The organism is Mesorhizobium sp. WSM4808 (genome assembly GCF_055811675.1).
This window is the reverse complement of record NZ_JBVVQX010000003.1, coordinates 293,209-403,773: the sequence shown is the minus strand read 5'-3', so window position 1 is coordinate 403,773 and position 110,565 is coordinate 293,209. Positions and strand designations below refer to the sequence as shown.

Annotated in this window: 114 protein-coding genes, 1 tRNA gene and 1 pseudogene (2 of these 116 cut by a window edge); 41 read left to right on the top strand and 75 right to left on the bottom strand. The window is 61.5% G+C overall.

The window, feature by feature from the left end; genetic code table 11:
- Together AC0L2U_RS07270 and AC0L2U_RS07265 are read right to left on the bottom strand one after the other, a co-directional pair.
- Nucleotides 1–121 carry the beginning of a class I SAM-dependent methyltransferase gene (locus AC0L2U_RS07270; protein ID WP_473601670.1) on the bottom strand. It extends 491 nt beyond the left edge of the window, so 121 of the gene's 612 nt are visible here — the first part of the coding sequence; it begins with the start codon at nt 119–121; its stop codon lies beyond the left edge, outside the window.
- Between the two features lie 127 nt (nt 122–248).
- The gene (locus AC0L2U_RS07265) at nt 249–563 is read right to left on the bottom strand and encodes a YMGG-like glycine zipper-containing protein (RefSeq protein ID WP_292633214.1); all 315 of its coding nucleotides are present in this window, start codon (nt 561–563) and stop codon (nt 249–251) included.
- Between the two features lie 191 nt (nt 564–754).
- Between AC0L2U_RS07265 and AC0L2U_RS07260 the strand changes: the two genes are divergently transcribed.
- Nucleotides 755–2,347, top strand: coding sequence for a recombinase family protein (locus tag AC0L2U_RS07260; protein WP_473601669.1), 1,593 nt, complete (start codon nt 755–757; stop codon nt 2,345–2,347).
- Nucleotides 2,348–2,361: 14 nt separating this feature from the next.
- A complete protein-coding gene (locus AC0L2U_RS07255) occupies nt 2,362–3,180 on the top strand; it encodes a plasmid partitioning protein RepB C-terminal domain-containing protein (RefSeq protein WP_473601668.1) in 819 nt (272 codons plus the stop codon).
- Between the two features lie 8 nt (nt 3,181–3,188).
- Here AC0L2U_RS07255 and AC0L2U_RS07250 read toward each other — a convergent pair whose 3' ends face one another.
- The gene (locus AC0L2U_RS07250; protein WP_473601667.1) at nt 3,189–3,650 is read right to left on the bottom strand and encodes a hypothetical protein; all 462 of its coding nucleotides are present in this window, start codon (nt 3,648–3,650) and stop codon (nt 3,189–3,191) included.
- Nucleotides 3,651–3,979: 329 nt separating this feature from the next.
- On the opposite strand from AC0L2U_RS07250, the gene AC0L2U_RS07245 reads away from it, so the two are divergent.
- From AC0L2U_RS07245 to AC0L2U_RS07235, 3 genes are all read left to right on the top strand, one after another.
- Complete coding sequence (locus AC0L2U_RS07245; protein WP_473601666.1) at nt 3,980–4,279, top strand: hypothetical protein; 300 nt, start codon at nt 3,980–3,982, stop codon at nt 4,277–4,279.
- Between the two features lie 2 nt (nt 4,280–4,281).
- Nucleotides 4,282–4,974 carry an SOS response-associated peptidase gene (locus AC0L2U_RS07240; RefSeq protein WP_473601701.1) on the top strand — a complete coding sequence of 231 codons (693 nt, stop codon included), beginning with the start codon at nt 4,282–4,284 and terminating at the stop codon, nt 4,972–4,974.
- A gap of 199 nt (nt 4,975–5,173) precedes the next feature.
- Nucleotides 5,174–5,467 (top strand): hypothetical protein, encoded by a 294-nt coding sequence (locus AC0L2U_RS07235; protein WP_473601665.1) that lies wholly within the window; start codon nt 5,174–5,176, stop codon nt 5,465–5,467.
- Between the two features lie 232 nt (nt 5,468–5,699).
- Here the strand turns inward: AC0L2U_RS07235 and AC0L2U_RS07230 are convergent, their stop codons facing one another.
- Complete coding sequence (locus AC0L2U_RS07230) at nt 5,700–6,563, bottom strand: ATP-dependent DNA ligase (protein WP_473601664.1); 864 nt, start codon at nt 6,561–6,563, stop codon at nt 5,700–5,702.
- 170 nt (nt 6,564–6,733) lie between these two features.
- Here AC0L2U_RS07230 and AC0L2U_RS07225 point away from each other — a divergent pair, with 170 nt between their 5' ends.
- The 3 genes from AC0L2U_RS07225 to AC0L2U_RS07215 all read left to right on the top strand — a co-directional run bounded on the left by AC0L2U_RS07225 (nt 6,734) and on the right by AC0L2U_RS07215 (nt 8,271).
- A complete protein-coding gene (locus tag AC0L2U_RS07225; RefSeq protein ID WP_473601663.1) occupies nt 6,734–6,922 on the top strand; it encodes a DUF3606 domain-containing protein in 189 nt (62 codons plus the stop codon).
- An 815-nt stretch (nt 6,923–7,737) separates the two neighbouring features.
- Entirely contained in the window at nt 7,738–7,974 is a 237-nt protein-coding gene (locus AC0L2U_RS07220; protein ID WP_128364094.1) for a hypothetical protein, read from the top strand.
- A 105-nt stretch (nt 7,975–8,079) separates the two neighbouring features.
- Nucleotides 8,080–8,271 (top strand): hypothetical protein, encoded by a 192-nt coding sequence (locus AC0L2U_RS07215; protein ID WP_127398160.1) that lies wholly within the window; start codon nt 8,080–8,082, stop codon nt 8,269–8,271.
- A gap of 507 nt (nt 8,272–8,778) precedes the next feature.
- Here the strand turns inward: AC0L2U_RS07215 and AC0L2U_RS07210 are convergent.
- From AC0L2U_RS07210 to AC0L2U_RS07130, 17 genes are all read right to left on the bottom strand, one after another.
- Nucleotides 8,779–9,180 (bottom strand): DUF1515 family protein, encoded by a 402-nt coding sequence (locus AC0L2U_RS07210; protein ID WP_473601662.1) that lies wholly within the window; start codon nt 9,178–9,180, stop codon nt 8,779–8,781.
- Between the two features lie 176 nt (nt 9,181–9,356).
- A complete protein-coding gene (locus tag AC0L2U_RS07205; RefSeq protein WP_473601661.1) occupies nt 9,357–9,590 on the bottom strand; it encodes a hypothetical protein in 234 nt (77 codons plus the stop codon).
- Nucleotides 9,590–10,387 carry a glycoside hydrolase family 108 protein gene (locus AC0L2U_RS07200; RefSeq protein ID WP_473601659.1) on the bottom strand — a complete coding sequence of 266 codons (798 nt, stop codon included), beginning with the start codon at nt 10,385–10,387 and terminating at the stop codon, nt 9,590–9,592. The genes AC0L2U_RS07205 and AC0L2U_RS07200 overlap by 1 nt, the downstream gene beginning before the upstream one ends.
- 84 nt (nt 10,388–10,471) lie before the next feature.
- On the bottom strand, nt 10,472–10,696 hold the full coding sequence (locus AC0L2U_RS07195) for a hypothetical protein (protein WP_473601658.1): 225 nt from the start codon (nt 10,694–10,696) through the stop codon (nt 10,472–10,474).
- Nucleotides 10,697–10,903: 207 nt separating this feature from the next.
- Complete coding sequence (locus AC0L2U_RS07190) at nt 10,904–13,552, bottom strand: right-handed parallel beta-helix repeat-containing protein (RefSeq protein ID WP_473601657.1); 2,649 nt, start codon at nt 13,550–13,552, stop codon at nt 10,904–10,906.
- A gap of 304 nt (nt 13,553–13,856) precedes the next feature.
- A complete protein-coding gene (locus AC0L2U_RS07185; RefSeq protein ID WP_473601656.1) occupies nt 13,857–18,116 on the bottom strand; it encodes a hypothetical protein in 4,260 nt (1,419 codons plus the stop codon).
- Nucleotides 18,116–20,854, bottom strand: coding sequence for a lysozyme family protein (locus AC0L2U_RS07180; protein WP_473601655.1), 2,739 nt, complete (start codon nt 20,852–20,854; stop codon nt 18,116–18,118). The genes AC0L2U_RS07185 and AC0L2U_RS07180 overlap by 1 nt, the downstream gene beginning before the upstream one ends.
- Nucleotides 20,855–20,863: 9 nt before the next feature.
- Nucleotides 20,864–21,334: a hypothetical protein gene (locus AC0L2U_RS07175; RefSeq protein ID WP_473601654.1), complete on the bottom strand. Its 471-nt coding sequence runs from the start codon at nt 21,332–21,334 to the stop codon at nt 20,864–20,866.
- 11 nt (nt 21,335–21,345) lie between these two features.
- On the bottom strand, nt 21,346–23,811 hold the full coding sequence (locus AC0L2U_RS07170; RefSeq protein WP_473601653.1) for a phage tail protein: 2,466 nt from the start codon (nt 23,809–23,811) through the stop codon (nt 21,346–21,348).
- The gene (locus tag AC0L2U_RS07165) at nt 23,811–24,410 is read right to left on the bottom strand and encodes a phage connector family protein (protein ID WP_473601652.1); all 600 of its coding nucleotides are present in this window, start codon (nt 24,408–24,410) and stop codon (nt 23,811–23,813) included. The genes AC0L2U_RS07170 and AC0L2U_RS07165 overlap by 1 nt, the downstream gene beginning before the upstream one ends.
- 4 nt (nt 24,411–24,414) lie before the next feature.
- Nucleotides 24,415–24,576: a hypothetical protein gene (locus tag AC0L2U_RS07160; RefSeq protein WP_473601651.1), complete on the bottom strand. Its 162-nt coding sequence runs from the start codon at nt 24,574–24,576 to the stop codon at nt 24,415–24,417.
- A gap of 63 nt (nt 24,577–24,639) precedes the next feature.
- Nucleotides 24,640–25,629, bottom strand: a complete 990-nt coding sequence (locus AC0L2U_RS07155) for a Coat protein (RefSeq protein ID WP_473601650.1) — start codon at nt 25,627–25,629, stop codon at nt 24,640–24,642.
- 41 nt (nt 25,630–25,670) lie between these two features.
- Nucleotides 25,671–26,585 (bottom strand): hypothetical protein, encoded by a 915-nt coding sequence (locus AC0L2U_RS07150; protein ID WP_473601648.1) that lies wholly within the window; start codon nt 26,583–26,585, stop codon nt 25,671–25,673.
- 47 nt (nt 26,586–26,632) lie between these two features.
- On the bottom strand, nt 26,633–27,205 hold the full coding sequence (locus tag AC0L2U_RS07145) for a hypothetical protein (RefSeq protein ID WP_473601647.1): 573 nt from the start codon (nt 27,203–27,205) through the stop codon (nt 26,633–26,635).
- Between the two features lie 52 nt (nt 27,206–27,257).
- Entirely contained in the window at nt 27,258–27,587 is a 330-nt protein-coding gene (locus tag AC0L2U_RS07140; protein WP_473601646.1) for a Bbp19 family protein, read from the bottom strand.
- The gene (locus tag AC0L2U_RS07135; protein ID WP_473601645.1) at nt 27,584–29,302 is read right to left on the bottom strand and encodes a portal protein; all 1,719 of its coding nucleotides are present in this window, start codon (nt 29,300–29,302) and stop codon (nt 27,584–27,586) included. The genes AC0L2U_RS07140 and AC0L2U_RS07135 overlap by 4 nt, the downstream gene beginning before the upstream one ends.
- Before the next feature lie 203 nt (nt 29,303–29,505).
- Entirely contained in the window at nt 29,506–30,057 is a 552-nt protein-coding gene (locus AC0L2U_RS07130; protein WP_473601644.1) for a hypothetical protein, read from the bottom strand.
- A 110-nt stretch (nt 30,058–30,167) separates the two neighbouring features.
- Here AC0L2U_RS07130 and AC0L2U_RS07125 point away from each other — a divergent pair, with 110 nt between their 5' ends.
- Nucleotides 30,168–30,704, top strand: coding sequence for a hypothetical protein (locus AC0L2U_RS07125; RefSeq protein ID WP_127383377.1), 537 nt, complete (start codon nt 30,168–30,170; stop codon nt 30,702–30,704).
- A 23-nt stretch (nt 30,705–30,727) separates the two neighbouring features.
- Here AC0L2U_RS07125 and AC0L2U_RS07120 read toward each other — a convergent pair whose 3' ends face one another.
- The 3 genes and pseudogenes from AC0L2U_RS07120 to AC0L2U_RS07110 form a co-directional block, all read right to left on the bottom strand.
- Complete coding sequence (locus AC0L2U_RS07120) at nt 30,728–30,910, bottom strand: hypothetical protein (protein WP_473601643.1); 183 nt, start codon at nt 30,908–30,910, stop codon at nt 30,728–30,730.
- Nucleotides 30,907–31,455 carry a phage terminase large subunit family protein gene (locus tag AC0L2U_RS07115; RefSeq protein ID WP_473601700.1) on the bottom strand — a complete coding sequence of 183 codons (549 nt, stop codon included), beginning with the start codon at nt 31,453–31,455 and terminating at the stop codon, nt 30,907–30,909. The genes AC0L2U_RS07120 and AC0L2U_RS07115 overlap by 4 nt, the downstream gene beginning before the upstream one ends.
- A gap of 54 nt (nt 31,456–31,509) precedes the next feature.
- Nucleotides 31,510–31,668, bottom strand: a pseudogene (locus tag AC0L2U_RS07110) (terminase large subunit domain-containing protein); the annotation flags it as partial.
- A 278-nt stretch (nt 31,669–31,946) separates the two neighbouring features.
- On the opposite strand from AC0L2U_RS07110, the gene AC0L2U_RS07105 reads away from it, so the two are divergent.
- Nucleotides 31,947–32,102 (top strand): hypothetical protein, encoded by a 156-nt coding sequence (locus tag AC0L2U_RS07105; RefSeq protein WP_473601642.1) that lies wholly within the window; start codon nt 31,947–31,949, stop codon nt 32,100–32,102.
- A 16-nt stretch (nt 32,103–32,118) separates the two neighbouring features.
- On the opposite strand, the gene AC0L2U_RS07100 is transcribed toward AC0L2U_RS07105, so the two are convergent.
- From AC0L2U_RS07100 to AC0L2U_RS07090, 3 genes are all read right to left on the bottom strand, one after another.
- Nucleotides 32,119–32,673: a terminase large subunit domain-containing protein gene (locus AC0L2U_RS07100; RefSeq protein WP_473601641.1), complete on the bottom strand. Its 555-nt coding sequence runs from the start codon at nt 32,671–32,673 to the stop codon at nt 32,119–32,121.
- Nucleotides 32,674–32,749: 76 nt separating this feature from the next.
- A complete protein-coding gene (locus AC0L2U_RS07095; RefSeq protein ID WP_473601640.1) occupies nt 32,750–33,382 on the bottom strand; it encodes a DNA-packaging protein in 633 nt (210 codons plus the stop codon).
- Nucleotides 33,330–33,680: a hypothetical protein gene (locus tag AC0L2U_RS07090; RefSeq protein ID WP_473601639.1), complete on the bottom strand. Its 351-nt coding sequence runs from the start codon at nt 33,678–33,680 to the stop codon at nt 33,330–33,332. The genes AC0L2U_RS07095 and AC0L2U_RS07090 overlap by 53 nt, the downstream gene beginning before the upstream one ends.
- Before the next feature lie 179 nt (nt 33,681–33,859).
- On the opposite strand from AC0L2U_RS07090, the gene AC0L2U_RS07085 reads away from it, so the two are divergent.
- Nucleotides 33,860–34,579, top strand: a complete 720-nt coding sequence (locus AC0L2U_RS07085; RefSeq protein ID WP_473601638.1) for a hypothetical protein — start codon at nt 33,860–33,862, stop codon at nt 34,577–34,579.
- A gap of 108 nt (nt 34,580–34,687) precedes the next feature.
- Here the strand turns inward: AC0L2U_RS07085 and nusG are convergent, their stop codons facing one another.
- The 8 genes from nusG to AC0L2U_RS07045 form a co-directional block, all read right to left on the bottom strand.
- Nucleotides 34,688–35,236, bottom strand: a complete 549-nt coding sequence (nusG, locus tag AC0L2U_RS07080) for a transcription termination/antitermination protein NusG (protein ID WP_473601637.1) — start codon at nt 35,234–35,236, stop codon at nt 34,688–34,690.
- A gap of 57 nt (nt 35,237–35,293) precedes the next feature.
- Complete coding sequence (locus AC0L2U_RS07075) at nt 35,294–36,148, bottom strand: hypothetical protein (RefSeq protein ID WP_473601636.1); 855 nt, start codon at nt 36,146–36,148, stop codon at nt 35,294–35,296.
- Between the two features lie 169 nt (nt 36,149–36,317).
- Nucleotides 36,318–36,773, bottom strand: a complete 456-nt coding sequence (locus AC0L2U_RS07070; RefSeq protein WP_473601635.1) for a hypothetical protein — start codon at nt 36,771–36,773, stop codon at nt 36,318–36,320.
- On the bottom strand, nt 36,773–37,132 hold the full coding sequence (locus AC0L2U_RS07065) for a hypothetical protein (protein WP_473601634.1): 360 nt from the start codon (nt 37,130–37,132) through the stop codon (nt 36,773–36,775). The genes AC0L2U_RS07070 and AC0L2U_RS07065 overlap by 1 nt, the downstream gene beginning before the upstream one ends.
- Before the next feature lie 6 nt (nt 37,133–37,138).
- Nucleotides 37,139–37,609 (bottom strand): hypothetical protein, encoded by a 471-nt coding sequence (locus tag AC0L2U_RS07060; RefSeq protein WP_473601633.1) that lies wholly within the window; start codon nt 37,607–37,609, stop codon nt 37,139–37,141.
- A complete protein-coding gene (locus AC0L2U_RS07055; protein WP_473601632.1) occupies nt 37,609–39,051 on the bottom strand; it encodes a replicative DNA helicase in 1,443 nt (480 codons plus the stop codon). The genes AC0L2U_RS07060 and AC0L2U_RS07055 overlap by 1 nt, the downstream gene beginning before the upstream one ends.
- The gene (locus tag AC0L2U_RS07050) at nt 39,048–39,242 is read right to left on the bottom strand and encodes a hypothetical protein (protein WP_027037569.1); all 195 of its coding nucleotides are present in this window, start codon (nt 39,240–39,242) and stop codon (nt 39,048–39,050) included. The genes AC0L2U_RS07055 and AC0L2U_RS07050 overlap by 4 nt, the downstream gene beginning before the upstream one ends.
- On the bottom strand, nt 39,239–39,550 hold the full coding sequence (locus AC0L2U_RS07045; protein WP_473601630.1) for a hypothetical protein: 312 nt from the start codon (nt 39,548–39,550) through the stop codon (nt 39,239–39,241). Before AC0L2U_RS07045 ends, AC0L2U_RS07050 begins: the two co-directional genes overlap by 4 nt.
- 112 nt (nt 39,551–39,662) lie before the next feature.
- Between AC0L2U_RS07045 and AC0L2U_RS07040 the strand changes: the two genes are divergently transcribed.
- The 3 genes from AC0L2U_RS07040 to AC0L2U_RS07030 all read left to right on the top strand — a co-directional run bounded on the left by AC0L2U_RS07040 (nt 39,663) and on the right by AC0L2U_RS07030 (nt 41,196).
- Complete coding sequence (locus AC0L2U_RS07040; RefSeq protein WP_473601629.1) at nt 39,663–40,331, top strand: LexA family transcriptional regulator; 669 nt, start codon at nt 39,663–39,665, stop codon at nt 40,329–40,331.
- Between the two features lie 71 nt (nt 40,332–40,402).
- The gene (locus AC0L2U_RS07035) at nt 40,403–40,747 is read left to right on the top strand and encodes a hypothetical protein (RefSeq protein ID WP_473601628.1); all 345 of its coding nucleotides are present in this window, start codon (nt 40,403–40,405) and stop codon (nt 40,745–40,747) included.
- Nucleotides 40,748–40,830: 83 nt separating this feature from the next.
- Nucleotides 40,831–41,196 (top strand): hypothetical protein, encoded by a 366-nt coding sequence (locus AC0L2U_RS07030; protein ID WP_473601627.1) that lies wholly within the window; start codon nt 40,831–40,833, stop codon nt 41,194–41,196.
- Between the two features lie 4 nt (nt 41,197–41,200).
- On the opposite strand, the gene AC0L2U_RS07025 is transcribed toward AC0L2U_RS07030, so the two are convergent.
- Nucleotides 41,201–41,641: an Arc family DNA-binding protein gene (locus AC0L2U_RS07025; RefSeq protein ID WP_473601626.1), complete on the bottom strand. Its 441-nt coding sequence runs from the start codon at nt 41,639–41,641 to the stop codon at nt 41,201–41,203.
- 328 nt (nt 41,642–41,969) lie between these two features.
- On the opposite strand from AC0L2U_RS07025, the gene AC0L2U_RS07020 reads away from it, so the two are divergent.
- The 4 genes from AC0L2U_RS07020 (at nt 41,970) to AC0L2U_RS07005 (ending at nt 44,260) form a co-directional block, all read left to right on the top strand.
- Nucleotides 41,970–42,416 carry a hypothetical protein gene (locus tag AC0L2U_RS07020; RefSeq protein WP_473601625.1) on the top strand — a complete coding sequence of 149 codons (447 nt, stop codon included), beginning with the start codon at nt 41,970–41,972 and terminating at the stop codon, nt 42,414–42,416.
- Entirely contained in the window at nt 42,413–42,667 is a 255-nt protein-coding gene (locus tag AC0L2U_RS07015; protein WP_473601624.1) for a hypothetical protein, read from the top strand. The genes AC0L2U_RS07020 and AC0L2U_RS07015 overlap by 4 nt, the downstream gene beginning before the upstream one ends.
- Nucleotides 42,664–42,906 carry a hypothetical protein gene (locus AC0L2U_RS07010; RefSeq protein WP_473601623.1) on the top strand — a complete coding sequence of 81 codons (243 nt, stop codon included), beginning with the start codon at nt 42,664–42,666 and terminating at the stop codon, nt 42,904–42,906. Before AC0L2U_RS07015 ends, AC0L2U_RS07010 begins: the two co-directional genes overlap by 4 nt.
- 181 nt (nt 42,907–43,087) lie before the next feature.
- Entirely contained in the window at nt 43,088–44,260 is a 1,173-nt protein-coding gene (locus AC0L2U_RS07005) for a tyrosine-type recombinase/integrase (RefSeq protein ID WP_473601622.1), read from the top strand.
- An 82-nt stretch (nt 44,261–44,342) separates the two neighbouring features.
- On the opposite strand, the gene AC0L2U_RS07000 is transcribed toward AC0L2U_RS07005, so the two are convergent.
- The 3 genes from AC0L2U_RS07000 to cpdR form a co-directional block, all read right to left on the bottom strand.
- On the bottom strand, nt 44,343–45,614 hold the full coding sequence (locus AC0L2U_RS07000; RefSeq protein WP_473601621.1) for a P-loop NTPase family protein: 1,272 nt from the start codon (nt 45,612–45,614) through the stop codon (nt 44,343–44,345).
- Nucleotides 45,615–45,716: 102 nt separating this feature from the next.
- A tRNA-Val gene (locus tag AC0L2U_RS06995) sits at nt 45,717–45,791 on the bottom strand.
- 114 nt (nt 45,792–45,905) lie between these two features.
- The gene (gene cpdR / locus AC0L2U_RS06990; protein ID WP_006199474.1) at nt 45,906–46,268 is read right to left on the bottom strand and encodes a cell cycle two-component system response regulator CpdR; all 363 of its coding nucleotides are present in this window, start codon (nt 46,266–46,268) and stop codon (nt 45,906–45,908) included.
- A 163-nt stretch (nt 46,269–46,431) separates the two neighbouring features.
- Between cpdR and AC0L2U_RS06985 the strand changes: the two genes are divergently transcribed.
- Together AC0L2U_RS06985 and hisN are read left to right on the top strand one after the other, a co-directional pair.
- Complete coding sequence (locus AC0L2U_RS06985) at nt 46,432–47,373, top strand: N-formylglutamate amidohydrolase (protein WP_473601620.1); 942 nt, start codon at nt 46,432–46,434, stop codon at nt 47,371–47,373.
- A gap of 325 nt (nt 47,374–47,698) precedes the next feature.
- Nucleotides 47,699–48,472, top strand: coding sequence for a histidinol-phosphatase (gene hisN, locus AC0L2U_RS06980; RefSeq protein WP_127290528.1), 774 nt, complete (start codon nt 47,699–47,701; stop codon nt 48,470–48,472).
- A 90-nt stretch (nt 48,473–48,562) separates the two neighbouring features.
- On the opposite strand, the gene AC0L2U_RS06975 is transcribed toward hisN, so the two are convergent.
- Nucleotides 48,563–49,540, bottom strand: a complete 978-nt coding sequence (locus AC0L2U_RS06975; RefSeq protein WP_473601619.1) for an alpha/beta fold hydrolase — start codon at nt 49,538–49,540, stop codon at nt 48,563–48,565.
- A gap of 478 nt (nt 49,541–50,018) precedes the next feature.
- On the opposite strand from AC0L2U_RS06975, the gene AC0L2U_RS06970 reads away from it, so the two are divergent.
- The gene (locus AC0L2U_RS06970) at nt 50,019–50,486 is read left to right on the top strand and encodes an Hsp20 family protein (RefSeq protein WP_013529716.1); all 468 of its coding nucleotides are present in this window, start codon (nt 50,019–50,021) and stop codon (nt 50,484–50,486) included.
- Between the two features lie 69 nt (nt 50,487–50,555).
- On the opposite strand, the gene AC0L2U_RS06965 is transcribed toward AC0L2U_RS06970, so the two are convergent.
- Nucleotides 50,556–51,608 carry a threonine aldolase family protein gene (locus AC0L2U_RS06965; RefSeq protein WP_292694256.1) on the bottom strand — a complete coding sequence of 351 codons (1,053 nt, stop codon included), beginning with the start codon at nt 51,606–51,608 and terminating at the stop codon, nt 50,556–50,558.
- A gap of 509 nt (nt 51,609–52,117) precedes the next feature.
- On the opposite strand from AC0L2U_RS06965, the gene gltB reads away from it, so the two are divergent.
- Complete coding sequence (gene gltB / locus AC0L2U_RS06960) at nt 52,118–56,854, top strand: glutamate synthase large subunit (protein WP_128290015.1); 4,737 nt, start codon at nt 52,118–52,120, stop codon at nt 56,852–56,854.
- Nucleotides 56,855–56,995: 141 nt separating this feature from the next.
- Nucleotides 56,996–58,450 carry a glutamate synthase subunit beta gene (locus AC0L2U_RS06955; RefSeq protein WP_023810073.1) on the top strand — a complete coding sequence of 485 codons (1,455 nt, stop codon included), beginning with the start codon at nt 56,996–56,998 and terminating at the stop codon, nt 58,448–58,450.
- Nucleotides 58,451–58,471: 21 nt separating this feature from the next.
- On the opposite strand, the gene AC0L2U_RS06950 is transcribed toward AC0L2U_RS06955, so the two are convergent.
- Together AC0L2U_RS06950 and AC0L2U_RS06945 are read right to left on the bottom strand one after the other, a co-directional pair.
- Complete coding sequence (locus AC0L2U_RS06950) at nt 58,472–59,680, bottom strand: SGNH/GDSL hydrolase family protein (protein ID WP_473601618.1); 1,209 nt, start codon at nt 59,678–59,680, stop codon at nt 58,472–58,474.
- 128 nt (nt 59,681–59,808) lie between these two features.
- Entirely contained in the window at nt 59,809–61,029 is a 1,221-nt protein-coding gene (locus tag AC0L2U_RS06945) for a lytic murein transglycosylase (protein ID WP_473601617.1), read from the bottom strand.
- Between the two features lie 209 nt (nt 61,030–61,238).
- On the opposite strand from AC0L2U_RS06945, the gene galU reads away from it, so the two are divergent.
- Nucleotides 61,239–62,144 carry a UTP--glucose-1-phosphate uridylyltransferase GalU gene (galU, locus tag AC0L2U_RS06940; protein WP_127270261.1) on the top strand — a complete coding sequence of 302 codons (906 nt, stop codon included), beginning with the start codon at nt 61,239–61,241 and terminating at the stop codon, nt 62,142–62,144.
- A gap of 71 nt (nt 62,145–62,215) precedes the next feature.
- Here the strand turns inward: galU and AC0L2U_RS06935 are convergent, their stop codons facing one another.
- Nucleotides 62,216–64,006, bottom strand: a complete 1,791-nt coding sequence (locus AC0L2U_RS06935) for an outer membrane beta-barrel protein (protein ID WP_164873792.1) — start codon at nt 64,004–64,006, stop codon at nt 62,216–62,218.
- A gap of 249 nt (nt 64,007–64,255) precedes the next feature.
- Between AC0L2U_RS06935 and AC0L2U_RS06930 the strand changes: the two genes are divergently transcribed.
- The gene (locus tag AC0L2U_RS06930) at nt 64,256–65,257 is read left to right on the top strand and encodes a KpsF/GutQ family sugar-phosphate isomerase (RefSeq protein WP_127272680.1); all 1,002 of its coding nucleotides are present in this window, start codon (nt 64,256–64,258) and stop codon (nt 65,255–65,257) included.
- Nucleotides 65,258–65,423: 166 nt separating this feature from the next.
- Here the strand turns inward: AC0L2U_RS06930 and AC0L2U_RS06925 are convergent, their stop codons facing one another.
- The 8 genes from AC0L2U_RS06925 to AC0L2U_RS06890 all read right to left on the bottom strand — a co-directional run bounded on the left by AC0L2U_RS06925 (nt 65,424) and on the right by AC0L2U_RS06890 (nt 75,058).
- Entirely contained in the window at nt 65,424–65,888 is a 465-nt protein-coding gene (locus AC0L2U_RS06925; protein ID WP_023810067.1) for an NfeD family protein, read from the bottom strand.
- Nucleotides 65,889–65,899: 11 nt separating this feature from the next.
- On the bottom strand, nt 65,900–66,850 hold the full coding sequence (locus tag AC0L2U_RS06920; protein WP_127809389.1) for an SPFH domain-containing protein: 951 nt from the start codon (nt 66,848–66,850) through the stop codon (nt 65,900–65,902).
- 121 nt (nt 66,851–66,971) lie between these two features.
- Nucleotides 66,972–68,177 (bottom strand): NAD(P)/FAD-dependent oxidoreductase, encoded by a 1,206-nt coding sequence (locus tag AC0L2U_RS06915; RefSeq protein ID WP_128288443.1) that lies wholly within the window; start codon nt 68,175–68,177, stop codon nt 66,972–66,974.
- 51 nt (nt 68,178–68,228) lie between these two features.
- A complete protein-coding gene (gene hemH / locus AC0L2U_RS06910; RefSeq protein WP_128288442.1) occupies nt 68,229–69,293 on the bottom strand; it encodes a ferrochelatase in 1,065 nt (354 codons plus the stop codon).
- Between the two features lie 235 nt (nt 69,294–69,528).
- Entirely contained in the window at nt 69,529–71,601 is a 2,073-nt protein-coding gene (locus AC0L2U_RS06905) for a 5'-nucleotidase C-terminal domain-containing protein (protein ID WP_473601616.1), read from the bottom strand.
- Between the two features lie 187 nt (nt 71,602–71,788).
- Nucleotides 71,789–72,166, bottom strand: coding sequence for an outer membrane lipoprotein Omp10 (gene omp10, locus AC0L2U_RS06900; RefSeq protein ID WP_127259982.1), 378 nt, complete (start codon nt 72,164–72,166; stop codon nt 71,789–71,791).
- Nucleotides 72,167–72,349: 183 nt separating this feature from the next.
- Nucleotides 72,350–73,795 (bottom strand): homospermidine synthase, encoded by a 1,446-nt coding sequence (locus tag AC0L2U_RS06895; RefSeq protein ID WP_127272620.1) that lies wholly within the window; start codon nt 73,793–73,795, stop codon nt 72,350–72,352.
- A 231-nt stretch (nt 73,796–74,026) separates the two neighbouring features.
- Entirely contained in the window at nt 74,027–75,058 is a 1,032-nt protein-coding gene (locus tag AC0L2U_RS06890; protein ID WP_164873793.1) for a LacI family DNA-binding transcriptional regulator, read from the bottom strand.
- A gap of 209 nt (nt 75,059–75,267) precedes the next feature.
- On the opposite strand from AC0L2U_RS06890, the gene AC0L2U_RS06885 reads away from it, so the two are divergent.
- Nucleotides 75,268–75,597, top strand: coding sequence for a MoaF-related domain-containing protein (locus AC0L2U_RS06885; RefSeq protein WP_127396832.1), 330 nt, complete (start codon nt 75,268–75,270; stop codon nt 75,595–75,597).
- A 127-nt stretch (nt 75,598–75,724) separates the two neighbouring features.
- A complete protein-coding gene (locus AC0L2U_RS06880; RefSeq protein ID WP_127268297.1) occupies nt 75,725–76,168 on the top strand; it encodes a hypothetical protein in 444 nt (147 codons plus the stop codon).
- Here the strand turns inward: AC0L2U_RS06880 and AC0L2U_RS06875 are convergent.
- The 5 genes from AC0L2U_RS06875 to AC0L2U_RS06855 form a co-directional block, all read right to left on the bottom strand.
- Nucleotides 76,165–77,106: a heme-dependent oxidative N-demethylase family protein gene (locus tag AC0L2U_RS06875; RefSeq protein ID WP_473601615.1), complete on the bottom strand. Its 942-nt coding sequence runs from the start codon at nt 77,104–77,106 to the stop codon at nt 76,165–76,167. The genes AC0L2U_RS06880 and AC0L2U_RS06875 overlap by 4 nt on opposite strands.
- 12 nt (nt 77,107–77,118) lie before the next feature.
- Nucleotides 77,119–77,781, bottom strand: coding sequence for an aminotransferase class IV family protein (locus AC0L2U_RS06870; RefSeq protein WP_127809392.1), 663 nt, complete (start codon nt 77,779–77,781; stop codon nt 77,119–77,121).
- A complete protein-coding gene (locus AC0L2U_RS06865; protein ID WP_127809393.1) occupies nt 77,730–78,875 on the bottom strand; it encodes an aminodeoxychorismate synthase component I in 1,146 nt (381 codons plus the stop codon). The genes AC0L2U_RS06870 and AC0L2U_RS06865 overlap by 52 nt, the downstream gene beginning before the upstream one ends.
- 179 nt (nt 78,876–79,054) lie before the next feature.
- The gene (locus tag AC0L2U_RS06860; protein WP_127809394.1) at nt 79,055–79,837 is read right to left on the bottom strand and encodes a proton-conducting membrane transporter; all 783 of its coding nucleotides are present in this window, start codon (nt 79,835–79,837) and stop codon (nt 79,055–79,057) included.
- Nucleotides 79,838–80,198: 361 nt separating this feature from the next.
- Nucleotides 80,199–82,031 (bottom strand): M3 family oligoendopeptidase, encoded by a 1,833-nt coding sequence (locus AC0L2U_RS06855; protein WP_127809395.1) that lies wholly within the window; start codon nt 82,029–82,031, stop codon nt 80,199–80,201.
- Nucleotides 82,032–82,208: 177 nt separating this feature from the next.
- Between AC0L2U_RS06855 and AC0L2U_RS06850 the strand changes: the two genes are divergently transcribed.
- The 3 genes from AC0L2U_RS06850 (at nt 82,209) to AC0L2U_RS06840 (ending at nt 86,332) form a co-directional block, all read left to right on the top strand.
- The gene (locus AC0L2U_RS06850; RefSeq protein ID WP_127322720.1) at nt 82,209–83,744 is read left to right on the top strand and encodes a sigma-54-dependent transcriptional regulator; all 1,536 of its coding nucleotides are present in this window, start codon (nt 82,209–82,211) and stop codon (nt 83,742–83,744) included.
- 404 nt (nt 83,745–84,148) lie between these two features.
- Nucleotides 84,149–85,975 carry a peptidoglycan L,D-endopeptidase MepK gene (locus AC0L2U_RS06845; RefSeq protein ID WP_473601614.1) on the top strand — a complete coding sequence of 609 codons (1,827 nt, stop codon included), beginning with the start codon at nt 84,149–84,151 and terminating at the stop codon, nt 85,973–85,975.
- A gap of 165 nt (nt 85,976–86,140) precedes the next feature.
- Entirely contained in the window at nt 86,141–86,332 is a 192-nt protein-coding gene (locus AC0L2U_RS06840) for a hypothetical protein (RefSeq protein WP_127381652.1), read from the top strand.
- A 72-nt stretch (nt 86,333–86,404) separates the two neighbouring features.
- On the opposite strand, the gene AC0L2U_RS06835 is transcribed toward AC0L2U_RS06840, so the two are convergent.
- The gene (locus tag AC0L2U_RS06835; RefSeq protein WP_256745494.1) at nt 86,405–87,043 is read right to left on the bottom strand and encodes a 2-dehydro-3-deoxy-phosphogluconate aldolase; all 639 of its coding nucleotides are present in this window, start codon (nt 87,041–87,043) and stop codon (nt 86,405–86,407) included.
- A gap of 285 nt (nt 87,044–87,328) precedes the next feature.
- Between AC0L2U_RS06835 and trhO the strand changes: the two genes are divergently transcribed.
- The 3 genes from trhO (at nt 87,329) to AC0L2U_RS06820 (ending at nt 90,119) form a co-directional block, all read left to right on the top strand.
- On the top strand, nt 87,329–88,249 hold the full coding sequence (gene trhO / locus AC0L2U_RS06830) for an oxygen-dependent tRNA uridine(34) hydroxylase TrhO (RefSeq protein WP_473601613.1): 921 nt from the start codon (nt 87,329–87,331) through the stop codon (nt 88,247–88,249).
- 117 nt (nt 88,250–88,366) lie between these two features.
- Nucleotides 88,367–89,104, top strand: coding sequence for a tellurite resistance TerB family protein (locus AC0L2U_RS06825; protein ID WP_127809400.1), 738 nt, complete (start codon nt 88,367–88,369; stop codon nt 89,102–89,104).
- A 259-nt stretch (nt 89,105–89,363) separates the two neighbouring features.
- Nucleotides 89,364–90,119, top strand: coding sequence for an SDR family oxidoreductase (locus AC0L2U_RS06820; protein WP_128288437.1), 756 nt, complete (start codon nt 89,364–89,366; stop codon nt 90,117–90,119).
- Here AC0L2U_RS06820 and AC0L2U_RS06815 read toward each other — a convergent pair whose 3' ends face one another.
- Both AC0L2U_RS06815 and AC0L2U_RS06810 read right to left on the bottom strand, forming a co-directional pair.
- Nucleotides 90,120–90,485: a YciI family protein gene (locus tag AC0L2U_RS06815; protein ID WP_128288436.1), complete on the bottom strand. Its 366-nt coding sequence runs from the start codon at nt 90,483–90,485 to the stop codon at nt 90,120–90,122.
- Between the two features lie 152 nt (nt 90,486–90,637).
- Nucleotides 90,638–91,822 (bottom strand): pyridoxal phosphate-dependent aminotransferase, encoded by a 1,185-nt coding sequence (locus AC0L2U_RS06810; RefSeq protein ID WP_128288435.1) that lies wholly within the window; start codon nt 91,820–91,822, stop codon nt 90,638–90,640.
- An 83-nt stretch (nt 91,823–91,905) separates the two neighbouring features.
- Here AC0L2U_RS06810 and AC0L2U_RS06805 point away from each other — a divergent pair, with 83 nt between their 5' ends.
- The 6 genes from AC0L2U_RS06805 (at nt 91,906) to denD (ending at nt 95,874) form a co-directional block, all read left to right on the top strand.
- The gene (locus AC0L2U_RS06805) at nt 91,906–92,592 is read left to right on the top strand and encodes a GNAT family N-acetyltransferase (RefSeq protein ID WP_128288434.1); all 687 of its coding nucleotides are present in this window, start codon (nt 91,906–91,908) and stop codon (nt 92,590–92,592) included.
- Between the two features lie 10 nt (nt 92,593–92,602).
- Nucleotides 92,603–93,580 carry a cation diffusion facilitator family transporter gene (locus AC0L2U_RS06800; RefSeq protein ID WP_128288433.1) on the top strand — a complete coding sequence of 326 codons (978 nt, stop codon included), beginning with the start codon at nt 92,603–92,605 and terminating at the stop codon, nt 93,578–93,580.
- A 74-nt stretch (nt 93,581–93,654) separates the two neighbouring features.
- Nucleotides 93,655–93,975, top strand: coding sequence for a hypothetical protein (locus AC0L2U_RS06795; RefSeq protein WP_473601611.1), 321 nt, complete (start codon nt 93,655–93,657; stop codon nt 93,973–93,975).
- The gene (locus tag AC0L2U_RS06790) at nt 93,972–94,574 is read left to right on the top strand and encodes a zeta toxin family protein (RefSeq protein WP_473601610.1); all 603 of its coding nucleotides are present in this window, start codon (nt 93,972–93,974) and stop codon (nt 94,572–94,574) included. Before AC0L2U_RS06795 ends, AC0L2U_RS06790 begins: the two co-directional genes overlap by 4 nt.
- Nucleotides 94,575–94,667: 93 nt before the next feature.
- Nucleotides 94,668–94,880, top strand: coding sequence for a hypothetical protein (locus tag AC0L2U_RS06785; RefSeq protein WP_127415141.1), 213 nt, complete (start codon nt 94,668–94,670; stop codon nt 94,878–94,880).
- A 16-nt stretch (nt 94,881–94,896) separates the two neighbouring features.
- Nucleotides 94,897–95,874, top strand: coding sequence for a D-erythronate dehydrogenase (denD, locus tag AC0L2U_RS06780; RefSeq protein WP_128288432.1), 978 nt, complete (start codon nt 94,897–94,899; stop codon nt 95,872–95,874).
- A gap of 23 nt (nt 95,875–95,897) precedes the next feature.
- Here the strand turns inward: denD and AC0L2U_RS06775 are convergent, their stop codons facing one another.
- The 4 genes from AC0L2U_RS06775 to AC0L2U_RS06760 form a co-directional block, all read right to left on the bottom strand.
- Entirely contained in the window at nt 95,898–97,106 is a 1,209-nt protein-coding gene (locus AC0L2U_RS06775) for a nickel/cobalt transporter (protein WP_127809405.1), read from the bottom strand.
- Complete coding sequence (locus AC0L2U_RS06770) at nt 97,103–97,771, bottom strand: DUF1007 family protein (RefSeq protein ID WP_127809406.1); 669 nt, start codon at nt 97,769–97,771, stop codon at nt 97,103–97,105. Before AC0L2U_RS06770 ends, AC0L2U_RS06775 begins: the two co-directional genes overlap by 4 nt.
- 82 nt (nt 97,772–97,853) lie before the next feature.
- On the bottom strand, nt 97,854–98,753 hold the full coding sequence (locus AC0L2U_RS06765) for a LysR family transcriptional regulator (RefSeq protein ID WP_127272432.1): 900 nt from the start codon (nt 98,751–98,753) through the stop codon (nt 97,854–97,856).
- Between the two features lie 2 nt (nt 98,754–98,755).
- On the bottom strand, nt 98,756–99,952 hold the full coding sequence (locus AC0L2U_RS06760; protein WP_128288431.1) for an amidase: 1,197 nt from the start codon (nt 99,950–99,952) through the stop codon (nt 98,756–98,758).
- Nucleotides 99,953–100,492: 540 nt separating this feature from the next.
- On the opposite strand from AC0L2U_RS06760, the gene odc2 reads away from it, so the two are divergent.
- Together odc2 and AC0L2U_RS06750 are read left to right on the top strand one after the other, a co-directional pair.
- Nucleotides 100,493–101,626, top strand: coding sequence for an ornithine/lysine decarboxylase (gene odc2, locus AC0L2U_RS06755; protein ID WP_127320768.1), 1,134 nt, complete (start codon nt 100,493–100,495; stop codon nt 101,624–101,626).
- A 171-nt stretch (nt 101,627–101,797) separates the two neighbouring features.
- The gene (locus tag AC0L2U_RS06750) at nt 101,798–102,367 is read left to right on the top strand and encodes a GNAT family N-acetyltransferase (protein ID WP_127270036.1); all 570 of its coding nucleotides are present in this window, start codon (nt 101,798–101,800) and stop codon (nt 102,365–102,367) included.
- 93 nt (nt 102,368–102,460) lie between these two features.
- Here AC0L2U_RS06750 and AC0L2U_RS06745 read toward each other — a convergent pair whose 3' ends face one another.
- The 11 genes from AC0L2U_RS06745 to flhA all read right to left on the bottom strand — a co-directional run.
- Nucleotides 102,461–102,745, bottom strand: coding sequence for an SCP2 sterol-binding domain-containing protein (locus AC0L2U_RS06745; protein ID WP_013529756.1), 285 nt, complete (start codon nt 102,743–102,745; stop codon nt 102,461–102,463).
- A gap of 198 nt (nt 102,746–102,943) precedes the next feature.
- Nucleotides 102,944–103,459, bottom strand: a complete 516-nt coding sequence (locus AC0L2U_RS06740; RefSeq protein WP_127270032.1) for a hypothetical protein — start codon at nt 103,457–103,459, stop codon at nt 102,944–102,946.
- A gap of 97 nt (nt 103,460–103,556) precedes the next feature.
- Nucleotides 103,557–103,982, bottom strand: coding sequence for a hypothetical protein (locus tag AC0L2U_RS06735; protein ID WP_473601609.1), 426 nt, complete (start codon nt 103,980–103,982; stop codon nt 103,557–103,559).
- 13 nt (nt 103,983–103,995) lie between these two features.
- Nucleotides 103,996–104,607 carry a rod-binding protein gene (locus AC0L2U_RS06730; protein WP_189367482.1) on the bottom strand — a complete coding sequence of 204 codons (612 nt, stop codon included), beginning with the start codon at nt 104,605–104,607 and terminating at the stop codon, nt 103,996–103,998.
- Between the two features lie 101 nt (nt 104,608–104,708).
- Nucleotides 104,709–105,602, bottom strand: coding sequence for a carbohydrate ABC transporter permease (locus AC0L2U_RS06725; RefSeq protein WP_127396336.1), 894 nt, complete (start codon nt 105,600–105,602; stop codon nt 104,709–104,711).
- Nucleotide 105,603: 1 nt separating this feature from the next.
- On the bottom strand, nt 105,604–106,455 hold the full coding sequence (locus AC0L2U_RS06720) for a carbohydrate ABC transporter permease (protein ID WP_372958885.1): 852 nt from the start codon (nt 106,453–106,455) through the stop codon (nt 105,604–105,606).
- 193 nt (nt 106,456–106,648) lie between these two features.
- Nucleotides 106,649–107,974 (bottom strand): ABC transporter substrate-binding protein, encoded by a 1,326-nt coding sequence (locus tag AC0L2U_RS06715; protein WP_027038230.1) that lies wholly within the window; start codon nt 107,972–107,974, stop codon nt 106,649–106,651.
- A gap of 36 nt (nt 107,975–108,010) precedes the next feature.
- Nucleotides 108,011–109,096, bottom strand: a complete 1,086-nt coding sequence (locus tag AC0L2U_RS06710; protein ID WP_127271287.1) for an ABC transporter ATP-binding protein — start codon at nt 109,094–109,096, stop codon at nt 108,011–108,013.
- 179 nt (nt 109,097–109,275) lie between these two features.
- Entirely contained in the window at nt 109,276–109,659 is a 384-nt protein-coding gene (locus AC0L2U_RS06705; protein WP_473601608.1) for a hypothetical protein, read from the bottom strand.
- 2 nt (nt 109,660–109,661) lie between these two features.
- The gene (gene fliR / locus AC0L2U_RS06700) at nt 109,662–110,414 is read right to left on the bottom strand and encodes a flagellar biosynthetic protein FliR (protein WP_013529768.1); all 753 of its coding nucleotides are present in this window, start codon (nt 110,412–110,414) and stop codon (nt 109,662–109,664) included.
- Nucleotides 110,411–110,565, bottom strand: partial view of a flagellar biosynthesis protein FlhA gene (gene flhA / locus AC0L2U_RS06695; protein WP_473601607.1) — the end only. 1,933 nt of this gene lie beyond the right edge of the window; only the last 155 of its 2,088 coding nucleotides appear in the window; the start codon falls outside the window, past its right edge; its stop codon occupies nt 110,411–110,413. Before flhA ends, fliR begins: the two co-directional genes overlap by 4 nt.

Sequence of the window (110,565 nt, the reverse complement as noted above, 5' to 3'; positions counted from 1 at the left end):
CTAGAAAGAGCGTGAACGCCTCGATCTGGCGGATACGCAGCCAGTTGCGGGAATCATAGCCGATGAGCCGTTTTACGGCGAGTTTGCTTTGGCTTTTCAGGGCGGCAAGGCTTGTCGTCACATCGACCTCCTCCAAAACCCGCCGCGAGGAACAGTCTAGCCCAAAGAAGTGGGCAAAAAATGACATCGGTATGCGCCGCTCCTCGAAGCGGCGCTGACTGAGTTAAGACGGGGCCGGCGATAACCGCTTAGTAATCGCCGTTGTAATAGCGGTCGTCGCAAGGGGCGGTGTAGATGCGGCCGCTGCGGTCCTGATAGCGGCACATCTGTTCGCCACGACGCTGCGGCGTGGTGGAGCTGCCGACAACGGCGCCCAGCAACGCGCCGGCGCCGGCGCCGATGAGCGTGCTTTCGGTGTTGCCGCCAATGGCTTGGCCGACAAGGGCGCCGCCGGCGCCGCCGATCAGCGCGCCGGTTCCGGCCCGCTGCTGGCCTTCGGTCTGCGCGCAGCCTGCCAGTGCTGCGGTCATCAGCACTGCGGCTATCGCTTTGTGAAAGGTCATGGGGTCTCCCTTAAAAGTCTGAAATCCTATCGACCGTCCCGTGCGGTCGCATTGCGGCGGAACGGGGGCACGCGCTCTCACGAAGTGAGTCAGCGTTTACCGACAGTTGAAAGGTCTAACCAGAAAAGCCAGGCATTCGACATAAACTGGAGAGGTATTTTGAACCAAACCTCAGGCCGATGATCGTTAGCATGTCCGATCGGCAGGGGCGCAAGCAAGCGATGGACGAGGTTGTACCGACCCAAAAAGCTCCTTCAGGTAGGCGCGCAGTGCGTGCGGCCCAATATCTGCGCATGTCGACGGAAAACCAGACCTATTCTATCGACAACCAAAGGGATGCCATACGCGACTACGCGGATATCATGGGCTACGACATCGTCGCCACCTACAAGGACGCTGGTCGCAGTGGTCTCAACCTCGGAGGCCGTCCCGGCCTTCAGCAGTTGCTAGCCGATGTCGAGAGCGGGAGAGCCGGTTTCGAAACGGTTGTGGTTTACGATGTCAGCCGCTGGGGACGGTTCCAGAATATCGATGAGAGCGCCGTGTATGAGTACCGATGCCAGATGGCTGGCGTGCGAATCGAATTTTGCGCAGAGCAGTTCGCCAACGATGGCAGCATCGGATCAGACGTGCTGAAGGCGATAAAGCGCAGCATGGCGGCTGAGCACAGTCGCATGCTCTCGCAAAAGACATTCATCGGCCAGGCAAGGCTGGTCCGGATGGGGTTCCGCCAGGGTAGTAAGCCGGGCCTCGGCGTAAGACGCCTGCTGGTCGACGATTCGGGACGCCCCAAATTAATCCTTTCAAAGCGCGAACAAAAGAGCATGCACACCGACCGAGTAATCGTAGTGCCTGGGCCGCCAGACGAGATCGCGACGGTACAATGGATTTTCAGCCACTTCGTTAAAACGCACCAGACAGAGCTTGAAATCGCAAGGCTGTTGAACAAACGCGGCGTGATGACTGACCTTGGGCGCCGATGGAAGCGGGAAAGCGTACGCAGCGTCCTGACCAATGAAACGTACATTGGCAACAGTGTCTGGAATCGGCGCTCCACCAAGCTCAAAAGCAAGGCGGTGAACAATCCCCCCGAACAGTGGGTGCGGACGGAAGGTGCATTTGAGCCGATTGTTGACCGCAAGCTATTCAAGCGGGCGCAACTTATCCACAAAACACTCTATTTGCGTATGAACAACGACGAGATGCTGGCAGCGCTGAAGAATGTCCTCGCGCGCCGTGGCGCCTTATCGACCGCGATTATTGACGCTGCACCTGAGTGCCCCGCAGCTAGCCTCTATTTCCATCGCTTCGGAAGCCTTCTGAAACTCTACGAATTCATTGGATATCAGATGCCTCGGAACTGCCAGATCATCGCCGCGAAAAAGCGGCTGAAGACGGTGCGTTTGCAGGCAATAGATGACCTATTGGTGGCGATCGGGAGGACTAGCGGACAGGCAACTTATGACCTGAGAAACGGCATTCTCCGGATCAACGATGAGTTCACTGTTGCTATCGAAATCGCACGTTGCGGCGCTTCCGTATTCGGATATCCCGTCTGGTCTCTGAATATCAAGCACCAGTCACAACCCGACATTTTCGTCCTGATCAGGATGAGTCCGGGTGACCTTGTCATCCGGGACTATCTGATTGCCCCTGTACGTGAAATCGTCGGCATATCGGAGCTGCGCGCTAACAATGGCGCACAACTGGACACCTACCTTTTTCCCACGCTCAGCCCGCTTATCACGCTGGCGGAGCGAACAGGTGCAGAGAACGTAGTGTGAGTCCGAAGCACCCTATGACCAGCGAGGCCGCTTACAATGCTTTGCAAAACAGCGACCAGAGACACGCCCGTAGTATTGCTGCCGATCAACCAGGGTCAAGGGAGAAGCTATTCGCTCCCAAGCTCATAGCAACCTATGAAGCGGAGTGCGCACGCAAGCGCAATTTCATAAGAGAAACTATGGAAACAGAACAGCGCTTGAGTAGCCTGGTCGAAGCGCTTCGTCTGATAATGAGTGACAAAAGGTTTCACTCATTGCTGGTGTCCGAGGGGCTTGCTACCATACCAAAACTCTTGGCCAAGAGGTTGCAAGGCGCGAAGTACGAACCGGGTGCAGCAGCGCATGCCAGCAAGCCCTTTCCTGGCAAGAATGCAGGCCGTCATTCTGTCAGCGGGATTTGCCCGGACGTCCTCGATTTCCTCCAAGACTACCCTGTGAAGGTGAAAATCTTCGGCTTGCTGCGGCATGTGATTCCCGCCAGGCAATTGGAAATTGCCCGACTGATGGTTGCTATGGAGCGGGTCACGTTCACGTACGCAAAGATCCTTGTCGCTTTTACGCCGCGCCCGCTGCTGGCCGAGGGTTTCGATCCGGCGATGATCGCCAACGTGTCTGAAGACCAACTGGGCGCGATGACGCCTGAACTTGGCGAGCTAAGCAGTGCGTTTTTGAGCGCCGTGGAGCGACGTGGCTCCGTGAGCCTAGAACTGCTGGCAGCCGGCCGCTTTTTTGACCGGCTGATGGATAATTCAAGGGTCGTGCGATATCTGGCCCACACTTTTCCCGGCAATTTTGAAGAGTTTCACGAGTTGTCGTGTGGCCATGCATTTTAATAATTCCTCTAGTTTCGCGGCAGGCTGTGGACCTCGAGCCGAACCGGCCCGCCGCGATCGCAGCTCGTGCAGAAAAGCGCCCGCTCGACCGAGCTGAACAAGGCATCCCTACCGTATCGCCTGATCAGCCCTTCTGGCTTTACCGTCGCGTGATGCGAGCATTTTGTGCACCACGCCCGCAGCGAGTGCCATGAGCGCAAGTCACCAAGTGCGACATCCAGCCCGGCATGAATGCTGCCGTCGATAATCGTCTGGGGCGGGATCTTGACCTCACCCGGCGTAATGATCTTCTCCATGACGTGGCGGCTGTTGTAGTGGATCAGCAGCATGCCTGGGCGGCGACGGATCGCGGCCTGCCATGCCGCCTGGCTGACCATGGCATCTGGTGATCGGGATATTGTTTCGAGGTGCGTCTTCTCCTCGCTATCCCAAACCTCGATCCGGAAATTGTCCTCAGCCGTGTCCCCCATCTATGGACGTGCCTTGTGCCAGCCGCGAGAAAAGCCGGCCGAGACAGCCGCGCGCGACAACGCCAGTTCGCGCTCAATCTCCAAATTCCTTGCTAGTACCTTTAGCAAGGCGACCACAGCGTCACCACCCGCCGCCTCAATTGCATGTTGAGCAGCGAGTTCCAATTCCGACATAGCTTCGCCCGCCGGCGCGCTTTGGCGCTTTCCCATAGCTTTCCTTGCACAGATGCATTCAGGAATAAGGAACATATTCCTGTCAGGTCAAGAGGGATTGACTCTCAGGTTCTCATTTTGTTCACTCACGACGGGAAAGCCACAGGAGGCGAATTATGAAGCTTCGGCTGGAAATCAAAGGTGCTTCACCGGAAGAGAGACAGCGCGGCATCGAGGCGGCCGAGGCCGTGTTCGCTGCGGCCGGCATCTCGGCCCAGCAAGCTGCAGGTGGATTGTTTGCCTTGGAAGGCTGGGACGACGCCAGCTTCGCTGCCGATGAAGAGCCCACAGCGGAAGAGGACGATTCCGCAAGTGTTTGGATGGCGGCCAACAAGGCCGCTATCGCTGCATGCTGCGCCAATTGGCCTCCTGATGCTGTGCCGGACAACTATCTCCTGCTTGAACTGGTCGATTGAACATGTGCGGCCGCTTCACCAGATACCTCACTTGGACCGAGATCCACCGGCTCTATCGACTGACGGCGCCGGCGGAGACCGGCCGCAATGACGCCCCTCGCTACAACATCGCGCCGACCGAGGAAGTCCCGTTCGTCACTGCCGGCGAAGAAGGCAATCACAAGCTCCGTGAGGGTCGCTGGTGGCTCGTACCGTTCTGGGCGAAAGAGATGCCCAAGGCGGCAATGTTCAACGCCAGGATCGAAGGCGTCGACACAGCCCCAGCATTCCGTGATGCGTTCAAGTCGAAGCGCTGTCTGATCCCCGCTGACGGGTTCTACGAATGGACCATTTCGCCGGCCGACGGCAAGAAGGACCCTTGGCATATCTATCTGCCCGGACACGCGCCGTTCTCGTTTGCCGGCCTGTGGGCCTACAACTCCAACCTAGACATCACCAGTTGCACCATCATCACCGAGCCCGCCGCCGACCCGATGAAGAACCTGCACGATCGGCAGCCGGTCATCCTCGACCATGCCTACTATGATGCGTGGCTGGACCCGGCTACGCCCAAGGACTACCTGAAAGACATTCTCAGCCACGACATCGACGGCCAATTGCAGTTCAATCGCGTCGGCCGCGGCGTCAACGCGACACTGATCAACAAGCAGCCCAATGACCATCCCGCCTTGGTCGGGCCGATCAATCCGCTATGAGCGACGAACCCACCAGGCTTGCCGAAGCCATCGTGGCCGCACCGCGCGAACGCCAGCGCATTGAGAACCACACCTGCGAGCACCTTGGATGCGGCCTGCGCGCGCCGTTCGGCTTCGCGCGACCGAAGGGGCCGTCACATTGGTTCTGTCGCGGGCACCGGGCCGACGGCGATCAGTATCTCTTGGGAGGGAGGCACCAATGATCCGCTCGACCTTCGCCGATGAATTGCAGCAGGCGTCCGATCGCATCGCAGACGTTCCCCGCGCTGATCTTCAAAACATGCTGCGACGCGCCGCGCTGATAATCCGAAACACCGGCGGCATCGATCTCGATCCTGGCGTTCAGGATACTCTCTCTGACATCGCAGTAGACATGCGGCTGGCGAAATCGGATCTGATCAAGACCATCATTGGCGATTGGCTCATTGCCAATGCCTATCTCCCGGTGCCTCGTCTGTTCGATGATGAAAGCGAGACCGAGGGCTCGGCCTAATTCCCTGCATCCTTGAGAGTTGACTACAGGGATGGCCGGCACGGATTACGAATTTGGGGACAGGACCGCGCCGGCCAGGCCGGGCACAAGGGGTGGGCCTAATGACCAGCCCTGTCACGCTACCGGCACGATAGGAATCCAGCAATTAAGCCTGATGGTCTAGGACGCGAATGCGCGCCGGTTCTCGCGCGCCTGGGGCAACGGGCCGGACTCCTGGCTTTTGCCATGGGCTCTATTCCTCCTCCCGGTAATCCAGCAGCTTGGCATGACGAAGCTGCTCCTCGCCTTTCAGGAACTTCACGCGCCCGACAAGACCCGGCTTCAGCCATTCCGCCTTGTCCTTCTTCAAGCCCTTCGGCACCGGGCCGCCGACCTTGCCCTGTACGCGGTCCCACAGGCGCTTGCGTTTGTCGAATTTGAAATTGACGTTGGCGGCGCCGACGTAGCGGCCCCCGTCTGCCATGAGAACTCTTGCCGCCTGCCCCGGATCGCGCTGGACGCCGATGATCTCCATCTCCTTTTCATCGTAGCACTTGATTTTGCGCCAGTTCATCGTCGGGCCGCTGCGATAGAGACTATCCCTGCGTTTCGAGACGATGCCTTCCTGTCCAGTCTGGTCGGCAAGGTAATAAACCGCGTCGCCGGTGCCGGGCATGGCCTCGCTGAACTGTATCCGGCCGCCGGCTTCAATCGTGCCCTCTAGGATGTCACGCCGGTCCTCCAGCGGCATGTTGCGGAGGTCGTGGCCATTCATGTGAAGCAGGTCGAATGCTACAAGATAGTATTCCTGCGAAGGATCGCGGCTGCTGACGGCCGATTGCAGCGCATGGAAATCGGAGCGTCCAGCCTCATCAACCACGATGGCTTCACCCTCAATGATGAAGTCGTCGGCTTCAATCGCGGCGGCCTGGTCGGCAAGAACCTTGTACCGTGCAGTCCAGTCGTACCCTCTCCTGGTCAGCAGGCGAATGCCGTCTTCATCCTTGATGATCTGCGTTCGGTACCCGTCGAACTTGATTTCGTGAATCCACTCCTCACCCTCGGGCGGAGCGTCGACCAGCTCCGGCTGCATGGGCGGGACGAATTTTAAACGCATACCGAACTCACATAATTGCGATTCAAGGCACAAGGCCCCGATCGGTTCCGGGACATTTTAGCTAAGTTGAATGTTTCAATCATAGCCGCGATCGAACTAAGGGTGGATGTTCAAATAGGTACGTGGAACCCGGCGCCACTTTCGCTGTTCTTTCCTCAGGAGGAACAACCATGCCAGACGACACAAGCAAGCGTGATTTTCGCGACCGCGACCGGGTATCGGGCGACGAGGAATATGAGGTCGGCTATTTCGCCAGCAAGTTCCAGCTTACGATTCCTGAAGTGCGGGAACTTATCAGAAGGCACGGGAACGACCGTGAGACGCTGGAGCGTGAGGCAAAGGCACTGGGCAGCCGATGACGAGGTTATCCGACCTTGGACCGGCAAGCAGGACTGCAATAATGGATCGGCGCCACCCGACGGAACATTTTAGCTGTCCTGCATGTTTCGGTGTATGCCGACGATTGACACAGAAGAGTGCAGAGCGGCGTTAACCCTAATCCGGCGGACGATCGAGGATCATTGTCCGCCTGGCGTTCTTCCTAGTGAGGAAGCGGTAAACGGTCTCTATGGGCCGGAGCTCATGCATGAAGCCGCCGCCCTGGCCACAGCCATTGTCAAGACCGTCGACAAGCTGACGTTGAGTTCGGCGAAGATCCCGCTCGCGCCCGGCATTAAAGTTTAGCGCTTCCCAGCGTTGGAAAAATAAGCGCGCCGAGCGGTCAACCTGAAATCCAAGATGCCAGTAGCAGGGCGCATAAGGATGAAACCAGAGCAGCGGCTGCGAGAAGCACCCCTGGGCTCTGCCATCCCGGCGGCGGCTGGTGTGCCAGCCTGTTGGGCGGCTCATTATCATTCATGGGCGGCAGCAATTAAGCTCCTGGCGCTGGCACAGAATTGAAATAAGAGGACCCGCCAACCACCTTGGCGGCTAGCGGGTCCTTTCAGCACAGGAAGGGACGTAGCTGTGCCGATTTCACGACTGAAAGAACTGTCAATTTAGCCAAGCGTTCCTATCAATCCGGGTGTAGGACCATTGCGTTTCTGGGGAGGACTTTGGTCCCATGGCGCTTAGGACCGAAGCCCACAAACGGAACGTTTGGAGCAGAGTTGTGTTTGCATGGCCGGCGCACAGAACGTGCACGTCAATTGCTCACTCAACCGGACAAATGAAGATGATGAACCTTGAAGCCGAGACGTCACAAGCGCTCGTGGCGCGCCTGGCTGATCTCCAGGCAAAAATGCGGGCAGCACGCATAACTGAAGCCGAAATAAAAATCTTCCAAAAGGTTGCGGCCGTCATGGATGACGGTCGCGGCCAGATTGCTGGCGACGACCTTATCGCAGCATCATTCCTAGCCGAACCTGAAGGCAATGAATGGGTAGCTGCTTCGGGTCGCGCCTTGCCTTGAGCAAACGACGACTGTTGGTCCGATTCCGTACAAGCCTTTGTTATTGCAAGTGCGATACCAGAGGATATTAATCGACGTTGCCCATTGCTTTCTAGGGAGTCTGTGATGGATAACGCGGTGCCGAATGGCAAGGTCTCACCTTGCGTCGAAGTGGCTGAAGCCTGCGGCGAATGGTTCGTCCGCACGGTCGAGGAAGACCAGGAAATTACCCGCTCATTCGAACTTGAATCTTTCGCGCTCGCCTTTGCGGAAGGCCAGCGGATACGGCTGGGACTTGCCGAGTTCAAGCGGCTGTAGGAAGGACAGGATGCCTCTCTCTGAGAGCCTGCATTCAGTTGAGATGGAATTCCGATGCTCGAATTGCGGATTGGGCTTCGTAAAGCCTGGGCGCTGGTTTAAGTCTGCCGCTCAACACCGTTGCTCCGGCTGCAACCGTCTCACTTACCTTACCTATCCGAAGAAATTGGCATTGTTCGACCGATACGCCAAGCTTCTGATTACGAGGTCGGGGACGAGGGACGATGACGGGCGACCGCCACCGCCGCTTCAGTAACTTCCGCTCCGCTCTTATTGCTCCCCCTGTGTCGGGACGATCACAGGCGAATGGGACTTGTTGATAAGAAAACCGGCGGTTAGCCAAAAGCCGATAGCCATAAAAAACAAGACCGCAAAGGCGATGAACAAAACTCGCATGCAGCGGAATATACCACGCCGGAAATGAAAAAGCCCGCCAGCCGGACCCGGCGGGCAATTCTGCCGCGAGGCAATAAGCCAGCGAAAACCCGTCTGCCGAACACATAAGCTTCAACCGCCTCGTAGAACGCGCCAGATATCGTTCCAATAATAGGTAAGGGTCGATGCCACGGCGCCGGCGGCGATGCCGGTCACGCCAAGAGCGCCAAGCCCCATCAGCTTCCACCGCGTTACCTCAGCAGTGACCGCCTTCACGCCCGTCATGTCATCATTGAGCTTGCTGACAGCGGTTTCCGTGGCCGCCACGCGGTCGACGAGCTCGTCGGTCTTGGCGTACATCTTCGACCGGCTTGCGGCCGCGCGCTGTTCGGACTGCTCGTAACTCAGGGCAGCTCGGGAATCGCTGTCCTTGATGTCGCGTCGGATCTCCGTGATATCCCGCTGCATATTCTGCGTGGCTTCCAGGAGCCCGCCAATCATCATTTCCAGGCTCTTGTTCGCCGAAGTTGCCATATCAGGCTCTCCAACCGCAGAGCTTGGCGCCCTTTTCATTGTGCGCCAGTATTGCGGTGGCGAGGCATCCGAGAGCGTCTCAACTTCTGCCCTCGTCAATCGGATGGGATGCTCAATGGCGCAGAATGACCCGCCGACAGTTGTGCAGCCGGCGAGCGTAACGAAGCACATCCAAGCTATCGCTTTGACCATTTGGCCAGCCTCCCTCGATTGTCATCCGGTGCACGGCCGGCAACTGCATCATCGATCTTCTGTCCTTTGGTGCGCGCCGCGGCGTCGGCTGCGTCCTGCTTCGCCTGGTTCTTCGCCTTGCCCATGGCATAGGCTCGCCAGAGCGCGACGAGCCCGGCCACGCCGGCAAGCAGGTATGGCCACAACTGGGCGATGAGAGCAGCGATGAAGGCGGACATCACCCAGCTACTTCCGCTTTGATCTGGCGCACCGCAGAGACGATCTGGGAGCGAAGCAGGAGCAGGACCAGCAGGAACACCAGCAGGACAACGCCGCCCGCCAGAACCGCCTGCCAGTCCATTCCAGCGAGCCAGCCGAGGCCGATGGCGCCGGAGCCGAAGAGACCGGTCAGCCAGGACAGGAACCCAGATTTCTCCTTGACCTTCTGTTCGACCTTTTCAGGAACAACAGGTTTGTCGACCGGCACCTTCACCTCAACAGTCACCGGCGGCGGAGTGTCGGGCAATGCCGACTGCTTCAGCGCTTCGGAGCGCACTGACTTCACGCGGTCGGACCAGCCCCGGCCGAAAGTTTTCCATGTCGGAAGACGCTTCAGGAAGCCTAGGCGTTTGTCGCACAACGCGTCGATGACAACGCCGGCCGGTTTGGCCTTTACGGCTGCAATGGTGGCCGGACCGATGCGACCGTCCTGCCTGACGCCCACAACCGCCTGAAGGTGCTTGGCAGCCCGAGCCGGCCCAGAGTTGACCGCAAAATCAAAGACGGCGTAGTCGACGCCGCCGGGAAGCTGGGCACCGGCCGTGGCATCCCAGTAGAACCGGCGATAAACAGTCGCCACTTGGGCATCGCTGATCTTCCTTAGGTCAACTTTGGTGGCGTCGGCCCTCACGTAGCGGCGGAAATTGGCAAGCGTGACGCCTTTCATGGTGGCGCCGCCGGGATCAGCCGGGTTGTCCGACCAGAGGCCTTCAGATTTCAGAACGAGCGCAAGCGCCCGCGCGAAGTTGCGGTCCATGGCTAATACCTTTCCGCCCTGATGGGCAGTTGTTGAGTTTGGCAATGAAGGTTTGGGGGCTGAAAAATCAGCCGGTTGAGCAGATCAGCGGTCTAGCCGCTCGCACTCATCAAGCAGGCCACCAAGTTCGAGGCATAGATCGACGCGGCCGAGGCTGTTGGCGTTGTCATTAATCCCCATGCGGCGGTTGTAGGCCGTGACGGTGTCTTTCAGTTGAGAAACGCGACCGGCCTTATGACCGCTGGAATAGGCTAAACCAGCGATGCAAACACTTGCGGCGATTGCAAGCGCGGCAGTCTTGGGGTTCATTGGCATTTTCGCCCCTCGAATCAACTTGGGAAGAATTGGTCCATGGAAGACAGTTTGACCGAATTGGCAGCCCGGCTCCAGATGAAATGGGAGGCGTGGGCGCCAGCGATTGGCCTTGGTGTAGCCGCCGCCTTAGGTATGGTTTGGACGGTCTATCTGCCGATTGTCGGGTTGCGGCACCTGCTGGGGTATAATTAGACCTATCGTCTATGGCTCAAAATCCCCAGCCCAACCGATGGCCGAACTGACTACCCACAGTCCGGTTGCGTAAGCTTCCAACGCCACGCGTTCGCCCGGATCAAGGATAAGGTATTTTCCGGCCCCGCCTCCCTTGATTGTGTCTGTCCCGTTGGGATCGAGGTTCATGACATGGGTCGAGTGGACATCAGCAAAGTCGATGCGCAAGCCTGGCACCGCAGGCGGCAGCGTATGCGTCCTTGCCGCGCCGGCGCCGTTGTTGTGGCAAAGTGCGTGGTTGTGCAGGCCGGTCAGCGTCGTGTTGACGGTCAGGTTGATCGGAACGCTCGTCGTTCCCTGGAGCCCCGGATTGTCGCCGCCGATGAACCGCGTCACGATGCCGGCGGTGATCGAGGCGCCGGTGCCGTCACCCACCCATTCGGACATGTCGAGGCCATCGACCAGCATTTCATCTATCGTGCCGCCGGTGGTGACACGGAACATGATCCCGGTAGACGTCACATTCTTCAGCGCGAAATCGCGCACGCTGACCTTGCGTAGCCTCTGACCCGCCGCCAGGTTGAAGCGGATACCGTGCGACTGCGTGTTGCCCCTGATGCCGGTGAGGCTAACACTTGCTGGCGTGACGACGTTCGCAACGACGATGGCATCGGTCGAGCAGTTCATCAGCGTGCCAGGGCCGATCGCCAGCAACGTCTGGTAAGGTGCTGCAATCGTCGCCGTTGCGCCGGACGTGCCGCCCGTAACCGTCTCGCCTGCCGTGAAGATGCCTGGGGAACCGCGTACGTATATTCGCCGCGTCACCGTGCTGGCTGTCTTAACGGTCAGCGTGGTGCCGCCAGTTATCGTCTCGGCCGCCTGGAAGGTTCCGCTGACTGGCAGAACACGCAGTACGTTGGCGAAGAAGTCGACCAGTGTTCCGATTGCGCCCGACGTGCCCCCGGTGACCGTCTCGCCAAGCTCATAGTCGAGCGTCGATCCGGTGATGACGATTTCGACATGCTGAAAGCGTAGCGTACCCGTTGACGCCGATGTGCCTCCCGTCACAGTCTCGCCCACCGTGAAGGAGCCGACTTGCGCGCTTAGGGCGAATTGGTATTCGCCGTTAGGTTCGAGCTGCAGCGCGGTATTGTAGCGGTCGATGTACCAGTGGTCGAGGCGGCCGGACTGGATCTGCACGCCGAAGACGTTGCCGGCCGCATTGCCTGACAGCCGGTTGCCGATCGCCTTGACGTTCGACAGCACGATTTCGCTGTTCGCGTCGGTAAGCGCAACACCCTCAAGGCAGTCGTTCACGATGACATTGGTGATGACGCCGCGCGGGTCCCTGGCGCCAGTCATTTCGACCCAGACGCCGGCGGAAGGGCTGTCCAAATGGCCATCCGCAATCACCCCATCTACGAGGATATCGGTCGTGTTGAGGTTGCCGGTATAGGTCAACACCACGCCGTCGCGCTTGCACTTCGTCGAGCGGATGTTGCGCACGATCGGTTTGCGGCATGCCGCGATGTAGACAGTGTCGCCGAACTCGGCGACCGCCGGTGTCACGATATTGTAGCCATCAATGTCCTCGATCGTCGGGCTGTCCACGCAGAGTGCCATGATGCCGGCAAGGCCCAGATTGCGCACCTTGACGCCCCGGATCACTGGCCGCTTGCGGCGTGCTCCGGTTGAAAGGCCGGCCCGGATGCCGATCGAATTCTGATAGCCGACATGAGAGCCGCCATCGATGGTCAGGTCACCGTCGATTTGTACGTCGTCAGCCGCGATATGGATTACGGGATAGTGGGCAGGAACCGTTCCGGATGGCGCGCGCAAAGTAAGTGACGATCCACCGAGACATTCGACGCGCTTTTTCGCAGTCGAGATCACGTGGTTCCCGTCCGTCTGATATGCGCCATCGATCAGGACATGGGGATAGCTGCCGGTCAGCAGAGCGTTGATAGCGGCAGTGGCATTCACACCGGCGCGGGCGCCAAGCATGGATGCGGTAACCGGGCTTGAGGCCAGTGTGTAGCCGGCCAGAGTGCCACCGACCAACGTAATCACGAGGTCGCCGGTAGCGGTTCCGTTCTTGCGGTAGACCGCACCGCTGCCAGGTACCTGGTTGCTGTCGTAAAACGCCGTTCGGATGTAGTTGGGCGCGACAGCAGGCGAGAAGGCTTCGGCCGTTGCCTTGGTCGAAAACTGCGGATCGATCACCGTTGTCATAGCGCCGGTGACAAGATCAATAATCGCTTGTGCGGCCTCTCGGAGATCGCCGACTGCATCGTCGGAAAGGTAGAAGCTAATGGTGATATTGTCGGTCCCAATCCGGGGATTGTCGGTCTGGAATGCGAATACCTTGCTCGCATTTGCCGTACCGCTCTGGACGTGGACCGTGGTTCCTTTCTGCATGGTGCGCGACGACTGCGCATCAGCCGCGCGATACCAATAGCCCTCGCTTGCCGTGTAGATGCCATTGATCCGCGCGTCGGTCTGGTCTTTGACCAACACCCGATCGCCAACCGCCGTCAGAACGCCGTCGATCGTTTTCAAGCCCATGAAGCAAGCCACGCCATTGACCTGCACCGTGGCGAGGTTCGCGGTGGTGGCAAGGCGCACCGGCTCGCGTTCACCAGTCAAAAGTCGAACTGCTGCGGTTGCGGGCTGGCCCATATGGTGTTCTCCGTTGAGGCTCCCGCCAGGGCGAGGCTTGAAAAGACGCAAGTTTGCAGATTTAGTTCGCGGCCATGCAGAAGGCCGAACCAAATGAGCCCGCAATACGGACCACAGCCGTCACGATTTAAGCTGTTTTGGTGGTCGATCACGGAATTCAACTGGGGCAGCTACGCCCTAGCTGTCTTCCTGGTCGCGATGGTCTGTGTTTTGATCGCAGGCGCCACCGGATTCATGCCGACCAAGTGGGGCGAGGGGTCCGAATGCGCCAAGGGCATGAACATGCTCGATAGAGCAGTGATGCCTACTGCACCATCTTGTGCAGCTGCTGCTTCACGCCGGCATCTTCCAGACCAAACCCACCCTCAATGATCCACCGCCAGTAAGGCAGCGTCAGGAACGGGATCATCTTTGTTGCCCGGTCGATGTCGGCCGGCGCCAGGTCGGGACTGGTCGACGGATCTCCATCGGTCAGCGTAGATAGCGTGCGGCCGCCGACGCCCAGCAATTGCGCCGCGTCGGTTCCAAGCTGAAACGAGGGGCCGAGGATAGCGCCGAATGCGTCGCGGTTCGCATAGCGGGAAGCTTGCTGCCGCATGTCGGCGTTTGGATTGACCTTTTTGCCTAGGACCGAAGCCAGGGTGTAGATGCCCGGCGCACCGAGCTTTTCCCAAGTGCTGTTCACCTCAAACGCCATCTGGAAAATGCCGGCGCGGTCTAGCCCTTCAGCCAGCCATGTGCCGGGATTGGTCGACAGAACACGTTGATCGCCACCGGCTTCAATCTGCTTCATCATGTATGTCAGCATCCCGAAGGTCGTCATCGCGACTGTGCCGGTAATGAACGAGCCCGGACCTTCCTGCAACCCGCGCATCAGGACGCGTTGATTGGAAGCCAGGGCGAAGCTCTTGAATTGGATGAGCGCCCGCCCAGCGGGAGTGTGAGCGAACAGGGGCACGTCGGCCACCGACTTCGTAACGATGGTCGAATCCGTATCTTTGTTCACCGCAGCAGCGAATGCACGAACAGCCTCGTCGTCGGTCCAGCGCTCCAGGCCGGGAATGTGCACGTTGCCCTGCACGTCGCCGAAATTGTTGAACTGCTTGGCGATGCGATCGGCCATGTCAGTGTTGATGCCGAGAAAGCCCATGTACCGGCGTTCAGCCGCCGACAGCGCACCATAGTCCTTGCTCTGCACGTTCAGCAGCACCCGGTTCTGTATGAGGACCGAGGCAATGGATTTGTGCATATCGTTCCAGAATGGCAGCAGGGTCATCTTGGAAAAGACGTTTGCCGCATTGTCGACGAAGCGTTCGAACGGCGAGTTATGCGCGTATGGATCAGCAAGCTCTGCCATGGTTGCCAGGCGAGATTGCAGCGAACGTTCTGTCACCGAGCCCAAAAGCTTCGAATCTTTGAGCGCCATTTTAATGGCTGCCAGGTTCGTGATGAGCGGGGCGATGCCTTCGCTCATGTATCGGCCCATGCCGTGCACCATTGCCGGTCGCACGGCATCGGAGAGCGACGACACCACGACACCGCCGAGTTGCCTCATGAAATTAAACGTGCCGGCGACGCGCAGGACGCGAGCGAAATTGGTGTGTTGCGCATCGACTTTGTACTGTCCGCGCAACAGATCGCGGATTGCGGCCGCGTCCTCGATATCGCTCTTCTCGCTGTTCTTCAGCGCGTCGAGTGCCTTGGTCTTGGCCGCCTCGTCCAACTCGGTCGCCGCCTGCACGGCTTCGCGCATCCGCAGATATTCGGCTGTAACCCGGTCAATCTGGCTTTTCAGGGTCGGCTTGCCTTCACCTCCGAGACGCTTGTCCATCTTCGTCAGTTCGACGTCGGCCGCCATGACGCGGGCATACCGCCGGCCGATCAGTTCGATGTCGTGTTCCAGGAAGTCCTCAATCAACTCGTCGGGAATGTTGAACGTCCGCTCCTTCAAAGGACCGCGAGACGACATCGTCATATCGTAGGACGGCATGCCCTGGTTCGCGCGGCCGGTGAGCTGCGAGAAGATGTCGTCGACGATGTCCTTCACATAGTCGGCGCGATCCTCCGGAGAAACGAATTCGGGAATCTCCTGCTTCACCTTGGGAACCATCGGCTCCAGCTTGTCGGCCTTCACCTTCAATCCTTCGATCTCAGCCCGTAGCCGGTCCAGATCGACCGACTTGGCGGCGAGTTCGTCCAGAATTTCCGGGTTGCCGCCGCCTTCCGCATCCAGGCGCTTGATCGCCTCGACCCGCTTGCTCAGCGACCGCTCCTTGAGCTTGCCTTTGAACAGATCGCGCTTTGTCGTCGCATAGTCCACCACAAGCGAAACGCGCGGCGACGAGTTCGCAATATCGCTTACCGCATCCAGTTCGGCTTCGAGTTTGGCGACCTCTTCACTCAGGCCCTTGGCCTCGATCGCGGTAATATCGCGCTCATTGATGATAGCGTCGGTCGTGCGGTCGAATTCCTCCATCTCCTGCTCAAAGCGGGAAATCCGCGTGTCGAGCCCGTCCGTGTTCCGCTCAGCGGCCAGCACGCGGCCGATATGGTCGCGAACGTCCTTCACCGTGGCATTGGGAGGCAGGCCAACGCGATCCAGCCATTCGGCCGCCGTCTGATCAAGATTGTCGGCCGCCGCTGATGCTGCCTCCTCCTCTGCCGTGCGAAGCGGGTTGCCAGCTAGTTCCGACCGAACGGCTTCCATGATAGATCGTGGATCGACGTAGCCGTTGCCATCCTGTGGGAGATTGGCGAACATCTCATCTTCGGCATGGACGAAGTTATCGACATCGCCAATGCCGCCCCGTTTGACGAACATGCCTGGATGCGTGTTCGGCGTGACGCCCATCGCACGCAGCTCGTTGTCCAGCTTGGAGCCGACGCGCGCACCGCCCTTTGCTTTGATGATTGCCAGGACTGGCGATCTTTCGGCGAAGGTTTGCTTCTTGCCTGCCGAGCGCGCCGCAGCGCGAGCCTGCCTCACCGTCTCAACCATCACAGCATTTTCGTCGGCGCCGCGCAGAGTAGTTACCAGCGCGGCCGGCGCGCGCTCCTTGAGCACGGCAAGACGATCTTGACGCAACTGGGTCAGTGCGCCCATTCGCTTCTGCCGGCCGGTCTCCCGATCAGCCAGGCGTCCTTCGATTCCCTCCAGGCGATCGTTGATCTTGCCGAACGCTTCGCGCTTCTTGTCCGCGTCGATGATGCGATTGCCGATCCTGATTTCGTCCGCCTTGAATTCCAGATGCGATAGCTGGTCATCGATCCATGGCTTCACGATAGCTTTGAAGCGGGCTTCGCCAGCGTTTAGGCGGTTCGAGTTCCAAAGGCGCGTGAGGTAGGACGTCGCGGTCTTGACGCTCACATCTGCCGGCAGCAGGCCCGCAGCGATGGCTTCGTCCTTAAGCGGATCGAAAAGCGTTTTGCGCCAGGATTGCGCCGCCATCGAGACCGCGTCGTTCTCGCCGACATCCCCGCGACGCATCGCCTTGCTGACTGCCGTGCGGAAATCTTCCGCCGACATGCCGAGGCCCTTCTTGCGCGCATCGCTGTAAATCGAGCGCATCTCGTCTAGACCCTTGGTCAGCGCGCCCCGGTCCCAATATTTTACTGCGCTCTCGACCGCGATGTTGCCTTCCCCACGCGCGTTCTTTTCGATGTAGAAGCCGGTCTCGGCCATGTTCGATACGATTTCGCGATGGATCGCATTCGGGCTATGGGCAGCACGCAGCAAAGGGTTGAAGCCGGATTGCACCTTGCCAACCGTCTTGGCGCCCATGCCATCGCCGATGTCGTAGTCCGATAGAAGAGGCCGAGGAGCAGCCGCTGAGCCGCCGCCCTGAGCCTGCACGTCAGCCCAAACTTCGTCTGGGGTCGGCACTTTTTCCCTCAACGCGTTCTCGACAGACCGCAATGCCGTCTTTCGCTCTGCTACCGACATCAGCGCTCCGGCTCCAGATCCCAGCAATCCGCCCAGGACGAAGCCGGCGCCGACGCCTACGATGCTGTCCGAGAGCGGCCGGGTCTGCTGCGATGACTGGAGCGCAATTTCAGACGCGGTCGCGCTGAGGCCTCCTGCGAGAGCGGTGCGCAATCCGCTCTGAATCACGGCCCGTCCCAATCGGACCCCGGTGACCGCTTCGCCGCCAGGCACGAGCGTCGGAAGGTCGATGATCGAGGCCGCGCCGCTGAAGGCCGTTCCAAGCCAACCAGCGGAATCGACATTGCGGCGATCCTCCGTTTCCATGTCGATCTGCACTTGCATGGCGTTGAAGGCGACACTGTTTTGCAGGGGCGAGAAGCGATCCCAGTGCGGTTCGTACTTCGTGCCCTTGATGCGCTCGTAAGCGGTTCGGCCGTCCCAGCCTTCTTCCGGCGCATAGATGTCGACGCCGGCCATCTTGTTCGACGCCATCGAGCCGATCGTATTGCTCTGGCGCACGGCCGAGCCGAGGACCGTCATCACATCGGGGGCGATCTCCTTGTCCAGATCCGGCCGATAATCGACCGCACCGAACATGTCGATCGACAATGGATCGTCGGGATAGCTGATAATGCCCATCAGTTTCCCCCGAAGCCTGTCTTCTGGCTGCCGTCATATGTGCCAGAGCCGGGCGGCTGCTCATCAGCCGACAGCGGCGGTGCTGCCGCACGCTTTCGCTGATCCTTGCGAACGTCGACTTGGAACCGCGCGCCGGCCGATGTGGTCTCAGCCTGCAACGCCTTGGTGAGGTCGCTCGAATACGGGTCGGCGACGATGTCGCGCACCTTGCCTTGTGCTTGGCGAAGGATCGAACCATCGACCGCGCTGCCTTCCGATTCCGTCTGCATGCGCTGGGCGATATCGCTCTCGCGTGCCTTGTCGATCGTGCCGGCATCGACACCCCAGGGCGCGCCGTAAGCCTCTTCCCAAGTCGTCTGACCATGGTCTTCGAACTGGTAATAGAGCTTGTAGCGCGGGAACCGGTTCTTGTCGGTGCGCATCATCTCCGCATCGCGACGCGTCCATTCGCCCATCTTGATGGCGATGTTCTCGACCTTGCGGCCGGGGTTGTGCTCGTCAACATAGGCTTGCGCGGTCTGCATGGCATCGGCGCGCAGATAAGCGAACTTGTCCCCAACCGGCGGATAGTAGAGTTCGGGCGCCATGCGCATCAGGTTCGGCGAACCGGAGACGTTGCTCACCGCCCAATTTTTCTGAATAGCCGCGACAGCCCGAGCCTTCGCCATCCCGGCATCGCCGCCGGTCTCATAGAATGCATCGCCTGCCAGTTCCTTGTATTCGGCCAGCAGTTCGGTCGGCTGCTGCGGCATCACACCAGCGCCAGGCTCACCACCTGGACCGGTGAAACGGTCAAACGCGTTTGTCACGTCGCCAACGGTCAAGCCCTTCAGGAATTTCTCTGCGGCGGGCTTCAGCACCTCGACGCTTGCCTTCGTTGACGGGTCGGCGCGGCGAATGATCTCCTGTGCAGCAGCCTCACCCGTCATGCCGAGGTCGTTCACCAGATGCCGATAATCGGTCAGCTTCGTCTGCACGTCGCTGCCAGGAATGTTGCCGAACGACTTGGGCGCGATCCGCTCCAGTGCATCAGCTTGAGACAGAGCCGAAGACAGTTCCGGCCCTGTTTTCGAGGCGGCGCCTTGCCGAAGCTGTGCCTGCACCTGGTCGGGAATGTACCCCGTCGCCGACACATAGGTCGACGTCGCCGCCGACCGCTGTTCTGGCGCTACACCAGCAACAAACTGCCCGAAGGCCTTGTCAGCAATCTTGGTCTGGTCACTGTCGAAGCTGTTGATCGAGACCTTCTGACCACTGCCGATCGCGCCGATGATCGCGTCGACACCCGCGATGTCTTTGTTTTGAGTCCTCAGCATCTCGTAAAGCGAAGCCTGGTCGCCTTCGTTGAGCTTGCTGTTTAGGATCAGGGCAGGATCTCGGATTTCGCCAGTGCGGATGCCAAGTTCGATGTGATCTTTGTACCCCTGATATTCGACCTTCGATTGAGCGATATCCGCTGTCTGTTTCTGCCGGAATGCAACGTCGTCCCGGTTTGCGAGCGACAGCATGTCATCCGGCGACATTCCTTGAAAGCGAGGGTCCGGCTTTGCCGAAGCGCCAGCGCTGCCCATCTTCTTGTCGGCCCACGCGATCGTGTCGGCCGCCGTTTTGCCACGCAGGAATGGATTGGCGTTGACGACATCCTGTCCAACGACATCGACAATGGGCGTGTTCGGGTCTGCCTTGAGCGTATTGACCGCGCCGCCAGGCCCGAGGAAGTGAGCAAGATAGATGTTGCCGGGCGTCGTGGCCTCGCCTCGATTTGCAAGATAGTCGGCATTGTCCTGCTGGTAGGCGCGCGTCATCTCCCTGCCGAGTTTGCGATCTTTCTTCAGCGCGATGAGTTGGGCAGCGCTCTTGCCCGCCGCGATATCGGGGCGATGCTGGCGGATGGTCTGCACCCATGTCGAGTCCAAGAACTGCCCAACACCGGAGGCGGACGAATTCGGATTTTCAGCGTTCGGATCGCCGCCGCTTTCAACGCCGACGATCCTGTCCGTAACGACATCGACTGCTGTGCCGTCGGTAGCGGACGGCGAGGCCATGCCAAACAGTTCGCGTAGCTTTCCCGGGTCGCGGGCGCTGATCGCCTCCGCAAGCGCCTTCGGTGCAGCTTGGCCCCAGCCGTCCAGCGTCGCCTGCTTCGCGATCGGGCTCAGCGGGCTGGCAAGGATGGCATCGCGCCCCTTGGCCTTATATGCGTCGTAGGACGCACTGTCGTTCGGGTCCATTTGCAGGATCGAAGCGATCATCCCGTTCTGAATCTTCGTGGTCTCGAGCGTGGCATATTTCTGCTCTTGCTCGTATTGAGCGGAAGCGGCGCTGCCAGACAATTGCAACCGCTTTGCGGGAAGGCTCGCATCGAAAAACCCGCGCTGACTTTCCGGAACTTGGTCACGGTACTTCTGCGCGAGCGTATCGAACAGACCCGGCTTCACAACGTTCCCGCTTGGATCAACCTGTCCGACTATAGAGTCGTGTAGGCCGGAACCATCAGCAGCACCGTTGCGTGCGGCTTCGGCCGCCTGGTTGGCCATGTCCTGGTCATAGGAGTTTTCGACCGTGATGCGCTTGAATTTGTCCAGCTCATCCTGACGAGCCTTCACGCGTTCGGCGACCGCCTGAAACTGGTCGCCGGCACCTTCCACCGCCGCGCCAATTGGCGAGCCCTGCGGATACGAAACGACGTTGCCGGTATCGAGGCGGCGTTCGGCGACCTGAAGTGGTATGACAGCCATGAAAGCCCTTTATGATGCAAACGCCGAACCGCCGATCCCGAATGCCTTCTTCGGGTCGTAGAGGTTCGTGATACCGGAAACGAGATTGCTGCCAGCCTTGATGATGCTGGCTCCAACCGCCTGCTTGCCGCTGAAGCGGGAGATCGACGCCTGCGTGTTCAAGTTGTTCTGGCGGAGCGCCGAGCCGTATTGAATGGCCTTGAGGTCAAGTTGGTTCTGCCGGGCATTCGCGGCAAGCACCTCTGTCGGCGAGCCGGCGACGGCGACGCCCGAGGCGCCGACCTGTGCGCGGGCATTAGCTGCCAACAGGTCTTGCTTGTGCTTCTCCTGCGACTGTTCAAACGAAGATGCTTGAGCGTCAGCCTGTGCCTGCTGCTCGTAGGCCTTGGCCTGCATGTCAGTCATCTGCTTTTCCTGCTGCCCCTGCATGAGAGCGCCGCCGACGGAAAGGCCGATGCCGAGTAGGGCAATGGTGCACATGTATTTAGCCCCTACGGTTCAGCGTCGAAAACAGGTGTCAGCGCGCGGATGGTGCACGGCGTCGGGTTGACGTGGCGGATTTTCACCCTGCCTTGCCCCTCCCAGCTATCGTCGATCGGCACCTCGACATTGCCGGTGTAGAGGTTCGCCTTGCCATCGGCCGCAACGATCGAGGGTATGCGAACCGGCTCCCAGCGCCCGCGAATGAACGACGAGATCTGCAAGCCCGTCGTGTCGGTCTCAAAAACGGACAGAATGACCTTGGCGACCTTCTTGCGCCTGCCGACGATCGAGCCGTCCTTGCCGCCGACGTCCAGTTCCAATGTGTCGGCCGCAGCCTCATAAGCCAGGCCCACAGCCCATTTTGCAGCCGTGGCACCACCAGGCAGGGAGACAGCACCAGCCGACACCGTCAGGCCTTTGTAGACCTTGCCGTCCGCCAGAGCGTCGACAGTCTGCCCGTTGAGATGAGCGAGTCCGGAAACAGCGTTCACGGCAACGCCGGAATACTGCGACCCGCAGTCGACTTCGAAAGCGTCGTTGATCGTGCCGTATTCGAAGGGCGCGGTCTTGATCTCGATAAGGCGCTTCGTGACGCCGCCGATGGTACGCTTCACGACAAGCCAGAGATCGTCGTTGCCGTCTTGGCCCGGCGTCACGATGGCACTTTCCACAACCGCCCAGTCGGAACCGGTGAACGTGCCGCCGAAGCGGTGGATGTGCATCCCTCGCACGTCCTGTGAAGGCTGGTGAGTGTATCCGCCAAGCTGCCCGTCGGCAGTGGGGAACCACAGAACTGGATCAGGGTCGCTTTGGAAGGCTAGCTCGACCACGCCTTTCTTCGGGATGTGTTCCGATACCTGCCCGATATCATCTGATGCGAACCGACCAGGCTGGGTTTCAGTGAGTTCCGCGATCGACTTCCCCGATCGCGTTACATAGAGGAACGACTGACCAGCATCGACCGGGCGGATGCGGGCGCAGCCGAAGGTGCGTGAGCGCCTGTTCTTGAACGAGGACGGCGTCAACGCCTCATCTATGCCAGAGCCCGAAAGCGCGCGGACGCCGCCTGAGGTACCGATCAGAAGCGCGCCGTCGCTGTCAGCGATCCAGACAATGTCGTTGGCCTGGCCGCCGCCCGCCTGGACGAACTCCAGCGCGTCGTCGTCCTTCTCGCCGAGAGCGAAATTGTCGAAGTCGCCGGTGGCCGAGGCATAGACCGAGAATCTGCGGCTGAAGGCCAGCCGCTCCTCATAGAGCGACCCGCTTTCGACGTACTTGCCGGGCACGAAGGTACCGAGCCGCCAGCGCGTGATCGGGTTCGTGTTCGGCAGCGCATGGCCGTAGAGGATGATCTTGACCAGCGTCGTGCTGGTGCGACTGGTGATCCTGGCCCAGCGCCAGATGCCGTCAGCTCCTAGGAGGCGAATGGATCGACCGACATCAGAGACCTGAAATCCGGTGTCGTTGTTGATGCCGATGATTGAGGACGCCGTGAGATCGAACGGCGTCTGATCGAAAGCGGCGATATGCATCGCCAGCTCGGCCGAGACGGTGACAACTGCATCGTCTCCACCGCCGCCGCTGAACACCAACTGATGGTATTCGAACGCTGATTTGTTTGTGAAGTCGTAGAAGCGGGTCTCGCCATTGCCCCAGCCGAGTTCGCCCGTACGCGTGTCCAGGGTGACCCAGTTGGTGCCATCATTGGAACCCTGCATTTCCCAAGCAGTGAAGAAATCGTAATCGCCCGTTGCCAGCCGCGACGTGGTGATCCAGTAGGCGTCGACCACACGCTGCGCGCCGCCGGCATTTCGAAACCGGATGTAGCCGTCGCCGCCGCTCGCAATTTCGATGTCCTGCGTTTTGTCGCGATCGAACATTTGCCACGCAGAAGCGCTGCCGCTGCCTGTGGATGCGGTGCCGGATGGAGCGGAATTGCTGGTCATCTGCGGCGTAAGATGCCCGGTATCCGACGGTGTCAGCGTCGTCGCCGTGTCGTTGAGCGGGTCGTAGGGACCGTCGAGGAATTCGAAATCTTCGAGCGTCCAAGTCGTGTGCGCCGTGCGCGTTATCACCTTCGGCGGATAGTCCCGATGAGTGATCCACATCTGGTCAGCTGACTGGATATAGGTCAGTTCGAACAGATCGGCTTCAAGGTATGGTGACGTTACCTCAACCGTGCCGACGCGCGCGCCGTAGGCAAAGACCCTAATGTATTGATCGCCGAATTCTAGCGCATAGGCTTGATCGGCCGAGAAGATGAAAGGGATCATCCGCGTCTTCTTCGACGACGTCTTCACCTCATTGACGAAGTATGTGCCACCACGCTTTCGAATGCCGCCATGGGGTAGTGTCACAAGGTTCGTGCATTGCGACAGAGCCGCCCGGTAGAGGTCGAGAGTTGCGCGGGCATGCAGGCGCGGGCTGATTTCGCCGCGGACAAAGGTGTCCTGGATTGGATAGAGCGTTGCCATCAGCGAACGGCCCCGTTGTCGCCGCGCTGATAGGCCCAGGACGATGTTGACTGTCTTGCGCCGCGTTGGACAGCCTGCGAAGCGAACGCTGCGTCCACGGCCCTGTCGTAGCCGTTGCGCGCGACGTCGATCATGTTGGCCTTGTGGGTGAGGGGATGGGCAATCTTGATGGCCAGCGCGCCGACGAGGACTTCCGTGAACAGCGCATCCCAGTCATTCGGGTCAGTCAGGTTTCCCACATAGCGGATGATCAGCGGCCCCGAGCGATCCGAGTAGATCACGCCGGCTTCTTGGCGCCACGAGATCGCCACGCCATCGGGCTCACCGTTATGGGTGAGCGGGAGCGGCCGGAGGCAGTCGGATGGAAGCTCATAGGACCAATTGAGGGTGCAATCGCTCGTTCCGATATCGGCGCCGGTCACAGTCGCGCGCAGGATCGCAAAGACCCAGGCGTACTTCGTCAACTCGGCTTCGCGCGTCTGGTTGAAATGGAGGTTGAGCATGCGCGCGGCTTTGATGTCCTGATCGAGGCTATCGATCGGCGACTCGTCCAGCACGGCCAGCGCCATATTCGCGACATCGAGTTCCGTAAGCGCCATAAGGTCAGACCTTCAGGCTCGTATGGCGAGCCGGCTTCTTCGGCAGGCCGCGCGAATTGAGCACCTGTATGAACGGGCTGGGATTGAGCCGTTCGGCTTGCTCACGGAACTGTCGGCGCACCGCCTCTTTGCGGGTTTCGGCGGGCCTACGCTTGCTGGTAATCATTATTGTCCTCACAAAAGGGCGAGCAGCCGAAGCCACTCGCCCGTTTTCAGTTCCCAGGCCCGATCAGGCCTCGGTGGTCTTGAGTGCGATGAACGTCATGTTCTTGACGCTCGACGCGGTGCGGTCCCAGTTTGCTGCAAGCGCCAGTTCCGCATCCGTGGCGAATTCTCCGGCCGAGGAGGCGTCGAGGAAGCGCGTGCCGGGAACGTGCGGAACGAAGTGGCGACGTGCCACCATTTCCGTCACGCCACCACCATGGGCCTGGCGAGGCTTGCGATCGAACTCCAGCGGACCGCCTTCCGTATTCACCGGAAGCTCGTTCCACATGATCGCCTTGTCCTTGAACATGAACGCCGTGTAGACGCCGGTCGCCACCGGGATGTCGTCGTCGACCACCACGCGCAGGTTCATGTAGTACGGGATCAGCGGGCCGCCTTGCTGGGACGAGGGGACATAGTCGATCAGATCAGCCAGCTTGAGAGCCTTCATCTGCTTCGAATGTATCCAGATCGTCTTGAACTTGTCGGCACGATCGCCCATCAGGTACGCCGCTTCGATGATGTCGGTGTCGACAATCGAGGCGCCGGTCACGCGGACGAGGTCGCCGGCATCGTTGGCGACGTTGTCGGCGATCACGCCCTTCAGGATGCTGACCAGCGTCAGCTTGTTGGCGCGCTGCCAATAGTCGGTCTGACGCTGGACGATCAGCTTCTGCGGATCGGAACCGGCGAGAATGCTGGTCAGGTCCGGGATGCCCCACGCATTGGCGCGAATGTTACGAGCCGCGACTTCGCGGCGCGAACCGATCTTCTTCATCTCGATGCTGTCAGTCGGATCATCGTTGATGGGTTCCGACGGATCGTTGCCGAGATCTTTCCAGCCGGGCATGTCGACCGAACGGCCGCCTTGGCTCAGCTTCGCGGTGATCGCGGGATCGTTGAAGAGGATGCCGGCCTGGTAGATTTCAAGCGACTGCACGTGCTCTTCGAACGAGTACTGCGAATAAACCGATGGAACGATCGAATCCGCAATGCGGGTGTAGGCGTCTGCCATTTTATTTCATTCCTTTAGCAATGCGGAGCGGTGTCGATCCCTCACAGGGGATGGCTGGACACCCAGAGATCCGGGTTTTCGCCGGCCTCGCGGGCAAGCCGCTTCGCGCGTTCGGGGTCGCTTTTCACAAGGGCCGAAATCGCCGAGATGTTGCGACCGCCGCTGGCGTCCTTCTTGAACGGGTTCTCCCCGCCGCGAGAGGCGTCATTGTCGATCGTGTCTTCCTTGAACATCGCTTCGCCCACTGCCGAGAGAGCGCGCGCGACCTTGGACTTGGTCAGCGCGCCGTCGGGCAGCAGAATTCCCGCCTCCTTGAAGGCGTCGACCAGATCGAGCTTCTTGGCCGCCCGGTTCGCCAGTTCGTGCTTCTGCTTGAAGCCTTCGCTGTCTTTCGGTCCCCAGTCCTTCACAAGATCTTCGTGGGTTGCCTCGACCGATGCGGCGAGGGCGGTTTGATGCGCCTTCACCTGGTCGGCCATGTAGCCTACGAATTTGTCGTGATAGGCCTGCGCCACCCTGGGTGTCGCGCCAGCTTCGGCCGCCCAGGTTTTGGACGCAGTCGCCAGCGCTTCATCGTAGGGTAGATCAGCAGGGAGCCCTTCCGGGCGCGTGTACTCGACCTTTTCGGGCGATGTCACCGGGCGCATGGTCTCGGGAAGCTTGGAGTTGAATTTCTCCCACTCCTCCTTCGGTGCGTCGGCTGCGGGAACGCGCAGGCTTTCACCCTGCATACGTTCGAGTTCCGCATAGGAGCTCAGCACCTTTTCGATGCCGCCCTCTGGCTTGGTCCAGCCCTTGTTATCAGCGAGCTTGCGGTTGCCTTCGGAAAGACCGTCAAACCAACTCTTGGCGCCTTCGGTAGCGGACCCGTTCTCTACCGTCGTCGCTGGCTTTTCCAGGTTGCCCGCCGGAGGTGCATCCACCGCCACGGACCCAGTTTCTGCCGTATCTGTCATGATCGATTGTTCCTTCGATTGGGCGGCTCACCCAGCCGCAGGGGCCGTCAAACGTTGTCGCCCCAGTTCTCCCAGAGCAGAGTGATGGTGCCGGTGATCGCCAGCACGCCGTCGGCGTCGATGTCCGTGTTCGTGGCGAACGCCAGGTTCAGGAAGATATCGACCGGCGTGGTGGTGCCGTCGAACGTGGCGGCAACGACAACATCGGCGGTAGATGCCGTCGACAGCGCCGTCGTGGCGCCATCCAGCGTGCGCGTGGTCACTGGGATGATGTTCTGCATGGTGGTCGCCAGCGTGATGCTGGAGGCCGCAACGGTCCCCAGACCCCACGTCAGGGACGCATTGTCGTTGATCGTGCTCGCGCGCGCACCGAGCACGGCGAACTGCATCTTGACAGTGCCGCCCTTCACGCGAACTTTGCCATCCAGGCAATCGAAGATTTTCTGCGAGGCATAGGCCAGCGCGTCAGTCACCGGCACTTGCATCGCGTTGAAGGTGAAGACCGTCTTGAAGGCACCGCCGGCGCCCGTCGTGACAGCCTTCAGGCCGGCAACCGGAGGAGCGAGGCCAGCCGCCCGAGCAGCGGCGCGCGAAAGGGTACGCGGAAGTCCACGTGTCATTGTCGTATCCTCATTCTTGGGAAGATTTCGGCTGAACCCGCCGCGGGCAAACCTATCGCTGGCCTTCGAGTCTTGCCGCCCGTTCCAAGGCGATCCGCTGATCATCGTCTAGCCTGAGAAAATCCATGATGTGCTGCACGACTTCGGCCCGAGCATTCGAGAGAGCGCTGTGGAGTTCGAAGCCGGCCGGCGTCTTGGTGCGTGCCATCCAGTCGTGATAGTTCGGCCGGCGGTAGTAGCCAGCCTTGTCGACCAGATCCGCAAGGACCATCTCGCCATCGGCCCCGGTGAAGACATGCAGATAGGCTTTCGTCAGCGCGTCCTGTGCTTTTGCAGGCCCGCCAGCCAGGCCGGCACGATTAAACGTCTTCGGCTTGCTCATGCGTTGCCCTGCGGCATCAGCCCGTTGAGGCCGTCGAGCAGTCCGCTATCACGCGCCTGCACTGCGGCAGGAACAGCGTCCTTCGCAACCTTGCCGGCAGCGGCCATCGCAGCGGCACCGGCCTGGGCTTGCTGTTGCTTGGCCTTCGCATCACGACGAGCCGCGATATCATCTGCCGACCGGAACAACCGAGCCGGGCTGCGGCCGGCGCTCTGCACGATCTTGATCGCCTCATCACTGTCGATGTTGTCCATCACATCCGGGTCGAACTGAGCCATCTGCATGGCGGTGGTGACGACTTGAATGGTGTCGCGGGCCTCAGCCGAACGGCGCAGCACATCGAGCGGACCGGTGAACGTAGGACGCACCGACTTGCCGGCCAGACTTGCAGGCGGCAGGAACCGGCTGTCCTGATCGTAGAGTCCCTTGTCTTCCAGGATGCCGAGTTCGCGATCGAGGTTCGTGGCGAAGCCAGATTGAATGATCGAACCGGATGGGCCGAGCAGCGCGCCCTTCTCCTCTTGGCGGATCAGTGCTTCGGTCGCCGTCATCTGTGGGTTTTGAACGAGCGTCTGAAACAAGTTCACGAACATCATGTCGCGGATTTCATCAGCCCGTGTCTGTGCATAATCGAATGCATAGCTCGGGTTGGCGCCGGTGTTGATCGGGGCGATTTGGATCTGCCCGGATTCGCTCATCATGCCCGGATAGTTCTCCCCAGGATTGAGGACCGGCACATCATCCATGCGAGCTTTCGAAGCGGTCGCCGGATCGGTGATCTGCTGCAACGCGCGCAGGCCAGAGCGGCGCACGGCGTTTTCTTCACGGACCGTAGTCAGCGCCTCGATTGTCGGCGAGATGCCGTAAGGGTCGCTCTCGTAGCGGCGCCAGTTGAACGTTGCCACCGGGAAGGTGCGAAATCCGCTCTCCTTCGCGATCACCTCTTCCTCTTCGATGACGTGGTACGAGGCAAAGGCGGTTTCGAGATAGTCCATCTGACCACCGATGCGGTACATCCGGCGCTCGTCGCGGGGCTTGATGCAGTGGATCAGAGAAATCTTGGTGTCGCACTTGGTCGGGTCATCAACCAGCGCCTTGATCTTGGCCGGGAGCTTCTCATAGCCGAGCATCTGCGCAGTCTGTCGCGCCGTCCGTTCATAGCGGCGATGGAAGGTGTCGACCTGGCCCCACCGGTTGCGGCTGATATAGCCTTCGACCACTGGAATGGACGCGTAGCGAACCATCGTGCTGCCGAAGCCCTCTTCCGCGTAGAGGTAAGCAGGACCATATCGAACCACGTTGCGCAGGCACGCTTGCGTCGCCGGCACGAAGTTAGAATTCGCCGAGTAGCGCAGCGAGAACAGGAAATCCCGCAGGCTCTCAGCCCACTTCTTTTCCTCGTCGGTTTCTTCGTCGTCCATCGCCGCCGTAGAGAGACCATGCCACTTTTCGGACTGCGGAATGATCAGGCTCTCCAAACCAGCAGCAAGGCGGTTTGCAGCGCTGTTGATCGTGGTCGCATAGACGCGACTGCCACGACGCTCGGAGCGCTCAGCCTGCGATTCCAGTGAACGGCTGGACCGACTTACGAAGATGTCGGGTGCATCAGGATCGCAGAATTCCGCGACCTGTTCCCAGACGCCTTCGTAGTGGGCGCGCTCAGTCTCGAGTTCCGACTGGCGAGAGAGGACGTCGCGAGCACGGCTGTCGGTCATGCAATCCTCTTCAGCCGTGCGGCGACACGGCGCCAGAACCACCAAGGAAACCCGGCGCGATTGCGAAACACACGTTTCATGGCGCGCATGATCAGACGCCCAGCAGCACGCGCTTCTGTCCAACCAGGGCAGATGGCGCGAGATCAGTCTTCACGGTCGACGCCGTGTCAGTCTTGGAAGCGAGAGCCAGGCGCATTGCCTCTTCACGCTTCTGCACGTCGGCATCGGTTGCCGTTGGCGTCGGCGGCAGTGGCTTCAGTTCCGGCGGCTTGTTGAATAGGCACATGGTTCCAGGTCTCTCTTGTCCAATCGAACAGGATGAAGTCTTCGCCGTTCTTGCCGAAGGCAGGCAGGCGGCAGCGTTCCGTTGCACCGAGGCGGCGGAGCCAACGCAACGCCAGATCGTTCGATGCCAGCGCTCTTGCCTCGACACGCCAGGCGCCCTGTGCGGCAACGTCGGGGCCAAGCACTTCCCAGAAGAACTTCGTGATCCGAGGAACGCAGCGCTTCATGCGCCGAGTGCCCCACGACCAGGCGATCCAGAGGCCACTACGCAGTTGAGCCGCACCGAATGCCGCTTCCGGGTTGCCGTTGATCTCGACCACATACGCCGGCCCCTGCATGGCGTGCAGCGCCAGTGTCGCAGGCGTCCAACCATCAAGCTGACAGTCGATCTCTGCCTTGTCTTGCGGCCGCAGGTTCGCGGCGATGTAGGACAGGTCGCGGATGTTGCCGCCGACGATGCGAACCGTCATGAGACCGATGACATGTTGACTAGCCATCAGTTGTACGCGGCGCTTTCCATTGCACTAAGTGATCGCGGGGTGGTAGCCAGTCGAACGTAACATAAAGTCGGGAGGTTTTGTTGAAGTACTATCTATACGGTCCATTTGTGTTGCCCCGATCCAAGGAAGATAATTTGATTTTTTTGGACGACGGGTTTCGAGCGGCGTTCTGGAACAAAGTAGAGGCGACCGAAGATTGGCTGTCTCAAACGTGCGGCTGCTACGTCTTCGGGCTTCGATCCGGTGGCGGAATCCTACCGTGGTATGTAGGCAAGGCTGAGCGCCAGAGTTTCAAGGCGGAGTGTCTGTCGGTCGACAAGGTCAGAAAGTTCAACTCGGTTTTGGCTTCGGGCATCAAAGGGACGCCAGTAATGTACTTCTATGCAAGAACCACGCCGGGGACATGGCAGTTCTCCAGACCATCTACAGCGCGACATAACGACATCCGGTTTGTCGAACGATCGTTGATTGCGTTCGCGCTGGATAGAAACCCGAATCTGATCAATAAGCAGGAGACCAAAATGTATCGGACACTTATCGTCCCAGGCTGGCTGAATACTCCTGCCGGTGCGCTCAGTCAGGCGGCATCAGACCTCAAAACTGTGATGGGATACTAGGTCACTCTTCCCGCTGGTGCGCTTCAACGGAAAGCTGCCAGCGGATCAGGGTGCGATGCGCGGCGCTGCTCGATCTCAATTGGCTCAATCTCGTCGGCGTCAGCGAACTTGCGCTTCTGCGGATCGCCGATCACTCGACCGGACCGCACTTCGATCTTGATGTACTCGCCCGTCCGCTTGTCCAGGCGCTGCACGAATTCGCTCATCGGTATGCCGCCAGTGGATCGGATTGCTTCCTGCTGCGCTTCACCGCGGCGAACTCCGCAGGATCAACCACAGCTTCTCGCAGCATCATGACGCCGTACCGCGTTGCCGACATCACATCGTCTCGCAACTTGACGACTTGGCCGTCCTTTCGGTGATACAGCCGAAATTCTTCAAACCATTCGACCAGGGTGGAGAACACCTTGAAGCGGCCGGACTGCATCCGGTCCAGCATCTCCATCAGACCAGCCTCGACCGAGACGGAGCCGTCCGGGAACTGCGCATGCGTCCCAAGCATGTTGAGGCCATGGGTGCGATACTGATTTGCCAGTGCGATGCCGGCGCCTTCCAGCGTCTCCCGCCGGCCGTCACGCGGCCAGGACCACGGCAACCATGATCCCCACGGCTTCAGGGCAATAGCCTGCATGGCTGGCGTCTGTTGCGATGCTCTATGCGCCTTCGAGACATAGACGATGTCAGCTTCCGTATCCCAAGCCAGTTCGATGGCGGCCGACGGATGGTCCCACCCGAAGTCGAGAGCACCGATGCGCGGCCAGTAGCGCGGAAGGCGGAACGGCTCACAGGAAATGGTCTCTTCGCCGACGGGGAAGATGCGGCCGGAACCCAGCACGGGGATACCCTTGGCCCGCGCTTCACGCTCATGTTCAGGATAGGCGGCTATGATCTCCGCGCGTTGCTCCGGCGTGTAGTGCTCGGCATCGTCGATAGTCATGAAGGTGACATGCCGAGTCATTGATAGAGGCCTCCTGCCACTTGCAGATAGATGTCGATTCGGACTACCTCTTTTTCTTCAACACGGGAGCATAAGATGGCGTTCTGCAGGCTGACACTGAATTGGGGCGACAACGGCACGCCTGTCTGGATTAACCCAAAAAATGTCATTGCTTTTTGGCCACAGGCGGAAGGCACTAGCATTACTACCAATGGCAGCAACCAAAATGGCCCTCATGCAATATACGTCCGCGAGACCCCTGACATCGTTGCCAATGCAATCGCGAATGCAGAGAGGGAGTAGGAATGTCGACATCTAGTGCAAAAACTTACGCACGACGTGCGGAGAGTGCGACAGATACCAATGAAAAACTTGATGGCATTGCCAAGGCGCTCTACGCGCTTGCAACGGCTTTGGAGGATATCGAGCGAACTGTGAAGCAGATTAAAAGCCGGCAATAGGGCAACAGGCGTCGGCCTAGCCCTTCACCATGCTGTTGACCTGGTCGGACGTGAGGAACATCAGCACGACCTCAGACATGCCGAGCAGAGGCGTGAAGGTGATCATCGTAATGCCTCCCGTGGCATTCGTGCGCGTCAGGCCCTCGCTGTAGATATCGGGCGGGGGCTCTTCATCGAACCACACGCCGTCCAGCGTCGGCCCCTGCCACTTCTCTCGGCCCTTCTCATATGACTTGAAGCCGAGGATGCTTCGGCCTGCCTGGACGTCGCCACCACCACCATGTTTGACTACTATGCTGTCGAGCGCGTTCGGAATGCCGCGAGCCAGATAGGTTTCGGCGAATGCTTCGCCGGGGATCATTCCGGTTCCCCAGGCATCTTTCCGCTCAGGCTGGCCGACGAGCATCTTCTGCACAGTGTCGCGGGTGGATTCGCCGGTCAGGCCGGCCGCCCACATCGCTACCGGCTTGGGGAACACCTTGCCTTCCCACCAGTCGGGATATCGGCCGGTCAGGTGCATCGCCCATTCAGCGCCGCCGGCCAACGTCTTGCCGAGCTGGTTGCCGGCCATGAACAATCGTTCCCGATTGGTCGAGCCGGCCGCGTGGAACGAGGCCTGCTTGGTGTAGGGCTGATACCGTAGCAGCCTATTCCGGCTCTTCCGCCTTGCCTGCTCCTCCAGGAGCTGCGCCAGCTCGACCTTCTTCGAGTAAGAGAGCGATGCGAGCATCCAGGGCGTCTCCAGACATCGTGTGAAGCGAGCCGGCGACGTTCAATTCCGACTTATCCGCGAGGCCCAGATCACGAGCAATGATGTTGGCGTTCAGCAGATCGGCCGAGGCGCCCTCGAATTTCTGGGTGCGGATGATTTCGTCCACGCGCGTCGTGATCTCACCAAAACCATCGCGCTGCTTGTATTCCGACCAAGCCTGCTGGCTGATATCGAGGAAGATGCAGAGGCCGGTGATCGTCATGGCGCGCATCTTGGCAATGGTCGCGATACTCACATCGCCCTGGTACGCGAACGGCTTGGCCTCATAGAGCGGGTGCGCATCGACCCATTCGAAATACTCGACCGCAGCAGTCCACAGATGGTCAGGCGTCGCGAAGATCGGCTTGCGCCCATGGGTGCTTCGCGCTTTCCAGAAGTCGTTGCCCTTGGGTGCTGGCATGTTGGAGACAGGAGGTGAAGCCGCGACCTTTTCGGAGGATCTCGGCTTCGTTCCCTTACGCGTCGGTTTTGGCATCGGGATCGATCGTCTCATCGACAGGCGCGGCATCCTTCGCCTTGCCACCACGCTTGCCGGACTTCACCGACTTGGCGTGCCGCTCTGCTGCTTCATTCGCCTTGGCGATTCCGACAGCGCGGCCAGACACACCGGGTGCGCCGTCGGGGAAGCCGAACCCGTCGACTGGATCGACAGGGCCGCCGCGAACCATGCCGATCAGCACGCCGTCGGCTACCTGTTCGATCTTGCCGGTACGGATGTTGGGCGGGCCGCCTTCGAACTGGCCAATGTTGGAGACGATTTCTTCGCCATTCTCGCCTTCGATAATGGTTGCGTATCGCGTGGTCATGGTGGTTCTCCATGCAGGGGTTAGATGGCAAGCGCCGAGTACGCTGAAGTTCACGATGGCGTTATGACGGGTCGTTATTGGACCCACGAGCATGACAGCCTGAAGAGGCCCTATTGCTACTAGGGCTGTTCTCTGCTTGGCTGAGCAAGTTTGATTTAGGCCAACAGGGGGAGGTTTTAGTGCTTACTTTCACGCGAAAAGATGGGAAGAAATTTACTGTAAATCCCAACTCCATTCTTCGCATCAGGAATACAATTGAGGCTGATCAGGCTGCATTTAAACGCTCGTTGCCTGGGATCACGCGGATCGACGCTGGTGTCGACTACTACGCCATGGAGACCCTCGATGACATCGTAGCCCTCGTGCAAACAGAACTTAAGACGCTGGTCAAATTTCGGTCGCGTTCCAATGTGCCGATATGGATAAACGCGAAAGAAGCCTCGGGGCCGTACCCAGTTAGCCAATCGGAAATCGCGGATGGAATTCACTCGCGTCTTAAGTTTGGTGGCCTAAGCCAGCTAGTCGGCAATACCCATCAAGAAGTGCTTGACGCGATCACAAACGCCGGCGGCAAGCCGGAGCCGATGCCAACCGACGGCAGCGCCTTTGCCTTGAAGACCTTTGTCCTGGGCGGCAAAATCAAAGCTAGGACTGACCGAGGGCAAGTAGTCAAGCTTGTCGCAACTGTTGCGTATCCGGATGGAAGCCACAAGATCGCTGAGATCGCCGAGCCACACGCTGTAGATGCACTTTATTTTTCTGAACTCGCGATGTCACCGGAAGCCCAAAAGGCGTTCAAGGCGACGTCAGATTGGCGAGAGAATCCCACATTCATCGAACAGCGCGGCCCAACCGTTCAAGGTAAGTGCAAAATCAGCCAATGCCCTCAACCGTTTTGACCATAACTTCGTCGGGGGCTGGGGCGGCGATTTTGCCCCTCATCGCCCCGGCTGGTGACTGTGAAGCCCCGCGCAGACAGGCGTATCGCCAAATCAGTTTGTAGGACTCTATTCCTTTTTCTGAATTTTTGCAACTGGTCCACTGGCAACAACCTTGCCGCCGAACATATTTAGAAGCACCCGCACGCTGTTGACGCTGCGCGCTTTCACCATCTCAGCATCGGCACCAGCAAAAGCGCCGTCCAAGACCGTCACGCCTTCACCGACTTTGATCCGCAGACCGTGGTCGCGCATCTTGTCGAACACGCCTTTTTCCTCTGCATCGCGGATCGCCTTGATATCGTGTCCTGGGATCGGAACCGGCTTTCCCTCGATGTCGCAGAGCACACCGTTCCGGACGAGGCCGTCGCAACTGTTCAGGGCGCCCCACTTCACGTCGTGGCTGGGCGTGAAGATGTAGCCGAGGAACAACGGGAAGTTCTTCACCAGCCAAGCCTTGGTCCGATGGTGCCGGTACTCGTGCCGGTATTGCGGCATGTAGACCGGGATCCCAAGACGCTGCATCTCTGTCACGGCCCGGTATTCCCCGCCAGGCTTGGTCTGGACCGCGAGCCAAGCTGGCTGCTTCGTTGAAGAAATTTTAGTCTGAGTGTTCAATTGATCTCTCCATGATGCTGTGATGCCGCGCCTTGTCATCAGCGCGGCACACCACGACTAGGCGCGCCCCAAGCGCATGACCTGTCGCTTCTTTTTCGTCTTTCGGAACCAGATCGAAGCTAACGCGCGCCACTCTGGGACACGCTGATCCTTGGCAAGGATGCCGGCTTCGTCCTCGGCAGTGAGATACATGTCACCTATGGTCTTGGTGAGTTCTTCTGGGTCTACCTTTTTTGACATGTCAGGGTCGGTCATCACGAATTCGGCGGCTTTGATGTGAAGGGCGGTGATTGGTGCTAAATGCGCGTTCGCCAAGACCTCGAGGATTACCCGTGCGCCGAGCGGATCGCGCCGAGCCACCAAGCCCTTGATGGCCGAAATCGCTATAGTGTCACCGGGTTGGTATCGACTATTGCCGGGCAGATTTCGCAGGACCTTTACACCCGCCCTTTCACACGTGCGTTCGACGTCGACGGATTCATCGTATCCGGCCAATACTGCGGAATGGTGCAGCTGCAGCGCGGTGACTCCAAGCCGCTGAGTGTTCTGACCTACGAAAGCCGCAGCTTGGCTTTGGGTGTCAGGCGCGTCGACGATCATCACCGGAATGAGATGGATGTGAGGATTGCTGGCGGCTGCAATTGCGGTGTGTTGACCGTCCAGGACTTTCAAGATGGTTTCGCCGTCGTGCTCGGCATAGGCGCAGATCGGCGGCTTGTATTTCGTCCAGCAAAAGCGCTCGATGATTTGCCGGATTTGCTTATGGCCTCTCTCGCCGATAGCACGCTGGTACTCATGGTCGACGAACAAGGTCGACGGATCGACGCGTTCGCAGATGGGTTCGCCAGTCGACGGCTGACGCGGCTCAAGGTCAGCAATGCCAACAGCAGCTATACGGTGTAGAAGTTCCACTTTTTGTTTCCTACAAGTGCTCGTCCGGAGCGCGGGCACCTCGACATGAGGGTGCGCCCATTTGGTTGCAGGCAGTTGCGTGGACCTCGACCGTCCTGTGGCAGCTATCCCCGACATTCCCTGTCTTACCGCACCGTTCGCGGATGGCATGGTGAACGAACCGTTGAAGTCACTCATGTTCGGTGCCCGTGCTTGTGGCGAGGTATTCGGCCGGGTCGATCTTCCGCACCAATGACGCTGGTCCGAACGTCCCGAGCTTGAAATCCCGATATTTCCGCTTCCCGTTCGGGTCGAAGTTTGCCGCCGCTATCGAGCGTATCCATGCCGGGGCATTGGCGGCGTTGATCTGCATCCGCTTCGCCTTGCGGTTTTTCGCCTTCCGATTCTTGGCCGTGCGCTTCTTCTGGTGCCGGGCGCGCTTTGGCATGATCGGCGCAGGGCCGCTCGACAGGATCTTGGTGGAAATCCAATCAGCGCGTTTTTCTGCTGGCGATATGGGTGAGCCTTCCAACCGATCGGCCGCGCGCCAGGCTTCGGCATTTGTCGGAAATGGGCCTGCTAAGGTTTCTCCACGCGAGATCACAAGCCATCCGCCGCTACCGTCTGAAGCCTGAACGACGGTCATCACGCCTCCCATACGGCCCATGCTTGGCCATCGCCAGGTTGAAGAAGATGCTCGGGAACTCGACATTCGGGATCGCCTGGGCGAGGTCCCCATTGTTCGACGTGCCACTTGCTTTGCTGACGACCGAAAGCAAGACGCTTTCCCCAATCCTGGGGCGTCGCGGGACGCGGCGCTGATGCCGCAGCCTGTTCCACAAAACCCTCAAACCGGCGTTCGTTGATGAACGTCACCGCATGCATGGTCGGGTGGTCTGGCTTTGAGGTCAGGAACGCGCGATATGCCGGCACCGCTTTGCGGCAGGCCTTGCGCTCCTGCTCTGAGAGCTTCACCCAGCCCGCCAGCGCCTTTGCTTTCGACATGTTCGGCTATCGAGGATAGTCCAGCCAGAACGCTTCGAAGTCTTCAGGGTACGCTTTCGAGCTTTTCGAAACCGGCCGCTCGTCCGAACTTGTTTCGGACAAGCTCTTCTCTTCTCTGCTCTGTCTCTTCTCTGGTCTAGCATCCGCTTGCACGGCGCTAGCATGCGCTTGCAACGCGCTAGCATCTGCTAGCGGAACTTCGAGAAACCCGCATGAAATCAGCGGGTTGAAATTTGGAGTGCGGTTTAGGTACGCCACCCTTTTGAGGTAAGCGGGATTGTTCGGGACCATTCCTTCGTTCTTCGACGCTACCAGCATGCAAGCGAACATTAGGACGCGACTGGCATCGTCGAGCATCACCCAATCCTCACTGGCGAGGATGGCAAAGTGCAGCTTGATCCAGGGCGGATTGCGGTCTCGGTAGTGCTGAAACTGCTCCCAGTTCTTGACCTTGTAGCGGGCGGGCTGGTCTGACATCAGTACCTCGCCGCCGCGTTGCGAACCGCAGAGCAGGCGATGTCGACGAACAGTTTCACTGTCTTCGTTGGACCGTTGCGCTGCTTCGCGATGATGAATTCCAGATCATTCTGAACATCAATCAGGCGGTTGAGGCGTTCGCCCTCTTTGTCGTGGTCCTTGCCCTTCGATTTTTCGAGGTAATAGGCCTCGCGGTAGAGGAACGCGACCATATCGGCATCCTGTTCGATCGAGCCGGAATCGCGGAGGTCGGAAAGTTGCGGCCTCTTGTCGTCGCGGCTTTCTACCTGGCGCGAGAGCTGGGAAAGAGCGATGACGCCAAGGCCGAACTCTCGGGAAAACTCCCGCAACGCCCATGAGATTTCAGTAATCTCGCCGACGCGGTTGCCGGCATAACGGGCGGATGGACGGACGAGCTGCAAATAATCGATGATCAGCACGCCGAGCGTGATGCCACGCGCCGCAGCCTGTTCGGCTATGCGCTCGATCTTGACGCGCATATCCGAAATGGTCAGGCCGGATTGCTCTTCGATCCAAAGCGGCAACTGGTCGGCGTCGTGGTTCGCCGCAAGGATGCTGTCAAAGTCCTTGCTGGACACCTTGCCCTTGATCAGGTCGGCATAGGGAACCTTGATATTCCAGTCGAAGGCGACATCTGTCAGCCGGCGCATGGCCAATTTCTTGGCGCCCATTTCCAACGACAGAAACCCGACGCCGACGCCAGCGCCGGAAGCACGCAACGCAACCGACAGAGCGAAGGCGGTCTTGCCCATGGAAGGGCGGGCGCCAATGATGGCCATTTCCCCCGGCTGTATGCCTCCCGTGGCCGCGTTGATGTCGGTGAGGCCCCAGGTATGCCCTGTCAGGCCGTTGCCGCGCTCCATCGCCGCGCGCACCTCGACCACAGCCTCTTCCGTGGCAGCGTCCATCGTGAACATGGTCTTGCGTTTCGGGCCGGCGCGAAGCTCAGCCGCGATGTTGTCCAAATCGGCGGCGACCACCTGAATGGTCGCCTTCGTGTCCGATGTCGCGTCGTGCGCTGTCTCGCGCAAGAACTTGCCAACTTCGGCCGCCTTCAATCGAGCCCACTGGTTGACGACCGCCTTGCCGCCGCGCTCCAGCCCAGCCGGGCCGTTGACGACCGACGCGGCCAATTCTGCCATGTAGGCGGCCGGATACTGCTCAGTCTTTTGGACGAACAGGATTTTGGCATCTTCCGGCATCAGCCGAAGAACAATCGGCATCGTCGTCGAGCCGTACTGTTCATGCGCGGCCCTGATCGCCCGATAGATCAGCCGGTGCACGTCAGGGATGAAATGTTCTTCCCGCAGGAAGCTCATCACCTTCCGAAAGTCGCCGCCGAAAAGCAGCGTGCCAAGCACGTCTTGCTCTATTTCCGGGACATAGGCGCTGTCTGGGATCGTCTTCGCCGCTGCGGTCAAGGACGGTGCCCCGTCTCTTTGGTGGGGCGATAGGTGTTCGCGACGTAGGTGTAGAAGAATGCCCCGAAGGCTTTGCCGGCGGCGTGAGCGTCGGCCATGTCGCCGGTCTCTTGCGCCTTGTTGCGAAGGTCGCGCCACTCGATAAAGGCGCGTTCCTGTTCCTCGTTCATGGCATCGTCAATGTCGCTCATGCCGCTTGTCTCTCAAGCAGGCGCCTCAATTCGGCGTATGCCTCAGGCAGGCTTGGCCCCGACGCTGTGACACCAGTTTCCATGTCGCGAATGATCACCGTGCCATCAGCGGTGGTGATGTGGGTGTAAGCCGCCGCCATGAAGTCGCGGACCTTCCTCGCGGTCTCGGGCCAGCAGCGGCGACCTTCCCGCAGCCGCGTAACGAACTTCGGGTCGTTTAGTGCGATTATGCCAATCTTGGAGTCCGCCATCTTCAGCTTGTCCTGGAAGGTGGCGATCTCGCCGAGGAGTACCGTCCTGGTGTCCATAGGTTGCCTCAAGGGGTTATTGCCTATTAACCAATAGGCTAAAACCCTAGTGACGGTCAAGCCTCAATAGGCTAAAACCTCCCGAGCGTTTAGCATAAGGGGAAAAAACACGGTGAATAACGAATGGGACGCTCGTTTCCGCGAGCGGATGGAGGCCCAGGGCCACACGATGAAATCGTTATCGCTGGCGGCGGGGCTCAATGAATCGTTTGTTCGAGACATGCTCCAGCGCGGGCGCCGCCCGAGCTTGGACAAATTTTCGCGGCTAGTGGCGATCCTCGGCACGACGGTCGCCGAGATTATGGGCGAGGACATTCCACCAGACAGCCCCCGCATGGTTCCGCTTATGGGCTTTGTCGGCGCTGGTGCTGAGGTGGAGCCGGATTTCGAACAGGTTCCTGAGGACGGCCTTGACCAGATTCCGGTGCCTTTCGCATTGCCCGCTGACATGATCGCATTTCAAGTGCGCGGCAGTTCGATGCTCCCTCAGTTCCGTGACGGCGCTGTCTTGATCGTCTACCGTGAGCAGCGCCGATCCACGGAAAGCTTTTACGGCGAGGAAGCCGCGGTTCGCACTAGCGACGGCCGCCGGTTCATCAAAACGATATTCCGCGCTAACCAGCGTGACCGCGTCAACCTTATGTCGTGGAACGCCCAGCCGATCGAAAACGTCCACCTTGCCTGGGTAGGAGAGATATTCACGGTGTTCCCACCCAAGTCGCTCCACCGGGTCGCAAAGCAAGGCGGCATCCAAGGCAATCTTGGGCTGAAAAGCGCATAGGGGGAAATAGCCTATTGACCCGAGGGGAAATTACCCCTTAAGGTAAGCTTCATCAACTCGATGGAGCCACCATGCACACCGCCGCCGCTTCGGTCTTCGCCGATCTCGCCCGCCCGCTGGGCCTCGATGTCGACGCTCAAGGTCGTCTCGCCACCGCGTGGCGCTACTCGCTGCGCGAAGTGGCCGACCATCTTCTTTTCATCAAGCAGCACCTCGCCACAATCGCCCAGCGCGACGAGGTGTTGACCACCACCGTCCGCCGCCACAGCCCGAAGTTTGTCGGCTATGCCCGCCAGCAACTCGCATATCGCCTGCCGCTGTACCTGGCCGCTGTGCGCTGCGTTTCCGAATACGAAACCAAGATGGACTTGCACGGCATGGCCTACGCCCGGTCAAGCAGCGCATGGGAATTCTGAAAGCAGTCAGAAGGGGATTCGGAGAAATCCGAATTGATGAGTGCCCAAACGCGACACGATCAAATCTGAAGGATGCTCTCGTTATGAAACAGCACGTCGTTACTGCAACTTGCGCCCCTGACACTGATCTGATCGCCCTTGGCGCCAAGTTTCGCGAAGCCTGGGCCGCAGAGCGCGCCGCCTTTGTTGCGGCCGATCTGGCCAGCATCGGCAACAGCACCCCTGAAATCGACAGCACTCACGACCGTTGCGCCCTGCTGGCGCGGCAAATGCTTGGGTACCGGCCCGTGACGCTGGAAGGTGTTAAGGCCATGGCCATGATATGGGGCTGGCTGCACTACGCGTCGTCGAAGCCCGGCGACTATGAGGGCGGTGAGCTTGGCAACAATGTCGACGAGCGGGCTTCGCACACCGTCATGACGTTCTTGCTGCGGGATGTCGCAGCGTGATCGGCTACTTCTTGTCGATCTCCCCGACCTGCAAAAGCGTTGTAATGCTTTCCCGCAGCTTGCCGATATGCTCGCTGACCCGTCGCTTGAACAGGCGATCGTTTTTGACAGTGTATCCTTTCCGCTCCAGGTCTTCCGCACGCTCGATCAAGTCATTGAGTTCAGCAAGCAGTTCATCCGTCTCTGGGATTTCCGGGTATATCGTTTCGAGAGTGGCTACGGCTTCCTCACTGATCGAATGTCCTTGGCTTAGCGCGTGGAAATGCAGCCGGCGCCGCAAATCCTCAGGGACGCGGATCACTTCGTTGAACGACAGTTCGAGCCGGGCCAACATTTCGGCGCTGATCGCTCTGTTGTTTGCCGTCGCAGCCTGTTCAAGTCTCTCCTTCAAGTCGGACGGAATCCGGAGTTTGAACTGGGGGTCGCTTTGCTTTGGCCGAGCCATTTTCGATCTCCACACGAATCTCCCTTGTATGGACCGTTTAGGTTCTTGACGCCAGAGGGACCTAGTAGGTACAAGGGACCTGTTAGGTTTATCGTTAACGGAACGTGAGGAGACAGTGGAAACAGGACAGCTGAAGATTAGGCTCCCTTTCGACGCTCAAGCCTTCATCAAGGCTCAGGCGGAGCGAAACGCCAGTTCACAAACATCAGAAATCGTCCGGTGCATACGGGATCGGATGGATCGCGAAACGAAAACGGCGACCGGCGAGCCTGGCAGCTCAAACTGATCGCCGTTCCCGAAATGAACCGCCCTGGCAGGCGGCTCCCCAATGTCAATCAACCCTACCGAGGTTTCAATGACACACTCAACACATAGCACCGCAGCGGCGAAAGTTCAAACCCGCCGCGCTCCGGCCAAGATGCCGAACCCTGCCGACGATCTGTCTTTCATGCACCGGAAAATGCCAGTCGGCTCAGGCATCTGTTATTGGAATGTCGAGGCAACTGGCAGCTACGGCCGCGACTGCGACAAGGGCCATGAACTGGCCCAGGAGTATCTACGCTACATCGGCGAGCATCCCACGAACGGCAACACCACGCTGCTGGGCTGCATTGTCAACGACATGTGCCGGGTGAGGCAGGAGGAACGCAAGCCGTCCGGCAGCCATCTGACCGGCGTCGAAATCGGTTTCTTGGGCGAGGTCAATCGCTACACCATGGCCACGATGGTCGCCGTCGTCAAAACGCTGGGCAAATCGGAAGGCGGTGCCAAATGACTGCGCCTTCCGACGACCTGAACGACCTGCAATCCGATATCCGTCACGTCGAGACGCTGATCTGTGTCATGCACGATGTCGCCATAGAAACGCCTATGCCTAGCGACGAACGCATAGCCAAGGCCATGCAACACGTTCACGACCTTTTGTGGATCGCCCGCGACTTGGCGGGCGATCTCGTCAAGGCTGCTTCGGCATGCCACGAAAAAGTCATGGCTGATGCTCGTAGTAGAAAGGCGGTGCGTTCGTGACCGCCGCCCTGAACCACAACGACCTTGAAAGCGAAGTGCGGGATGCCGTCTTGGCAAACCGTCTGGTCCTCACCTGGATGAACAGCCATTTCGAGACACCCGCCGAAAACAGCAATTATCGTGTTCATGAGAGTGACGCCGAAATGTTGGTTTTCGCCGGTCGGATCGCTCTCGAAAAGAGCGAGGCTGTTCTGACCAAATGGGAGGCAGTGCATGCGGTGGCGAGGGTCGGCGGATGACGCCAGCCGATCCTTTCGAGGATTCGCCGCTGACCCTGAAGGAGGCTTGCCAGCATTTCTTCAGAAATCGCATCACTCCTGCCACGTTGCGAGCCGAGGCGCGCCGTGGCAGGCTTAACATCGTGCGTATAGGCAGGGCGGATTTTGTGTTGCCCTCGTCGGTGAGAGGAATGATGACCAAATGCCAAGACCCGCCAAAGGAGCCCGGCTCTACCTCGACCCGAAACGACGCGAATGGGTCATCCGCGATGTCGGCGAGGTCTTCGAACGCACAGGCTGCGGCGAACCAGATCGCGCAGGAGCTGAAAAAAGGCTCGGGGAGTACATCGCGGAAAAATTCAAACCAGTCACCCGCGAAAGTGATCTCGCTCGCCTCTCGGTCGCCGAAGTCCTGACTGCCTACGGGCGGGAGTACGCCCCGCACAAAAAATCTGCCGAGCGTAGCGGTTACGCCATCGCCGCGCTCGTCCCCTGGTGGGGATCGAAGACGCTGGCGGATGTTCGCGGCGAGACATGCCGGGCATACGCAAAGGCACGGGGCAAGACCGTGAAGCCGGGAACGATTCGGCGCGAACTCGCCGCACTGTCGAAGGCCATCAACCATTGGCACAAAGAACATGGCCCGCTGGCATCAGTGCCGGAAGTGACCATGCCTGATGTTCCGCCCGCCCGCGACCGATGGCTGACGAGAACGGAGGCCGCGATGCTGCTTGCTGGCGCACTGGGCTTCTACCGTGAATTCTGGTGCGACGTGGCCAGCCGTCGAGAGCACTACCGGTGGCGCCGGAACCGGTTCGCGATCAACCGCCATTTGGCCCGCTTCTTACTGCTCGGGCTCTACACCGGCTCCCGGCGCGCGGCGATCTGCAATGTCCAATGGATGGCGAACACCACGGGGGGTTGGATCGACAGCCAGCGCGGCGTCATGCATCGGCGAGGGGAGGGCGTAGCGGAAACGAACAAGCGCCAGCCGCCGGTGCGCCTTGGCAAGCGGATCAGCGCCCATCTGAGGCGGTGGAAGCTCATCGACGACAACGCCCGTGACGAGGCCGCCAGGCAGGCCGGCGAGCCCGTGGCGGTCTATCTGCACGTCGTGAGCTATATGGGCCGGGGCGTGGCCTCTGTCCGGACCGCTTGGGAAATGGCAATCGACAACGCTTGGTTGGATCCGGCCATGACCGGCCAGCCGGCCATCACGCCGCACGTCCTGCGCCACACGCGCGCAACCTGGATGATGTTCAAGGGCGTGGATATTTGGGAAGCGGCAGGCGCGCTCGGCATGTCGGCCAAGACGCTCGATAAGGTCTATGGCCATCATCACGTGGACTTCCAGAAGAACGCGGCCGAAGTTTAGCTGGAAACCCACGTCGCAGCACAACGAAGGACAGGTAATAAGCGGTAGTAAGTGGTAATAACCGCAATCGATGGCGAGGCTGTTAGAACGTCGACGTGAGCGGAACAGAGATCTTGCCGGTTGCCCTTGCCTTCTCCGAAGCGGACTGGGCAGCATTTATCCAAGCCGCGAACGAGAGCGTTGGAAGACGATAAAATCCACGCCGTTTTCGACTTTCGTCCGCAACGATGATTTCTCGGGCCTTAAGTGCGTTCAATGCATTGTTGACCGTCGATGCCGCGAGCCCAGATTCTTTGATGATGTCTTGACGAGAAACCCATTGATCAGCGTGCACAGCCATCGTGTTGAGGACGGTTCGGTAATCATTCGAAGCAATTTTCAAATGGTACATCTCATTGAAATATTTGGCACCCAGTTGCGAAAGGGCTCCGTTTTCAGCGAACGCTCCGTTTAGCACGTCATCTTCGTCGATCTCATTGTTGGTGTCATACTGAAAAGCTGAGAATCCAAACTGCTGAATAAAGTGCGGATACCCCTCAGATAGGTCCGCCAAAAGTTTCACCGCGCCGGGAGTGATCTTCGTCTGGACTGTGTTTTTCTCATTGGCTGCGAGAATACCCCTCTCAATCACAGAGATCCGCTCTCCTGGCAGCAACGGTTCGAGAAGCATCGTCGTAAAAAGTCGAGGAGAAGATACATGACTTGCCTTGAGCTTCCCCAATAAATTTGGAAGCCCAGCCAGACCAAGAACGACGTTATTACAAGACCGGCGAGCAAGGCGCTCGGTCAGCGTCTTGCAAAGCTCCCCTAAATTGGCATCAGCGGCCGGTCGGTCTGCTTCGTCGATAAGGATTAGAATCCCATCAATGTCGTTAACCAAGTCCCCGCATAGCTCGGCCATACGAGCAACCAGGGTGTCAGTAGCATCTTGGGGGTCGAATGAGGCCGCATCCCTGTGATAGCGAACTCCAAGGATTTCCCAGTTGGAAGCCCAGTCCCAAAACGATTTGGCTTTCTCCTTGAATGTGGCGCTGTCGCCGATGGCCTCTTTCAGCTCGCGCCCAATCGTCCTTACGATATCGAGTTGTGACGTGGTGCCGCCCAAGTCCACTGAGATCACGAGGAAATTCAATACATCTCTACTCAAGGCCGCAATAGTGCCGTTCGCCGTCAGTTTGGTGACATAAAAAAACGACGACTTTCCAATCCCTCGCTCCCCTTGAATAAGGAAATGGATCGGATTTCCATGCTTTGCTTGAAAGAGGCCATGCTCGATCGCCTTTAGCTCATCGAAGCGGCCCGTGAAAATCCCGGGGGAGATCAGCCCATTGGGGTTGAATGGATTAAACTTCATCTGGTTCACAGCCCTAGGAAGGTGCCACGTTCAGCTCGGCGAAGGTTTCTGTGCCGTTTCTGTGCCAGGCAAATCAGGAAGTTAGCTAAGTCTTTGAAAGGATGGTGGGCGTGACAGGGATTGAACCTGTGACCCCTGCAATGTCAATGCAGTGCTCTCCCGCTGAGCTACACGCCCATCCGAAGCCGCGCATACACCATTTTTGATCCAGCGCGTCAATAGCAGGAAAAAGGAAAGAAGGCGTCGTCTCGCCGCAGTGGCGAAGAGTGCGGCGCCTCGGCTAAAAACGGCTCAGGCCGCCTGCAGCATCTTTTCGACCTCGTTGACGAGGTCGCGCAGATGGAACGGTTTCGACAGCACCTTGGCGTCTTTCGGCGCCTTGGAATCCGGGTTCAGCGCAACGGCGGCGAAACCGGTGATGAACATGACTTTGAGATCAGGATCGATCTCTGTGGCGCGCCGCGCCAGTTCGATGCCGTCCATCTCCGGCATGACGATGTCGGTCAACAGCAGCGAGAACGGTTCCTCGCGCAGCCGCTCATAGGCGCTGGCGCCATTGTCGAAATCGCTGACCTGGTAACCGGCGCGCTCCAGCGCCTTGACGAGGAACCGACGCATATCGTCGTCGTCTTCCGCCAGAAGAATGCGTGCCATGATATCCCGTCCGAATCACCCGCCCGAGGTTGCCGTTGGGCAAGCCCGTTAACCATCCTGTATATGAGGAGGTGAGGGTAAACATCAAGTGAACGCTGACGGGGATGATCCATATTTACCGGGCGTGTGCTGCGGCCGAAATGCTGGACACGAGGCTTGCAAGGTGGCACTTTCACATCATGATGCACTGGTGTTTTCGGGTTCGTTCAAATTGAAGACGGCAGCCGAGGATTTTTCGGTCTTTCCACCCTTCGAAATCCGGTCGGGCGTCGAGCAGCGCGTCCCCTTCCTCTTCAACTCACCGCATAGCGGCCGCTACTATCCGGAGCGCTTCCTTGCCATGGCAAGGCTGGACCGCAACGCCATCCGCCGGTCCGAGGACTGCTACGTCGATGAGCTGTTCGGCGGCACCGTCGCGCTCGGCGCGCCGTTGCTGGCGGCGAATTTCCCGAGGGCCTATCTCGACGTCAACCGCGAGCCGTGGGAGCTTGATCCGCGCATGTTCGCCGAGCCGGTGCCGTCCTTCTGCAACATCCGCTCGGCGCGGGTGGCCGGCGGGCTGGGCACGGTGCCGAAGCTGGTCGGCGAGGGGCTCGACATCTATTCCGGCCGCTTGCCGCTGGCCGAAGCGGTCTCCCGCATCGAGGCCGTCTACAAGCCCTATCACGAGACGCTGAAGCGGCTGTTGACCAGAACCCATGCGCGGTTTGGCTTTGCCGTGCTGATCGACTGTCATTCGATGCCGGCGAGCATCAGGGTCGGCGACAGCGGCCAGCGGCCCGACTTCATCATCGGCGACCGTTTCGGCATCTCGGCAACGGCCGCCCTGACCGACACCGCGATCGGCCTGCTCAGCGCCATGGGCTATTCGGTCGCCCACAACAAGCCCTATGCCGGCGGCTTCATCACCGAGCACTATGGCCGCCCGGCGCGCCATCTGCACGCGCTGCAGATCGAGGTCAACCGGGGGCTCTATATGAACGAGCGGACATTCGAGAAGGCTGCCGGCTTCGATGCGCTGGCCGACGATCTGACGCGGTTCTCAGCCGACCTGATGTCGATGCCCGATCATCATTTCATCGACTTGCCACTGGCCGCGGAGTGAATAACCTGCCGCTGGCCGCGGACTGAATGGCGCCATAAAAAAAGACCGCATCGTTTGCACGATACGGTCGAAGTCTAGGGAGGAAACGCCCAAGGAGGGCATGGACAGGAAACCCTGTCCGAGATTGAGGGTATTGTGCGCTGCACAAATGTCAAGCGACCTTCAGCCTTTTTTAATTCACTCTGATGTGGAAATTGCGTTTCGATGGCGCCTGTGTGACATCCAGGCAACAGATGCCGTCGCGGAAAAATCCTCGACACCCTTGTTTTGGCACGAAATTGGCGGCAAAGCCGGGCTCGGGCATGCTGCAATGCGGGAGAATCAGTTGGACATCAGCATCGATTTCATGCGTCGCATCGCGCAGGCGGCAGCGGCGGAGACCTTGCCGCGCTTTCGTGCCCAAGGTGCGGTCGCCAACAAGGAACAGGGCAGTTTTGATCCGGTCACCGAGGCCGATCGCGAGGCCGAGCGCGCCATCCGGGCTCTGATATCGGCTGAGTATCCCGATCATGGTATTCTAGGCGAGGAGCATGGCAGCGAGAACATTTCGAGCCGGCACGTCTGGGTGATCGACCCGATCGACGGCACGCGCGCATTCATTTCCGGCCTGCCGGTGTGGGGCACACTGGTCGGGCTGACGATCGATGGCGACGCCGTTGCCGGCATGATGGCGCAGCCCTTCACCGGCGAGCTTTTCTACGCCAACGGCTCGGGCTCCCATTATGAGGGGCCAGGCGGGCCGCGAAAACTGACGACCCGCAAGACGACGAAGTTGGACCAGGCGACGCTGTTCACCACCACGCCGGCCCTGTTCAAGGGCGAGGCGCGCAACCGTTACGATGCATTCGAAAGACAGATCCAGCTCGCCCGCTATGGCGCCGATTGCTATGCCTTCGCCATGATCGCCTCGGGAAGCGTCGACATCGTCGCCGATCCCGGATTGAAGCCCTACGACATCGTGGCGCTGATCCCGATCATCGAAAAGGCAGGCGGCGTCGTCACCACATTCGATGGCGGGCCGGCGGAACAGGGCGGCGATGTACTCGCCGCGGCGACGCCGGAACTTCATGCCGCCGCCATGGCCGCCCTGCGCGGCTAAACGAGCGTCCGCCGCCATTCAGGTGATGCCGACCGCTTGAAGCAGTCGTTTTACTGCCGGCGGCCCCCCTTGGGGAGCGACCGGCGCCCGTCAGGCTGTGGGGTCGTCGCTGCCGGGAATGAAGGCGTCGAAGGCGGCGAGCAATTGCTCGCGGTAGATGTCGGCTTCCTGCAGGATTTCGTGGCGGGAGCCATCGATCATCAGCAGCGAACCGAGCCGCAGACGCCTGGCGTAGGCTTCCACGGCCCTGGTCGAGACGACCTGGTCGGCGCCGGCGGCGATGATCAGCAGCGGGACCTGGATCCGAGCCATGAAATCGGGGTCGCTGACGGCTTCCGATGCTTTCGCGGCTGCCTGCAGCCAGCGGATCGTCGGCCCGCCAAGCGCCAGTTGCGGGTATTCTTCATAGATCCGTGTGTTGCGCCGATAGCGCTCCGGGTCCGATGTCAGCTTGTTGGTCTCGAACGGGGCCGTAATCCTCGGCCGCGGACCCCAGGCGGCGTAGAGCCGGCCGAGGCCGAGAGCGCAGAACAGAGAACAGACGCGGCGAACCGTCGAGATCGAGACCGGCAGGTCGGGCAGCGTCAGGAAGGGCGCGATCAGCATCATGCGCCGGATGCGGTTCACCATCGATGGGGCGGCAAGCAGGGTGATCAAGGCACCTGCCGAATGGGCGAGGATGTAGTACGGTCCGCGGCAATCGGGCAGCACGATCTCCTCGAAGAACTGTTCGAGGTCGGCGGTGTACTCGCGGAAGCTGCTGACGTAGCCGCGCTGGTGATCGCGGATCAGCCGGTCGGAATCGCCCTGGCCGCGCCAATCGAGCGTGGCGACGCCAAAGCCGCGATCGGCAAGGTTGCGGATGGTTTCGAAATATTTCTCGATGCACTCGTTGCGGCCGGTGAGCAGGACCACGGTGCCCTTTATCGGGCGAGCGACCGCGCCGAACAGGCCGTAGCGGATATTCTTGCGGTCACGCGTGGTGAAGAAGCCGCCGGTGGCATTTTCCGGCCGCGGATTGCCCTCGATTTCGTGAAAAAGGGAGTTTTCGGTGAAAAGATCCGTCATTCGGCGCTTCGTGCTCGGCGTCTCGCATGCCCGCCTGCGCTGGCCGGCTCCGCTAAGGTGATAGACGCCCATGCGCCAAAAGCCAAGGAATTCCGGGTGACGGAGGCTGCAACGGGGAAGGCCGGAAGCCGCTTGAAAGCGTGCTTCCGGCCTCTGTCGATCCGGGAGGAAGGGACGTTAACACCCGGTCGGCCTCGTTGCGGCGCCTGTAGTGCGATCGGCGCCGCCAGTCCTTGATCCTGGAATGCACTCTAGCGCCGGCTGTCTGAACGCGCGCCGAAGCGCCGGTTCATCTGCCGTTCATCTGGGAATCAGCCGCACGGCTTTTGCCGTCGGGTGAAATCTTGAAATGCCTTCGGGCGCTCCCCAAATGTCTCATGCGGTCGCCAATGTCGGGGCCGCTGGTCTAGCCGAAACGCCGCTCAAGGGTTTCGCACCGGCCATACGCAAACCATGTTGCTCAACAGGAGAACACCTCATGCGTCACGTTGATTTTTCCCCGCTCTATCGTTCGACCGTCGGCTTCGACCGCCTCTTCACCATGCTCGATTCGCTTGCGCAGCCGGATGGCGCGCAGACCTATCCGCCCTACAACATCGAGCGCACCGGTGAGGATTCCTACCGCATCTCGATGGCGGTTGCCGGCTTCTCGGACGAGGAAATCTCGATCGAAGCCCATCGCAATGTGCTGACCGTGAAAGGTGAGCGCAAAGACGAGGGCACCGGCGAAGGGTCCGAACTGCTCTATCGCGGCATTGCCTCAAGGGCTTTCGAGCGCCGCTTCCAGCTTGCCGATCACGTTGAAGTCGTCGGTGCTTCGCTGAAGAACGGCCTGCTCTTCGTCGACCTCAAGCGCAACATCCCCGAGGAGCTGAAGCCGCGCAAGATCGCCATTACGGCGTCTTCGGCCAAGGCCAAGCAGATCGAGGCCAAGACCGCTGCCTAAAGTACAAGTCTCCTCCCGAGACGGAAGCGGCGCCTAAAGGCGCCGCTTTTTTGTTGTCAGGGATATTGATTATCCTGCGATCAGCTGGCCAAAGCGGTCGACATCTTCGGCCGTCGTCGCGAAGCTGGTGACGAAGCGATAGAGCAACTCGTCCTCGCCGATATGACCGTCGAAACCGTGCGGCTTGTGCCAGTCGTAGAAGGCGGCACCCGCTGCCTGCAGCTTTTCAGCCTCGGCCTTCTTGATCACCGCGAACACCTCATTGGCTTGCGGCAGCCAGGCCAGCTTCGCCGTTGCCGAATCCTCGATCGCCGCGGCAAGGCGCGCGGCCATGGCGTTGGCGTGGCGGGCGGTGTCCAGCCACAATCCGTCCTTGAAATAGGCCTCGAACTGCGCCGCAACGAAGCGCGATTTCGAAAACAACTGGGCGGCGCGCTTGCGCAGGAAGGCCAATTCCTTGGCGCGATCAAGATCGAACAGCACGATCGCCTCGGCGCACCAGCAGCCGTTCTTGGTGCCGCCGAAGGAGAGGATGTCGACGCCGCGTTTCCAGGTCATTTCGGCCGGTGTCGTCTCAAGCGCGACCAGCGCGTTGGCAAAGCGGGCGCCATCCATGTGCAGGGGCACCGAATGCTTCTTGGCGATCGCCGAGATCGTCTCGATCTCATCCAGGCCGTAGATGGTGCCGACCTCGGTCGACTGGGTGATCGAAACGGCCATCGGCCGTCCCCAATGGACGATTTCGGGCGCAAAACGGGCGATGGTCCTTTCCAGATTGTGCGGGTCGATCTTGCCCAGCGGGCCATCGATGTCATGCAGGCGCGAGCCGCCGGAAAAATACACCGGCGCGCCGCATTCATCCTCGATGACATGCGATTCGCGGTGGGCGAAGGAAATGCCGCCTGGCTTGTTGTAAGCGGTGAGCGCCAGCGAGTTGGCGGCCGTGCCGGTGGCGACGAAGAACACCGCGACCTCGCGTTCGAAAATCTCACTGAAGCGCTGGTAGACTGCCCGGTCGAGCGCACCGTCGCCATAGGCGGTGGAAAAGCCGCCGGCATTGGCCGACAGGCCGGCGGCAATATTGGGATGGGCGCCTGCCCAATTGTCGGAAGCGAAGAACATGCATCTGCCTATGTCTTGGGAGGTCGGGGGGGTGGGGAGATCGGGTTTTGGGGAAATCAGTCTGAAGTTGACCGGTTTCGCGAGCGGACCGCAAGGGGCCAGGCGCCGGAAAAGCAGTAAAGCCAGCCAACCGACAAACCCCAGGTCGACGACTGAAGCTTACGTTTTTCCCGGACTTGACGACATTTTCTGTCGCCAAAAGCCCAAGTTTTTTCTGAATCGGTCTTGTGTGCGTCCCGGATTTCTGCCATAAAAATTTAGGACAGTAGTGCTGTCTTATTTTGTCGCACAAAACGAGCCGGATTGGCGTATCATTGGGCCTCTCCGGCTGTTGCCGCGAGCGACAGGTGGACAGCCAGACTCTGGCCTGTACGATTACCAGATGCGATCCATGCGGAAAGCCGCCTGGTTCGGCAAGGATTTCGCAAGACGTGCCACAAGGATCAGGGTGAGCCAAGCGCTTGCCGAGGCAAACCAGCGCCTGAATGGCTGGGAATGGAGGACAGGAGATGACGGACATGACGCACTCTGCGACGAACGGCCAGGCCGCGCAGACGAAAGCGGCAACCGTCAAAACCACCTTGCGATCCAATATTAGCCGAACCGCCAACGGCTTTTCCGCCCAGGGCCTCTACGATCCGCGCAACGAGCATGACGCCTGCGGCGTCGGCTTCATCGTCAATATGAAGGGCGTGAAGTCGCATCAGATCGTCAAGGACGGGCTGGCTGTGCTCGAAAACCTGACGCATCGCGGCGCCGTTGGCGCCGATCCGCTGGTCGGCGATGGCGCCGGCGTGCTGGTGCAGCTTCCCGACCAGTTCTTCCGTGAGGAGATGGCGGCCCAGGGCATCGAGCTGCCGCCGGCGGGTCAGTACGGCGTCGGACACTGGTTCATGCCGCAGGACGCGGCCCTTCGCGCCCATATCGAGGACATCATTGTCGAATCGGCGCAATCCGAGGGGCTTCCGCTCATCGGTTTCCGTGACGTGCCCGTCGACAATTCGTCGCTGTCGAAGGCGCCTGACATCGTGGCATCCGAGCCGTTCCACCGGCAGATCTTCATCGGCCGCACGCCAGACATTACCGATGACGAGGAATACGAGGCCAGGCTCTATCTGCTGCGCAAGGTCATATCGGGCCGCATCTACGCCGAGAACGACAACAAGGACATCGGCGCCTATTGCGTGTCGCTGTCGGCGCGCACCATCGTCTACAAGGGCATGTTCCTGGCCTACCAGGTCGGCGCCTATTACAAGGACCTGATCGATCCGCGCTTCGAGACCGCGCTGATCCTCGTCCACCAGCGCTTCTCGACCAACACCTTCCCGTCTTGGAAGCTGGCGCATCCCTACCGCATGGTCGCCCACAATGGCGAGATCAACACCGTGCGCGGCAACAACAACTGGATGGCTGCGCGCCAGGCGTCGGTCGATTCCGAACTGTTCGGGAACAACATCTCGAAGCTGTGGCCGATCTCATACGACGGCCAGTCCGACACCGCCTGCTTCGACAATGCGCTCGAGTTCCTGTTCCAGGGCGGGTACAGGCTCAGCCATGCCATGATGATGCTGATCCCGGAAGCCTGGGCCGGCAACAAGCTCATGGATGCCGATCGCAAGGCCTTCTACGAATACCATGCGGCACTGATGGAGCCGTGGGATGGGCCGGCGGCGGTGGTTTTCACCGATGGCCGCCAGATCGGCGCCACGCTCGACCGCAATGGCCTGCGCCCGGCACGCTACATCGTCACCGATGACGACCGCGTCATCATGGCCTCGGAAGCCGGCGTGCTGCCGGTGCCCGAGGAGAAGATCGTCAAGAAGTGGCGGCTGCAGCCCGGCCGGATGCTGCTGATCGACCTGGAGAAGGGGCGCATCGTTTCCGACGAGGAGCTCAAGTCGGAGATCGCGACCAAGCATCCCTACAAGACCTGGCTCGCCAACACGCAGCTCATCCTCGAAGATCTGAAGCCGGTCGAGCCGCGCGCGCTGCGCAAGGATGTCAGCCTGCTCGATCGCCAGCAGGCATTCGGCTACAGCCAGGAAGACACCAAGCTGTTGATGTCGCCGATGGCGACGACAGGCCAGGAAGCGGTGGGCTCGATGGGCACCGACACGCCGATCTCGGCGATGTCGGACAAGTCGAAGCTGCTCTACACCTACTTCAAGCAGAACTTCGCCCAGGTCACCAACCCGCCGATCGATCCGATCCGCGAGGAGCTGGTGATGAGCCTGGTGTCCTTCATCGGGCCGCGGCCTAACATCTTCGACCTGGTCGGCAATTCGCGCCGCAAGCGGCTTGAGGTGCGCCAGCCGATCCTGACCAATGGCGATCTCGAAAAGATCCGTTCCATCGGCCACACCGAGGACCGCTTCGACACCAAGACGATCGACATCACCTATGGCTCGGCCGAAGGGGCCGCGGGCATGCAGGGCGCCATCGACCGGTTGTGCGAGCGGGCGGAGGCGGCGGTCGCCGGCGGCTATAACATCATCATCCTGTCCGACCGCCAGGTCGGGCCGGACCGCATCGCCATCCCGGCGCTGCTGGCTACGGCCGCGGTCCATCATCACCTGATCCGCAAGGGGTTGCGCACCTCGGTCGGCCTCGTCGTCGAATCCGGCGAGCCGCGCGAAGTGCATCATTTCTGCTGCCTTGCCGGCTATGGCGCCGAGGCGATCAATCCGTACCTTGCCTTCGACACGCTGCTCGACATGCACAAGCGTGGCGAACTGCCGAAGGAAGTGGACGCCTACGAGGTCGTTTCGCGCTACATCAAGTCGATCGGCAAGGGCATCCTCAAGGTGATGTCCAAGATGGGCATCTCGACCTACCAGTCTTATTGCGGCGCGCAGATTTTCGACGCCATCGGCCTGAAGACCGATTTCGTGCAGCAATACTTCACCGGCACCGCGACGCTGATCGAAGGCGTCGGCCTGGACGAGATCGCGGCAGAGACGCTCAGCCGCCACAATGACGGTTTCGGCAACGACCCCGTGCTGCGCAACAGCCTCGAGGTCGGCGGCGAATACATGTTCCGCATGCGCGGCGAGGCGCATATCTGGTCGCCCGACGCGGTCGCCACCTTGCAGCACGCCGTGCGCCAGGGGTCGTGGGAAACGTTCAAGGACTATTCCGCCCAGATCGACAGCGAGACGGCCCGCGCCCAGACCATTCGCGGCCTGTTCAAGATCAAGCTGGCCGGAGAGACCGGCCGCAAGAAGGTGGCGCTCGACGACGTCATGTCAGCGGCCGACATCGTCAAGCGGTTCTCGACCGGGGCGATGTCGTTCGGGTCGATCTCGCGCGAAGCGCATACCACGCTGGCGCGCGCGATGAACCAGATCGGCGGCAAGTCGAACACCGGCGAGGGCGGCGAAGAGGCCGACCGCTATCTGCCGCTGCCTGGCGGCGGCAAGAACCCCGAACGCTCGGCGATCAAGCAGATCGCCTCGGGCCGTTTCGGCGTCACGGCCGAATACCTCGTCAATTCCGACATGATGCAGATCAAGGTGGCGCAGGGCGCCAAGCCCGGCGAGGGCGGCCAGCTGCCCGGCCACAAGGTCGACGCGACCATCGCCAAGGTCCGGCATTCGACGCCGGGCGTGGGCCTGATCTCGCCGCCGCCGCATCACGACATCTATTCGATCGAGGATCTGGCACAGCTGATCTACGATCTGAAGAACGTCAATCCGGCGGCCGACGTGTCGGTCAAGCTGGTGTCGGAAGTCGGCGTCGGCACGGTCGCGGCGGGTGTCGCCAAGGCACGCGCCGACCACATCACCATTTCGGGCTATGATGGCGGCACTGGCGCCTCGCCGCTGACCTCGCTCAAGCATGCCGGCAGCCCATGGGAAATGGGCCTTGCCGAGACGCACCAGACGCTGGTGCTGAACGGTCTGCGGTCGCGCGTCGCGCTGCAGGTCGATGGTGGCTTGCGCACGGGGCGCGACGTTATCATCGGCGCGCTGCTTGGCGCCGACGAGTTCGGCTTCTCGACCGCGCCGCTGATCGCGGCCGGCTGCATCATGATGCGCAAGTGCCATCTCAACACCTGCCCGGTCGGCGTCGCGACGCAGGATCCGGTGCTGCGCAAGCGCTTCAAGGGCACGCCCGAGCATGTCATCAACTTCTTCTTCTACGTGGCGGAAGAGGTGAGGGAGCTGCTCGCCGAGATGGGTTACACCCATCTCGACCAGATCATCGGCGACAGTGATCTTCTGGAGAAGCGCGACCTGATCGTGCACTGGAAGGCGCGCGGGCTCGATTTCTCGAAGATGTTCTTCAAGCCGGATGCGCCGCATGAGGCGGTGCACTGGACCGAGCGCCAGAAGCACCCGATCGACGACGTGCTCGACCGCAAGCTGATCGAACTGGCAAAGCCTGCGCTCGAAAGCAAGCTGCCGGTCAAGATCGAGGTCGATATCCGCAATGTCGACCGCTCGGCGGGCGCCATGCTGTCGGGTGAAGTGGCCAAGCGCTTCAAGCACAAGGGTCTGCGCGAGGACACCATCCAGGTGAAGCTGACCGGCACTGCCGGCCAGTCCTTCGGCGCCTTCCTGGCGCGCGGCATCTCGTTCGAGCTTGTCGGCGCCGGCAATGACTATGTCGGCAAGGGCCTGTCGGGCGGCCGCATCGTCATCCGGCCGCCGGAAGAGGCCAAGATCGTCGCCGCCGAGTCCATCATCGTCGGCAATACGGTGCTCTATGGCGCCACCGAGGGCGAGGCCTACTTTGCCGGCGTCGCCGGCGAGCGTTTCGCCGTGCGCAATTCGGGCGTCGCCGCCGTCGTCGAAGGCGTCGGCGACCATGGCTGCGAGTATATGACGGGCGGCATCGTCGTCGTCATCGGCAAGACCGGCCGCAATTTCGCCGCCGGCATGTCGGGCGGCGTCGCCTATGTGCTGGACGAGGCGGGCGATTTCGCCGAGCGCTGCAACATGGCGATGGTCGAGCTGGAGCCGGTTCCGGAAGAAGACGATCTGATGGAAAGGCTGCTGCACCATGGCGGCGACCTCGATCACAAGGGTCGCGTCGACGTCTCCGGCGACATGACCAGCCATGACGAGGAGCGGCTTTACCAGCTGATTTCCAACCATGTGCATTACACCGGGTCGGTACGTGGTCGCGAGATTCTCGACGACTGGACGATTTTCCGGCCGAAGTTCCGCAAGATCATGCCGGTCGAATACCGCCGCGCCCTGATCGAGATGGAGCGCATGCGCATGGGCGTCGCGGCGGAATAGGCTTTGCAATTGCCGGGGAGCCCAAGCTTCCCGGCCCATCTTCATCGACAGTTTGACCTCCGGCGCAAGGTTGCCATGGCTGCCTCAAGGGGTTAACGGGTGCGGCGAAAACCGCACCATCTGGACAGCAGGAACTGGACTATGGGCAAGGTAACAGGCTTTCTCGAAATCGACCGGCAGGTGCACAAGTACCAGCCGGCCTCCGATCGCATCCGGCATTTCCGTGAATTCACGCTGCCGATGTCCGACAAGGAGGTCGAGAAACAGGCCGCGCGCTGCATGGATTGCGGCATTCCGTTCTGCCATGGGCCGACCGGTTGCCCGATCCACAACCAGATTCCGGACTGGAATGACCTCGTCTACAATGGCGACTGGGACAACGCGATCCGCAACCTGCATTCGACCAACAATTTCCCGGAGTTCACCGGCCGCATCTGCCCCGCGCCCTGCGAGGAAGCCTGCACGCTGAACCTCGAGGACATTCCCGTCGCCATCAAGACGGTCGAGCAGGCGATCGCCGACAAGGCCTATGAAACCGGCCATATCAGGCCCTATCCGCCGGAGAAGAAGACCGGCAAGCGCGTCGCCGTCATCGGCTCCGGCCCTGCCGGCATGGCGGCTGCCCAGCAGCTTGGCCGCGCCGGCCACGATGTCCATGTCTACGAGCGCGAAAGCCGGCCCGGCGGGCTGATGCGCTACGGCATTCCCGACTTCAAGATCGAGAAGCACTATATCGACCGGCGCATCGAGCAGATGCAGGGTGAGGGCGTGACCTTCCATTGCGGCGTCAATGTCGGCGTCGACAAGCCGGTTGCCGAGCTGCTCGCCGAACATGATGCCGTGCTCTATTGCGGCGGCTCGGAAACGCCGCGCGCGGCCGGCATTCCCGGCGACGATCTCGGCGGCGTGCATGACGCGATGCCCTATCTGGTGCAGCAGAACCGGCGTGTCGGCGGCGAACCGATTCAGTCGGTGGCATGGCCGTCGCATCCGATCATCGCCGGCGGCCAGCATGTCGTCGTCGTCGGCGGCGGCGATACCGCCTCCGACTGTGTCGGCACTGCTTTTCGCCAGGGTGCGGTGCGCGTCACCCAGCTCGACATCCGTCCGCAGCCGCCGGAGAAGGAAGACAAGCTTTCGGTCTGGCCCTATTGGGCGACCAAGATGCGCACCTCGTCCTCGCAGGCCGAAGGCGCGGAGCGCGAATTCCAGGTGGCGACACTCGAATTCATCGGCGAAGAAGGCCAGTTGACCGGCGTCAAGTGCTGCGAGGTCGATGACAAGCGCAAGCCGATCGCCGGTACCGAATTCGTCATTCGTGCCGATCTCGCTTTCATCGCCATCGGCTTTGCCGGGCCGGCCGCGGCCGGTGTGGCGAGAGAATTGGACGGGCAGATGAAGATCGCCACCGACAGCCGCCGCTCCAGGAATGTCGAGGCCAATGACCGCGACTACCGGACCAGCGTGGACAGGCTCTATGCGGCCGGCGACGTGCGTCGTGGCCAGTCGCTGGTCGTCTGGGCGATCCGCGAGGGCCGCCAGGCGGCACGCTCGATCGACGAGGCACTGATGGGGTCAAGCGTTCTCCCGCGCTGAGCCCAGGAGCGTGCGGCGATACTAACGATTGATCGCGGTCGTGGTATCGGTCGCGGCCTTTGGCGGCCATGAGAAATCGTCGGCGCGGCCGGGCGATGCAATCGGTGCCTTGCCCTCGACCACAAGCTTTTCACCGGGCAAGTCCGGATTGGCCTTCGCCGGCGGTGTCGCGCCCAGCAATTCGGAGCCACCGTCGAGTGCCGGATCGCTGAGCAGCATCGGCGCGGTGCGGTCGATAACGATGGGGGCCGCGGCCGGCGCCGGCGCCTCGACAGGTGCGCCCGCCGGAGCGGACGGTGTAATCACGCTTCCAGGCGCGGTCAGGCCGAGGATCTTCAGCAGCGGTTTTTCGGTGTAGAAGGCGAGTTTGCGCTTGCCCGCCCTCGAGACGTTGATGCCGTCATCGGCGCGCAGCCGCACCGGTTGGCCGTTGATGTCGGGGCCGCTGGTGACGAAAGCACCGTTCTCATCGACGAAGCCGTCCCAGACGTCGACGAATTCACCGCCATGGCTTTCAGCGGCCTGATGATAGATGTCGTTGAAGGCCAGCATATCGGAGGTCATCTTCGACACCCGGAACGCCGGCATGCCGACCCAGAGGAAGGGTACCTTTGCCTCCGCGACAGCTTTGCCGAACGCCTCGGTCCGGCGCTCATATTCCTTGGTCCAGGTTTCAGAGCGGGGCTGCTCGCGCACGTCGCCCACCTTCATCTGCTGGCGGTCGTTGGAACCCAGCATGACGATCACGGCGGCAGGTTTTTCGGTCTCGATCAGCGATTTGATCTGTTCGGGCCAGTTGTAGAAATCATCGCGTACGAAGCCGGACGAGCCATTGCTGCGAACGACGATCCTGACGCCGGTATTCTCGGCAAAGGCGGTGTCGAGGCCTTCGGCGAGGCCGGCCGCCATGAAGTCGCCGACCACCAGGACGGTGCGGGCGTCCGGTGCCTTGTCGACCACCGGGATTTCCGGTTCCGCGGGCGGGCGCGGGGCGCGGGGTTTTTTCGCCTTGGGCCTGGGCCTTGCCTTCTGGATGTCCTGCGGTGGCTCGATGCGCTCGCTGCGGCGCGGAAACAGAAGGTCGCGCAACGACCAACCGCGGTTTGGCTGCTCCTGCGCCAAGGCCGGCGCGTGAAAGGCGCCAGCCACGCCGACGGCGAGCACGATCACGGCCAGAATGAGCACCGGCATGCGACGGACAAGCCCTGCGATGCGCGCAGCCGAAGCCAATCGTTTCCTCCATCCCTTGGCGCGGTCCTGCCGAAAAACCGCATCGATTTCTCGGCAAATGCCGTGCCAACCAGATTGCTACAGCGTCCTTTGCGCGACCGAAAGGCCGCGCGGCACCGCAGGCGGCTCTATTTCTGCCGGAGCCACTTCAGCACTTCCATGCTCGGGTAACCGTCCTGGGTCAAGCCGGCCTTCGCCTGGAAGGCCAAGATGGCTGATTTCGAGCCGTCGCCGATCTTGCCGTCGAACTTGCCGTCATAAAGGCCATGTTGGGAAAGCCGCTGCTGCAGCTCCTGCCTTTCCTCGAAAGTGAGCTTGGTGAAAGGCCGCTTCCAGTCCTGCACGAGACCGCTGGAGCCGGCGATTTCGTCGGCAAGAAGGCCGACGGCCAGCGCATATTTGTCGGCCTTATTGTAAGCTTTGATGACCGTGAAATTCTTGATCATCAGGAAGGCCGGCCCGTTGCGGCCGTCCGGCACCTTCAGCGTCGCCTTGTCGGAGCCGTTCTTGAACGGCTTGCCGTTGGCCCTGACCACGCCGAGCGCCTGCCATTGCGACAGTGTTTTCGAGCCGCCGGGAAGCTTTCCAGCGGGCAAAGCAACCTCGTAGCCCCAGGTTTTGCCGGCCTGCCAGCCATTCTTCTTCAACAGGTTGGCTGAGGTCGCCAGCGCATCGGGAATCGAATTCCAGATGTCGCGTTTGCCGTTGCCGTCCATGTCGACGGCATAGTGGAGATAGCTGGTCGGGATGAACTGGGTATGGCCCATGGCGCCGGCCCAGGATCCGCTCAGATGGCTTTCGTCGATGTCGCCGGTCTGCAGGATCTTCAGCGCGGCGACCAGCTGGGTGCGGGCGAATTTCGCCCGCTTCGGATCGGCATAGGCCAAGGTCGCCAGCGAGCGCACGACATTGCGCATGACGTCGTCGCGCTTGAGGATCTCGCCATAGTTCGATTCCATCGACCAGATGGCCAGCAGGATGTAGCGGTTGACACCGAACCTGGCCTCGATCCGGTCCAGCCACGGCTTCCATTTCCTGGCCATCTGCTGGCCGACGGCGACCGACTGGTCATGGACGCGATTGTCGAAATAGTCCCAGGCAGGGGCCGTGAATTCAGGCTGCGTACGCGCCTTCTCCAGCACCACCGGATCGATATCCCTGATGTTCCTGAAGGCCTGGTCGTAGAGGGCGCCGGAAACGCCGCTCTGCACGGCGGTGGCGCGGAAGCCGGCGACCCACTGCCGGAAACCGGCATCGGCGAAAGCGGGGCCAGGCATCAGCAGAGCGAGCGATAGGCTGGCTGCCGCCATGACGCTGGTAAAAATTTTTGCGGCATTGCGAACGGACATCTTTTCCTCCTTCTCTGTCTCAGGAAAGACCATTCATCGCCGAACCAGGTTAGGAATTAGTTTACCATAGGCGCCACCGGGAACGAAAAGACGCTTCGAAGCTTTACCGGTGGACATTCCTCTCAGTTGCCCAGTAGTCCCGAATTCCGGCGTGAAAATGTCTTGGAACGGGGATTGCGGAGCTGGCCCTCAAACGGATAATTGAAAGCATGAAGAGAGTTCGCAAGGCAGTCTTCCCGGTCGCCGGTCTCGGCACACGGTTTCTCCCGGCCACCAAGGCTGTCCCCAAGGAAATGCTGACCGTCGTCGACCGGCCGGTGATCCAGTATGTGGTGGATGAGGCACGCGAGGCCGGCATCGAGCATTTCATCTTCGTCACCGGCCGCAACAAGGCCGTCATCGAGGACCATTTCGACATCCAGTTCGAACTCTATGACACGCTGGCCCAGCGCGGCAAGGACGACCAGCTCGCCCGCCTGCAACGGCTGCAGCCGGCGCCGGGGCAGACCAGTTTCACACGCCAGCAGGTGCCGATGGGACTTGGCCATGCCGTCTGGTGCGCCCGCGAACTCGTCGGCGACGAGCCCTTCGCGCTGTTGCTGCCCGACATGATCATGCAGTCGGAGAAGAGCTGCACGAAGGCAATGGTCGAGCTCTACGAGGAGACCGGCAACAACATCATCGCGGTGCAGGAATGCGCTCCCGCCGAAACCCACAAATACGGCATCGTCGGCCGCGGCGAGGACACGCATCACGGTTTCCGCATCACCGAGATGGTGGAAAAGCCGAAGGCCGGCACCGCGCCGTCCAATCTTTACATCAACGGCCGCTACATCCTGCAGCCGGAGATCTTCAAGATCCTTGAAGGCCAGGAAAAAGGCGCCGGCAACGAGATCCAACTCACCGACGCCATGCTGAAGCTGGAAAAGCAGCAGCCTTTCTACGGCTACCACTATCGAGGCCGCACGTTCGACTGCGGATCGCCGGAAGGCTTCGTCGAGGCCAACGTCGCCTTCGCGCTGTGGCGCAGCGACATGAACGAGAACATGGCCGGTGTGATCCGCACGCTTCTCGATGAGATGAAGCCATCCGAGCGCCGCGGCGCCGCATCTTAAGTCGATGTCGATGTTCAGCCGGTCCGCGGAAGGGCCGGTCTGATCTCAACGCACGTTTGGCACGCAAGCCCTCAGCGCTGCACTTTCACGCCGAGGAAGATGCTGTTGGCGGTGTAGTCCCGGCCCGGCAGATTGCTGGTCAGCTTCTCGGTCCTTACCCTTGTGGTGAGGCCGGCGTAGCGGTTCAGCCACCAGGTCAGTCCGGCCTCGGCGCTCAACACCCTGTCATGGCCATCGATGCCGATGTAATCACGCCAGTCGAGGCCCAGAGCCGCATTGGCGGTGAGGTTGGCGCGAATCTGGCGTTCGCCGGTCAGGCGACCGGAATAGAGGATGTCGCCGCTTTCGCCTGATGTGGTCGTGGGCTCGACGGTGGTCCGCCCGGTCAGGCCGATCGTGGTGCCGCGCTCCGGTGACCATTTGAGGTCGGCGTTGACGGTGGCACCGGAGATTGCATCAAGGTTTTTGTCGTCGATCGCTTCCCTGAGCCAGCCGGCCGAGAATTCGCCCGACAGCTTCTCGCCCATGTCGAGTGCAAGGCCAGCGCGGGCGCCGAGCCGCGTCGACGAGCGCTCGAAGCCTTCATTGTCGATGCGTTGATCATAGGTCCGGCGGCCGACCTCGATTTCAGTGAACGGGGTCAGGGCAGGGGAGATCTCGTAGCCGGTGCGCAACGTCGCGGTGTAGAGCGTCGAGTCCTGATCCTTCTGCGACAGCGAGGTGCCGTCCGAGAGCTTGGCGTCGCCGTAAAAATCGTGCGAGACCGCGCCGGTTAGCGTGTACTGCATCTTGCCGAGATGCTTTTCGACGGCGAGGCTGCCATCGATGGTCTGCCGCAGCGGTTGCTTGCTGACGCCGGCAATGGCGTCCGGTGATGATGCCGATTCCGGCACGGCCTCGTAGCCGAGCTTGGCGATGGCGCGCAACTCATTGTCGAGGTCGACATTGAGCTGGCCTTCGATGCGCCCTTGCTCGTCGTGAACCGGGTAACCGGAGACGGTCTCGCGAAACAGGCCATAGCCGTCGATCGTGGCGGAGTTCTCGCGCCAGTCGGATGCGGCGGAAAAGCGCAGCGCCGTCTCGGACAGCAGCGCCGACGTGCCGGCACTGCTCGAATCGCCGTTCGAGGTGGCGGTCAGGCCCTGTTCGATCGTCGGCCGGATGACGAAGGAGCCCCATTTGACGCCGGTGGCGGCAAAGGGATCATCCTCCAGCTTCTTTTTCTGGCCTTCGATGGCGTCAGTGCGCTCCGCGCCTGGGTCGAGCTTCTGCCTGTCGGCACTGTCGATGGTGAGGGCGCGGCGGTTGGCTGTGTCCTCGTCTGTCTCTTCACCTTCGGTGGCATCCGTCGTGGAGGCGGTCGTGGAAGCGGTGATGTCGGAGGTGCCGGCCGTCGATTTCTTTTTCTTTTTCGACTTGTCGGCAGCCTTGTCCTTGGCCTGGTCAGCCGCATTCTGCCCGGCGGTCGATGAGCGGCGGCGAGGCTTGGGCGGCGCCGCGATGTCGGCGGACGTGTCGTCAGTGGCTGCCGGCGGGTCGAAAAGGCTGCCGGTCGCGGTGGCGTCGCCAGTGTCGGCGTCGTCTGGCACGGCACCGGCGCTGGCCGGCAGATAGGTGCGGGCCGGCGCATTGTCCTGCGCGGCATTGGCCGGCTGTTGACCCTGCGCTGCCAGGGCCAGCTGTCTCGCCTTGCGCTGCTGGTCGGACAGGATCGCCGATTCCGAAACCTCGCCGCGCAGTTCGGTTTCCTGGGCATGGAGCGCAGTCGGGCGCAGCAAGGCAAACATGCTGGTTGCCAGCAGCAAGGCGCAGACAGCCTTGCCCTTTCTTCCTGTCGAATTTTCTGGCTGGGCCCCGGACATCGCCACCACTGCTTGCGCGGCGCACGCGCGCCATACTTACCGAACCGTAAATGGGGATGGTTAACGGAGGGTTGAGGCGGCGGCCCGTCAACCAGCTGAAGCGCTGATTTCCAAAGGGATTCATACCGCCTGCGTTAAGCTTTTGATTTTCGCGCCTGCCGTCGTCAAAACCACCGCGCACGTTCGGGCAACATGCCTTGGGCCATTTCTGTTGGACAGCGCGCCGGCAAAGCGCTAATCGCATCAGCCATGCATGCGGGATCCCTGGATAAGAAGCCTTCGGACAGGCAAGCCTCGATCGCTTCGGCGCTGAGGACGGTGGCAACCGAACAGGCTGGGGTTGCAGCCCTTGCCGAGGCCTTGGAGAACGGATTGGCCGCGCCTTTCGCGCAGGCGGTCGAGATGATCTCCGGGATTGAAGGCCGGCTCATCGTCACCGGTGTCGGCAAAAGCGGCCATATCGGTTCGAAGATCGCGGCGACGCTGGCCTCGACCGGCACGCCGGCTTTCTTTGTCCATCCCGCAGAAGCCAACCACGGCGATCTCGGGATGATCGCCAGGGACGACGCCATCATCGCCATGTCGTGGTCGGGCGAAAGCAAGGAACTGATGGGCATCGTCGCCTATTCCAGGCGCTTCTCCATCCCGCTGATCGCCATCACCGCCGGAGAGACATCGGCGCTGGCGCGGGCGGCGGACGTGGTGCTGTTGCTGCCGCGCGCGCCTGAAGCCTGCCCGCACGGCTTGGCGCCGACGACATCGACGCTGCTGCAACTGGTGATGGGCGACGCGCTGGCGATCGCGCTGCTCGAAGCACGCGGCTTCACGCCGGATCATTTCCGCACCTTTCACCCGGGCGGCCAGCTCGGCGCCAACCTGACGCAGATCCGCGAGATCATGCATGTCGGCGACAGGCTGCCGCTGGTGGTTGCGGGCACCGGCATGCATGACGCGATCCTGGAACTGTCACGCAAGGGATTTGGCTGCGTCGCGATCACCGACGCAGACGGTGCGCTGGTCGGCATCATCACCGATGGCGACATCCGCCGGCACATCGGCAGCAACCTGCTGGCGATGACGGTGGATCAGGTGATGACAAAAGGCCCGAAGACCGCGACGCCGGACACGCTGGTCGCAACGGCGCTGCAGACGATCAACAATTCAGCCATCACCAGCCTGATGGTGGTGGAGGGCCGGAAACCAGTCGGCCTCATCCACCTGCACGACCTGCTGCGTATCGGCGCCGCCTAGGGTGTGCTGATCTTAAGGTGATGCCGGCCTGCAAACGACGGTTTCCTGCGCTTCCGGTGCTCACGTACCCAAAGTACGCTCCGCTCCGGTTCTCGGAACCCACCGTTTTCGACTCGGCCTGACCTGAATCTCAACACACCTTGTCCAAGCGGTGGGTTTCAAGAATTCAGACCGCCTCGACGGTCAGTTCCAGATCCGTGTCGGCCGCGCCCGTCACGCGCACTTGCGTGCCGGCCGGCAAATCCGGGCCGGAGACACGCCACAGCGTATCGCCCAGCTTGATGCGCCCGCGCCCGTCACGGATCGGCTCGGCAAGTGTCGCCATCCTGCCGACCATTTGCGCGCCGCGCCGGTTGAGCAGCGGCTGGTCGGTCGGGTCGTTGCGGCTGCCGACCAGTTTCTTGCCGACATAGGCCGAGACCAGCGACAGCGCCAGGAAGGCGAGGACCTGGACCTGCCAGGTCCAGAAGCCGGCGTCCCAGATCAGCAGCGACACAGCGCCGATGATCAGCGCGGCGATGCCGATCCACAGCATGAAGATACCCGGCGCGATGATTTCCATCACCAGCAGGACGAAGCCGAGAACCATCCAGTTCCACGGGCCGAGTTCGGAAACGATGCGGTCGATCATTGGTTTCGACCTCAGTTGTCGGTTGGGCGAACGACCGGCGGGCGCGCGGCCTGCCTCTGCGAGCCGGTCGTGCCTTCGCTGCGGAAGACTTCCTTGGCGATCTCGCCGATGCCGCCGAGCGAGCCGATCAGCGACGACGCCTCGAAGGGCATCAGCACGATCTTGCTGTTGGTGGCCGTGCCGATCCTGCCAAGCGCTTCAGTGTATTTCAGCGCCACGAAGTAGTTCAGCGCCTGCACATCGCCTTTGGAGATCGCTTCCGACACCACCTGGGTGGCGCGGGCTTCCGCCTCGGCCGAACGTTCGCGCGCCTCGGCATCGCGGAAGGCGGCTTCCTTGCGGCCCTCGGCCTCGAGGATCTGCGACTGCTTGAGGCCTTCGGCGGCAAGGATCTGGGCACGCTTGTTGCGTTCCGCGGTCATCTGCCGGCCCATCGATTCGATAAGGTTGGCCGGCGGGTTGATGTCCTTGATTTCGACGCGGGTGATCTTGATGCCCCACGGGTGGGCTGCCTCATCGACGACACGCAGCAGGCGCTCGTTGATGGCGTCGCGGTTCGACAGGAGTTCATCGAGATCCATCGAACCCATGACGGTACGGATGTTGGTCATCGTCAGATTGAGGATGGCGTTCTGCAGGCCGGAAACCTGGTAGGCGGCCTGCGCCGCGTTGAGGATCTGGAAAAAGGCGATGCCGTCGACACCGACAATGGCGTTGTCGCGGGTGATGATTTCCTGGCTCGGAACGTCAAGCACCTGCTCCATCATGTTCATCTTGGCGCCGATACGGTCGATGAACGGGAAAATGAAATTGAGGCCTGGGCTCAGTGTCTTGGTGTAACGGCCAAAGCGCTCCACCGTATAATTGTAACCTTGCGGGATTGTCCTGATGCCTTTGATCAGCAGCACCAATACCAGAAGTGCAAGTGCACCAACCGCAATATCGAAACCACTGAAATCCATTTGGCTCTCCCTCAGACGAAGGCCGCACAAGCCATTCTCGCGCCGCCGACTTCACCAAAGACTTAAGTGTATTTCAGATGCGTTACAATCAGGTGATGATGGATTGTTTATAGGGTTGCACTCAGCGGTTGAAGGCAAACAGCCTTGCATCCGTGTCGTCCAGCCCGTTGATCGAAGCCGGGACAATCTCGGAAGCGACCTGCGAGAAGGTGATGCCGTTGCCGCCGTAGCCCAGCACCGCATGGATGCGCGGGTGGCGGGGAATGGCGCCGATATAGGGCAGGCCGGTGGTCGTGGTGCCGAACGAGCCGGTCCAGGCAAAATCGGGCCTAGTGTCGAGATGCGGAAATATCAGGCCGAGTTTCTCGGCGATGCGTGTGCTCTTGTCGGCGATCAGCGCGTCGCGCCGCGCTTCGTCGATAAAATCCTCGTCCTCGCCGCCGCAAATGACCCGGCCGTCGACCGTCGTGCGCATATACAGATACGGCTCCGACGCTTCCCAGATGAACGCTGCGTCCGGCCAGAGCTTTCGCGGTTGCGGGCGTGTCGCAATCGCCCATGTCGAGATGATCCGGTGGGCGGTGGCCGGCACGATGTCGACAAGTTCGTAGCCGGTGGCCAGAACAACATGTCGTGCGGTTATGGTCGGGCCATCCCTGGTCGCGACGACAACAGCTTCGGCGCCGTCCTCGATCATTGTGGCTTCGACGGGGACATAGAAGCGTGCCTTGCGCTCCACGGATTTCAGCAGCAGCCCAGCCGTCAGCTTGCGTGGGTCGAGGGCGATATTGCCGTGGCCGAGAATGGCGCCTTCGCGGTCGATGCCGAATTTCTCGGCTAGCTGTTGTCGGGTTAAGCAGATGGCGCCGATGCCGGCTAGACGACGTGCCTCGGCCTCGTCGCGCAGTTCCGGCGGACCAAGCATCGTGCCGGCCAGATAGAGTGACGGCATGCGGCTCAGGCCACAGTTGATGCCGAGTTCGGCAATGCGTCCGGCGAGATTGGAAACGGCGAGCCGCGAGCGTCGCCAGGCCTGCTGGGCCGAAGCTCTGCCGACCATCTTCGAGAGCGTGGAGAGAGGCTGGTCTATTTCGAATGCCACCAGTGCGGTGGTTGCGGCCGTCGAGCCCTTCAGCGGGCCGCGCCGGTCGATGCAGATCACCCGATGGCCATCGGCCGTCAGCGCCTCGGCCATCATGGCGCCGCTGATGCCCATACCGACGACCAGCACATCCGTGTTGACGTCCAGGCCGTCCGTCGGCACCGCAGGCGCGCGATAGGCCGACCAGACGGGCTGGCCAGTTCGGAGGTCGAGTTTGCGGGGCATCGCATTCTCCGGAGGCGCGGCTTAACGCCCCGGAGCTTGTGTTGTTCCGGTTCAGACCCAGCCGGACAGTTCGCGCCGCACCATCGCCTCGATCACCGCCATCCCTTCCGCGCTATCGTTGAGGCAAGGGATATGGGCGAAATTCTTGCCGCCGGCATGGTGGAAGGTTTCAGCCGCCTCGCGGCCGATCTCGTCCAGCGTCTCGATGCAGTCGACGGAAAAGCCGGGATTGACGATAGCGATCGACTTGACGCCGTCCTGCGCGAGTTTTTCCACCGTCTTGTCGGTGTAGGGCTGCAGCCATTCCTGCGCGCCGAAGCGTGACTGGAAGGTGATGATCAGTTTCTTGTCATCCCAGCCGAGCCGTTCGCGCAACAGCCGCGTCGTCTTCTGGCAATGGCAATGATAGGGGTCGCCCTTCTCGAAATACGGTTTTGGAATGCCGTGATAGGAGGTGATGACCACCTCCGGCTCGAAGTCCAGCGTCGCCAGATGCCGTTCGATCGAGCGCGCTAGCGCCTCGATGTAGACCGGCTCGTCATAGTAGGGCGGCACGCTGCGGACGGCCGGTGCGCGGCGCATCTTCATCAGCGCGCGAAACAGCTGGTCGTTGGCGGTTGCCGTGGTCGTCGCCGAATATTGCGGATAGAGCGGGAAGGAAAGAATGCGGTCGCAGCCCTGGTCGACCAGACGCTGGGCAATGCTGGCGGTTGAAGGGTTGCCATAGCGCATTGCCCAGTCGACGACGACATCAGGCAGGTCGCTCAGCGCTTCGGCCAGCTTTTCGGCCTGGGCGCGGGTATAGGTGCGCAGCGGCGACTCGTTCTTTTCCCGGTTCCAGATCCGTGCGTAGTTGGCGCCCGACTTCTTGGGCCGCGTGGTGAGCACAAGGCCATAGAGGATCGGATACCAGATCGCCCTGTTGAGCTCAATGACGCGCGGGTCGGACAGGAATTCACGGAGATACCGCCACATCGGCTTGAAATCGGTGCCGTCGGGCGTACCCAGATTGACCAGCATGACGCCGATCTTGCCCGCCTTGACCGGCGGATGCCCAGCGGGCAACGGGCCGGGCGCCTTTGCGGCCTTGGGTTCGGCAGGGGTGGGAAGCGTCATAAGGGTTCTCCGGAAGACGCGAACCTAACCATCTTGCGCGCGCATTCAATGCAGCGTCTGGCCGCACCTTAAAGCGGATTGTCTGAATGGATTCAGACGACCCGCTTTAAGCCTTTGTTTTTATGCACCTCGTTCTCCGAAAACCGAGGTCACTTTGGGGCGACATGCATTAGCCCGAAAACAGGACGCCCGTCCGGTTTTCGGACGGGCGGTGTCATTCAGGCATATAGCGGGGCTATTGCGGCGGGATGGTCAGCGTTGCGCCAACAGGAAGCCGGCGCGGCTCATAACCCTTGTTGGCGCCCGAAATGACCTTCCATTTGGCACCGTCGCCATAGGCCTTCTTGGCCAGATCCCAATAAGTGTCGCCGGCAACGATGACATGGCTGGCTTCGGCCGGTGCGGCCTCCGCTGGCTTTGCCGGCTCGGCGGCGGGAGCCGGTGCCGCCGGGGCGGGGGCTGCTTCAGCCGGTTTTGCCGCCTCTGCCGGTGGCGGCGGCGGGGGTGGCGCTCCCTCTGTCGATATGGCCGGGGGCGTGTTGGCGATGTCGCCCGAGTTGGCCGGCAATTCGGGCATTGCCGGTGCCGCATCGGCAGGCTTGGCGGCTTCAGCCGGTGCGGGCGCCGGCGTGGCCGGCGCTGCTTCGGCTGGCTTGGCCGGATCGGCTGCCGGGGCCGCAGGCGCCGCGGCGACGGTCGCGGCTATTTCGGTGATGCGGCCGTCGAGCTTCGGCGTGTAGGGACGATGGGCGCCGAGATAGTCGGCGACCACCTGTTCGAGGCCGGGGCCGTAATCGTAGGCATTCTTGGCCTTGTCGGCGAAGATCTTGTAGCCGTCGCCGCCCTGGCGGACATAGTTGTTGGTGGCGACCAGATAGTCCTTGTCCGGCTTGATCGGCGTCCAGGCGCCGCCCTCCATGACCTCCACCGATTTGACCCGGCCGGCATTGGGCGCAACGGATTTGTCGAAGGAATATTTCAGGCCGGCGACCTGGGGGAAGCGCCCGGCGCCGTCCTCGACCTGGCTGAGGCCGCCCTCGAGGCCGGCCACCAGATCCTTGCCCGAAATCTGGAAGGTCGCCAGCGTGTTCTGGAACGGCAGCACGGTCAGCACCTCGCCCATGGTCACGGTGCCCTTGTCGATCGAGGCGCGCAGGCCGCCGCCATTGGAGATGACGATCTCGACGCCCTGTCCCTTGACGCGGTCGAGGATGGCGTCGGAGACGAGATTGCCCATCGCGCATTCGCGGGTGCGGCAGCTCTCGCGACTGCCGTCGATGACGTCGGTGGTTTCCGCCACTTCCTTGTTCTTCAACGCCTCGATCGGCGCGCCAAGCTCCTTGATACGGGCGAGCACGGCCGGGTCGGGGGTGATCGACTTGTCGAGATAGATCGGGTTGCCGCTGGCCGATTTGACGACTCCATTGTCGTCGAAAACCACCTTGAACTCGCCGAGATATTTCGAATAGGACGCCGCCTGCACCACCGGCACCTTGTAGCCGTCCGGATTGTCGACCATCGTCGGGTAGGGGCCCTCCGCCTTCGGATCGGTGTTCGACAGCAGCGAATGGCTGTGGCCGCCGACGACGACATCGACGCCCGGGATCTTGGCAATGACGTCACGCTCGCGCCTGTAGCCGATATGGGTCACGGCGATGATCTTGTTGACGCCTTCGCCCTTGAGCTTCTCGACTTCGGCGGTGATCGACTTGACGTCGTCCTCTATTGCGACGTTGGGTCCGGGGGAAGCGAGGTCCGGCGTGTCGTTGGTGATCGCGCCGATGATGCCGATCTTCTGGCCGCCGACCTCGACGACAACAGATGGCTTGACTCGGTCGCCGAGCTTGGATTGCGCGTTGGCCTTCACATTGGCGCCGAGCACCGGGAACTTGATCATGTCGAGGAACGGCGCCAAGGCCACTTCGCCGTCGTCGAATTCATGGTTGCCGAGCGCCATGGCATCGAACTTCATGTCGTTGAGGAATTCGCCTTCGACCTTGCCCTTGTAAGTGGAGTAGAACAGTGAGCCCTGGAAATTGTCGCCTGCGCTGAGCAGCAGCACGTTCTGGCCTTGCAGCTTCTTGCGCTCCTGGGCGATCGCGGTGATCAGCCGGCCCGCGCCACCGATGCACTCGCCCTTGGTTTCCTCGTCCGCCGAGCAGGTCGATTCATATTTGTTGTTGCCTTCGATGCGGCTGTGCCAGTCGTTGATATGCAGGATGTTCAGCGTGTAGTCGGCAAAGGACGCGCCGGCCGACAGACCGAGTGCTGAGGCTGACAGGGCTGCAATGGCGGCAAGCTTCTTCATCTTCGTCTCCCGGAAAGCCGATCAGAGGCCATTAGCGCTCTTGCTTGACTGGAACATAACAGCCGGCGCTTCGGCCATGTTCCCATCGCGTTCCCGATGACGCAAGCGGAATCCGGGACCCCTTTGCCGGCATAAAAAAGGACGGCGGCCAACCGGCCGCCGTCCTTGGAAACGAATGGTCGCGGGCTCAGACGCGCCTTGTCAGCACGAAATTCTGACCGCTGGAACTCGTGCAGTTGAGCTGGCTTGTCGATACCATCAGGCAGTTGAAGCTGACCGCGGTCTGGCGGATCAGCGAGGTGCCGTTGATCTGCACCGATGTGGCGCCGGTCATCGTGTAGCTGCCGTCGGCAAGCTTCTGGCCGGTGTCGGTGGCGACCGTCGTGAAGGTACCGCCGGCGAAGGTCGACAGGCCGGTGCCCTTGGCGTCGATCCAGGAGCCCTCGACGCCTTTCGGCGCCGCTGCCATCGGCGGTTCATCAGGGCCGCTGGTCGCACAGGCGGCGAGCATCGTCGCAATGGCGCCCGCCACGCTCATCGAAAGAATTTTGCGCGCAATGATCATGTGAAAATCCTCTCCTCTCGCATCGGCCCGAAAATCGGAATCGATTTTCGACAAGCACGAGGCGTGGATCCAAGTTTCCAGAGCGACATGCGTCCAGATGAATGCGTGTCGTTGTGGTCCGCATCCCTTCAATCGCCCGATTTCCGGGCGATTGCAAGGCGGTGAGGCAGGTAGGCGGTGCTGCTATCGCACAAGGATGTTGCGGAACTGCCACGGGTCGTTCCGGTCGAGGTCTTCCGGGAACAGGCCGGGGCGGTTATCGAGCGGCGTCCAGTCGGTGTAGTAGCCTTTGACCGGTCCGAGATACTGGGACTGCACTTCCAGGCACCGCCTGTAGTCCATCTCGTCGGCTTCGACGATGCCGGCCTCGGGGTTTTCCAGCGCCCAGACCATGCCCGAGAGCACCGCCGAGGTGACCTGCATGCCGGTGGCGTTCTGGTAGGGCGCCAGCTTGCGCGCCTCGGCGAGCGACAGTTGCGAGCCGTACCAGTAGGCATTCTTGTCGTGGCCGTAGAGCAGCACGCCGAGTTCGTCGACGCCGTCGATCAACTCGTTCTCGTCGAGCACATGATGCACCGGCTGAGGCTTGCCGGCGGCGCCGAACATCTCGTCGAGCGACAGCATCGCGTCGTTGCAGGGATGATAGGCATAGTGGCAGGTCGGGCGGTACTGGACCTTGCCCTTCTTCGAACGCACGGTGAAGAAATCGGCGATCGAGATCGCCTCATTATGCGTCACCAGCAGGCCGTATTGCGCGCCGGGAGTCGGACACCACGAGCGCACGCGCGTGTTGGCGCCCGGCTGCTCCAGATAGATGGCTGCCTTCGAGCCGTGCTTGTGCTTCTTGGCGTTCTTCGGCATCCATGTCTCGTGTGTGCCCCAGCCAAGTTCCGCGGGCTGCAGGCCCTCGGAGATGAAGCCTTCGACCGACCAGGTGTTCCAGAACACATCCATCGGTTTCGGCTTCTTGGCGCGCTGGGTGTCGCGTTCGGCGATGTGGATGCCCTTGACGCCGGCCTTCTTCATCAGCTTGGCCCAGCCCTCGCGGTCGTCCTGCGCGGGCTCCGAGAACTCCAGGCCAAGATCGGTGGCGAGATTGACCAACGCCTGCTTGACGAACCACGAGACCATGCCTGGATTGGCGCCGCAGGTGGAGACCGCCGTGGCGCCGCCGGGCTTGTCGTGCTTTTCCTTGAGCAGCGACTCGCGCAACGCGTAATTGGTGCGGCTGGCGTTGTCCGCCTTGGCGTCGAAATAGAAGCCGAGCCACGGCTCGACGACGGTGTCGATGTAGAGCACACCGAGCTTGCGGCAGAGCCGCATCAGATCCACCGAGCCGGTATCGACCGACAGGTTGATGCAAAAGCCCTGGCCGCCGCCATTGGTCAGAAGCGGGGTCAAGAGCTTCTTGTAGTTCTTCTCGGTCACCGCTTCCTGGACGAAGGCGATGCCGCGCTCGTCGAGCAGCTTGCGGTCGGTGTCGCGCGGGTCGATGACCGTCATGCGCGACTTGTCGAACTGGAAATGGCGTTCGATCAGTGGCAGCGTTCCCCGGCCGATCGAGCCGAAGCCGATCATCACGACAGGGCCGCTGATCTCACCGTAAACGGGCCAGTTTTCATTCGCCATTTTATCGAGCACTCCTTCAAAACCCAGGAAACTGGGAAAACATGCGCAAGCCGGGGATTTTTGCCCGGCGGCCATGCGCTACATCACAGATCATTGTCACAAACCAGCGAAAAGCGCCAACCAGCGGCTAGCTGCGTTGGCTACGTGGTTAAGGCTGAAACCGTGGATGAATGGCTCTACCCGAACCAAAGTTAGCTCATTTGCCAAGCGCAAGCGACGTGCCCCGTCCGTTCAACGGATTTTTGCCCTCGGCGCAGCTGTGGACGCCCGAACCACCAACTCCACGGGCAGAACGACTTGGCGGGGCGGTTGGTTGTCAAGAACCATGCGGGCGGCGAGCCTGCCTTTTCCGATCACGTCTTGCGCGACAGTCGTCAGCGGAGGTGTGGTGCGCGCGGATTCAGCAGTGCCATCGAAGCCAATGACCGACACGTGGCCCGGCACCTCTATGCCGCGACAAACCGCCTCGTCGAGTATTGTGATCGCCTGCCAATCCGACATGGTCAGGATCGCGGTTGCTTCAGGCACATTGTCGAACACCACCGCTCCAGCAGATGGATCGCCGGGCGTCGTCTCGATAATCGGGACATCGTCGATCGATAGGTTCGCCTCCGCCAAGCCCTGTTTGAAGCCGTCGAGCCTCTCGTTGTCGAGCGAGAAGCCGGCTAGAAGCGGGCGCTTTGCCTGTCCGGGCATGTGCACGATCGGAGGGCCTGGAGTTCTCCGTATAGACAGGATGGCAAAATGTCGGTGTCCCAGCCCAGTCAGATGCCGGACGGCAGCGACCGCGCCCCTCCTGCCGTCGATCTTTATCGAATTGATGTCGGGACCTGCGTCGCTTTCGAGAATGACGAAGGGCAGGCGCCGCCGTTGTGCCGATGTTATGAGACCGATGTCCCCGCTGTGACCAAGGATGAAGCCGTCAACGAGGGCCTCGCGGATGCTGGCGAAGCGGGTATTATCGGTGCCGTTTACAAGGCTGAGCGTCGTTCCGGCCTCGTCGCAGGCGAGCGAAACGCCCAGCACCAGCTCGCGGCCATAGGGACTTCTCATCACCTCGGCGATGGCGTAGGCGCCAGGTGGCATGAACCCGATGGCATTGAACTTGCCATCCCGCAGCAATCGACCCTTTGGATCGGGGCCGCCAAATCCAAGCGCTCGCGCAGCCGCTTCGACACGTTGGCGCAACTCAGGCCTGACCAGTTCCGGCCGGTTGAAGACGTTGGAAACAGTGCCCCGGGAGACACCGGCAGCCTTGCCCACGTCGGCTAGCGTTGGCATTGCGATCCACCCATTTCCCTTCAGTTAGACCATTTTTTGGAGCGCTCCAAGAATTTTGTTGACTCGAAAGTGGAAAGGGCGGATCGTATCACTTGGAGCGCTCCAAGTAAGCGTATCTGGCATTTTCGCGACTGAAACATCGAAGATCGTCAAATGGCTTGGTCGCAACGGCCACGCCCAGGGAGGGTGTTATGGCAGAAAACAATGTTTTTCCCGCCTCGCTTGTCGGTAAGACTTTCGACTGCGTTTTCGGCCCGTTCGTACCCCGGCTGACGTTTTTCTCGCCGGACGAACTACATGTGCAGGCGTCGATCGGAGCCACCAAAATTGACGAGGTGGTCAAGATCGACATGACCAGCGTACGCCCGAACCTCGTGCTCATGAGCTGGACGGAGCAGAGCGGCAACTTCATCGTGCAGTTGCAGGATCATGAGAAAGGGATCGTCCACAACTATGCGCGGCTGGCCGACGGGCAGCTCTTCTGTGCCCAAGGCGCCATTCAAGCCGTGTCGCCTGCGTGACGCTCCCGCGTCGGGGCCGGCAAAGTGCGGCATCGACCGGCATACTGCTGTTTCCTAGGTGAAGTACTTCGGATTACGATCTGCTGAATTGCCGTCATCGATTTCCCTAGTGAAGGAGGAAAGTGCGATGGAACTCGCTTACGACAGTCATCTGCTTGCCCGAATTCTGCTGAGCGTCGCGACCGTGGGTTACGGTGTGGTGACGATCAAAGCCGACCTCAACGCCACCCACGCCACCAATCCGCTGTGGACTCCGCACGCCCGGTTTCACGTCGTTTGGCAGGTGCTGAGCTATACCGGAGTCGCGCTGATTGCGCTGGGGCTTATCTGGATTGGAGGCCCACTCCAAGCCGAGCGGCTCTATCTCGCCGGGGGATTGGGCGTGGCCATGTATGGAGCGTTCTTCGTGGCCATGCTCTCACGACCGATCTATGGCGGCGTGCTCTACGACGAGAACGGCTACCTGCCATTCCGACCGCCGTTCGGACCGGCGGGTTGGCGGTGGGATGTCAACGTCACCGTCTTTACCGCGATGTCCGCGATCCTGCTGCTGGGCTTGGCCGCGATTTAGGACAGCGCCAGCCCCCCGAGCCGGTCGACCAGCCGATCGCGGTCTGCGGTCAGGCCCTTGTAATCGAGCTGGGCGAGATCGAGAGCTTCGAGCTGGGCGGCGAAAGACGCCGCGAGCTTCGCCCGATCAGGGTGCCTGGCCAGCACGGCGAGCGGGTCGAGATGGATGCGGATGGTGAACAGGATATCGCGTGAAACAGGCAGTTTGCGCAGGGTCTGCCGCTCGACGCGGATGAACGCATGGGCGTCGATGTCGCCATCGGGAAAGCGCGACGGCCGGTTGGTGGCGCGGTCGATGCGCTGCAGGTCGGAGAGCGGATGGTAGAGCGCGTTGTCGGACTGGATCGACCAGTTGTAGCGCTCGACCGCCTGCCCCTGGAGGCCATCGAACATCCGGTTGATGAGTTCCGCCGGACGCGTGCCCGGGCCGAAACCCGGCACCGGCGCGTGGATGTCCTGCAGCGGCTTGCCGAATTTTTCCAGGAGCGACCAGGACGAGGGAAAGCAGAGCGAGCCGGCAACCAGCCGCCAGCCGCTGTCGCCACGGCGCATCAGGTTGAGGTCTTCCTGGACGAGCAGTGAGGCCCTGGCCAGCGGCGCCTCGGCGAGGGCCGCAGGCAGACGGCTCGCCGCGCCCACCACCTCGATGCCTGATCCGCCGAGCCGATGGGTTTCGGGGAACCTCTCCAGGAGATGCGCAGCGAGCAAGTCGAGCACTTCCTGCTGGGCATCGCGCGTGCCGTCCTCCTCGACGAAAACGCGCTCTGGGATTTCGGCATAGAGCCGGTGCTTTTCGGCGAGATACGGCAGCAGATGGCCGTCGATCTCGATCCAGTCCGCCGGATCGAGCGGCTTCAGCCCGATACTGAACAGTTTCGACGAGCCGTCATAGGGCGTGTGGGTGGGGAGCGTATGCTCTGGGGGTGTGTGAGTGGGCACAGTCGTCCTGTTTCAGGTCAGTCTTGCGGGGATCAGTCCGCGCAGCGAATTGCCGACGAACAGGGACTTGGCGGATTTCAGATCGTCCAAGCTGTAGATCGCTTCGCGGGCGCGGCCTTCATCCAGAAGCTGCGCGCGCAATACACCAGGCAGCAGGCCGCAGTCGAGCCGGGGCGTGGCCAGCACGCCGTCGCCGAGATCGGCAAAGACATTGGTGATCGTGCCTTCACAGATCTCGCCGCGCTGGTTGGCCATAAGCACCTCGTCGGCCTGGGTGATGAGGTGTTCGGCGCGGGCACGCGTGTAGAGCTGTCGCCGGCTAGTCTTGTGGCGCAGCAGCGTGTCGTGCGAATCGAGCTTCGTCCGCGCCAGCCGCAGCATCCAGACCTTGTCGGCGGCGAGCGGTTCATAAGGTTGCGCCGAGGCCGTCACCTCACCATCGTGCGACAGGACGAGCCGCGTGCGCATGGCAACGCCGGAACCGCTGACCGCGGTGCTCAGTGCCTCGCCGACCGTGCCTGGATCACAGTGGAAGCCGAGCTCCGCCGCCGAGCCATAGAGGCGCGCAAGATGGCGATCGAAGCGCAGGAAGCCCGGGCCGGGTTCCCAGCGCATGGTCTCGATCAACTGAAAGTCGGCGGTGTTCCCGTCGCGAAGCGCGCTTTCAGCAGACACTCCTGATACTCCTCCTGCGCCGTCGAATCGAAGACGACGCCGCCTCCGACATTGTAGACGGCCTCGCCGCCCGAAAAGAGCGAGATGGTGCGGATCGCCACGGAAAAGCGCATCGGGCCGCCGGGCGCGATCCAGCCTATGGCGCCGCAATAGGCATCGCGGGGCGTGCCTTCCAGGTCGCGCAGGATCTCCATGGCCCGGATCTTAGGCGCGCCGGTGATCGAACCGCAAGGAAACAGCGCCGCGAAGATCTGGCGGATAGAGAGACCCGGCAGCAGTCTGGCCCTGACGTCGCTCACCATCTGGTGCACGGTAGGGTAAGTCTCGATGCGGAACAGCGCCGGCACGTCCAGCGTGCCGACCTCGCTGATCAGCGAGATATCGTTGCGCAGGAGATCGACGATCATCCGGTTTTCGGCCTGGTTCTTTTCGTCATTGCGCAGGAAGATCTTCTGCCGCTCGTCTTCGGCCTTGGTCGCGCCGCGCGGCGCCGTGCCCTTCATCGGATGCGTCTCGATCATGCCCTCGGCGTCGATCTCGAAGAACAGTTCGGGCGAGCGCGACAGCACGATGGGTTCACCGAGCGCGATCAGCGCGCCATATTTCACCGGCTGACGTTCCGTCAATGCATCGAAGGCGGCCAGCGGCTCGCCTGACCATTGCGCATGCACGGGAAAGGTCAAATTGCCCTGGTAGCAATCACCTTGCCGGATGTGCTGGTGCAGCCGCGAGAAGCGTTTTTCATAATCCTCGGGCGACCACGTCGCACGGGCGTCGAAGATCGGGCCGTTGGTCGCCGTGGTGTCGCGCGGCGGCACCGCCTCTTCGACCGGGGCATCGAAAACCCCAAGGCACACGAGTGGGGCGCGGCGTCCGTTCGGCAGCAGGGGAACGAGCTTGGGTTCGAGCAGGTAGCCCGCCTCATACGAGAAATAGCCGGCAAGCCATTTGCCTGCATCATGCGCGGCTTGTGCTGCTTCCAGAGCCGGCCCGAAATCCCCTGCTTCGTGCGCCACGATGACATCGGCCGGCCGGTCGAAAACGAGCTGGCGCGCGCTTTTGTCATTGCGAAAAATTGCGGCGGGCAGGGACATGGGACTCGTGCTGCGGTCTATGAAGCATCAACCGCTCTATATGGGGTGCCGCCCGCGCGCAATCGAGGGAACGGCACGCTGCCTCTTAAAGCCGACGTTTGGGCCAACTCAGGAACCAAGAGAAAACGGCGGCGCCGATATGGCGCCGCCGCTTGCAATCTTCAGGTCTCGCCTGGCGATCAGCTGTTGCTGGAGGTTCCGGCTGTTGGAAACTGCTTGGCGAATTCCTTCTCGTTGCCGGCTGCGATCAGCTTGGCCTGCTCGATCCAGCGTTCGCGCGCGATGCGGCCGTCGAAATTCATGACGTCCTCGATCCGTTTGATATCGGCCGCGGTCCAGGACGCGATCTGCGCGAAGCTGGTGACGCCTTGCGCCTTGAGCAGCTTCTCGTTGACCGGACCGATACCGATCAGCCGGCGCAGATTGTCGGGCTTTCCGGATGCTGGGCCGGCTGCTGGCTTGGCTGTTGCAGACTTGGTTGTTGCAGACTTGGCTGTTGCAGGTTTGCTCGTTGCAGGTTTGCTCGTCGCGGATTTGGCTGGAGCCGAGGTTTTGGTGGCGGCGGGTTTCGCCGCCGGCTTGGCAGGGACCGCCTTGCCAGGGACCGCTTTCGCAGCGGCCGGTTTGGCCGGCGCCGGCTTTGTGGCGGCGGATTTGGCTGTCGCGGGGGTCGACATCAGGGCCGCCGGCGCCTGGCTTGCCGGCTTTGCCGCGCTGCTTCCGGCGGCAGGTGCGGCCGACGCTTCACGCAGCCGGCGCTCGAGGTCGGCGCGGGTCTTGCCGCATGCATCGAGTTCGCCGGTCAGGCGGTCGCCGTCGGTGCGCAGCCTGTCGCGTTCGCTGCGTGTGCGGTCTAGGTCGCCGCGCAAGCTGTCGAGTTCACCGCGCAGGCGCCCCCAAAGGAACCAGCCGACCAACACGCCTATCAGGAACGCCAGGACCACGTAGAAAAAAGTGCCCATTGTCTCTCTCCAGTCAGATCCGTCTGCCGTGGGTCATGACCTTCGGCGAAGGACTACTCTTGGTGGTTCCGCGGTAAGCAGAACAGCCGGCTTCGGTTCGAGCTGCGGCGATCGGCTTTGCTTGCCCATGGCCAACGGCCGTTGTCGCGTTCGCCTGAGCGACACGGCCGGCTGAGATTTCTCCTCGCCGATCCGCATGCGCTCCGGCTGAGCTTGGAGCGAAGGCTATCATAGAGCTTGTGGAAAGCTATCGGAAAACTTCGGTGGAGAGTACTTCAAGAACAGATATTTAGGGTGATAGTAGAGCTGTCCCAACATGCATTCCGGCTAAACTGTTAGAGCGATGCCTGAGGGACGCGTTTCAAGCGTCGAGCGCTTCCAGCTCGTCGATCAGGCCGCTGACGACGCCAAGTCCGATCTGCCAGAAGGCGGGATCGGTGGCGTCGAGCCCGAAGGGCGCCAGAAGCTCGGAATGATGTTTGGTGCCGCCGGCGCGCAGCATTTCGAAATACTTGTCCTGAAAGCCGCGTTCGGCGTTCTGATAGACCGCGTAGAGCGAGTTCACCAGACAGTCGCCGAAAGCATAGGCATAGACATAAAAGGGCGAATGGATGAAGTGCGGGATGTAGGTCCAGAACACCTCGTAGCCTTCGCGCAGCTTGATCGCGGGACCCAGACTTTCGGCCTGCACTTCGAGCCAGAACTGGCCGAGCCTGTCGGAGGTCAGTTCGCCGTTCTTGCGTTCGGCATGCACCTTGCGCTCGAATTCATAGAAGGCAATCTGGCGCACGACCGTGTTGATCATGTCCTCGACCTTCTGGGCGAGCATGGCCTTGCGCTCGCGCCGGTCGGTGGTCTGGTCGAGCAGCGAGCGGAAGGTCAGCATCTCGCCGAAGACCGATGCCGTCTCGGCCAGCGTCAGCGGCGTCGAGGCCATCAGTGCGCCCTGGCCGCCGGCCAGCACCTGATGCACCCCATGGCCAAGCTCGTGCGCCAGCGTCATCACATCGCGCGGCTTGCCCATGTAGTTGAGCAGGACATAGGGATGCGCCGACGGCACGGTCGGATGCGCGAAGGCGCCAGGCGACTTGCCGGGCCGCACCGGCGCGTCGATCCAGTTGCGGTCGAAGAAGGTTCGCGCGATCTCGGCCATGTCGGGCGAAAAGCGCTGATAGGCGGACAGCACGGTGTTCCTGGCCTCGTCCCAGCCGATGATCGCCTGGGGCGTATCCGGCAACGGCGCGTTGCGGTCCCAGTGGTTCATCACCTCCATGCCGAGCCAGCGTGCCTTCATCGCGTAATAGCGGTGCGACAGGCGCGGATAGGCATCGCGAACGGCGGAAGCCAGGGCGTCCACCACGCTGCGCTCGACGCGGTTGGCGAGATGGCGTGAATCGGCGATGTCCTCGAAGCCGCGCCAGCGGTCGGATATTTCCTTGTCCTTGGCCAGCGTGTTGGTGATCAGCGTGAAGGTGCGCAAATTTTTGCGGAAGGTCGTGGCCAGCGCCTCGGACGCCCGGCGGCGCACCTCGCCGTCGGCGTCCTGCAAACGGTTCAGCGCCGGCTCCAGCGTCAGTTCCTCGCCGTCGATGTCGAAGCGAAGGTCGGTCATCGTCTCGTCGAACAGGCGGTTCCAGGCGCCGCGCCCGGTGATCGACTTTTCGTGGAAGAGTTGCTCGACGCGGTCCTCAAGCTGGTAGGGCTTGTCCTTGCGCAGATCGAGCACCCATGGCCGGTAGTGACCGAAGGCGGGATCGCCGGCGAGCGCGCCTTCGATCGACGCATCGTCGATCAGGTTGAGTTCGAGCGCGAAGAACAGAAGGTGCGCGCTGGCGTCGGTCATCTTCTCCTGGACGTCGCCATAGAGCTTGGCGCGCTGGGGATCGGCGGTGTTTCCGGCATAAACCAGACCCGCATAGGAGACGATGCGGCCGATCAGTTCCTCCAGCGCTTCGTAGGCGACGAGCGCCTCGCCCAGCCTGCCGGCGCTGCCGCGCTCGGCCTCGGCGGCCAGCGTGCCCTTCCAGCGGCTTTCGAAGCTGACCGCGTCAGTGGCGGCCTTGGCGATGTCGCGCTTCAGTTCTGGCGCGTCCATGCCGGCATAGAGGTCGGCAAGGTTCCATTCCGGCAGGTCGCCCAGCTCGGCCGCGCCCTGACCGGACGCCGGCGCCGCCAGCCGCCGTGCGGAACCCATGTGCCCAGAATCCTTATGCATTGCCGACACCTTCCGTGGCCAAGGTTCGAGGGGAAACGAGAAGCCGGTCAAATCCTAAGGAATTCATTCACCGGGTTTTTTGAAACCTTATTTAGAACCCTGTGCCAAGATGGTCCACAGGGCAGGATTCCTCGGGCGGGCATAGTCGTATCAGTCATGACAGGTTCCATACTCATAGTCGATGACGATCCGGTGCAACGCCGGCTGCTCGAAGCGGCGGTGACGCGGTTCGGCTACAGCGCAATCGTCGTCGACGGCGGCGCGGCCGCTCTCGATATCCTCGATGGACCCGGCGCCCGCGAGGTGTCGGTGGTCATCCTCGATCTGGTCATGCCCGGTCTCGACGGTATCGGCGTGCTGAAGGCGATGCGCGAGCGCGATATCCACGTGCCGGCCATCGTGCAGACCGCGCAGGGCGGCATCGAGACCGTGGTTTCGGCGATGCGTCATGGCGCCTTCGATTTCGTCGTCAAGCCGGCGTCTCCCGACAGGCTGCAGGCGTCGATCGGCAATGCGCTCAAGGTCGAGGCCGTCGAGGGCGAGGTCAAGCGCACGTCGCGCCGGCGCGGCGGCCTCCTGACCTTCAAGGACATGATCACGCACAGCCCGGCCATGGACAGGGTGATCCGCCTTGGCCAGAAAGCGGCGGCATCCAACATCCCGATCCTGATCGAGGGCGAGTCCGGCGTCGGCAAGGAACTGGTAGCGCGCGCCATCCAGGGCAGTGGCGACCGCCGCTCGAAACCCTTCGTCACCGTCAATTGCGGCGCCATCCCCGACAATCTGGTCGAATCGATCCTGTTCGGCCATGAGAAGGGCTCGTTCACCGGCGCCACCGACAAGCACACGGGCAAGTTCGTCGAAGCGCATTCGGGCACACTGTTCCTCGACGAGATCGGCGACCTGCCGCTCGACGTGCAGGTCAAGCTGTTGCGCGCGGTCCAGGACGGCGAGGTCGATCCGGTCGGCGGACGATCGACCGTCAGGGTCGACATCAGGCTGATTTCGGCGACGCACCGCAACCTCCTGCAGCAGGTCAAGGACGGCAAGTTCCGCGAGGATCTGTTCTATCGGCTGAACGTCTACCCGATCTTCGTGCCGCCGCTGCGCGACCGCCGCGACGACATCCCCTATCTGGTCACCCATTTCATGGAGAAGGTGGCGCCGGCCGACCCGCACCGTCGCCTGCAGGGTATTTCGGCGGCAGCGCTCGCCGTGCTGCAAGCCTATGACTGGCCTGGAAACATCCGGCAGCTCGAAAATGCCGTCTTCCGGGCCTCGGTGCTTTGCGAAGGCGATGTGCTTTCCGCCGAGGACTTCCCGCAGATACGGGCGCAAGTGGAAGGCACCGTCAACCTGGATATGGACGGCGATGCGCCGGCGCCCTCGCAGTCTTTGCAGGAGCGCGATGACGAAGCCTTGCCCGGCGAGGGCGGCCCAGCAATCGCGTTCGATCCGCCGGCAAGGCTGCAGCCTCGCTTCGGCACGTTGCGGGCGCTCGACGAGCGCGGCAATGTGCGGGCACTGGCCGATGTCGAACTCGAGATGATCAAGCTTGCCATCGATCACTACAACGGACAGATGAGCGAAGTCGCCCGCCGACTCGGGATCGGTCGCTCGACGCTCTATCGCAAGCTCAAGGAACACGGCATCGATCCGGAGACGGGCCGCGTAGACCGGCTCGCCTCCTAAGGGCGATGCCGGGCTGAGCTTCGGAATCCGGCTTGCCACAAAGGCCGACGCCAGCTTGCAATGCCACAGCAGGCCTTGTATCGCCGTTTCGGCGGCATTGTGGCTGTGTCATGGACAGCTCTGTTCACGCATTAAGGCTAACGGTAACAGATCGTGTTCGGGCCGAAGGCGGAAATCTGATCTAAACCAGCGGTTTACCAAGAAACCTTGTGAACAATTTTTGACGGGATATCGCCACGGTGTTACCGCATTTCGGCTTCAATAAGCGATGATTAACCATTAGGATCGATATTCGGGTGTGGTAATGCCACATCCGTTTGGACAAATCCGGGGACAAACGGCAGCCTGCAAGGCCTTTTGATTTGAACAGAATCGAACGACACACAAACAGGCGGCACCATCATTTGAGCGTCTGGCCGAAGTGGCTGGCAGTGTTGGTTGTCGCTTTTGGTTTTGTTGCCGCGGCTGCGAGCGGAGCCAGCGCCGAAACACGGTCGCTGAAGCTTTATCATCTCCACACCCACGAGAAGGCCGAGATCGTCTACAAGCGCAACGGCCGCTACGTTCCCGAGGGTCTCAGGAAGATCAACATCATTTTGCGCGACTGGCGTCGCAACGAGCCGACCAAGATGGATCCGCGCCTGCTGGATCTGGTCTGGGAAGCGTATCGGGAAGCCGGCGCCACGGACTACATCCAGGTCATCTGCGGCTATCGCTCGCCGTCGACGAACTCGATGCTGCGCGGCCGCAGCAGGGGCGTCGCCGAGAAGAGCCAGCATATGCTCGGCAAGGCGATGGATTTCTACATCCCCGGCGTGCCGCTGAAGAAGCTGCGCAACATCGGTCTCAAGATGCAGGGCGGCGGCGTCGGCTACTATCCGTCATCTGGTTCGCCGTTCGTCCACATGGATGTCGGCAATGTGCGCCATTGGCCCGGTATCAGCCGGCAGGAACTGGTCAGCCTGTTCCCCAACGGCAAGACGCTGCATGTGCCGAGCGACGGCAGGCCGCTGCCCGGCTTTGAGCAGGCGCTCGCCTCCTACAAGGCGCGCAAGGGTTCAGGCTCGCCGGCCACCGAGATGGCCAGCGCCGGCGGCAGCGGCAAGAAATCAGGTGGCTTCCTGTCGGCTTTCTTCGGTGGCGGCGGCGACGACGAGGCCGACGACAGCGCCGATGTCCAGACCGCTTCGGCCGCCCCTCCGCCCAAAGCGAGAAACCTGAAGCCGGCAGCGGCAGCCAAGACCAGCAACCTCCCGGGCATTGCCATCGTGGCGCCGGAGAATGCGCGGCGCGCCGAGATTCCGCAGGTGGCCGAGCAGCAGGCTCCGGAGCCGGAAGAGGACACGCCGGAGACGATCATCGCCGCATTGCCGGCCCGAAGCGTTCCGCTGCCGGATTTCGCACCGCGGCCGAAAGCCGATGTCGGCGCTCAGCAGCCTGAGAATGTTCCTTTTGCGATGGCGGAGGCGACAGCCACCACCGAGCAGGCCGTGGCGACCGCGCATGCGCCGGCGAGCGTTCCTTTCGGCGTGGCCGATGCAACGGCTTCGGCTAATCCGGCCCAGGTCGCGGTCAACAACATACCGTTGCCGACATGGCGTCCCGACAATTCGCTGCCGGCCGCTTTGGCTGCGCCGCCCAGCAAGGATGTGCTGATGGCGCTGGCCGAGACGGCCGATCAAAGCAAGACCGCGACCGATGCGTTCTCGGTGCTGCCGACGGCGCGGCCCGAGATGGCCAGGCCGGATGCGGTCAAGGCCGTGCTCGACCAAGCCAATGCCCAGGTCGGTGCGGCCGATTACCAGCTTGCTTCCTTGTCCGGATCCGAGCCGCGTTCGGCGTTCAACGATCCGGGCACCAACGCCGCATCGCCGCGCGATGCTGTCGTTGCCCGCCCGGTCGGTTCCGATCCGGCCGCCGCGATCGGCGCCGGCGTCAAGACGACCCGCAAGGAATCGAGAGCCACCGCCCGCGACCTGAAGCCAGGCCCCAAGGCCATGGTGGTTGCAGCCGCACCGCAGGCCGCCCGCTGGGCATTGACCAGCGGCGAGCATGTCGCCACCGTTTCAAGCGCGACGACGGCGCCGGGCTACGCCTACAGCATCGTGCACACGCCGCCGAGCGAGGTCTACACGGCCGGCTTCCAGCCGAGCAGCCAGGTGGCCGATGCCAACCGCTTCACCGGCAACGCCGTCAAGTTCATGTCGGTAGCCCGCTTCCAGACCAAATGACGGCAGATCAATCGGCAAAGCCGCGCCGGGCAACCAGCGCGGCTTTTTGCTGTTCAGCGAACCGGGCCAGCCTGCACGGTCACGCTCGGCTGAACTTCTCGTGAAGCCGGAACGGTCGGCCTATTCCCTGGGTTAACATAGGTTCGTTCAAACCCGGGGAGATCCATGAAGAACATCCTATTGGCATCGGTCATCGCATTGGCAACCGCTTCGGCGGCCATCGCCCCTACGCAGGCCGAGACCGTTGTCGTCAAAACTCATGACCATATGCACATGAAGAAGCACTGCCGGACCAAGGTGGTCACAAGCTGGAAGCATCACCACAGGGTGGTTGAAAAGGTCCGGGTCTGCAGCTGATCAGCTTCGGAGCCGATTTGGCAAACCCGGTCGACGCGAGTCGGCCGGGTTTCTTCATGCGTGGCCGAGGCCTTATTTCGCAAGCTTGCTCGCGGCGCGCGCCAGGGCTTCGATCTCGTCCCACTTGCCGGCCTTGACGAGGTCGTCGGGCGCCACCCAGGAGCCGCCGACGCAGACCACGTTGGGCAGGCTGAGATAGTCGGCCGCGTTCTTGGCCGAGATGCCGCCGGTCGGGCAGAATTTCACATCGGCGAGCGGCGAGGCAAAGGCTTTCAGCGAAGCGATGCCGCCCGACTGCTCGGCCGGGAAGAATTTCAGGAAGCGCAAGCCGGCTTCCCGTGCAGCCATGATCTCGCCGGGCGTGATGGCGCCGGGCAGCAACGGAACATCGCTGCCGGCGGCTGCCGACAGAAGCTCGCGGGTGATGCCGGGGCTGACGATGAAGCGCGAGCCCGCGGCAGCCGCCTCTTCGAACTGCCTGGCATCGAGAATGGTGCCGGCGCCGACGATGGCGTCCTCGACTTCCCCAGCGACCCGCCGGATCGCTTCCAGCGCATCGGCGGTCCTCAGCGTGATCTCGATTGCCGGCAGGCCGCCGCGCGCCAGCGCGCGCGCCAGCGGCACGGCATTGGCGATATCAGAGATCTTCAGCACCGGGATGACCGGCTGGCCGTTGAGGAGCGACAGGAGTTTTTCGGTCTTGCTGGGCATGTGTCTCTCCGTGGCGTGGGCAATTCAACCGATTAGCAGAAGGCCGTTTTCCTGTCCACGAAACCGGCCGTGTCGCGATGTCACGCGTCGCCCATGCCCGCCAAGTTTAGTGCGGCTGCCAGCCCGGCGGTGCGACTGCCTTCTCAGGATAGGAATTTTTTCTTGACTCGCTGATCTCAGCTATGGTATAAATTCGCCCATGGTGCAGATTTGCGCCCGTGACCTCCGAACAGGATGCCTGCTTTGCCTTGAATAGGCTTTCGTGAGCGTCTAGTGGCTTCGGCAATGACATCACTTCCACCCTTCCGCGTCGCAGCGCTCTACCGGTTTGCCCGGCTCGACGCTTTCGAGGAACTGCGCGCGCCGCTCGCCGCCTTCTGCTGCGGGCGCGGCATCAAGGGCACGCTGCTGCTGGCGCATGAAGGCATCAACGGCACCGTCGCCGGCAGCGAGGCGGCAATTGCCGAACTGATCTTGTATCTCGAAGCCATCGAAGGGTTGGCGGGCCTCGAGGTCAAGTACAGCGCAGCCGCGGACATGCCGTTCCACCGCATGAAGGTGCGGCTGAAGCGCGAGATCGTCACCATGGGTGTCGATGACATCGATCCTTCGAAAAGTGCCGGCACCTATGTCGCGCCGGCCGACTGGAACGCGCTGATTTCGCAGCCCGACACTGTCATCATCGACACGCGCAACGCCTACGAGGTGTCGATCGGCACATTCAGGGGTGCGATCGACCCGGCCACCGCAAGCTTTCGCGAGTTCCCGGCCTGGGTGGAGGCGCACCGGGCGGAGCTCGAAGGCCGCAAGGTGGCGATGTTCTGCACCGGCGGTATTCGCTGCGAGAAGGCAACCGCCTATGTCAAATCGCTCGGCCTCGAGGATGTCTTCCATCTCAAGGGTGGCATCCTCAAATACCTCGAAGAGGTCCCCGCCGAACAGAGCCTCTGGCAAGGCGAGTGCTTCGTCTTCGACGAGCGCGTTTCGGTGTCGCACGGCCTCGCCGAGGGCGAAGCGGAACTGTGCCGCGCCTGCCGCCACCCGCTGACACCGGGCGACCTGACGTCGCCCAAATTCGCCGCCGGTATTTCCTGCCCTCATTGTTTCGATGCGCGTTCGAACGAGGACCGCCAGCGTTATGCCGAGCGCCAGCGCCAGGTCGAGCTTGCGCAGGCGCGGGGCAGAGAGCCGCATATCGGCTCCTGATCCAGGCATCGAGCTGCTGCAAAGCGGCCGCCTGTCATTGCAATGTCAAGTTTCGGGACCTACGTCTTCGACGTTCGAAACCTGCCCGTTCGGCCGGGCAAATCCTGGAGGCACTGAATGTTCGATCCCAAGAAGCTTCTCGACGATCTGCTCGGCTCGCAAATCCCCGGCACCAGCGGCACCGTCCGCGACAAGGCGGGGCAGGCCGTGCAGATGGCCAAGGACAATCCGCTGGCCGCCGGCGCACTGGCCGCCGTGCTGCTTGGAACTGGTGCCGGTCGTAACGTGACGGGCGCCGCGGTGAAGCTTGGCGGACTGGCTGCCATCGGCGGCCTCGCCTACAAGGCCTACCAGAACTACAAGGCCGGCAACGCACCCGCCGAAGCACCGGCGGCCGGCGAACCGGAATTGCTGCCGCCGCCCAAGGACACCGCCTTCCACCCGTCGCAGGCGCCGCAAGGCGAGGACGAATTCACGCTGACCCTGATACGGGCGATGATCTCGGCGGCAAAAGCCGATGGCCATATCGACGATGAAGAGCGCCAGAAGATCGCCGGCAAGCTCAGCCTGGCCGGCATAGACTCCGATGCTGAAAAGTTCCTGATGGCGGAGCTGGCAAGCCCGCTCGACCTCGACACGCTGGTCGCCGGCGCCAAGACCGATGCGCAGAAGCTCGAACTCTACACGGCGTCGCGCCTGACCATCGATCCCGACACCCGCGCCGAGCGTGGCTATCTCGACCTGCTTGCCGGCCGGCTCGGCCTGCCGGACGCGCTGGTCGACCATGTCGAGGCAACGGTTTCGGCGGCCAAGGTGCCGGCCAAGGCAGGAACTTCACCCAATCCGCGCTGGTAGGCCAAAACGGCACAGGAGGCGCTTTCCGGGTTAACCTCTCGTTAACCCAGCAAGCGCATCATTCAACACAGTCGGATCGGCTTTTCCTCCTCCCAAGCCCGGTTCAGATCAGGGGCGGTCGCCAATGGCCGCCCTTTTTGTCGGCCCGATCGGATGGACACGCTTGCCATCTCCGCCGTCATTTGCGATGCCTTCCTTTTTCGAGCCAAACCCCTGAAAATCAGTCGAGCAAGCGCAGCGCTGCCGGAGGACAACAGCCATGACCGAGCAAAGAACCGCCATCGTCACCGGGGCCGGCACGGGCATCGGCAAGAGCGTCGCCACGGCGCTGCTCAAGAACGGCTGGAACACGGTATTTTGCGGGCGCCGCAAGTCGGTGCTGGACGCTGCGGTCGCCGAGGCCGGCCGCAACGACGCCAAGGCCTTGGCGGTAGCCTGCGATATCAGCAAGGCAGGCGAGGTCGACGATCTGTTCGAGACCGTGGCGGCGGCCTTCGGCCGTGTCGACCTGCTCTTCAACAATGCCGGCATGGGCTACAAATCGACGCCGATCGACGAGATACCGGTCGAAGTGTGGAACGATATCGTCGGCGTCAATCTCACCGGTTCGTTCCTGTGTGCCCGTGCCGCCTTTGGCGCCATGCGCAAGCAGAAGCCGATGGGTGGCCGCATCATCAACAACGGTTCGGTGTCGGCCTATGCGCCACGCCCGGGCTCGGTGCCCTACACGGCGACCAAGCATGCCATCACAGGACTGACCAAGACGCTGGCGCTCGACGGCCGGCCCTATGACATCGCCTGCGGCCAGATCGACATCGGCAATGCGCTGACCGATATGGCGCAGCCGATGACGGTCGGCGTGCCGCAGGCCAACGGCTCCATATCAGCCGAAGCGGTGATGGATGTTCAGCGCGTCGCCGACGCCGTCGTCCACATGGCCAGCCTGCCGCTCGACGCCAACGTGCTGTTCATGACCGTCATGGCGACCAAGATGCCGTTTGTCGGGCGTGGGTAGTCATTCTCCCAGTAGCTCTGTGCCGGGCAGATAGAGCGCGATAGGACGGATCTCGTAGACGGCGGTCGGATTGACGCGACGAAAGTCGCGCGCGATAGCGATGGCATCGTCCCGCGTCGGGCAGTCGACGACATAGAGGCCGAGAAGCTGTTCCTTGGTTTCGGCGAAGGGGCCGTCGACGATCATGCCGTCGCGCAAGGTGCAGGCCGATTGTGTCGCGCCAAGCCGCGCCGACGGGCCAAGGCTGCCGTCGGCATAGAACCCTTCATGGATCTTGAGCAAGTCAGCCATCAGCGCCGTATCTTCCTGCGGCGTCAGCGCCTTGATTGCGTCTTCCACATGATAGGCAAGGATTGCATAGAACATCCGATGTCACCCCCACTTCGATCCTGATCCGAGGACCGTAGCCGTTCTCGACATGCACGCCCAGTCTTGGCCGCGCGCCTCCGGACGGCTCATGACACCGTCATGCCACAGCCGCAAATTGTCCGGAAGAGGACAGCGGGCCGCTTTCAGGCTTACTTCGCCAGGAAGGCCCCGATCCGTTCCAGCGCCCGCAAGATGTTCTCCTCGGAATTGGCGTAGGAGAGCCTGATATAGCCTTCGCCGAGAATGCCGAAATCGGGACCGCCGATCAGCGCCACGCCGGCCTCGTCGAGCAGCGCCGAGGCGAGTTTCTTGGCTTTCCAGCCGGTCTTCGAGACGTTGGGGAAAGCGTAGAACGCGCCTTTGGGCGTGATGCAGGACATGTTGGGCAGGGCATTCAGCCCCTCGACGACGATCTTCCGGCGGCGGTCGAAGGCGCGCATCATATTGGCGACATCGTCCTGCGGGCCGTCGATTGCGGCGATGCCGGCGAACTGGCTCGGCGCGTTGACGCAGGACCAGCAGTTGACCGCCAGCTTGCGCACCTTGTCGTAGAGATGGGCGCCCTTGTCGCCATTCGGCCAGATCGACCAGCCCATGCGCCAGCCGGTCATCGCCCAGGTTTTCGACCAGCCATTGAGCACGATCAGCCGGTCACGGATTTCGGGAAAGTCGAGCAGCGAGCAATGCGTCTCGCCATCATAGGTCATGACGTCGTAGATCTCGTCGGAAAGGATGGCGACCTGCGGATGCGCCTCCAGCCCCTTGACCAGTTTCTCGATCTCGGCACGGGGCGTCACACCGCCGGTCGGATTGGCGGGCGAGTTGAGGATCAGCAGCCTGGTCTTCGAAGTGATCAGCGCCAGCGTCTCCTCGGCGGAGAAGGCAAAGCCGTTTTCCTCGCGCATCGGCACGGGAATAGGGGCTGCACCGGTGAACTCGATCATCGAGCGATAGATGGGGAAGCCCGGATCGGGATAGAGGATTTCGGCGCCAGGTTCGCCGAACATCAGGATCGCGGCGAACATGGTTGGCTTGCCACCGGGCAGGATCATTACCGTTTCGGGCGATACTTCGACACCGGTTGTGGTCAGCGTGCGGCGCACCACCGCCTCGCGCGTCGCCAGCAGGCCATTGGCCGGCGTGTAGCCGTGATGGCCGTCGCGCAGCGCCTTGATCGCCGCCTCGACGATGTGCTGCGGCGTCTTGAAGTCGGGCTGGCCGATGCCGAGATTGACGATGTCGCGGCCTTGTTGGGCAAGTGCTGTGGCCCTCGCGAGCACGGCAAAGGCGTTTTCCTCGCCAAGGCGGTCGAAGGCCGAAATCGTGTGGAGCATTTTTCCCGTCCGTGTGGTTCTTGCTGTTGGGTCGCGTTTTTGTGAGCTTCGGCTGGCAAAAGTCAAACGGATTGGAGCTTTCGGTGTCGGAAAATCTCAGGGATTGGCAACCGCGCCCGCGGCCCGAACGCAAGACCATCGACGGAAGCACTGTCCGGCTCGAACCGCTGAGTGCTGCAAAACATGGCGATGGCCTCTATGAAGCGTCCTCCGTGTCCGACATCGACGGCCGCTTCGCCTGGTTGCCCGATTATCCGCCGGAGACCCGCGCCGCCTTCCAGCCATGGCTGGACAAGGTCGAGGCCAGCGAGGATCCGCTGTTCTTCACCGTCATCGACAAGGCCAGCGGCAAGGTCGCCGGGCGCCAGACGCTGATGCGCATCGACACGGCGTACGGCGTCATCGAGATCGGCAACATCTATTGGGGGCCGCTTATCTCGCGCAAGCCGGGAGCAACCGAAGCGCAGTTCCTGTTCATGAAATACATCTTCGACGAGCTCGGCTACCGCCGCTACGAATGGAAGTGCAACAACCGCAACGAGCCATCGAAGCGGGCCGCCGAACGGTTCGGCTTCAAGTTCGAAGGCATTTTCCGCCAGCATCTGATCGTCAAGGGTGAAAACCGCGACACTGCGTGGTATTCGATCATCGACAAGGAGTGGCCCGCGCTGCGCAGTGCCTACGAGGCGTGGCTCGATCCGGGCAATTTCGATGGCGACGGCCAGCAGAAGCGACGGCTCGAGGATTGTCGCGCGGAATTCGGCGCTTAGGAGTTCGCCATTGGCACATACCCACGATCACAGCGGGCACGATCACATTGGGCACGATCATGGGCCCGGCCATGTGCATGGCTCGACCGATAAGAAACGCGTTCTGATCGCAGCCTGCCTGACCGGCGGCTTCATGGTCGCCGAAGCGCTTGGCGGCATCCTCACCGGCTCGCTGGCGCTGCTGGCCGATGCCGGCCACATGCTCGCCGACTCGATCGCGCTCGGCCTTGCCTGGTATGCCTTCCATCTGGCTGGCCGCCCGGCGACCATTCGCCTCACCTATGGCTTCGGCCGGGTCAAGACGCTGGTGGCCTATACCAACGGCATCGCCATCTTCGTCATCGCGCTGTGGATCGTCTACGAGGCCTGGGGGCGCCTGCAGGCGCCGGCACCGGTGCTTGGCGGGCCGATGCTGGTGGTGGCGATCCTCGGCCTGTTGGTGAACATCGGCGCGTTCTTCGTGCTGCATGGCGGCGACCGCGAAAGCCTGAACATGCGCGGCGCCATCCTGCATGTGCTTGGCGACCTGCTCGGCTCGGCGGCGGCCATCGCGGCGGCGCTGGTCATCCTGGCGACCGGCTGGACGCCGATCGACCCGATCCTGTCGGTCCTGGTTTCACTGCTGATCCTCTACACGGCGTGGTCGCTGATGCGCGAAGCCGCCCATGTCCTGCTCGAGGGCGTGCCGCCAAGCCTCGACCGCGATCTGATCGCCAGGGATCTCGAGGCGACCGTCCAGGGAGTGCGCGAAGTGCACCATATGCATGTCTGGTCGCTTGATGGGACCAGCAACATGGCGACGCTGCATGCCTGTCTCGACGAGGGCGTCGATGCGCATCAGGCGGTGAGTGCCGTCAAGAAGCGGCTTGCCAGCGAGCACGGCATCAGCCATGCCACCGTGGAACCGGAATTCGGCCAGTGCGCCGACGATGGCGACGAGCACGGGCACCAACGCGAAGCGCTTCAGCATCCTGGCCATTTCCACTGACGCAGGAATTTCACGGCATTGTCGACGGAAGAATGGCGGCGCGCTATACTTCCAGATGAATACGGGGAAAACGGATGTCGCATGCGGAACTAAAAAATAAGGCAAGTGTTCCCAAGCAGGTCGAGGTGACCAAGGACCTTGTCACGACGTTGGACCGGTTGAAGCCGGTCAAGCTCAATCGTGTCAAACTCACGGCAAATGGCTATGGCCAGGCGGCTCTCGACCGGCTCGAAGCCGGTTTTCCGATCAGCTATGGCGACGCGAATACACCAGCGGACCATATCGTTCGCGAATTTCCGGATGGCAAACGATGTCTCCTAAAAATTGAATGGTTGGCCAATAAGAAGGCGTGGCGAGTCGACACGGTTAAGCCTCTTCCAGACGCGCTGCGTTGAGCCCGCCGACCGGCAAACCGGTATTCCTTGTTGTTGCCGGTCCCAATGGATCGGGCAAAACTACATTTGCTGGAAAAAACAGCGTGGGAACGCGGATTGATCCCGACGCAATTGCAAAACAGATACGACTTAAAGCACCGGAATCCACCGGCATGACCGTGGGCAGGGCGGCACGCCAGATGATTAAAGAGCACATCGAGCAAGGCAAGTCATTTACGGTGGAAACCACCTTCTCCGGTCAACAGGCCATGCGAGACATGGAAGCAGCCAGGGCGGCGGGTTTTATTGTGAAAATGGAGTTCATTGGGATTGGAAGTGCTGCTCTATCGGCCGCGCGTGTTGCCGACCGCGTGTTGGAAGGTGGCCATAGTATTCCGGCCGAGGACATTGCCAGGCGCTTCGATAAGGTGATGGATAATCTTGCGCGTGTCTCGCCACTGGTCGACGAGTTGATCATCCGCGATAACGGGTCGAGAAATTTTCGTCTGATCGCACGCGTCAAAAATGGTCAAATTATCCACCAGGCAAACCGCATTCCTGGCTATCTTGAAAAGGCCATCTTTGAGATTGACGGGCATGCAGCGTCGCAAGGCGGATGATGCGGTGCCGCATCAACGCTACTCTCACGGGCATAGGAATTTCATGGCATTGAATCCGCACGCGGCTGATCCTGGCCACACCGGGGCAAAGTGGTGATGGACCGCGACACCAGGAACGCTCTTATCGCTGCAGTGTGGATCATGCTGCTGTTCGGTATCGGCGCCTACTACCTGCCGACCGTGATGCTGGCACTGGGCAGCTTTTCGACCGTGCTGGCCGGCGCCTTTGGCATCGTCTTCGTGCTGGCGTTCTTCTCGGTGTTCTGGTTGCGGGCCCGCAACCAGCGTAAAAATCAGGGTAAATAGGCAAGGGATTTTCGATATGCGCATTCTGATCACTGGCGCCGCGGGTATGGTCGGCCGCAAGCTCATCGCCCGGCTGGCCAAGGACGGCACGCTGCGCGGCCGCAAGATCACGGCGCTTGATTTACACGATATCGTGCCGCCACAGGCCCCGAGCCTGGATGGCGTCAGCGTCACGCTGCACACTGGCGATCTCGCCGAAGCAGGGGCCGCTGAGCGCCTGGTCGCATCGCGCCCCGACGTCGTGTTCCATCTTGCCGGCATCGTGTCGGGCGAGGCGGAAGCGAATTTCGATCTCGGCTACCGCGTCAATCTCGATGGCACGCGGGCCTTGTTCGATGCCATCCGGCTGGCGGGCTTTGCGCCGCGCGTCGTCTTCACCTCGTCGATCGCGGTGTTCGGCGCGCCGTTTCCGGATGTCATTCCCGACGACTTCCATCCGACGCCGCTGACCTCCTACGGCACCCAGAAGCAGATGAGCGAAGCGCTGCTGGCCGACTATACCAGGCGCGGCTTCTTCGACGGTATCGGCATCCGGCTGCCGACGATCTGCGTGCGGCCGGGCAAGCCGAACAAGGCGGCGTCCGGCTTCTTCTCCGGCATCATCCGCGAGCCGTTGAGCGGCCACGAAGCGATCCTGCCGGTGCCGCGCTCGGTCGTGCACACGCATGCCAGCCCGCGCTCGGCGGTGAACTTCCTGATCCATGCGGCAGGGATCGACGGCAGCGCTGTCGGGCCACGCCGCAATCTGACGATGCCTGGCGTCGCCGTCACCGTCGGCGAGCAGATCGAGGCGCTGGAACGCATCGCCGGGCCGAAGGCGGTAAGCCTGATCCGCGAGGTTCCGGATGACACGATCTGGGCGATCGTCAAGGGCTGGCCGACGCGCTTCGAGGCAAAGCGGTCACAGGAGCTCGGCTTCAGCGCCGAAAAGAGTTTTGACGAGATCATCCGCGCTCACATCGAGGATGAGCTAGGCGGCAAGATCGCGGGTTAAACTCCGAACCTCGTGGCGCCGGCCTATCCGCCGCTCGCCAAACTCGCCGACAGCAGCAGCAGTCCGAACAGGAACACAAACGCCGCGCCGCCGATCTCGACGATCGAGTGGATGCGGTTGCCCATGCGGCCGTCGCCGGCGAAATACACCGCCCAGTTCTTGGCGGTCACCGCCAGTGTCGCCAGTGCCGAAACGGTGATGGCCGTGCCAAGCGACATCGCCAGCACCGACAGCAGGCCGCCGAGCCAGAGCCCGTTGAGCAGGGCGAAGCTCAGCACGATCAGGGCGCCGGAGCAGGGGCGGATGCCGACCGCCGCCACCGCCGTCCACGCCGTGCGCCAGTCGAAGCGGTCGCCCGACAGCAGCGCCGGATCGGGTGCGTGCGAATGGCCGCAGGTATCGCAGACTTCGCCGGCCGCGTGATCGTGATGAGCGTGATCGTGTTTGGCATGATCGTGATGATCGTGCGAAGGGCCGTGCACATGGTCATGCGCGTGTAGCGCGTGCGAATGAGCATGCGCCGAATGGCTGTGAGCTGCATGGGAGTGACCGGCATGCGAATGCGCGCCGTGCGAATGGCCCCCATGAGAATGACCCCCATGAGAATGACCGGCGTGAGAATGGCCGGCATGAGCCGCCGACAGGCTGTAGGCCGGGCCCTTGCCGAACAGACGCAGGACGGCGGGGCCGAGTTTGCGCCACAGCAGCCAGGCGCCGAACAGGGTGACGAAGACAAAGCTCATGATCTCCATGAACCAGGCCGCGTCCGTCATCGAGACGGAGGTGCCGCGCAGGACGAAATAGGCGACCCCCATCACCGCGATCGCGGTCAGGCCCTGCAGCAGCGCCGAGACGAAGGACAAGAGGATGCCGCGCCGCAACGCCACCTCATTGGCCACCATGTAGGACGAGATCACCGCCTTGCCGTGGCCGGGGCCGGCGGCATGGAAAATACCGTAGGCGAAGGACAGGCCGACGAGTATCCAGATCTTGCTGCCGTCCTGGCGCATCGCCTTCATCGCCGTTGCCAGCGCGCGGTAGAATTCCTGCTGCCTGAGATTGATCCACATCAGGATATGGGCGAACGGGCCGGTGGTGGGCGCCATGCCGTCATTGACGCCGATGCCGAGCGAACTCTGGGCATGAGCGGCGTCGGCGAAATGCATCATGGCGACAGTGAGGGCCAACAGGCCGAATGCCAAACGCAGGGACGGTTTCGTCACCGGCTTCATCCTTCTGGCTGACAGGTCAGTTCGAGCTTGGTGGCGAAGATCTTGCTCATATCGGTGCCGGTCGGATCGTTGAAAAAGGCATCGGTGAGGGTCTTCTGGTTTTCCTTGATAGCCTCGTCCGGATCCGGACGGACCACCTTGCTGGTGCAGTTCGAGGGCAGGCCTTCAACCGTGATGTTGGAGTCCTCGGTGAAGTCGATCGCCGTGTAGAATGTCGGATCGTAGACGCCGATATCGATCTTGCCGTGGAGCTTGATCGGCACCTTCGGTTCGGACTCGAAAAGGATGATCAGCTGATCGTTGTCGAAATTGGCCATCAGATGCGGCGGCGGCGTCATCGCCACGTCCTTGCCGTCAACGGTGACGAGCTGGAAGTAATTGAACTCGGCCAGCGAGGCATGAACGGTGTCGGCGACCTCCTTCAGCTCCTTGTCGTCGAGCTTCAGGTCGGAGTTCTTGTCGAACTCCATCATCACGGTCGAGGAAAACAGATCGTCGAAGCGCCAGAGATGACGCAGAGCCTTCACGCTTTGGTGATCCGGGGAGAGAATCACATCGAGGCGGGCCTCGGCGAAGACATGCGGATGCACGTAAGCCGGTCCAGTGGCGGCAAAAGTAGCCGCCAAGGCCGAAGCCAGCATGATTGCGTGCCGTTTCAGGTGCATTCTCGGTCCATAGGCCTCGGAAGAGTTGCCGAGAGTTACCAGAAAGGGGGCGAAATTGGGACCATGAGACTATCGACGCCGGTCAGCCAGCCTCGCGCGTCCTGAACCACTGCACCAAAAAGTCGACGAAGACGCGGACTTTCGCCGGCAGATAGCGGCGGTGCGGGTAGACGGCGAAGATGCCGCCGCCCGACAGGATACGGTCATCCATCACCGCCACCAGCCGGCCGCTCGCGAGGTCGGGCGCGGCGATGAAATCCGGCAGGACGGTAAATCCGAGGCCCGCCACGGCCGCGGCTCTCGCCGTCATCGGGCTGTTGACCTCGACCGGACCAGACACCGAAACGCTCACCGGATCGCCATTGTCGCCCTTGAACGGCCAGTTGTTCAGTCCGCGGCCATTGGTGTCGACGATGCAAGGCATGCGGCTGAGATCCTGCGGCCTTGTCGGCATGCCATGCCTGGCGATCAGTTCGGGGGAGGCGCAGAGCTTTATCGAAAACGGCGCCAGCCGCCTGGCGATCAGCGACGAGTTCTCCAGCCGCGAGATGCGCACCGCAAGATCGAAGCCCTCCTCGACCAGATCGACGAAGCGGTCGTCGAGCTGGATGTCGAGCACGATGTCGGGATGCTGCTTGGCGAAGTCGATCAGCGACTGGCCGATCGGCGCGTCGGCGAAGGTGCGCGGCGCCGACAGCTTGATCCGGCCGCGCACGTCGCCGGAGGATTCACGCACCGCGTCGGCTAGGCTGTCGACCTCGCGCACGATCTCCGAGGCGCGCCGGTAATAGGTGTGGCCGGCCTCGGTCATCGAGAACTGGCGCGTGGTGCGGTTGAGCAGCAAAGCGCCGAGTTCGTCCTCCAGCTCGCGCACATATTTCGACAGCAAGGCCTTGGAACGGCCGATCTTGCGCGCCGCCGCCGAAAAGCCCTCGGCCTCGACCACGTCGATGAAGGCACGCATGCGCGTCAGTGTGTCCATGGTCAGGCCTTTCGTGCCGCGTCGAGAAGTTTCCGGCCGAGCCGTATCAGGGCAATGTCGCTGCCGGAAGGGCCAAGCAGCGACAGGCCGAACGGGGCGCCGGCGACCGAGCCGACCGGCAGTGTGATCTGTGGAAAACCGGACAGGCCGGCCAGGCACAGAAGTTGGAGCGCCCGTTCGCGATAGGCCTGGAACTGCTCCGGCGTGCTGTCCACGTAAGGCGCCGGACCAGGCACGGTCGGCAGGACAAGGAAGCCGTTCCTGCCGAGCAGGGCGTTCAGTTCGCCGCGAAAGGTCAGACGTCGCACCTTCTCGGCCTGGGCTGTCCTGTCATCGACGGCACGGCCAAAGCCGAAACGCTCCTCGACACCGGGGCCGAGGCCGCGCTCGCCGCTGGTGATCCATTCGCCATGCACCGCCCAGGCCTCCCTGGCCTGCACCCGGCGAAAGCACCAATAGAGTTCATCGGGAGATGAGGAGAAGCGGATTGCCGGCGTCGCCGGCACGCCGAAGACCGCGCCCGCCAGCCCCTTCATTTCACCATATTCGGCCAGCGCCGGGCGGGCGACCAATCCATCCAGCCAATCCAGCGCCAGCGGCCGGTCCAACACGTGCTGGTGCGGATCGCGGCCGAGCAGCAGCTTGCCGACGGTCTCGTAGGTCTCGATGTCGTCGGCGAACCAGCCGAACGTGTCGAGGCTCGGCGCCAGCTTCATCGTGCCGTCGAGCGGAATGCGGCCATGCGTGGTGCGCAGCCCGATCAGTCCGCAAAAGCTCGCCGGGGCGCGGATCGAGCCGCCGGTGTCTGAGCCGGTGGCGATATCGGCCAGCCTGCCCGCCACCGCCGCCGCCGACCCCGATGAGGAGCCGCCGGTGACGCGGTCGGGTGCCGCCGGGTTCACCGGAAACGAGAAATGCGCATTCTGGCCGAACAGCGCGAAGGCAAGCTCGTCGGTCTGCGTCTTGCCGACGAAGCGTGCGCCGGCATCGAGGATCATCTGCACGGCGGGTGCGGTGCGCGAGGCCGCGTGGCTTTCGGCGAATTTTTGCAAATTGCCGCAACCGGTGCGGTAGCCGGCGACGTCGTAGATGTCCTTGACGGCCAGCCGCAGGCCGGCCAGCGGGCCTAGCTGGGCATGTGCCACCGGCATCCGGCGAAGATCGAGAAAGGCGTTGAGAGGGCCGTGCGTGCCTGTCATCGTTCGATATCCGGATACGGTTGCCGCAACATTGTTCGACGCCAGAAATTTTACAACCTGCGATACGATTTTTATTGATTGTGAAAGTCTTCGCCCTTATATCGCGCTTGCCCAAAGTCGCACGTGCCTGTGGGTGTCCGCCGATCCTCGAATGGTGAGGGAAATCGGTAAGGTAACTGGAGCCAACCCCTCCAGTCGGTCTAGCGGCCAACCGCCAGCCCGAGGACACCTTGAAGCAACGACGGTGCGGGCCTTTCTGGTGTTCTGCCGGTTGTCCAAAAACCGGGGTTACTGAAGAGGCACACCTTCATTGCCGGCAGTGCGGACGGGTCTCCCATCCAAGCCAAGGCAGACAAAGCGAACCAAGGCCGGGCAAGGCCAAGGTTCACCGCCGCGAGACGGCGCTTCATGGTTCCGGGGTCTCCACCGGCTGGTTCCATGGATATCCGTCCCGCCTTTGTCCACCGCGTGTTCGCGAGGCTGACAGCCCGCGTCCCGCAGCCTTATTGCGCGCCGAAAGGCGCTGATGGAGAGACCCCGATGGCCACCCAGCGCATCCTTGACTTCCTCGCCACCCGACGTCCGTCCGGCCCCTGCCTCGTCGTCGACCTCGATGTCGTGCGCGACAATTTCCGCGCCTTCGAGAAGGCGCTGCCCGATTCCAAGATCTACTATGCGGTGAAAGCAAACCCGGCACCGGAAATCCTGCGCCTGCTTGCTGCGATGGGCTCGTCCTTCGACACCGCTTCCGTTGCCGAAGTCGAGATGGCGATGGACGCCGGCGCGCCGGCGGACCGCATCTCCTTCGGCAACACCATCAAGAAGGAGCGTGACATCGCACGCGCCTACCAGCTCGGCATCCGCCTGTTCGCCGTCGATTGCGTCGAAGAGGTCGAGAAGATCGCCCGCGTCGCTCCAGGCGCGCGCGTGTTCTGCCGCGTGCTGACCGATGGCGAGGGCGCTGAATGGCCGCTGTCGCGCAAGTTCGGCTGCGTGCCAGCGATGGCCGTCGACGTGCTGCGCCATGCCAAGGGGCTCGGCCTCGACGCCTATGGCGTGTCGTTCCATGTCGGCTCGCAGCAGACCGACCTGACCGCCTGGGACCGTGCGCTGGCCGACGCCAAGGTGGTGTTCGCGACGCTCGCCGAGGAAGGCATCGTCTTGAAGATGGTCAATATGGGCGGTGGTTTCCCGACGCGCTATCTGCGTGACGTGCCAGCCGCCCAGGCCTATGGCCAGGCGATCTTCTCGGCGCTGCGCAAGCATTTCGGCAATGCGCTTCCCGAGACCATCATCGAGCCGGGCCGTGGCATGGTCGGCAATGCCGGCGTCATCAAGTCGGAAGTCGTGCTGATCTCGAAGAAAGCGGCCAACGACAATGTGCGCTGGGTGTTCCTCGACATCGGCAAGTTCGGCGGTCTTGCCGAGACGATGGACGAGGCGATCCGCTACCCGATCGTCACGCCGCATGACGGCACGGAGACCGCACCTTGCGTGCTCGCCGGCCCGACCTGCGATTCGGCCGACGTGATGTACGAGAAGACGCCCTATCCGCTGCCTTTGTCGCTGACCATCGGCGACGAGGTGCTGATCGAAGGCACCGGCGCCTACACGACCACCTACTCGGCGGTCGCCTTCAACGGCTTCGAGCCTCTCCGATCCTACGTGATCTGACGGCGCTTCCTCAGCGCATTTTCGGACGGCGAACCGGACACAACTTCGCCTAAAAATGCGCTGAGAGAGCCGATCAGATCATCCCCGGTGGGCGCGTGTCGTCCACCCGGGCTCGCCTGTGGAACAGATCTCCGCTCGCCAGGGATTGCGGAAATGGAAATGTCAGTTGAAATGGAAATGCCAGTTGAAATTGGGGGCCACGCACCGGCCTCTGTGATGGTCGCCGAAACCGCCGCCGATGTTGCGGCGCGCGAGGCGTTGCTCGATCGGGCCATGGGGCCGAAGCGCAGGAAAAAGTCGTCGGAGAAGCTGCGGCGTGGCCGGCGGCCCTCGGAAGGCCTGGCCTTCGTCGCCCGCGATGCTTCGGGCGGCGTGGCCGGCACCGTGCGGCTGTGGGATGTCAGGCTGGGCGAGGGCGGTGCGGCCGTGCTGCTGCTTGGCCCGCTTGCCGTCGACCCGTCGCTCAAGAATGCCGGCATCGGCTCGGCGCTGATGCGCCATGCCATCGCCGAAGCGGCGCGTCTCGGCCATGCCGCTATCCTTTTGGTCGGCGATGCGCCCTATTACGCGCGCTTCGGCTTCTCGGCCGAGAAGACCGGTTCACTTGCCATGCCAGGACCCTATGAGCGGCACCGCCTGCTGGCGCTGGAACTGGTGGAAGGCGCGCTTGACGGCGTGCACGGCACGCTGAAGGCGGCCGGCCGCAAGCTGAAGGCGCAGGAACTGATATCGGCGGCCTGACACGAAGCCGGCAGCATTTCATGCAAAAACGCCGCCCGAAAAGGCGGCGTTTTTTTGCGCTTGGTGGGTGCCGCCTTAGGCGGCTGGATGCCTTCAGCCAATCAGCTGGCTGAGCGCCATGGCGACGGTCATGTCGCCTTCGACCTTTATCTTGCCGGTCATGAACGCCATCGTCGGGTTCAGGTCGCCAGCGATCAGCGAATCCAGATCGTCGAGCGAGAGCTTGATGGTGCAGTCGGTGGGTGCATCGGTGTTCGAGACGGTTGCGCCGTCGATAACGATGACGCCGTCGCTGCCGGTGTCGAATTTCACGGAACGATCGAACCCGCTGCTGGCCACCCGCGACTTGATCTTCTCGGCAATCTCCTGAACGCTCACGCTGTTCTCCTTGTCTGGTTGCATCTGTCTCGCAACGGCGCTTCGATCCAGCCGAAGCCCATGCCGCGGTTTCGCGATCACGGTCGCTGCCGCATATAGCTTTGGGTTGACGTTTACGTCAACGCGAATTCGGGCGGTTGGTTCCTGCCGTCGCGGCAGGTGAGCCCCGATGAGGCCGGGACTCCGAGCCGGGGCAACTCAGTGTTCCTTGAACGCCTTGGTCATTTCGCTCGCCGTCTCACTTTTCTTGCGGCGCAGCCAGTTGTCGCGGATTTCGTCCTTCGACAGGAAATTGACCTGGTCGATCAGAACCTCATGCACCAAGGGCGCGCCGACACGCGCGTTGACGGTATCGCGGATTGCGGCGCGGAAGGCATCGAGATCGATCGTCGCCTTGTTGGTGAAGTCGATCTGCGGATTGGAATAGAGGTAGGAATAGACCTGATCGGTGATCAGCGCTTCGGCCGGAATGGACAGCTTCTTTATCTGCTCGGGTTCGACGGTGTAGACGAGCTTGGTCAGGAAATAGCCGCCGATCTCAGAATCGCGGATCAGCGGCACCGAAATGATGTCGGTCTTGACGTAGTCGAGACCGCCCAGCATCGGCTTCGGCGTTTCGCCGACACCGCGCTCTCCGGCCGCCTGAAACGAATAGAATACTGCGCCGAGAGTTGCTGCGCAGATCCAGACGGCGATGGCGATGACCTTGATCATCGGCTCTTGTCAGTCCCTTGATCAGTCCCTTGTGAAGGCGACGCGGCACTGCGCCGTTGCTTCGGCAGTATCTCCCAAGTGTCGCTCGTGTTCGGCATCATGCCTTCATCCAGCCGAACTCGCCGGCGGAGTAGGTGCCGTCGGTCTCGGCGCGCTGGATGGCGTGCCGCAGCAGGCTGGCGACTTCGTTGACCGCGCTGAGATGCGCCAGGATCGCCGCTTCGTTCTTCGCCAGCTTCTGGCGCAGCCGGGTCAGGCCCTCGCGGTGCTGTTCGAGGAATTCGGCTTCGCTGCCGCACTTCATGGCGCGCGTCAACTCGTAGAGGTAGCGGCTCTTGCGGGCGTTCGATGCCTTGAGATCATAGTTGGTCGCGTTGCGGATGCCGGCGGTCTCTTCCTCGACCACTTCCTCGATGCGACCGATGATGGCGGCGAGGTTGCCGGGCCGCGCGAACGGGATCGGCGCTTCCGACGCGGTCGTGCGTGCTGGCAGATTGGGGGTGGATTCTGAAAAGTCGGCCATGGCGTTTCCCAGTTTAGATCTTGATGTTTGTTTTTATGGTCGTCTCGTCACCGGTCATCGACCCCGCAGCCTTGCGCTGCAATTGGTGGACCAGCGAGGTCGACAGGCTGTTTTGCTGGTCGATCTCGGTCTTTTCCAACCCGCCCGAGACCGGACCGACCGGAACCACGCGCTTGCCTTCGAGATAGTGGTCGGCAAGCATCGACTTGGCGATGCCGATGCCGCCGCGTTCGGCCATCACGTCGGCCACCCGCTCGGCAAGCTGCGATTTCCACATGTCGCCAGCCAAGCCCTTGCCGTAGACGCCCTCGGTGTCCTTTGGCAGCATGTTCTGGATGAAGGTCTGCAGCACCATCGCCTCGAACTTCTTGAATTTGTTGGCCGGGTCGGTTGCAGCGGCGGCCTTGTCGGCGGTGGCGCGCGACAGGATCGAGCCGGCATCGACCGAAGCGGCGGTGTCGAGTGAAAACGTGCCCGCAGCGCCGCCGGCCCGCTTTGCCAGCGCGGCGCGGGCGGTCTCGATATCCGCCGGGTCGGCGGCTCGGGCCACATCCATAACGATGTCGCTGGGTGGAGAAATCGCCAAGAAAGTCCGCCTTTTACCGGTTTTCCCTGACCAGACCATGCCTCAACAAGCTTGTGGCAGGCTTGCGGGGAGGGAGCGGAGTGCGGGGATCGGATCGAAGCTGCCGGCTTTGCGCCGAGGGTGGGATTTCCGCCTCAGCTTCACTCCTTGACCGCCCCCGTCATCGAGGAGACGTAGTGTTCGACAAAGAATGAATAGAGCACCACCACCGGCAGGGAGCCGATCAGCGCGCCTGCCATCAGGGCTCCCCATTCATAGACGTCCGAACGTACGAGCTCGGTAAGCACGCCGACCGGCACGGTCTTGTTTTCGGACGACTGGATAAAGGTCAAGGCGTAGATGAATTCGTTCCATGACAGGGTGAAAGCGAAGATGCCGGCGGAGATCAGACCGGGCACCGACAGCGGCAGAACTATCTTGGTCAGGATTTGCCAGCGGCTCGCGCCGTCGATCAGCGCGCATTCTTCCAGTTCGAAAGGGATCGAGCGGAAGTAGCCCATCAAGAGCCACGTGCAGAATGGAATGAGGAAGGTCGGATAGGTGAGGATCAGTGCGAACGGCGTATCGTAAAGGCCGAGGTTGAACACCATTACCGACAGTGGAATGAACAGAATCGAGGGCGGCACGAGATAGGCCAGGAAGATCGCCAAGCCGACCTGCCGCGCCCCGGAAAACCTCAAGCGCTCGATCGCATAGGCAGCGAACACCGCTGCCAGCAGCGACAGGAAAGTTGAGGCGGTCGAGATGATGATCGTGTTGAGAAGCCAACCCGGATAGGACGTGTCGAAGAGCAGATACCGAATATGCTCGAGCGTCGGATGGACGACCCAGAACGGGTTGAAATTGGCATAATCCGTCATCTCGAGATTGGGTTTCACCGCCGTGATCGTCATCCAGTAGAACGGGAACAGCAGCACGATGACGAATATCAGGAGCGGCAGATAAACGGTGACCACGCGCCGGGGCAGGCTCTGGAGATAGCCCATGCCGCCTTCATCCGTGTTCGGACGATTGTTCGTTTCGATCGCGGCCATGTCAGTCTCCACCGCCCTGCTGCCATTTACGACGTTGCAGCCCGAAATAGCTGAAAAGGATCGCCGCTAGCAGGAACGGGATCATCGCCACCGCGATCGCGGCTCCCTCGCCAAGCTGGCCGCCGGAAATGCCGCGCTGGAACGAGAGCGTCGCCATCAGATGGGTGGCATTCACCGGTCCGCCGCGAGTCAGCACATAGATCAACTGGAAATCGGTGAAGGTGAACAGGACCGAAAAGGTCATGGTGATGGCGATGATCGGCGTCAGCAGCGGCAGCGTCACATAGCGGAACAACTGCCAACGGCTGGCGCCGTCGAGCGTCGCGGCCTCGTAAAGCGATTGGGGAATCGTCTGCAGGCCGGCCAGCAGCGTGATGGCCACGAAAGGAATGCCGCGCCAGACATTGGCAGCGATCACCGAGGCGCGCGCGTTCTCCGGATCGCCAAGGAAATTGATGCGGTGATCGATCAGTCCCATTTCCATGAGAGCCCACGACAGGATGGAGAACTGCGAATCGTAGATCCACCAGAAGGCGATGGCCGAGAGCACCGTCGGCACCACCCACGGCAGCAGGACAATCGCGCGGAAGAACGATTTGAAGGGAAGGTTCTGGTTGAGGATGAGCGCCAGCCAGAGGCCGAGCGCGAATTTCAGGATCGAGGCGCTGATCGTGTAGAGCAAGGTGTTGAAGACGGAGAGCCAGAAGACGGCGTCGCTCCACAGATATTCATAGTTTTCGACGCCGATGAAGATGCCGGGGCGGCCGATGCGGGCATCGGTGAAGCCGAGCCAGACGCCGAGCCCCAGCGGATAGGTCAGGAAGACAAGCAGCAGTGCAGCCGCCGGAAGCATGAAGCCGAAGCCAAGTGCGTTCCTGCTTTCGCTCCAGCGCGACAGAATCCGTGAGAAGATCGAAGGTCGCGGCTGGATAGCAGCTGACGGCACGGCCATGGGTTGGCTCCTGCTGAGGTCTCATTGATAGGCCGGATCGGCCGCGACGCAATCCGAAGCCAGCCGGGCAGCCGCGCTGCCCGGCTGAGCCGGCTCAAACGCGATAATAGCGATTTGCCCGCTTCTCGGCCTCTTCCATTGCCTCTTGCGGCGTGGCCTGGCCGGTCACCGCTTTGGCGAACATGTCGACCAGCACGTAGTCGGCCATGGTTGCCGCCGAGGCATAGCCGAGCGGCCCGGCATAGCCGTTAGGCCGCAGAGTAGCCGAAGCCTTGGCGTAAGCGGCGTTGTTGGGATCGGCAGTCCACACGGGGTTGTTGTCGAATGCCTTCAGTGTCTGGCAGCAATATCCGGCCGAGGAGGTGATCCAGTCCTTCATTTGCGGTTCCTCGAACATGAACTGCAAATACGCCTTAGCCGCGTTAGGGTAGGGCGTGTAATTGAAGATGACAGCCGTGGTCACCTGGAACAATTCGACGGATTTGCCGACAGGACCGATGGGCAGGTTGGTCGTGCGTATGTCCTTGGCGATTTCAGCCAGCTTTGGATCTTTGTCCTTGTTGATCTTGGCCGTGTTGTAGGCAGAAATTCCATTGGCGATCACCCCCAGTTCGCCGGCCAGGAAGGCGCGGTTGTTGTTGACGTCGAGCCAGCTTTCGGTGCCTGGAATGAAGGTCTTGTAGAGTTCCTGCGCGTATTCGATCGCCTTGAGGGTCTCGGGGCTGTTGATCGTTACCTTGCCACTCTCGTCGACCATCTGGCCGCCATGGCTCCACAGCAGCCAATGAGCATAGTTGTTGCCGTCACCGACGCCATGGCCATGCGTGAAGCCGGCAGGATGTCCCTTCGCTTGCAAGGCCTTGCAAAGTTCCAGGAAGCCTTTCGTGTCCTTGGGAAACTCCGAAAAGCCGGCCTCTTTCACCCAGCTTTCCCGATAGACGATGGCATTGCCGATCGTGGCCAGGGGCAGGCCGACGAACTTCCCGTCGCGTGTCGCATATTGCTTAGGTCCCTCGTGCCAGCCGCCATATTTCGAGCCGAGATACTCGCCCAGTTCGCTCACGTCGTGCAGCTTGTCGGGATATTGGTGCGGGTCATCGAACCAGACGAACATCAGGTCGGGGCCGGACCCGACATTTGCTGCGACCGCCGCCTTGGGACGAATGTCCTCCCAGCTTTCCTTGTCGACGCGAACCTCGACACCTGTCGCCTCGGTGAAGCGTTTGGTGTTGGCCAGCCATTGGTCCTCATCGCCCTGGACGAAGGGCGACCAGCGCAGCAGTCTAAGCTTGGCGCCATCCTCGGGTTTGTATTTCAGTCCGTCCTGGGCAAGGGCCGGAGAGCTGATGAACCGACTTCCCAAGGCACCCGCCGCCGCGCCGGCGGTGGTGCGGATCACGTCGCGTCTGGTGAACTTCATGCTCGTTTCCTCCTGTTGTTGTCCTTGCCTGTGGTCCTACTGATCGATACGTGTCTGGAATCTCTGTCCGGTTTCTGCGTGAAAGAGATGGATAAGGCTGGGCTCGGCCGTAAGCCGGATGGTTTCGCCCGGCGTAAAGGAATGTCGTTCCCGGAAATTCGCGACGATCTCTTCGCCGCCGGCTGTCCGGCCGATGAGCTGCACTTCGGACCCGGTTGGTTCAACCACCGCGACGGTGACCGGAATGCCCTGGTCGTCGGACAGCCGCAAATGCTCGGGCCTTATTCCCAGCACCACAGGCTCGCCATTGCGGATGGAAAGTGCCGAGGCCAACGGGACCGAAATCCCCCCGGCGCCGCGGAACGAGGGTGAGCCGTCGGTAGCGATCTCGCCCCTCAGCAAATTCATGGCCGGCGAGCCGATAAAGCTGGCGACAAAAAGATTGTTCGGCCGGTCATAGAGTTCCAGCGGCGGCCCTATCTGCTCGACGATGCCGTCATGCATGACCACGATCTTGTCAGCCATGGTCATGGCTTCGATTTGATCGTGAGTGACGTAGACTGTCGTGGTCTTGAGGCGCTGGTGCAGTTCCTTGATCTCGGCGCGCATCTGCACCCTGAGTTTGGCGTCGAGATTGGACAGCGGTTCGTCGAAGAGAAAGACCGCCGGATCACGAACGATCGCGCGGCCCATTGCGACGCGCTGGCGTTGGCCGCCGGAAAGCTGCCGAGGATAGCGAGCCAGCAACGGCACCAGCCCAAGGATTTCGGCCGCGCGGCGCACGCCGGCATCGCTCTCCGGCTTGGAAACTCCTTTGAGCATCAGCGAGAACGCCATGTTCTCGGCAACGGTCATGTGTGGGTAGAGCGCATAGTTCTGGAAGACCATGGCGACGTCGCGCTCCTTGGGCGCAACGTTGTTGACGACACGTTCGCCAATCGCGATCTGGCCGCGTGAAATCTTTTCCAGGCCGGCGATCATTCTGAGGAGGGTTGATTTTCCGCAGCCCGACGGTCCGACCAGAGTGACGAACTCGCCGTCCTCGATGTTCACGCTGACCCCGTGCAGGATCTCGACAGCGCCGAATGATTTATAGACTTCGCCAATTGCGACAGACGCCATCGATCCTCCCAACAAATTCCCGCGACGTCGTCGAAGGAACAACGCTTCCGCTAGCGACAGCCCTGGCTCCTCCCAGGCTCACGCTAGGCCGAAACGGTAGCGCTACCAAACCGGGCTGTAAAGCGTTTACGGGAAAGCCGAACCTTGGAGGGTCCGCTTCGCGCACACAATACCCGCAGCTACTCCTCGCCCTGCTTCTGCGTGATCAGGTCCAGCCGCTCGCGGTCGGAGCGTTCGCGTTCGTCGCGGTTGCGTACGTCCTTGTAGGCGCGCTCGACCATGTTGGTGCGGGCGGTCGCCGCGGCGATGAGGCTGGCTTCCTGCCTGGCGCTCGCCAGGTTCGCTTCCTGGCGCACCACCGCCTGGGCAATGCGGCGATGGTAGAGATCGGGAAACAGGGCGGAGAGCGAATCGGCCTGGTCGAAATGGCCGACCAGTTCCCTCGCTTCGGTTTCGGCGGCACTGGCCGCCGCAAGGAAGGTGGCGTGGCGGGTTTCGTGCAGCGCCTTCAGCTGTTCCTGAACCTTGACCAGCTTCTTGAGGCGGTCCTTGCGCGTGCTCATTTCTATCTCGCCAATGTCAGATCGACGAAGCCGTCGACGAACAGCGACAGCATGGTGCCGACGGCGAAATAGAAGATGATCATGCCGCCGGCGATGATGAAGGGCTGGGAGATGAAATAGATCGGGATCTGCGGCGTCAGCTTGTTGACGAAGCCGATCGTCAGATTGACGAGAATAGCATAGGCGACGAACGGGCTGCCGAGGCGGATGACCAGGAAGAAGGTGTCCGACACCGTGTCGGTGACATCGACGAGGGCTGCCTGCGGGTTGAAGAAGATGTTGACCGGCGCGACCGTGTAGGAGGAAACCAGCGCGCGTATTATCTCGTGGTCGAAATCGAAGACGAACAGCATCAACAGCGCCGAGAACGAGATGATTGCGGCAAGGGCTGCCTGGGGTTCGGGCTCCTCGATCGCCGGTCCGCCGGTGCCGCCATAACCGACCAGCATGGCGATGGCCGAGCCCATGAAGCGCAGGGCTTCCATGTAGAGCCTGGTCATGGCGCCGATCAGGCCGCCGACCAGAAGTTCCGAGATGATCATCGGCACCAGGATCTGCGGGCGCGGGTCGACGAAAGGAAAGATCTTGTCCCACAGAAAGGCGAGCAGGCCGCCGGTGGCGGCGACCGCCACGAACAACCTGACCTGGACCGGGACGCGGGCGCTGGAGAGGCCCGGCATCAGCATGAAACAGGCGCCGATGCGGCAGAAGGCGAGGAACGCCGCGATGACGACGCCTTGCGACAGCACGCTCACGATATGGTTCCGAGCACCTTGATCTCGACGCCCTTGGCGATTTCGACATGGCTGAGCACCGGCAGCGTGGTGAACAGGCGCTCGACGATCATGCGCACATAGGGGCGGGCGTCGGGCGCGGTGACGAGGACGAAACGCTCGCCGGCTTCCA

What these genes read in the sequence shown, in the direction of transcription:
- AC0L2U_RS06850 (WP_127322720.1), top strand. Translation starts at nt 82,209, where the DNA reads ATGACAGGTTCCATACTCATAGTCGATGACGATCCGGTGCAACGCCGG.
- AC0L2U_RS06920 (WP_127809389.1), bottom strand. Translation starts at nt 66,850, where the DNA reads ATGGATTTCAGTGGTTTCGATATTGCGGTTGGTGCACTTGCACTTCTG.
- AC0L2U_RS07240 (WP_473601701.1), top strand. Translation starts at nt 4,282, where the DNA reads ATGTGCGGCCGCTTCACCAGATACCTCACTTGGACCGAGATCCACCGG.
- AC0L2U_RS07170 (WP_473601653.1), bottom strand. Translation starts at nt 23,811, where the DNA reads ATGGCAACGCTCTATCCAATCCAGGACACCTTTGTCCGCGGCGAAATC.
- AC0L2U_RS06720 (WP_372958885.1), bottom strand. Translation starts at nt 106,455, where the DNA reads ATGCTTCCGGCGGCTGCACTGCTGCTTGTCTTCCTGACCTATCCGCTG.
- AC0L2U_RS07165 (WP_473601652.1), bottom strand. Translation starts at nt 24,410, where the DNA reads ATGGCGCTTACGGAACTCGATGTCGCGAATATGGCGCTGGCCGTGCTG.
- AC0L2U_RS06825 (WP_127809400.1), top strand. Translation starts at nt 88,367, where the DNA reads ATGTTCGATCCCAAGAAGCTTCTCGACGATCTGCTCGGCTCGCAAATC.
- AC0L2U_RS06945 (WP_473601617.1), bottom strand. Translation starts at nt 61,029, where the DNA reads ATGTCCGTTCGCAATGCCGCAAAAATTTTTACCAGCGTCATGGCGGCA.
- AC0L2U_RS07095 (WP_473601640.1), bottom strand. Translation starts at nt 33,382, where the DNA reads ATGCCGCGCCTGTCGATGAGACGATCGATCCCGATGCCAAAACCGACG.
- AC0L2U_RS06740 (WP_127270032.1), bottom strand. Translation starts at nt 103,459, where the DNA reads ATGATCAAGGTCATCGCCATCGCCGTCTGGATCTGCGCAGCAACTCTC.
- AC0L2U_RS07205 (WP_473601661.1), bottom strand. Translation starts at nt 9,590, where the DNA reads ATGTCCGCCTTCATCGCTGCTCTCATCGCCCAGTTGTGGCCATACCTG.
- AC0L2U_RS07180 (WP_473601655.1), bottom strand. Translation starts at nt 20,854, where the DNA reads ATGGCTGTCATACCACTTCAGGTCGCCGAACGCCGCCTCGATACCGGC.
- AC0L2U_RS06730 (WP_189367482.1), bottom strand. Translation starts at nt 104,607, where the DNA reads ATGGTCTGGTCAGGGAAAACCGGTAAAAGGCGGACTTTCTTGGCGATT.
- AC0L2U_RS07230 (WP_473601664.1), bottom strand. Translation starts at nt 6,563, where the DNA reads ATGCGTTTAAAATTCGTCCCGCCCATGCAGCCGGAGCTGGTCGACGCT.
- AC0L2U_RS06760 (WP_128288431.1), bottom strand. Translation starts at nt 99,952, where the DNA reads ATGACAGGCACGCACGGCCCTCTCAACGCCTTTCTCGATCTTCGCCGG.
- AC0L2U_RS06820 (WP_128288437.1), top strand. Translation starts at nt 89,364, where the DNA reads ATGACCGAGCAAAGAACCGCCATCGTCACCGGGGCCGGCACGGGCATC.
- hemH (WP_128288442.1), bottom strand. Translation starts at nt 69,293, where the DNA reads ATGACGCTTCCCACCCCTGCCGAACCCAAGGCCGCAAAGGCGCCCGGC.
- AC0L2U_RS07175 (WP_473601654.1), bottom strand. Translation starts at nt 21,334, where the DNA reads ATGTGCACCATTGCCCTACTCGGCATCGGCCTTTCCGTCGGCGGCGCT.
- AC0L2U_RS07000 (WP_473601621.1), bottom strand. Translation starts at nt 45,614, where the DNA reads ATGAAGTTTAATCCATTCAACCCCAATGGGCTGATCTCCCCCGGGATT.
- AC0L2U_RS06705 (WP_473601608.1), bottom strand. Translation starts at nt 109,659, where the DNA reads ATGAGCACGCGCAAGGACCGCCTCAAGAAGCTGGTCAAGGTTCAGGAA.
- AC0L2U_RS07235 (WP_473601665.1), top strand. Translation starts at nt 5,174, where the DNA reads ATGATCCGCTCGACCTTCGCCGATGAATTGCAGCAGGCGTCCGATCGC.
- AC0L2U_RS07190 (WP_473601657.1), bottom strand. Translation starts at nt 13,552, where the DNA reads ATGGGCCAGCCCGCAACCGCAGCAGTTCGACTTTTGACTGGTGAACGC.
- AC0L2U_RS07155 (WP_473601650.1), bottom strand. Translation starts at nt 25,629, where the DNA reads ATGGCAGACGCCTACACCCGCATTGCGGATTCGATCGTTCCATCGGTT.
- AC0L2U_RS06930 (WP_127272680.1), top strand. Translation starts at nt 64,256, where the DNA reads ATGCATGCGGGATCCCTGGATAAGAAGCCTTCGGACAGGCAAGCCTCG.
- AC0L2U_RS06860 (WP_127809394.1), bottom strand. Translation starts at nt 79,837, where the DNA reads ATGGGCACTTTTTTCTACGTGGTCCTGGCGTTCCTGATAGGCGTGTTG.
- AC0L2U_RS07100 (WP_473601641.1), bottom strand. Translation starts at nt 32,673, where the DNA reads ATGGCCGGCAACCAGCTCGGCAAGACGTTGGCCGGCGGCGCTGAATGG.
- denD (WP_128288432.1), top strand. Translation starts at nt 94,897, where the DNA reads ATGCGCATTCTGATCACTGGCGCCGCGGGTATGGTCGGCCGCAAGCTC.
- trhO (WP_473601613.1), top strand. Translation starts at nt 87,329, where the DNA reads ATGACATCACTTCCACCCTTCCGCGTCGCAGCGCTCTACCGGTTTGCC.
- AC0L2U_RS07065 (WP_473601634.1), bottom strand. Translation starts at nt 37,132, where the DNA reads ATGTCGAAAGCAAAGGCGCTGGCGGGCTGGGTGAAGCTCTCAGAGCAG.
- AC0L2U_RS06905 (WP_473601616.1), bottom strand. Translation starts at nt 71,601, where the DNA reads ATGAAGAAGCTTGCCGCCATTGCAGCCCTGTCAGCCTCAGCACTCGGT.
- AC0L2U_RS07135 (WP_473601645.1), bottom strand. Translation starts at nt 29,302, where the DNA reads ATGACCGACAGCCGTGCTCGCGACGTCCTCTCTCGCCAGTCGGAACTC.
- AC0L2U_RS07020 (WP_473601625.1), top strand. Translation starts at nt 41,970, where the DNA reads ATGTCAATCAACCCTACCGAGGTTTCAATGACACACTCAACACATAGC.
- AC0L2U_RS06715 (WP_027038230.1), bottom strand. Translation starts at nt 107,974, where the DNA reads ATGAAGTTCACCAGACGCGACGTGATCCGCACCACCGCCGGCGCGGCG.
- AC0L2U_RS07195 (WP_473601658.1), bottom strand. Translation starts at nt 10,696, where the DNA reads ATGAACCCCAAGACTGCCGCGCTTGCAATCGCCGCAAGTGTTTGCATC.
- AC0L2U_RS06735 (WP_473601609.1), bottom strand. Translation starts at nt 103,982, where the DNA reads ATGGCCGACTTTTCAGAATCCACCCCCAATCTGCCAGCACGCACGACC.
- AC0L2U_RS06955 (WP_023810073.1), top strand. Translation starts at nt 56,996, where the DNA reads ATGGGCAAGGTAACAGGCTTTCTCGAAATCGACCGGCAGGTGCACAAG.
- AC0L2U_RS07250 (WP_473601667.1), bottom strand. Translation starts at nt 3,650, where the DNA reads ATGGGGGACACGGCTGAGGACAATTTCCGGATCGAGGTTTGGGATAGC.
- AC0L2U_RS06770 (WP_127809406.1), bottom strand. Translation starts at nt 97,771, where the DNA reads ATGCACCTGAAACGGCACGCAATCATGCTGGCTTCGGCCTTGGCGGCT.
- AC0L2U_RS07015 (WP_473601624.1), top strand. Translation starts at nt 42,413, where the DNA reads ATGACTGCGCCTTCCGACGACCTGAACGACCTGCAATCCGATATCCGT.
- AC0L2U_RS07150 (WP_473601648.1), bottom strand. Translation starts at nt 26,585, where the DNA reads ATGACAGATACGGCAGAAACTGGGTCCGTGGCGGTGGATGCACCTCCG.
- AC0L2U_RS07185 (WP_473601656.1), bottom strand. Translation starts at nt 18,116, where the DNA reads ATGGGCATTATCAGCTATCCCGACGATCCATTGTCGATCGACATGTTC.
- AC0L2U_RS06840 (WP_127381652.1), top strand. Translation starts at nt 86,141, where the DNA reads ATGAAGAACATCCTATTGGCATCGGTCATCGCATTGGCAACCGCTTCG.
- AC0L2U_RS06795 (WP_473601611.1), top strand. Translation starts at nt 93,655, where the DNA reads ATGTCGCATGCGGAACTAAAAAATAAGGCAAGTGTTCCCAAGCAGGTC.
- gltB (WP_128290015.1), top strand. Translation starts at nt 52,118, where the DNA reads ATGACGGACATGACGCACTCTGCGACGAACGGCCAGGCCGCGCAGACG.
- AC0L2U_RS07200 (WP_473601659.1), bottom strand. Translation starts at nt 10,387, where the DNA reads ATGGACCGCAACTTCGCGCGGGCGCTTGCGCTCGTTCTGAAATCTGAA.
- AC0L2U_RS07265 (WP_292633214.1), bottom strand. Translation starts at nt 563, where the DNA reads ATGACCTTTCACAAAGCGATAGCCGCAGTGCTGATGACCGCAGCACTG.
- AC0L2U_RS07105 (WP_473601642.1), top strand. Translation starts at nt 31,947, where the DNA reads ATGTCGACATCTAGTGCAAAAACTTACGCACGACGTGCGGAGAGTGCG.
- AC0L2U_RS06725 (WP_127396336.1), bottom strand. Translation starts at nt 105,602, where the DNA reads ATGGCCGCGATCGAAACGAACAATCGTCCGAACACGGATGAAGGCGGC.
- AC0L2U_RS06835 (WP_256745494.1), bottom strand. Translation starts at nt 87,043, where the DNA reads ATGCCCAGCAAGACCGAAAAACTCCTGTCGCTCCTCAACGGCCAGCCG.
- AC0L2U_RS06885 (WP_127396832.1), top strand. Translation starts at nt 75,268, where the DNA reads ATGGCAGAAAACAATGTTTTTCCCGCCTCGCTTGTCGGTAAGACTTTC.
- AC0L2U_RS07210 (WP_473601662.1), bottom strand. Translation starts at nt 9,180, where the DNA reads ATGGCAACTTCGGCGAACAAGAGCCTGGAAATGATGATTGGCGGGCTC.
- AC0L2U_RS06750 (WP_127270036.1), top strand. Translation starts at nt 101,798, where the DNA reads ATGGAAATGCCAGTTGAAATTGGGGGCCACGCACCGGCCTCTGTGATG.
- AC0L2U_RS07120 (WP_473601643.1), bottom strand. Translation starts at nt 30,910, where the DNA reads ATGAGCGAATTCGTGCAGCGCCTGGACAAGCGGACGGGCGAGTACATC.
- AC0L2U_RS06895 (WP_127272620.1), bottom strand. Translation starts at nt 73,795, where the DNA reads ATGGCGAATGAAAACTGGCCCGTTTACGGTGAGATCAGCGGCCCTGTC.
- AC0L2U_RS06935 (WP_164873792.1), bottom strand. Translation starts at nt 64,006, where the DNA reads ATGTCCGGGGCCCAGCCAGAAAATTCGACAGGAAGAAAGGGCAAGGCT.
- AC0L2U_RS07145 (WP_473601647.1), bottom strand. Translation starts at nt 27,205, where the DNA reads ATGACACGTGGACTTCCGCGTACCCTTTCGCGCGCCGCTGCTCGGGCG.
- AC0L2U_RS07045 (WP_473601630.1), bottom strand. Translation starts at nt 39,550, where the DNA reads ATGGACACCAGGACGGTACTCCTCGGCGAGATCGCCACCTTCCAGGAC.
- AC0L2U_RS07260 (WP_473601669.1), top strand. Translation starts at nt 755, where the DNA reads ATGTCCGATCGGCAGGGGCGCAAGCAAGCGATGGACGAGGTTGTACCG.
- odc2 (WP_127320768.1), top strand. Translation starts at nt 100,493, where the DNA reads ATGGCCACCCAGCGCATCCTTGACTTCCTCGCCACCCGACGTCCGTCC.
- AC0L2U_RS06965 (WP_292694256.1), bottom strand. Translation starts at nt 51,608, where the DNA reads ATGTTCTTCGCTTCCGACAATTGGGCAGGCGCCCATCCCAATATTGCC.
- AC0L2U_RS06765 (WP_127272432.1), bottom strand. Translation starts at nt 98,753, where the DNA reads ATGGACACACTGACGCGCATGCGTGCCTTCATCGACGTGGTCGAGGCC.
- AC0L2U_RS07130 (WP_473601644.1), bottom strand. Translation starts at nt 30,057, where the DNA reads ATGACGGTTCGCATCGTCGGCGGCAACATCCGCGACCTGTCCTACATC.
- galU (WP_127270261.1), top strand. Translation starts at nt 61,239, where the DNA reads ATGAAGAGAGTTCGCAAGGCAGTCTTCCCGGTCGCCGGTCTCGGCACA.
- AC0L2U_RS07030 (WP_473601627.1), top strand. Translation starts at nt 40,831, where the DNA reads ATGAAACAGCACGTCGTTACTGCAACTTGCGCCCCTGACACTGATCTG.
- AC0L2U_RS07215 (WP_127398160.1), top strand. Translation starts at nt 8,080, where the DNA reads ATGGATAACGCGGTGCCGAATGGCAAGGTCTCACCTTGCGTCGAAGTG.
- AC0L2U_RS07025 (WP_473601626.1), bottom strand. Translation starts at nt 41,641, where the DNA reads ATGGCTCGGCCAAAGCAAAGCGACCCCCAGTTCAAACTCCGGATTCCG.
- AC0L2U_RS06975 (WP_473601619.1), bottom strand. Translation starts at nt 49,540, where the DNA reads ATGACGGATCTTTTCACCGAAAACTCCCTTTTTCACGAAATCGAGGGC.
- omp10 (WP_127259982.1), bottom strand. Translation starts at nt 72,166, where the DNA reads ATGATCATTGCGCGCAAAATTCTTTCGATGAGCGTGGCGGGCGCCATT.
- AC0L2U_RS07005 (WP_473601622.1), top strand. Translation starts at nt 43,088, where the DNA reads ATGCCAAGACCCGCCAAAGGAGCCCGGCTCTACCTCGACCCGAAACGA.
- AC0L2U_RS07140 (WP_473601646.1), bottom strand. Translation starts at nt 27,587, where the DNA reads ATGAGCAAGCCGAAGACGTTTAATCGTGCCGGCCTGGCTGGCGGGCCT.
- AC0L2U_RS07050 (WP_027037569.1), bottom strand. Translation starts at nt 39,242, where the DNA reads ATGAGCGACATTGACGATGCCATGAACGAGGAACAGGAACGCGCCTTT.
- AC0L2U_RS07035 (WP_473601628.1), top strand. Translation starts at nt 40,403, where the DNA reads ATGCACACCGCCGCCGCTTCGGTCTTCGCCGATCTCGCCCGCCCGCTG.
- AC0L2U_RS06925 (WP_023810067.1), bottom strand. Translation starts at nt 65,888, where the DNA reads ATGATCGACCGCATCGTTTCCGAACTCGGCCCGTGGAACTGGATGGTT.
- AC0L2U_RS06710 (WP_127271287.1), bottom strand. Translation starts at nt 109,096, where the DNA reads ATGGCGTCTGTCGCAATTGGCGAAGTCTATAAATCATTCGGCGCTGTC.
- AC0L2U_RS07220 (WP_128364094.1), top strand. Translation starts at nt 7,738, where the DNA reads ATGATGAACCTTGAAGCCGAGACGTCACAAGCGCTCGTGGCGCGCCTG.
- AC0L2U_RS06915 (WP_128288443.1), bottom strand. Translation starts at nt 68,177, where the DNA reads ATGCCCCGCAAACTCGACCTCCGAACTGGCCAGCCCGTCTGGTCGGCC.
- AC0L2U_RS06775 (WP_127809405.1), bottom strand. Translation starts at nt 97,106, where the DNA reads ATGAAGCCGGTGACGAAACCGTCCCTGCGTTTGGCATTCGGCCTGTTG.
- AC0L2U_RS07255 (WP_473601668.1), top strand. Translation starts at nt 2,362, where the DNA reads ATGACCAGCGAGGCCGCTTACAATGCTTTGCAAAACAGCGACCAGAGA.
- AC0L2U_RS07225 (WP_473601663.1), top strand. Translation starts at nt 6,734, where the DNA reads ATGCCAGACGACACAAGCAAGCGTGATTTTCGCGACCGCGACCGGGTA.
- AC0L2U_RS06865 (WP_127809393.1), bottom strand. Translation starts at nt 78,875, where the DNA reads ATGTCCCTGCCCGCCGCAATTTTTCGCAATGACAAAAGCGCGCGCCAG.
- AC0L2U_RS07245 (WP_473601666.1), top strand. Translation starts at nt 3,980, where the DNA reads ATGAAGCTTCGGCTGGAAATCAAAGGTGCTTCACCGGAAGAGAGACAG.
- AC0L2U_RS07090 (WP_473601639.1), bottom strand. Translation starts at nt 33,680, where the DNA reads ATGACCACGCGATACGCAACCATTATCGAAGGCGAGAATGGCGAAGAA.
- AC0L2U_RS06810 (WP_128288435.1), bottom strand. Translation starts at nt 91,822, where the DNA reads ATGCTCCACACGATTTCGGCCTTCGACCGCCTTGGCGAGGAAAACGCC.
- AC0L2U_RS06855 (WP_127809395.1), bottom strand. Translation starts at nt 82,031, where the DNA reads ATGGGTTCCGCACGGCGGCTGGCGGCGCCGGCGTCCGGTCAGGGCGCG.
- AC0L2U_RS07160 (WP_473601651.1), bottom strand. Translation starts at nt 24,576, where the DNA reads ATGATTACCAGCAAGCGTAGGCCCGCCGAAACCCGCAAAGAGGCGGTG.
- AC0L2U_RS07060 (WP_473601633.1), bottom strand. Translation starts at nt 37,609, where the DNA reads ATGTCAGACCAGCCCGCCCGCTACAAGGTCAAGAACTGGGAGCAGTTT.
- AC0L2U_RS06880 (WP_127268297.1), top strand. Translation starts at nt 75,725, where the DNA reads ATGGAACTCGCTTACGACAGTCATCTGCTTGCCCGAATTCTGCTGAGC.
- AC0L2U_RS07070 (WP_473601635.1), bottom strand. Translation starts at nt 36,773, where the DNA reads ATGACCGTCGTTCAGGCTTCAGACGGTAGCGGCGGATGGCTTGTGATC.
- AC0L2U_RS06815 (WP_128288436.1), bottom strand. Translation starts at nt 90,485, where the DNA reads ATGTTCTATGCAATCCTTGCCTATCATGTGGAAGACGCAATCAAGGCG.
- AC0L2U_RS06970 (WP_013529716.1), top strand. Translation starts at nt 50,019, where the DNA reads ATGCGTCACGTTGATTTTTCCCCGCTCTATCGTTCGACCGTCGGCTTC.
- cpdR (WP_006199474.1), bottom strand. Translation starts at nt 46,268, where the DNA reads ATGGCACGCATTCTTCTGGCGGAAGACGACGACGATATGCGTCGGTTC.